Below are 106,061 nucleotides of genomic sequence, written 5' to 3' on the forward strand. Positions count from 1 at the left end.
GATAACTTTGGTAGGATCTTCCAGATCTAACAGGAGCGCACCTATTGAATATTCGCGCATAGGTCCTACTGAATGGGTAATGACCAACCAACCCGCTTCGGTTTCGACTGGCGAACCACAGTTTCCTACTTGAATAAACTCCCAAGGGTATTCCGGTTCCCCGACAAGTTGAATTTCCTCATGCCAGTTGGTGAGGGAGTTGGAGAATGCCACATAGCTATTTTCCCCATCCACACGACAGAGCATGGCGTATTTTCCTTTTATTTTCCGTGGAAAAAGAGCGGCACCTTTATTTGCTATTTTACCGTTTAAGGGCTGTATTTTAAAATTAACGAAGTCCTTAGTTGACAATAATTTTGGAAGAATAGAATGACCATCGTATGCTGTATAAGTTGCGTAGTAAGTTGCTTTGCCCTTCTCGGAAATAAATTGTACAAAGCGGGCGTCTTCAATTCCATTTTTCTCGGTGTCAGAGATCGGGAAAATAACCCTTTCGGAAATCGAAGTATCGCGAGAGTAGGAGATCTCATAATGGGAGGACGCCAACCACAGCATTTGTTGCATTAGAATCTGACTGTCGTAACTTAAATCTTCCTCTTCCTCTTTTATTTCTCTTACAAAACGCTGCAACTCGTCGTAAGTAAAGGTGTCGGTCAGTTTAGCTTCGATTACCTTTTGTATTTCTTCCTCGGGCTGATGTAAATCAACAAGCCTTTCAATGAATTCGGACTTTTTGTATCGGTGATTTTTAATATGCTTAGGTTTATCCAATAAAATACCGACTTCGTCGAGGTGTATATCTAAGTTTTTATCAATAACCGCAGATCGAAATACGATGGACGATAGGTGGCCCTCGCCTACCGCTCTGAAGCTCATAATAATTCTTTTTTCCCCTTCATGCGTCTGCGACTGATCCGGCGACAGGACAATGGAAGGATTAAAATAGGCGGCCGCCTCGATGGAATATTCCATGGTGAAGTATGACCCAATCAAGAGTCTTTCCTCATCCGAAAGCGATTGCTTGCTTATTTTTAGCTCTTTCAGTATTGGGTCGACGGCGGTAAAATTCCGTTCCAGTATGTTGATGATACTGCGATGTCTTCTTGCATAATTACGGAGGATTTGATTCAGAATGCTCTCTTTATCCGTTTCGGACATGTTTAACACGCGATTGATGATCTTTTTCGTGCGTTCTGGAGATAAGACGAATCTTCGCGCGAGCACCCTGTCCAATTTAGGCTTAAAGAATATGTTTTTTCGAGTTATCGTTATTCCCATGCTTATTTTTTTTCGTTAGGTTTTGTTATAACATCTAAACGCGGAAAGTGTTTATTGTCAGCTTGAATTAATATTTATTGGAGACAGCGAACAATTTAGCCACTTGTCGTGTTCAATAGGTGCACTGGCTGTTGAAGCATTAATTCAAAAAGATACATGAAGAGAACATTAATAATAGGAACTTACCTTCCGAGGCAATGTGGGATTGCAACATTTAGTCATGATTTGTACAAATCATTAGTTGAGAACGGGAAAGATGCAGAGATTATGGCTATTTCCAACGGCACGGAACAAAACTTTCCGAATCAGGTGGTCTACTCTGTATCGCAACATGAGAAAGATGAATATCTTTCTGCGGGCGATTGGATTAATCAAAATGAATATGACTGTTGTATTGTACAACATGAATTTGGAATTTTTGGAGGATCTGCCGGCGATCACATTCTGTCTTTGTTAGAAAGACTTTCTATTCCGATCATCAGTAATTTACATACGGTATTGGATACTCCGTCTGCAGATGAGAAGCGCGTAATTATGCGCATAGCGGAGTTGAGCAGTAAGATTACAGTGATGACCGATCGCGCGATTCGAGTTTTAATGGAGGTCTATCAGATTCCTCGTGTTAAGATTAAGTTGATTCCTCATGGCGTGCCAGATTTTCAGATTACAGCAGAGGAAGCGAAAGAATATTTGGGTTTGGAAGGAAAGACCGTGATGTTATCGTTTGGTCTGTTGGGGAGAAGTAAAGGTTATGAAGTGGCTATAGATGCGGTTTCGAGAATAAAAGATGATAATTTTTTATACATCATCCTTGGGGCAACACATCCGAATGTACTGTTGCATGAGGGTGAAAGTTATAAGAATGAATTGATACAACAAGCTGCTAAACTTGGATTGAGCGGCAAAGTTATGTTTGTGAACAAATATGCAAGTGATGCGCTTCTGCAGATTTATTTAAAGGCATGCGATATTTATGTCACTCCGTATCCGAATGTAAACCAGATGAGCAGTGGCACACTCACCTTTGCCTTAGGCGCTGGCGCGGCAGTTTTATCGACGCCGTATTGGTATGCGAAGGATTTATTAGCGGATGACCGTGGATGTCTATTTGATTTTAATGACTCCCAGGGGCTTGCTGAATGCCTGAATCGCTTATTAAGCAACCCATTCTTAATGAATTCCTATAGAAATCGCGCATTAGCTTATGGAAAGAAGATGTCTTGGCCAAATGTTGGGAAACAGCAGATTGAATTGATCCGTAATTTGATGCCTACTGAAGACTGTACAGTGGTAAAGGCATTGACTGTTAGGAATGAAACAACGCCATTACTGCCATTAAAACAGCAATCGCAATTGAGAACAGCAAATAATTAGAAAGGGATTATTGGTATTGAATAAAGAAGAGATAAATCAGGAACTTGAGCGCTTTTTCGTGGCGGTGCCTCGTTTAGATTTACGATATATTGAAAAAATAAGTAGTGCAACGGGGATTTATCAACATGCTTTATACAATATCCCAGACTATAGACATGGGTATTGCCTGGACGACAATTGCCGGGCTATGCTTTTGTTTGTATTAGCTAATGAGTTCGGATATCCGACCTTAGATCATCCCCTTTTTCGATCTTACCTCTCTTTTGTTGCTTACGCCCAACGAGAGGATGGCAGGTTTCGAAACTTTATGTCTTACGATCTTCGCTTTCTCGAAGATGTAGGCTCTGACGATAGCGTCGGACGATGTATTTGGTCTTTAGGTGTCCTATTGGCGAATGATCGCTTTTCGGCCTATCACCCACTTGCTTTTGATCTATTTAATCGTTCCATACCGCACTTTTCGGGAGTCCGCTCTGTTCGCGCTGTGGCTTATTTGATTTTGGGACTGGTCGATGCATTGACCTTTAAGCCCAAAGATGGGCAGTATTTAACGAAATTGCAGGAATTGTCGGCATTTCTGGTAGGCGAATACCGGGCTTGCGCTACTGCAAGTTGGCATTGGTTTGAGGAGATTATATCCTATGATAATGCCGTTCTTCCCTTAAGTTTAATTCGAGCGGCTAGGATATTAAACAACAAAGATTGGGAAGCAATTGGCATAGAGAGTTTTCATTTCTTGGATAAAATATTATTTCGAGAGAATCATCTCTCCATTATCGGTAATGAGGGCTGGTATAGAAAGGGAGAGAAACCAAATGCATTCGGTCAGCAACCTATTGAGGTTCCTTCAATTATGTTATTGTATCAGGAGCTGTATAGGCTGGATGGAAAAGAAATTTGGCTTAATAAGGCAAACATGGCCTTTTTGTGGTATTTGGGAAAGAATGATATGAGGCAAAGTTTATATAATCCTGTAGAGGGATCTTGTTATGATGGGTTGGAATCCTATGGCGTAAACCAGAATCAAGGCGCAGAGAGTAATCTGGCATTTTGGATGGGATATTTGTTAGTCAGGATCTAAAAGGAGAAAAAACTATCCATTTTCCAATTTCATCAATTATTCGCCTTCAGGTTTGTCAACAATGGAACAACCGACCTTAACAACAGCTTCCAACTCTTCCAATAAGAATAATATGTTTGTTCGATAAAATGACATGGTTACAGTACGCCGATAGCATCTATCCTCCAAGCGAAATCGGGCATATAAGGTCGTATTAATAGGGATACGCAACAGGTATAGGGTTTCGAGTTCGAACTCCTCCAGATCTGAAAAAGAGTATAAATCCGGTCCCATGGCATATCGGTCTCTATTTACTCGAATAAGCCGGTCCTGCGGGTAGATTCGGAGGTTAGATTTTTTTGACATGATGATCAAGAAGAACAATAGGGACACTAGAGAAATGCCCGCTCCCATCTTAAGATGATCGAAATAAATAATTAATGCAATTCCCAAGATCACCCAGATCAAGGGTATAAAGTGGAAAAGGGAAAAGTGGTGACGAGTCTTATACCCAGTTCCTTCATTAATCAAAAATTTGTAATTCATGTGCATGTTTATTAGGTAATAAATCGTAACGGTACAGCAATCAGGGATATGGATTGATGTTCAAACACGGTTTTAATCTATTTTAAAAAGGTCAGATTGATAGTGACTTAGATCATCTTTTGTTGTTTCTATTTTCAAGTGAAGCGATTTAGCTACAGGGAGGGGGGGGGAAGACTTTTATCCGAAATTTAAACACACTCGCCCAATAAAATCTCTCCTTTTAGATAATGTCATCAATTCTGACTAGTGTTTTTACAGGATGTAATCGATGGATAACTACATGTCTTAAGATGTCCCCCACTTGTCCTCTCCAAAATCCTTTATTAGTCTCCATTCTCTGATTTCTGGCCCACGACTGTCCCCGAACCGTCCCTATTATTCCAATAAAATGCCCGAAAATGTGTTTAAACGCTCAAAATTTGTACACTTTTTGTCCACCACGAAAATTATTGCGGCCAAAAAACACATACTACATTTGTTTCACTAACGCAGTGCATAGGTCAATCGACTGATATTCCAAACGATAGTTGACTATGTATTGTAAAAATCAAAATTCACATTATTTAACCTATTATGGAAACAATCAGTACCCTACAGGACTTGTGGTTTTTATTTTTGACTGCTCCCGTCGTGATTAAAGTTGCCCTTGCGGTAATTACATTTGTTGTTTGCATGTTTATGATCATGCTTTTATCAGCAGCAATCTCATTCTTCCTCGAACGCATTAGGCAAGGCACCTATGAAAAACTCAAGGAAAAGCATCGAACGTTCATCCTCGATTGTTTAGAATCCCAAAACCTACAAACGCCTACTGAGATTCAACTAGCTTTCGGAATTCATTGCGGAAAGCTCAATAACAAAACCTATTACTCCTTAATACCCACCCTACAAGAAATCATCGAAGAAAAACCCGAAATCCAACGGTCCATAAACTATAAGCCATTAATTGAAGCGCTGGGTATCGACAACCACTTAGAAAGTAAGCTCAATTTCTCATCCATTGCCAACAAGCTTAAAATATTCCATCAGTTGTCGCGGTTTAAGGTATTAATTGCCGATTCAAAGATCTTACCATATACGTTTAGCAAGAACAGGTTTGTTCGCAAAGGCGCAAGAAATGCTTATATAGGAGTCAGTAATAATAACCCTTTCAAATTCTTCGATCAGGACGACAACCAGATCAACTACTGGGATCAGATTATCCTGATGGAGCAGCTGGAATTGCACCATAAGAACAACCTCCCCAACTTTAGCAACTGGCTAAAATATTCCAAAAACCATAGCCAAACGATATTCCTGATCAAAGCGGCGAGCTACTTTAAACAATATGGATCGGTCAATACGCTGATTCATCTACTCGACAGCGAGGACCATGAGATCAGAAAAGAGTCTATTGTCGCTTTGGGACAGATGCAAGTAAAAAAAGTCGAGGATAAGCTGATTGAACTTTACCCTTCCCAACCGAATAAATGCAAGGATGCGATCATTGAAGCCCTATTTCTGATCAACTCAAAGAATGCGACACAATTTATGCGCGAAGCGTTTGAAAACAGTCCAAACTACGATTCCAAAAAGCTAATTGCAGAGGCCATCTTTAATTACGAAAGCGATGGACACCCTGTGTTTAACGAGATGTTGAACACCGCCGATAGCTTCAATAAGTCTATACTAAACCACGTAAAAAACCCACTGAACAATATTACCCTAAAAGCTCCTTCTGATAGCAACATTGTGGTATTAGAGGCACGCGAAGACGGCACTGTCGTTCAAAAACAGATATACAATTAATTCCTATAATCACTTTAAATTAATTTCGCCATGATTTACAGTTATTTTGAATATTTCATATTCTTCTATTCCTCGCTCATGCTGCTATCCTTGCTCATGCTGGGAATATTTAGCTGCGTTAAGCTTTGGAGGTTTAAGATCTACAACTCCAAACAAGATGATGAGTTCTTAATGAACTCGCGATTAACGCCTGGTATTTCCATCATTGCACCGGCTTTCAATGAGGAGAGAACCATTATCGACAATGTCAAATCACTATTAACTCTTGAGTATCCAACCTTCGAAGTCATCATTGTTAATGATGGAAGTACCGATAGAACCCTAGAATTATTAATCAAAGAATACGACCTAGAGGAAACAACCTATGCCTACATGGAACGCATCAAAACCGCGCCCTTTAAGCGTATTTTGAAGTCCAGAAACCCGATGTTCAGCAAGCTGACCATTGTGGACAAAGTGAATGGAGGCACCAAGGCCGACGCTTCAAATGCGGGAATCAACGCTTCGCAATATCCATACTTTATCTGTACCGACGTAGACTGCATCCTCGAGCGGAAGACGATGCTTAAAATGATTAAGCCTATCCTCAACTCTAAAAACAGAACTATTGCCGTAGGGGCAGTCCTACGTATGTCCAACAGTTGCGATATTAAAGACGGAGTTATCACAAGAGTTCGTGCACCGAGACGCTTGATACCACGTTTTCAAGAGTTGGAATACATGCGTTCCTATCTATTCGGCAAACTTGGGTGGAGCTTCATCAACTGCGTTCCGAATGTATCCGGAGGATTAGGGCTGTTCGATAAGGAAATTGCAATTAATGCCGGAGGCTACGACGGCAAGTCGCATGCGGAAGACATGGACCTCTTGACCAAAATGGTAATCTACATGTGCAATAGCAAGCAGAAATATACCGTAGACTACATCCCTGTCAGCTGTTGCTGGACGGAGGGACCTCATAACCTCACTATTCTTGCGCGCCAAAGAATGCGTTGGGCAACGGGATTAGCTCAAATCTTTACGGTACACCGTAAGGTCTTCTTCAATCCGCAATATCCCAAACTGGGCTTTGTTGTCTTCCCATACATCTTTATTTTCGAATTTCTAGCGCCTATAATCGAGGCCACCGGACTGTTCTGGTTTCTGCTTATCCTGATCAAGGGCGATGTCAATTGGTCGACCATCATGTTCATGTTCCTGTATGTTTACTCATTCGGAATCGCCATTAGTTCTATGGTTATTTTCATGGATTATCTCGTCAAGAGACAGTATAAAACCTATGCTGAAATCTTCTCCCTCTGGATTATCTCCCTTGTAGAAGGGTTTATCTACCATCCGTTCATCATCTACTTCTCTGTGGCGGGCTACATCAAGTACTTCACCACAAAGGATATTCGCTGGGGAACTATGACAAGACAAGGGTTTGATATAAACACACAGGTTGAACATGCAAAGTAAATTTCTAAAGCTAGTGATTGGCCTTGGGCTAATCGCTAGTTCCTTCTGCGCATATGCACAGTCGGATGCCGATTATTACCAATTAGCAAGAGCAGAGGGCAAAAAGAACAACTTTGCAAAGGCTACAGAATACTGTCTAACGGGATTACAAAAAACACCGATGGACATGGATTTAAAAGAATACCTTGGGAAATGCTACCTGGAAACCGGCAAGCTGAACCAAGCTCGTATGACCCTTCTCGACGTGCTTCGTAAGAGTCCCGATCGTGACGACGCCAGACGGTATATGATCACCATTGAAAGCCTTTCCAAGAGAAATGCCAGTGCCATTTGTTATGTCAATGAATTATTGGAAACAAATCCCTACGATAAGGATCTTTGGCTAAAGAAGGTCAACCTTTATCGCGAGCTACATAATAACGTAGAAGCTGAAAAGTCCATCTCCCGACTGCTGCAAATATTCCCTAACGATGAGGGGGTTCGGAAAACTTACAATACCATTATCAGAGAAAGTGCGTCGAATTCTCTCAAGAAAGAGAATTTGGAAGAAGCCGCTATGCAATATCAGAACGCATTGCTGACTACCAAGCGAGATCCTGAAATGTTTGACAACCTCATCAATACGCAGATTAAGCTGGGCGACTACAGCGAAGCCCTGAATAGCACGAATAAGGCTTTATTCTTTATGCCCGGCAATTCTACATTTCTTGCTAAAAAAGCGAGCATATTGGAGAGTCAAGGCAATTATACCCAAGCTATCGCCACCTTACAGGAGGCGCTGCGCAAAAACAATAGTCCACAATTGAGAAAACAACTAGACTATTTGGTCAGCGAGTCCGCGAGGGTACAGGTCAATAATGACCCATATGTTTTGTATTGGAAAATCTACAATAGCAACCGAGGAGACAGTGAAGCTTTTAAATTCCTGTTGAACACTGCATTAGAGCGAGGTAAACTGGATGATGCACAAGAGTTATTAAGCCCTGCACTACGCAGCAGACCCAACGATAAAACCTTATTGCTGAAGCAGATTCAAGTTTTTGAAAGGACACAACAAACATCTAAGGCTGAAGCCTTATACGATCGATTAAATCAACTCTATCCAAACGATACGGACATCGCCGCAAAGTTTCACCAGATCCGTTTCAACCAAGCCAAAGCCGATTTAAAAAATGAGGAATATGCAAAAGCGCTACAAGGCTTTCTTATTACACTGAAAAACCCGGATTATGCTACGATTTCCAGAGAGGGCCTTTTTAATTCCTATGTAGGACTTCGTAACAAAGATCAGGCAACACAGGCCATCGATGCGCTTATCGCCCAACATCCACAGGAAGAGAGGTACCTGCTGATGAAAATAGAATATTTAAGAAATTGTGCAGATTATGCTGCCGGATTAAATGTGGCGAAGCAATTCCACACCCAATTTCCCCATTCAACTTTGTTTCCAGAAGAGTTAGAGCTCTTGTCCAACCAGTATATCAAGGCGCTAATCTTACAGGAAAAATATGATGAGGTTGTCGACATATCCGATTATGTGATCAGTATCAAACCGGACAATCTACAATCCTATCTATATGGTTTGAATGCGCGGGTTTCCCAAAAAAAGTTGGATGAATCTGCTCGATTCATTGAGTCTGCACTCGTCCAATTCCCTAATCATAGGGATCTGAGAATGCGCTTAGCAGGAATTCAAGGCGAAATGAAAAACCATAAGCGTGCGGCAGAGCTATTGGGAGACCTGCGTCGGGAATATCCCTATAATGACACGATCAGCATGGCTTGGGCCGAAGAGATGTTCCTAACAGGGCGTGCGCTGGAAGCAGCCAACCAACAGGACGAAGCAATTGTCGTGTATAAACAGATCATCGAAGAAAATCCTCGTGACCTGAACAGCTCGCTAAAACTTCTGAGCCTTTTAAACGAGCGCAAACAGCATCAGGAGGCAATGCAACTTGTCAACCAATGTCTGCAACAGCACCCCAACCAAAACGACCTGATCTATCAGAAGGCTGTTATTTACGAAAATACCGGAGAATGGGAAAATGCACTAGATTATTACCAGCAATATGTTCCTAGCGCCGATAAGCTAGAAGCTATAAAAGAACATATCAGGTTTCTGCGTTCAAAGTATTTTAAAAACAGTATCACCGCATCGTTCACCAATGTCAAGTCAGATTCTGTTTTATTGAATATTCCCGTTGCCTCGCTCGAATACGCTCGACGCATCGACGATTTCAACACTTTCGTCATTCGTGGCAATTATGCCGGTAAAAACAACGGCGTCGGCATACAGGGGGAAGTGGACTGGTACCTAAAGTTGAAAAACAAATCCAGCTTTTTGTTCAGCGCAGGAATTGCGAATCAATTTTTTCAAAAATATAAAGCCTCCCTATCCTACTTCCAGCCATTCGCAAAAGACTGGCAGCTTGAAATTGGTGGCCGCTACGCCAAACTTTCTAATGATGCAAATTTCTACACAGCACTCGTAGGTATAGAGCGCGCGTGGAATGGCATTTGGTTAAATGGTAAAGCCTTCTATATGACCGATAGCGATGATAATTACTACAATGTCCTCCTGCAGTCTAGGTTCTACCTCGCTAACGAGCTCGATTATTTTACGGTAATGGCCGGTATGGGTAATGCCCCGGAGGACCAACGTTTAGACTTCCAACTCAACAATTTCCTGTCCTATGCAAATAGCATGGTCGGTGCAGGCTATCGCCATCATATTGGCTATAAATCTGCCATAGGTTTGTTGGGAACCTGGTCGAGCTATAAAATGGGCGATGAGGCATTCATCAACCAGTACAACGTCAGTTTGATGTTCACCACCAAATTTTAAGGATATGGGACGTTGGTTAGCACTAACAGTTTTTATTATCTGCCTGTTCTCAGCATGCAGCAATGCATCGGGTCTTTTGTTATTCAAAAAAGACTCGGTGCTACCCTACATTCTTGTTGAAAAAGAAGATGCTTCCAAATCAATCGATCTGTTCAGGACCTTATTTAAAAAGGCTACGGGCAAGGAAATAGAACTTGCTACAACGATGAAAAACGCATCTGCAGGCCCGCTGATCCATATCAACCTAGAGCGGGACAGCGAAAAACTATTCGCAATTAAAAGCGATGGGCAACATCTTCATATCATGGGCAATTCGAATGACAATCTTATACTCGCAATACATTACTTTTTCAATACATACGTGTATCCAGACCAGGATTTCAATACCGACTACCAGTCGCTTGCCCTTGAACAAATCCTGCTGCCTGCCAATCTGCATACAGACAATGAAAGGGCCTTCGCATTTGCCTACCGCGAGCCCTATTTTCCGGCAAACAGCACCCTTGCTTTTCAACAGCGCTTTAACACCCAAAGTTTGGAAAACCAATGGGGCCTTTGGGGACACAATATCCATAAGTTGATTCGTCCCACAGAGGCTATGTATGCTATCATCGACGGGGCACCCAACGAGGAGCAATACAACTTTTCAAGTCCCGCACTTGAGGCAGCATTAAAATCTGGCATTAAGGAGTCACTGGACAATGCGCCAGAGAAGAAATACTTCGTCATCATGCCGAATGACAACGAATTGGTCTGTCAATGTGATGCCTGCAAGAAGTTGGGAAATACCGAAACCAATGCAACACCGGCCGTTGTTCATCTCATCAGCAAGCTCGCAGCAAGCTTTCCGCAAGCAGTTTTCTTTACTTCCGACTATGTCACGACTTCTACGCCACCCGAGAAAGTCATGCCCTCCAATACAGGCGTGATCATCAGCACGATGGACTTTCCAAAAGGGGTCGTGTTGGCGGATTCAAAACAAAAGAACAAAATAGCAGAACGCTTTAAAAAGTGGAAATCCGTCACAAATCAACTATTCGTGTGGGACTATGCGGTCAATTTCGATAATTATATGGACGCCTATCCCACCCTGCTGCTACAACAGGAAAACCTTAAGTTCTATCGGTCTCTGGGGGTAACTGGGATTTTCATGCAAGGAAACGAAACAGGCTACGCCGCATTTGAACAGTTAAAAGCAATAGCTTACGCCAAACTTATGGAAAATCCGGACGCTGATGTCCAACAGCTTATACGCGACTATTTCCATTACATTGCAGAAGAACAGGGGAAACCCTTGAGCGATTACTTCATCGATATCAACATGAAAGCCCTCACAAACAAGCCTACGCTTGATATTTATGGAGGCATACAACAGTCTACTAAAAAGTATCTGAATGACGATGTGCTTCACAAATTTTACGATGCCCTTTCTGTTGCACGAAAGAATAGCAAGCCCGAATTTCAGTCCGAGCTGATGAAGCTACAGCTGAGCAGTCTTTTTCAACTGTTGGAAATTGCGCGAGCAAATGGCCTACAGCAACATGGCTGGGGAAACTATGATCCGAAAACAAAGCAGTTGCAAATCCATGCAGACATCAAATCGCGATTGGACGAATTCAAATCAATACGCAGCATGACAGGGCTTCAGACGTATAATGAGGTGAACAACAGCTTTCAGGACTACCTGCGCCAATGGGACGATCTACTAAAGTCAAGCTATCAAAATCAACTGTTTGGACAGCTCCTAGCGGTAAAGAGTAAGCTCGACGAAGACTATAATGACCCTAGCGTCTTAACCGATGGCGCAATAGGCTTTCTCGACTATTATAACAACTGGATGATCTTTACGCAAGACGACTTAAAGATTGAGATACCCATGACAGACCAGATCCGGCAGACCAAAAACCTGCAGCTTAGTTTCCTGGTCGATAAAAAACATAAACTCGCCTTGCCGAAGGCTATACAAGTCGGCTCCGATACGAGAAGCAATATTGCCCGCCAAGAACTGCAGACCTCGGCAGAAAAGTTGAAGAAATTAACCTACAACATTCCACTAACGATCAACGAAACAGATAATACGCTAAAACTAATCATCACAAAAGATAAAAATGTTGGATTCGCCTGCGATGAAATTATCTTAAAATAATTGACTATGAAAACTCTACTTAACATTTGCTGGATAGCATGTATTTTGCTGACGGTCGGCTGTAAGACACCGACGCAGATCACCAGTATGGAAATTGAAGACTCTGTTCGAACTTACCTTCCTATTCTTCAGGGGGATAAACAGGACATTATTGTCAAAGTAAAAAATACCGGGAAAACGGCGCTAAAGATTGAAGATGTTTTGCCTTCCTGTGCCTGTACAGATGCCAAGATCCTCAACAACCTCATCCCACCCGGAAAAACCGGATATATACAGATGAAGTTTGATAGCAATAAGAATATAGGCTATGCCGGAGTTTACACGACCATTGTTGCTAATACGCCCCAAAAATATCACACCTTGTTCTTCGAAATCAATGTGGTGCCCGATGCGAACAAGACCTTAGACTATGAAGAAATCTATAGAGATAACCTCATGTCCAACAAATTTTATCTCCGCGAAGCCAACAAAGGCAAGTCGCTTGATAAAAATTATGTAACTTACTAACATAGTTAGTGTGTATAAATAAAAAAGTAGTCGATGCTTGCAACGACTGCTTTTTTCTGATCTATCTCTTTTCAAAGTAAATCACGAACTTTCATTCCGGGCGCTGTTTTAGTGAAAACCTGACAATCTTGTTTTAATCGATTAAATACAAAGCACTATAGCTTAATTTAGCACAAGTTCCCTAGCCTTTGCCCGCTTCTGATCTACCTGTGCTACGAGTTCTACGCACAACGATCTACGCTCAAAATGTCAAAGAACATGTTTTGCCGAATCCTCACGGAACGAACAAGCCTAAGCGCCAATTCTTATTAACTTTAAATCAGCTGAATTAGACATTCCAAATATAGCCGTTATTTCTTTTTGCGAATATTAATTAACTATTACTAATTTGTGAGGATCTACTTTTATAGCCTATGCCAAATAGGAAATCTGCGAACTGTTTTTCGAGTTCCCAAAAGAGGGTTCGTTAATTTTTTAGTAAGTTGTTTGTTCGTTTCGAAAGCAGTTTAGAAAGATGCTTTCCTACCTTACCTTATTTCGGTTTGATAAAGATATGCTTAACACTTTCGTTATTCGTATCACGCTCATCGATAGCAAACTTCTTCGTGTCTTTTATCAATGGCAATAGCTTTTGAAAGCCATAATTTCGGGGGTCGAAATCCGGTTTCTTTTTGAGGATATAATTTCCAAGATGCGCTAAGAAAGTCCATCCCGTTTCATCCGCCAAATCATTCACACTTTCCGTTAAAATTCTAATGGTTTCCTTATCGACCTTGCTGATCGGTTCTTCCTTCTTCGCTCGTCTGTTCGTTGTGGTTCTGGTAGATGGTTTCTCTACCTTTTCCGCAGGCGCTTTTAAAATCTCTAAGTAGATAAACTTATCACAGGCGGAAATAAAGGGTTGGGGCGTTTTTTTCTCACCAAAGCCAATCACACGCATGCCCGCCTCCCGTAGTCGGGTCGCTAATCGCGTAAAGTCGCTGTCACTCGATACAATACAAAAACCAGTAACCTTCTCCGAATACAAGATATCCATCGCGTCAATAATCATCGCGCTATCGGTAGAATTCTTACCTGTCGTGTAACTATATTGCTGAACAGGGGTAATCGCATTTTCCAATAGAACCGCTTTCCAGCCTGAAACTCTGGAGGTCGTCCAATCCGCATAGATCCTTTTGATGGTGGGAGTACCATTCTTCGCGATTTCTTCCAACATCTCTTTAACATTGGAGTAAGGAACATTATCCGCGTCGATCAATACCGCTAATTTATCTTCTTTCATCGAGTACCTGTTTAGTTTGTCGGATAGCTTTTAACAGCATAAGCTAATTTACGAATTAATGAAGGCTTGAGAAAGAGATTCGAAAATTATAAGGAAGGTTAAAGATTTGAAGATAAGCATTCCACAGCAATAAAATTTGTTTTCCCAACAGTTAGGGCTGCAATCCCAATATTTTATTCCTTCGTTAAAGAGGCAACAGTGGAACCAAACCTATTTTTACTAGTTTTTCCCTATTTTTAATTTCATCCCATGATCGTGGTTTATCCTTTACCCATTGGATTTATTTACAGAGTTACCACAACTTTGCCAACGCTATGACCTGTATCGATTTGTAAATGTGCCTTTGTCTCATCGAAACTGAACACGTGCGAAATATAGGGTTTCAGAATACCTTTTTCTAACAGTGTTGCAATGTATTGCATATTACTACCACTGGAATAAACCGACATAAAATAACAAGCATGTAACTGTTTCTCTTGAGCTTTAAGTTCGTCCTCTTTCGTATGTTCAGAAGGCAAAGTAAGGATGGTTCCAAATGGTTTTAGAACTTGTACCGACTTTTGAAAATTGTCACCTCCAACGGCTTCCAAGACGAAATCGATATCACTGAGTACCTTTTCGAAACGGACGCTTGGGTAATCAATATGTTCATCTGCACCCAAACCGAGAACAAAATCCCGATTAGAGGAAGATGATGTCGCGATAACATAAGCCCCAATATGTTTTGCAATCTGAACGGCGAAATGCCCCACACCTACCGAGGCGCCATGAATGAGAACCTTATCCTTAGGTTTTAATTTACCGTAACTATCAAATGGCTGCCACGCTGTTAATGCCGAGAAAGTACTAGCAGCGGCTTCTATGTGTCTAATATTATCGGGTTTCAAAGCAAGATGCTCTGCCGGAGCGGCGACATATTCGGCATACGCCTTACCATGCCCGACAAAGTTCACCACCCCAAATACTTTATCGCCAATCTTAAATTGGCTTACCCCGCTTCCGATTTCCGTCACTTCACCGGAAACATCTCATCCTAATATCAAAGGATCATGGTGCGCTAAATCTTCAACTAACGGGGCCTGCCCGCTACGGACCTTTACGTCTACCGGATTAATACTGATGACTTTTACATTTATCAGCACTTCGTTGGCTTTAACCAGCGGTTTTTCAAGATTTTTGTAAACCAGGTTATCCGTGCTTCCAAAATTTTCTAATACGGTTGCTTTCATCTAAATTATATTTACATAGCAAATATAGACCGACAAACAGATCAAAAACAGGTACATATAAAGCATATTTGCGTTATGAGCGAAAATATCCACCAACCAATTGAAGTCTTCTATGAGAAAGTGGACGAATGCCCGCTACGTGACAGGACATTCAACTTCTTCGAATTGGTTTACGTTATTTCGGGAATAGGAAATCACGTTGTAAATGGGAATAAGATAGCCTACCATAAAGGTGATCATTTTTTAATTACCCCAAAAGACAGCCACGAGTTTAATTTGGAAAGTACCTGTGATTTTATGGTAATACGTTTTGGTGAAAACTATATAAAAGAATATCAATGGAAAAGTATAGACCATATAGAGTGTATCCTATAATACGCTTCCCACTTATAAGGGTCTGTCCTTGTCAATAAGGAAGATAAAAGTATGGTTGATCTATTCATACAAAACCTACAGCAAGCTATAAAGCATCAATCCATTTATAACGAAGACCTCATTCGTCATTTGGTCAACGCTATTATCGTCATCGCAGGGAGGAGTATTGCAGTGGTGAAACCTAGCGGAATATCGTCTACTTCAGAGGGCGGATATTGCAGATACTAGACTATATACAGGAAAATATTCGGCAACCCGATTTACTTAAAATCTCAGTAATTGCTAATCATTTTGGTATATCTCCAACCTACCTCGGCAGTTATTTCCGAAGACAGTGCAAAGAAACCATCCAACAATATATATCCGCTTATCGCATTGGCCTCATAGAACATAGGTTAAGGTTCAGCGAAAAAAGAGCTCATGAGATAGCTGATGAATTTGGATTTGCCGATGAGAGCCATATAAACAAATTGTTCAAAAGACATAAAGGTCTGAGTTTACTAGGATTTCGGAAAAGCGTTCAACATTCTGAATAAAAAGGAACAGAAGATCTTTATTTCTCTGCTACGTTTTTATGTCGTCGTGTTCACTATTAGAAACTTTGAACAAAAAATATTTTTCTATTTGAGACTCTCTATGTTAAAATGTCTTAACATTCGTGTTAATATTAGATGTACCCCATTTTCTCCCAGATTTAGATTCTGAAAAGGCAATTTAACGACTTTGTAGCATCTACGAAAAAAATTCCTAACAGCTATAGCCAATTTAAATTTGCCGTGTAAAATACGTGTTTTATGGTTAAATATGATGTAATTAAGATTAAACTAAAAATAATTACTGCCTCTACATTTCTAAAAACAATTGGCTTCTTATAAAGAAACAGAATAATTATCCTAAATGAAATAAAAAAGATAATAATGCCCCATAGGAAATATAACGACAATTTACTCTCATTTGGTTTGTAAATTGCCAAATCCTTGTATAAAAACCCTTTTTGTGTTCCTTTAATTCTCGATTCAAGTTCGAATTTTGGATTGATAACACCTTTTGACACAATTGTGAACAATAATAAAAATTTTACTCCATCACCCTCTTCTAACGCTTCTTCATCTCTCAAAAAAATATTTACTGTATCTTTTATAATTATTGTTCGGAATTTAAGATCATCTCTACTAACTTTTGAAATTGAAACAGAGAGTATATTAATACTATCCGTGGAATATAGCTTAATTGGCTTGTTTTTAATAAAGTCACTATAATCAATGAATTTATCTCCGTCGTTCCATAATATTAGCTCTGAAGAATAAACATTCTCTAATTCAGTGTTGTCATAAAATATTCTTAATTTTTCATCTGCTTTTTGAGCTATTAATTCGGGAACCGTAATAAAATATGCAGGAGTCTTATTACTTAAAGAAATGTAATAAAAATATATACTCGATAATAGAGCAATAATAAGTGAAGTAATTGGGTTTTTTAAAATTTTAAGAGTGTTTTTACCCAGTGTGTTGTCTATAGTTATCAAACCGTTCCGTATTTTTTATTATATATTTTTTTAACAGCCCTGTATTGGATTTAACTTCATCCACAGTTATAATAATTTTACCCGCTCCATTTAATTGATTTGAAGTGTGTAATGACCAAGACAGATTATTGATTTCTTCAGGTGTTAAATGTTGCGAACTATGAAAAGAAACTGTTTTACCTAAATTATCATCATAAAATCGACCAATTCCACTTAAATTATTATATTTTGTAACATTGCCAACTATCTCGCTTTTTTCTTCAGGTTCTAATTGTGAATGTACGTAGTCATACGTTTCCCTATTTAATTCTAAAATTGTACCAACTCTAGGGCGTTTTAACTCAATCCCAATATTTTGATCATCCTTAATCGGTCTATGTAATTGCTGTAAGGGAATTTCTAGAGCATCTGTTAATTCTTGTTCTAAAAATTCATTTTCTTCTAAAAGTTTTTTAGTTTGATACTCTATCGGTTGAGCATCTCTTCCAGTGGCTTTACTCCAAGTAAAATGTAAAAAATCCCCAAACACCCCGACAATAACTGAAGAACCAATAGCTTGAACCGCAGGATTATCGAAAGCAATTGTCACTAATTCAATGAAACTACCATTCTTAGGTGGATGAAGAAAAAATTTAACATTCGGAATTTTATCAACACGTCTTCTGACGGTTCCTTTTGTAACTAATGCATGTGATGTTAATGCAAGCGCTTTAGAAAGTCCATGCATAGAAGTTGCTGCATCGTATAAATCTAATAAGCTTTCATTTGCAATTCCTCCTGAGTATCTAATTATGAATTTCAATTGCATAGACGTTCTTTCGATTAATAATATTTTAAGGTTTTAAGGCATTCCGTTTTGGAATTAGCATCGTTAATTTACATCAAACCAAGCTGTAAACAAAACGGTTTCCAGTAATTTACCTACATAGTTTACTGTTTGTCAAAATTGATGCGTCTGGTACCCCTTAAACTACATAAAAACTCCTAAATCGTTTTAACCTTATTAAAAATCTCCGCCCTTTTAGATTTTGGATTGCTAGAGACCACTTAGATTCCAACGTCGAAACTATTTTTGATTGACATATGAGTAGTTCCTATGCTGTCAAAAATATGGGCATCACTTTCCATATACTATGTATATTTCGCTAAAACTTAATATCGAATTTCTCATCAACAACCTTCGCTCAAATCGCAAAACGGCGAGCGAATAACAATGATGTTATAATTATTCGTTTTTCGTCGTTTCGGAGATATGATGACCTGTTATAACTAATTTCCAGTTATTAGGAAAATCTTTATTTTTCCATGCTAATTCAATACTTTCCGGAGTTGCAATTGAAATATCTTTTATAAAGAAAACGGCATAGAATGTATCATATCTTAAATCATTTACATAGTTAACAGAATCAATTTTTAACTGATCTAAGAAATTGTCAATATTATCATCTTCAGATTTCAAAAATTTATATTCAATCGCAGAATTTAATTCTGGGATTAATATATCTGGATGATATGTTTTAAATTGCTGTATAAATGACGCTTTATTTAATAGTCTGCATGAATGAAAATATAACCCTAACGCCCATTTTACTTTTTTGTAGATCTCGGCCTCACTGTCTAGACTGCAATTGGTATTTTTAACAATATGACCGGTATTCTTTAAAATCGAGATTAATTTTTTTTGATTGTCAATTTCTGAAATATTATAGTCAAAGAAAGAGAATGCTTCTAGAAACCTTCTAAAAAGCAAAGCTATCTTCAACTCGGACGGCGCATCTGGGTGGGTTTGAACTTCTTCAAATATGTCCTTTTTAAATTGACAATCCAACTCATTTTTAAATTGAATTAATAGTTGTGGAAGTTGCCGTACTTCAAAATAAGTTTGAATTAGAATATACAAGTCTTTTAAACGATGTTTAATCCAATATTGTGTAAAACCAGGATTCTCTTCTTCGAAATCATCAACATCCCCACCCTCGTTTAGACTAAAATGTTCTATTTCAATTATACTTAGTGTTTTTTTTATTCTACCTTCTAATTTCTCAATCTCATTTTGCTTAAACATATTGAACTTTTTTTTAATGTTAAAAATAAACAAATTTTTCGTTAACTAACTGACTATAAACTTTATGGAACCAGGATTTTGCCACAGAAATTTACGAGGGGCTTAAAGCGTAAGAATTGGCTTCCAATTATTTTCGTTCATTTCAAAAAGAGAGAAGAAATCAAACATTTTTACTGGATTTTCCTTCCTCTGATGAAAGGAATAATAAATAAAATCCTTCACTCTTCGTTATTACAGAATCAACAACTTCAATCATAATCACCAATCACTCTCCAAAACCAGAAAAAGCTCCCCTAGTCCTAGAGAAGCTTTCCAGTGATCCCGTTGGGACAAAACTTGAACCATTTAATGGAGGATTTGTGGCGGTGGAATCAGTTGAAATAAAATCCATTTAAAAGATTTTGTTAAAGAATTTAAGTTTTCAATACCGTAACATTAAAGCACATCACAAAAATTATTTCTTTACATTGTATTTTACTTGAATGATAATACAATCATTGCACAATGCCTGTTTGGTTTTCCATTAAAAGCGTCAATTTAATTTAAGTAACCGCATTTTCGAATTTATCAATAATTCTAATATCAGTAGCTGGAGTAGTAGATCCTTTTTTAAGAACATCATACTTGATAGCTAATTTGTCACCAACTTTAATGTATCCCCATTTAATCCATCCAAAATCAAATTTACGAACATTTAGGTAGAATTGGTTATTTTGACTATCACTAGCAAACATATAGGAGGACATTCCAAAGTTTCCTTCAGGTAAATTATATACTTTTACAATAGTAAACCCGTCATTTCTAAGCTCTCGCATATGCTCGTCATCATAAACTTCTTCTCTTTCAGGTGAATACCATCTCGAAGATGTTAATGGATTCGGGTTTGCCTTGAAACTATAAGAGTACAGCTTTTCAAGAAATATTTTATTTTCAGAAGATTCAATTGATTGATCTTTTAAATTTAAAACGATGTTGAAGAAATGCTCAGCAATGAAGGTTACATATTTGTAAATAAAATCTTCTGAAAACGATAAGCGATCGCTACCTATATGAATTAAATCTTTCAACATTTTGTTTACTTCTATACATGCTATTAATGGATAATCTTCATTTCTAAAAATTTCGTTAAAGATGTTCAGAACTTCCGTAAATGCTTTTTCTATATCGTCAGTATTTCGATTTAATTCTACACTTCTTTTGAAAGCAGACGCTCGATATGTTCCCATCATTACAGACCAGTCTGGATCAATCCTCCAATCTGAAGTTTCATCAATAATCTTTACGTATTCGCCTTGAAATAACAAGCATAGAAAGTGTAGTTTTGTTAAGGATGCGGCATATTTTTTTGAGGATTTTTCAGGTCGATTTAATTGCTTATCGAGGAGGCTATCAAAAATTTTTTGAGCTATGGGGTAATCTTTTTTATGAAAGTAATTTAAGGCCTTTGCCATTAAATACCTTGGATTACCTTTGTCCAAGCTTATTGCTTTTTCTAAAATTATTTGAGTATTACTTTCGTCTTGAAGGGCTTGTAAGATTCTAGAATAATGGAATAGTAGTTCGTCATTGTTGGAATTATAAGCAATTAGCTCGCTAAATCGACTCTTCAATCTTACAAGTTCTGTATGACTTCGTTTATTATGAGGCCTTGCGAGAACTCGATTTAAATCAATTATTAGCGATCTAAACGATTCGGCTATATCAGATGAAATAAAATCAAAATCAAATTCATTTATGCCCAGAAGGTGATTTCGGTTGAGTTGTTCTTGGATTTTAACTTTTCGGTATTTAATGTTCTGCGATATTTCATTACGAATAGAAATGTTTCTAGGGTTTATTAAAAGTAAATCACGAATTGAGTCACTTAGGTTAAATAAGTCGTTGCCTGTCTCGCTTGTATATCTTACTATTAGGCTAGTCTTTGATAATTCATTTAAAGATTCTGAAATTTCTTCATTTGAGAGTTCTAGTAAATCAATGAGCTCAGATTTGCTAGATTCTCCAGTTACATAAATTGATTCTAAAATAGCAATTGAGTTTTCGGAAAGGGACTCAATCAAATTGGTGTATGAGAAGGATGCGATATCTTTTTGCGATTTATTTATTGACCCAGAAATATCTACTCCTTTAAGATATAAATCAATTGTTAATCGAATTGCTAAAGGGTTGTTATTTGCTTTTGTAGCAATTAATTCAAGATCTTCTTGACGGAAATCGCTAATTCCTCGTCTCTTAAAATAGCTTCTGCTCAAATTTACTGCATGTCTTTTAACTAATGTTGACAGCGGAACTGTCGTAGCAGAATCTATCGAAATACGGCTTGTAACAATGACTCTCCAAAAAAGTGGAAGAGATTGATTAAATTCAATAAATTCATGTTGAGAATGTACTAATAGAGTTTCGAGGTTATCGATGCAAATCAAAATTTTTTCCTTATCTAGAACTGTACATGCCTCTTCAAAATTTCCAAATTGTTTATCGCTGTACAAAGATGCTAGATCATCAAAAATTGAATCCTTGATTTGGTTTATACCGTTTATAGCTTCAATGACTTCAATTCCGTCTGCCGTTAACCGTTCGTTTTTTAATGTACAAAAAACAATAGCATCAATTTTATTATTCCATTCTAGACTTAAACTAATATCCTTTAAAAATTGTAAAATCAATGCTGTTTTGCCTACCCCACCCGGGGCTACTAAAGCTATAAGGTTATTTCTTGCTTTTGACAAAGTTGCTTCCAAATCCCTGGTCTCTTTATCTCTTCCAAATAAGCCAGTAATTTCATGATCAAATGATGATGGTAGTGTGTTTGGGATGGACCAGTTAACATTGCTAAGCCATTCATCTGGGGGCGATGTTAGATTCCCCGAAATCGCTGCATTCAAAGCTTGTCTAATTTCACTAAGGCCTAATTGTAAGATTAATGGATCACTTGCAATTGCCGCTGCTCGAAACCAATAAACATCTGGAAATGGCCTATTTGGGTGACTTATAGCATTTCTTATGTCAAAGATGTTCATGAACATACAGAACTTTTTTAAGTCAAACATTTTAGACTCAAAAGAAGTATTTTTAGTTATGTCAATTGCCATGTTAAAAATTTCATCAAGATAACTAGCTTCAACGAGTAACTGAATATCATTTCGGTCGAGTGTTTGTCCTCTTGCAACTTCTCTGTCTGCGATTGAATCGACATTTTTTGCAGTTATACTTTCAATGTCGTCTTTATTTAAGACATAATCTCCAAGGGAAGTTTCAAGAGCATAAATTATCATTGCGCTCTTAATACGAAGTAGTTGTTCTTGATCCATATTATTAGGTTAAGGAAATTAAATAATTAGTTGATAAAGATATTGTTAATAATTCTTGGTTCAAAAACTTTGAAAGTTGAACTTTTAAAAAGTTCTTAACAATATATGTAGATAGTTGGAGAAATCAAAGGAAAGTCCCGTACAAAAGTTGGGAAGGAAAAAAGTAATCAGAAATTTGCGTTTTTTATTATTAGTTAGATGTATAATTCGTTTAGAACCCTAAAGTCGTTAGTTTTTCCAGAAGGAGTTTCTGATTATTTTTATATGACCCATTGTTCAAAAGGAGCAGGTTGATTGGACTTCGTTCTGGAAGAGATGAGCGTTAGAAGATAAAACTTAGTCATAGAGCGGGCTAGAAAGGCAAAGTAAAGGCAAGCATAAAATGTCTTTTGATCAAAGAGAAATAGGAGCTCTTTTATTTTAACAATATCTCGACATAGAAAAAGCATATAGGCTACCCTAGGAACTGGTTTGCACAATCAATACTACCATTGATAAAATTCATACCTCTATTTATTGCTTAAATTAGCAGATAAAGTAGAGCAAGTTGGTCTTAAATCATTTAATATTTTCTCGCGACAATAAAAATTCATCGCAAGAGGATACTGACTTACTTCAACAATAAGAGAAAAAAATGCTTCAGCTGAATCTTATGTTGCGAAAATAAAGGCTTTCAAAAGCGAGTTCAGATTGGGTGGCGATATCATTTTTCCCTCAATACATATTTGTTAAATCCACTGGATTTAAAACTGGCTCCAGCCCTTGCCAAAAAATGCAATTATTCGAATCCAGGCGGTCACCATTAAAAGCTCCCCTATTCCTAGAGAAGCTTTCCAGTGACCCCGCTGAGGCTCGAACTCAGGACCCACAGATTAAGAGTCTGTTGCTCTACCAACTGAGCTACGAAGTCATTTAACACATCAAAGGTACAAGACCATACAACAAAATCAAAAAAAAATATCCTTCTTTTGATTTTCAATTGCAGCCCCTGCTCACTCCATAGCCATCCTCAAAGCCCGCTTCAGAGAAATACATCTATAGAAAAGGACAACCATCAAATGATGGCTATCCTTTCTAAATAACCAAATTACCAACCAGGGTTTTGCACTAAGTTTGGATTGATTTTAATGTATTCTACATTTATTGGAGCCAAATATTGTTTAGCGTCAAAGATAAAAGGTCTTCCCGGCAGATTCCGAGGCGTATAGAATGCTTGAATGGTATTTCCTTGAGCATTTAATCCTCTCATACCTATTCTGTCGACCTCATAATCCGCAACAGCCGTCTTCCAACGCTTCCTGTCATATAAAGAATGTCCTTCGAACATCAACTCAATTAAACGTTCTCTTTTCACCGCATTAACAAGTGCTGTTCCACTCAATGCACCGCCATTGGAAACTTCTAGATCGGGAATTCCAGCTCTATTGCGAATAGCATTGATATATGTTGAACCGTCCGCATCTAAAGTTCCTGAATAGTTCGCAACAGCTTCAGCATAGTTCAGATACAGCTCGCCTAAACGAATAATCGGGAAAGGATATGCAGAAACTGTAAACGTGTTTGAAGTTACGTTCGTACTGGGATGAACACCTTTTTTAATCGCATAGCCACTATATAAATGGTCGATATCATTTCTAGGAACACCATTAGATAAGGTTACACCATTGGTTTCTCCCGGTCTTAGTTTTAATTGACGAGTTTCGTTATTAATCTCATAATCCCCTCGATCGAATCCGATATAGGCGTAGAACCTGGGTTCACGATTTCTATGAAGTTTTATCGTTTCATCACCGGCTTCGATCTTATAACGATTGGCGAAATCATAGGCGGGATCTTTCTCCATAGGCAATCCGCTTTTCGTGTAAAATAGCTCAACGGCATCCAATGTTGCTCCTACGCCTCCTACCGGCGGATTGTTTTTCCATCCACGCGGAATAACCAAAGTTTGGAAAGAATACTGCGCATCAGTATTTTCCTTATTAGCAGAATATCCCCAGATTAATTCCGTATTCCAAGGGTCTACCATCTGCCATCTCGTGTTCAGGACAGCTTGTTTGAAAGGATCAGCAACTGTGGTTTTATTATATACGTAAAGCCTGTTTCCGGCAGCCTCTGCCATCTCGATTGCTCTCTTATTTTCATCCATCGCTTTCTTCCATTTCTCTTTGTCATAAGTTTGAGAAATAAGCTGAGTTCCATCGTTGTTTTTAAAGGCCGCGTAGTCCGTATTCCCGTTGTATAAAGGGCTGGCAGCAAACAAATACATCTTTGCTTTTAATGCCTGCGCAATTACTTTATTGGCCCGTCCATAATCACTTCTCGCATTGATAACCATCGGTAAATCAACCGAAGCCGCGTCGAATTTATCGGCAATATATTTTACACAAACATCATAAGGAGATCTCGGTCTAAAAAACTCTTCCCCTTGTGCGTCTGTAGGAATTAACTGATCAACAATAACCACAGGTCCATAATTTTGCAAAAGGACATAATGATAATACGCCAAAAGGAAATTCGCCTCTGCTCTCCAAACTATTTTCTTTTGGTCTAATTCTGCTTGACTGATGGAAACAGGAGAGGCTTTATCAACATTGTCCAAAAACAAATGACATTGCCGAATTCCCTTATAGCAGTTTTGCCAAATATCAAGAACAGGGCTACTGGCAGTATATAAACCTTGTTGTACTTTTAAGAACGAAAACCATTGGGTACCCCAGTGATAGGATGCCACTGTTTCATTCCCCATGATCCAACTGAAGTTGGTTCTTGCATCGTTATACCGTGGAATATAGGAATAACAGGTAAATAGAAATCCCTCTGCCGTTAGTTCATTTCTAAAAGCATCTTCCAATCTCGGGGTGTCATCCGGAACAATGTCCAGGAAATTACAACTCGATACGAATATAAATACCGCGGATATTAATAATAAAAATCGCTTTTTCATTGCATTAAAAATTTAATTGTCCCTCTATTGAAAACACTCTGTTATTCGGATATTTCAGGCCATTTCCACCACCTAACTCAACATCCCAAAATTTGAATTTTGAGAATGTCAGTAAATTCTGTCCGGACAAGAAAAATCTGGCGAATTTATGGGTGTAGCCGATTTCAGCATTCTTTAACCTGACGAAACTACCATCACGCATCCAATGTGTAGAATTCTCAAAGTTGCTGTGCTGATTTATCCCCGTAATCAACCTTGGATACATGGCATTTGGATTATCCTCAGTCCAATAGTTTCCAACTAAATAATCCATAATGGTGGATGCTTCGTTGTTGAATGGATGAATCCCCGAGATAAATAAACTAGTTCGCGCTGCCCCCTGAAAGAAAAACGAAGCATCGAATTTTTTGTAAGAACTGGAAGCTCCGAAGCCATAGACTATTTCAGGAACCGTTGGTTTTCCGATGTATGTTTTATCAAAGGCATCTATCACATTATCTCCATTCATATCCTTATACTTAATATCTCCAGGCATCAAATCCTTGCTCAAGGAATTCACAGGGCTGTTGGCAATGTCTGCAGCATCTTTATAATATCCTTCGGCGATATATCCGAATGAAGTATGTATAGGGTGACCAATTTGTGATTGGTAAGCGAATTGTTGAGACGGCTCATCGCGTTCGGTTATTTTATTCTTGGCGTAAGTGAAAGTTCCTCTTACGTTCAGATAAAAATCATTCGCGAAGGTTTTTTGAAAACTTAAATTGGCATCAATACCGGAGCTTTTTACTTTACCAATGTTCGCATAGGCCTCTAAACCTACAACACCAACTTCAGCGGGAATAATCCGACGCTGCATGAAAATATCCGAACGGTTTTCTACAAAATAATCTCCCGTAATATTGATCGCATTTCCAAATAGACTGATATCGGCACCAACATTGTATTTGCTGCCTTTTTCCCAAGTTGCAGGAAGGTATCCCAATTTGGAAATATCAGCACCCGATAAGCTGTTCTGCCAGTCATCACCGAATGTATAAGATCTTGCAGCGAGGTTAACTTCCTCTAAATACGGAAATCTTACCAATTGTCCCGCAGAATTATATACGCTCGCATTTCCAACTAAGCCCCAAGATCCTCGTATTTTTAAACTGCTGATCGTATTTTTAATAGGTTCCCAAAAGTTCTCATTGGAGATCATATATCCCACGGCTATGGAAGGGAAGAAGCCCCATCTGTTACCTTTAGCAAAAGCTTCAGACCCATTATATCCGAAGTTTCCCTCAAAGAAATATTTACTTCCATAGGCATAGGTCAAACGACCAGCTATCCCTTGGTTTCGGGTTGGTAGGGACGCAACAAGATTACTTGGATTGTTCGGATTGTAATCTCGCGCCAAATAGGTTAGCATCGCACTGATGTCATGCTTTCCAAAGCTTCTCAACCAATCTGCAACAAAGTTGAAGTTCATTAAACGGTCGCCAGAAGAGCTGAAAACGTTGGATAAAGCCGTCGTTCCCCGGGTTACATTGCGGTAGGTATACTGATATCCTCCTGCCCCGGGCTCGAAATTTTGCACCTCATAGTAGTAGGGCGTAAAAAATCTTCGTTGGAAAGAATTCGAATAGTTCTTGAAAGAAACTAAGCCTTTTAAGTTGAAACCCTCCAACAACCAATCCATCTTTTGATTTACCTCTAAGGCTGCAATGTTAGTCGTTTCGAAACTTTCTCTATATCCAGACACCATAGAAGCATAAGGGTTATAATAGATGTTATCTCCAGAACCTGAAGGATGGGGACCGCCTGAAAGATTACCGAAGAATATATGATCCGGAAACTCCACATTTGCCGGCAAAGTCGGTGTAAATAAAGCGGGGGGTGCCGTAAATAATCTGGAATAAAGTTCAGAAGAAGTCAAATTAGAGCCATTATAATCCTGCATCTGCGAATTAAGCCGAATGATAGCTTTGGTCCGACTCGTCAGGTTGACTCCCACGTTTGCAATTAAATTGTAGCGTTTCATCTTGATGTTGTTGTCAAAGTCATTGAATTGATCTTTTTTCAACAAACCATTATCGTTGTTAAACGTAGCGCTCACAAAATAGTCCGCTTTAGCGCCACCTCCTGCCACATTGAAATTCGCATATTGGTTTAGTGTGACATCCTTAAACATGACATCGTACCAATCCACATCGGGATACGCAATAGGATCTAAACCTTGTCGCGTAGGTTCAATCTTGGTTAGCTGATCAAACCTTGGAGCCAATCCGCGGTTAGTCAACGCATAATTATACGCTTCCATGTATTCTACGGCATTGCCAAAAGTTACTGGGTTGGTTGGACTCGAAACGGTATTCTCAACTCGGAAGTTGATACGAGCCTTGTCAAAATCACCTCCACGCTTTGTTGTGATTAACAATACCCCATTCGCACCACGGGCACCATAAAGTGCAGTCGCCGAAGCATCTTTCAAAACAGAAAAATTATCAATTACTTCGGGCGCCAGGTTATTCATATCTCCCGTTGAGGATTCAACCCCATCGATAAAAATCAACGGTTGACTAGGTCCTGCAAAGGTTGAGATACCGCGAATCCAAAAATTGGATCCATCCGCACCTGGCTCGGCTCCGCGCTGTACAGCAATCACCCCAGAAATTCTGCCCGCAAATGCGTTACTTAATGTGGAAGTAGGGACCTTCAATTCTTTTGCAGAAACCGTGGAAATAGCACCAACAACAGAAGCCTTTTTTTGCTTACCGAAGCCCACCACAACAACCTCATCCAAAGATTCGGAACGCGAATCCAGGCTTATCACGACTTCAGATGCAGAATAGGAAACCCTTTTGCTGGTATGTCCAATTAACTTAACCTCAATTTCAGCACTCGCTTTTGAAACTGGAAGAACGAATCGTCCATCTTGGTTGGTTTGGGTCTTGGTATTCGTGCCTACTTCAGTTAAAATAACATTAGAGAGTGGATTTCCATTAGCGTCTACTACTTTCCCTTTAAACTGCAATTGCTGCACAACAGCACGCTTAGTATTTGGAATGCTTACACTTTGTATAACAACGGCATTATTAAAAATGCTGTAAGTAAAATTACTGCCGCTAAATACCTTATTTAATGAGTTTTCTAAAGATTGATGTCTTAAATCGACGGATGTATTATAATTCGACAATATGCCTTTTTCATATACAAATCGAACACCGGTCTGCTTGGTAATGCTTTGTAAAACCTGTTCAACTTTGGTGTTTTTGACCTGGAGAGAAATCTGGCCTTTGGTAGATCCGTAGCTTGCAAACATGGAAGCTGCGAGGAGAACACCTGCTAATTTCATTCTAAAAAGAGTTTTCTGAATCCCCTGTCGCCTCTTTTTGGGCCATAAGGGGGTTTCAGAATAAAATAAATTATTCATAAATTGGTAGAGAATTAATGGTTTAATACGTAAAATCTAAATTCGAATGGAGCGGAGGTATTGCCTTACCTCTGCTTTTTTTGCCGCGTAAATTTATCTCATCTATAGTCCTCCTTAAATTGGTTCATTGGGTATAATTATTGAACTATCAGTTTGTCACTTTCGATTACAAAATCATAGTTTGTTAACTTCTTAAGTAATAAGCACAATTCACCTAATGTGACTTCTTTGTTGATGCTTCCCATATATTTTTTTGTGCTAAGTGCTCTCTTAAGAATCAAATCGACTCCATACCATCTTTTTATTTCATCTAGAATTTCTTCGATATCCTTATCATTGAAATTGAAATATCCCTCCTTAATGGCGTAGGCTTGTCCCAAATTCGTTGCTTTCTCAATGACTAAGGATTGATTGCTGAATTGAGCCTGATGTCCAACATCGATCGCTGTAAGGTTTTGACCAGTAGCTAAATCAACCTTTCCTTCAGTCAATATGACTTTTGACTCATCTTTGCTATAATTCGTAACAGAGAAGGCTGTTCCGACAGCCTTAATCTGCATGCCGTCGATTTGGACAATAAATGGTCTGTCAAGATCTTTAGCGACTTCAAAATAAGCCTCCCCTTTTAGGCGCACGCGCCTTTCTTTGGCAGAAAAACCAAATACATACGTTAATTGAGACTCTGGATTCAACCAAACTTTTGTACCGTCACTTAAGGTAAGTGCATAAAAAGAGCGCTTCGGAATCTTAAATCGATAGACAGGATTGCTTGAAGAATTTTTTTGTTTTAAAGAATTTTGAAAGCTATGATCGTTCTCCCGATTATCTTTGGGGTTTTCAGTCGACAAGTCAAATTTCCCGACGCCGTCAATCTCCAGTTGAGCAAAATTCCTCCCCGGCAGAACGTCATTCTTTTGACCAAATTGTTCCATATTTAACAAATAGTCGGGCTTTTGATTGGTATCCCACCAAATGAAAGAAGCAATAGAAATTGAAATCAGTACCGCCGCTACTTGCAAATATGTTTTCCGACTAAAACCGCGCTTAGACTCCTCATATCGATTAGCTTTTCGAGAAAACTTACGCCATTCCTTATCCAGATCGCTATGGCTAGGTTTGAAATCAAGTACAATTTGCTCATTGCTGAACATAGTATGAAGAATCTCTCTCCCCTCTGGATATTTGTTCAATAAATTATCTAAAGCTAACTTTTCATCAGCAGACAATGCTATCCCTCTAGCTAGTAAGGCTGCTAGTTCGGCTAAAACAATCTGGTCTTGATGTATCATAATTTAGTAGTAAGTAACTTGAGATTCGTAAAAGGGTGATTAGCGCTTAAAGAAAAAACAACACAACGTATAATACACTGATTACAAGCATTATATTTTTCAATAAAATAGTATAAATAGGACCTTTAGAATCTTAATTCTTAGCAATCGAAGAGCTCGTTGCCGCTGTGTCTTCACTGTATTGATGCTAACATTCAATTCTTGCGCGACCTCTTCGTATTTCATTCCATTAAAATATATAAGCCGGCAAATATGTTGGCAGCCTTCTGGTAGTTTAGACAGTTCTTCGTATAACTCTCCCATAACCTCTGCGCGAATTAAATTATCCATTAAACCGTACTGATCTTCCTCTACGTGGATGAAACTGCTGTTTATCCTACTTCTCGTTTGATTGTTTCTTAGGTAGTTTAAGCTCATATTTTTCACTGTACTATATAAGTAGCTCTTAATTACAATCTCAGACTTAACCAAAATATCGGCCTGTTCCAGCAAATTTAAAAAGGCATCTTGGACAATATCTTTCGCAATTTGTTCCTCCCTTACCCAATGAATGGCAAAAGATTCTAGTCTTAGAAAATAAGTTTTAAAAAGCCTTTCTACCGACTCCATATATACATAGTATGAACCAAATTATTCCCCGATCTCACTCTTCATCCTCCTCCCCTTCTACATTTAAAAAGCTATGCTCTCTCCCCAATCCCCCTAACCCTTTACATATATTGTGTATTTTCCAAAAAACAAACAATCAATTCAATATATAAATGCTAAAGCAATTAACTATGCAGACATAACAACACTAATTACTTAATATAAAAACATTATTACTACATATCACTAGCATATTACCGCTTAAAGTAAATATATCGCCACAAATATTTATTCTATAGTATAATTTCATTCCTAATAGACAATCTAACCAACAGTTGTTCAAAATAACCCCGAAAGACTTTATTTATTTACTAATACATATTTATTGAAACAAAGTTTACAAACACTCAAGTTTCAGCTACAACATCTTTAATTTATTAATAGACACGACATTTTCGCCAATTTCGTCGTTTTTTTTGAAGATCGATCTGTGTTACATTTGTCTGAATTACACGCAACTGCGCCTACGCTTGTCCGAAGCGCAGACCAATATTTGACGCTACATCGATCTGAAAAACAGAAACTTCCAACACACGAGTTTCTTTTTACGAACAATACAACTATTAATAATGAACTATCGGAAAATCCAATATGTCGCACCCATGATAATCTTGACTACAGTAGAGATGGAGAGCGGCATTGCTGCAGGCTCAGCATCACTTAAGCCCGGAACCTCAAATAGTCCGCTTGTCCCGCAAGTCGAAGACTGGACAGATAACGGAAACCAATCCAGTGATTTCGACGTGCTGTAAAAAGCCCATCGGTTTTAGTGACAATATTTTCAGCAGAACTTATGAAAAACAGCATGACCAACACATTATCAAAATTATGGCGATCGCCTTTGCTAGCCTTTGCTTTGATCCTGTTTACACAATGTAAATCGTCGATTGATCTCAAAGAAGAGCTACCTCCGTTTATCGGCACCACCAACCTTAAGTTTAATATACAGGGGCTGGAAGAAGCGGCCACCCAGATAAAATCCAATATTGGATCCAAAGCCAGCATTGCACGCAGCAGCGCTGTCCAAACGACGGAAACCTTCGTTTCCGGAACCTATGCAGATGCCTTGATCAGTTTGGAGCAAGACCGTAAACCGGTGAGCAGCAGCCTGGCCTCATCTAACAACGAAGTCAAAGCAACTAGCAGGCAGACGAAAGCGGCGACATCACCCCTTCCGACAAACACCAAATACAGGATCCTCCTGCTCGATGCGCAAGACAATATTCTTCAAAACGTAGTGGGCTCCTCCGGAACCGACCCTAACATTCCTGTAAACTTAGGCTGGACCTACAAATGGGTGGCCTTCTCCACCAACGAAACAGGATCGGTGCCCGATGTAAACAGCGCAACCAAAAGGTTCGCCAAAGCAGACTTAACGAATAAGGATATTCTACTGGCATCCGGAACGATCAGCATTGGCGCTGGAGAAAATTATTTATCAATTGTACTTAAGCGACAAACTGCGCGCATTCGTGCGAGAGTAAATGTGAGAGGCATGTTCGGCACAATCGCAACCGACACCAAACTCAGTATACAAAATAACGCCAGCACAGGTATTAACCCCATAACAATGGGAGACCTGGACATTATCAGCGGAAACTTTATAAACGTAGGACCGGTTAACGGAATCGTCAATGCTGCGAGCATGGTCAATGAAACCGTAGCCGAAGGCGCCTCCGTTAAGCTGGCAAGTTTCTACACCCTGAATACAACACCCATAGCGGCGAAAAACCTGAAATTCAACTTCGCCCCACTGGCGATCGTTCTGGACGATGCCAGAATTAGGAAGTTCAACAACTTGACGTTTGGAGCTGAAGAAGCATTCACCCCCAGCATCGGTTCTAGCCATTTCGCAACGCTTCGCTTAATAGAATCGCCGATTAAAATCAATGGCATCATGTGGGCAAGAACTAACTTAGTCTACGACGCCAACAAGCTCGATCAATATCGACTTAAATCAAATCCCGGAGGATCTTCATCCAGCACCAAAGACCGCGATTTTTGGAACTGGATGGCACAAACGCCAACAAGCGCAACGGCAAACTTCGATGCCTGCAACGAACTATACCCAAAAGGAACCTGGAAAATGCCAGATCTGCCGACCTGGGAATCCATAAACCAGCCCAACCGAAAGGAAGAAGTGCTTGGCCTATTTTGGGGAGCAAACTATGGCGCCATTTGGGATAGAGACAGCGACTACCCTGAAAATACAGCATACGACAACAATGTACTATACATATCCTACGGCGGATTCAGAACCGAGCCGAACTTTTTCGGAAATACAAGCGTACAAGAAAGCCCCATCGGTATTGCGGCAGGCTTACTTGCAGGTGGGGAATGCCACTATTGGACTTCCACCAGCCAGAACAACTCAAGAGGAAGGGCTGTAAAAGCCTCTTTTACTCACGTGGGCTGGATATTCGGCTGGAGCAACATCACCTACACTTCCGAGAAGAAATCTGAAGGCAGAAACGTCCGCTGCGTTCGCGCAAAAAACAACCCAAATTCATAGTTATAGTAATACTCTGCATGTTAAGGGCAATTCAGATCAACGAATTGCCCTTCGTTATCCTACTATCTACCCCAAAAAGGAAACATGCAGACATTGCTTAATTGTGGTAATGCTAAACAACTCTATTACATTTGCTTACCGCATATAAACAAATAGTAGCCGAATTGCTACAAGCATTTATATTATTAGGATAATTACCGATAATAATAAACAACCCAACTATCAGTTATTTTATATCCGTAGAAATGATATATTTTTTTCGTCGCAAAAAAAGTGACTTAAATCATCTTTAAATATTTTTATCTGTCACGTTAATTTTATTTTCTACACGACTAAAAACATCAACCAAAACAAATTATATTATTTTATTACGAATCATTTCTAACCTAAATTTGTTCTTATCAAGCAGAGAGCAAAATTCTTAATTACCCGTACACCTTCAAACCTGTATTTGGTTATCGGGGAATGATTGACGCCCTATTCGCTTCAAATGTTTCGTCGAAGAATAAAATTAGACCAATGAATAAACAAAAAACACTTTATCTGAAACCTAGAGTCGACTGGATGTGCCTCGAGCTGGAAGCGGGAATTGCAGTGGGGTCTGCAATACTAAGTCCCGGAAATAGCGAAAAACCATTGGTTCCTGAAATGGAAGAATGGACAGACACCGGTTCACAGACCGATGATTTCGATGTGCTGTAAACCTTAAAATCATCAGCAAAACATTTAGACAAAAGCCAAATGAAAAACAAAAGATTACGTTTTACGCAGCATATTCCGCTCCTTGCGCTATGCATATTGGCACTATTCTTAGCAATTAGCTGTTCCAAAAGTGAAGACAGCAATACGGGGGACAAAACACCAAATGGGGAACATATATTAAAATTCAAGATTAGTGGTATCGAAGGGGATAACTCTGTTGCCAAATCTGCCATTGGCATGAAGGGTGACGTCGGTAGAAGGCATGGGATTCAGGCCGACGAAACCCTCGTGTCTGGGACCTTAGGCGATGCGCTGATCAGTCTCGAACAAAACATAAAGGCACCCATCAGCAGCAGCATTACGCCCAACAATGGCGACGCACAAGCCAAAGCCAGAGGAGCCAAAGCCGCGAGTATTCCGTTGGAAGACCAGGTTAAATATCGGGTCATCCTCTGCGATCAAAACGATAATGTGTTAGCGAACGTGGTCGGATCAACAGGAACCGACCCACTTATACCAGTCAATTTAGGGTGGACCTACAAATGGTACGCATACTCCACCAACGAGCGAGAATCAGTTCCCGATTTTGATGCGGACAGCAAACTGATCTCCAGAGCCGCACTCAGTAATAAAGACCTAATGGTTGCCTCCGGCAACATTAGCATCCAAGCCGGAGAGAACTTTCTGAATATCGTATTCAAGCGGAAAACGGCAAGAATCCAAGCCGTCGTCAACGTGCGAGGTATGTTCGCTACGCTTTCTACCGACACTAAAATCAGCATTCAAAACAACACCGTTCCCGGTACGGAAGTGATGACGATGGGCGATTACAATCCATTCAGCAACAGTTTTAGCAATATTGAGCCCGTAAATGCCGTGGTGACCAATGCTGAAATGAAAGTAGACAATATCGTGGAAGGAGAAGCAGTGAAAGTGGCCAGTTTTTACACATTAAATACAACTGCAATCAGTCCCGGAAATCTAACGTTCAATTTTACGCCGCTTAGCATCTTGCTGGACGATGGGCGGACCAGAACATTTAGTAGTTCCCCGGGACTATCTTTCACGCTTCCACAAGGGCTGACACCGAGCATCGGATCCAGCTATATCGCCACATTGCGCCTACTCGAATCGCCAATTAAAGTAAAGGGGATTATGTGGGCTAGAACAAACCTCATCTACAATCCACTGAAGTTGGATAAATATCGTTTAAAGTCCAACCCGGATGAGTCGAATATCACAACGATCGATCAGGATTTCTGGAACTGGAAGTCCGATGTACCTCGAGGTGAAGCAGGAACAACAGACGGTTGTGCGCTACTCTACCCGGAAGGAACCTGGAAAATGCCCGACTTAGCGACCTGGGAAACCCTTGGGCAACCCGATAAAAAAGAAGAGATAAACGGAATCTTCTACGGCGCTAATTACGGCGCAGTGTGGGAGAAAGACGCGGAATACAGCAGGAATGAAGCATACGACGACAATCGACTCTACATTTCCTACGGGGGCTACAGAACCGCCCCGGGCTTCTTCGCACCTTATGTGGATCAAAGCCCTATAGGATTTCTATATGGGGTAGTGGCAGGTGGCCAATGCCACTATTGGACCGCTACAGCCGTAAACGAAACAACAAGTAAGGCCGTAGTCGCCTCATTTTCTAGAGTATTGTGGGGAATATCCTGGGGAGGAATCACCTATGAAGATAGAGTCTCCGACGAAGGAAAGAATGTGCGCTGCATCCGAGCGATTAATAATCCGAACCGTTAATGCGAGGTGCAGATCCTGGCATGAGGTCAAGAAACTATATTATTATAGTAAATAACCATCTGCGATTATTAGTAGAATTGGTGTGGGCTAGCGAATAGCCCACCCAGTTCACTATGCTATGTTTCGTTGGCAGGTTGAAAACCTTCGAAACCTCCTTTAACAGTTCGCTTATTCAACGACCTCAATCTCTTTCGTTGCTGTATGTGTTCTTCCGAACATATCCACCGCTTCAATAACAAGACTATGTTTCCCGGCTTTTAATTTTGGTAAATCAAGCTTCCAAAGGTGTGCAGACTTTACCGCATCGCTTGGTCTTCTACCAGGTATCAACGTTGTTGCTCCATCGTAAGCCAACAAATCTTTTCTATAAGCGGGATCTTCTGTCTCGATTCTTTGCATTGTCTTCCACTCTTTATTATCGATACGATAGCGAACCTGATCATTTGCTGATCCTAGAAAGAAGTTTGCAAAAACAGAATAACGACCGGCATACTTCTGTTTAACAACTGAAGGACCAAAAAGAGCCATCGCATAATCATCCGCTTGATCGACCACCTTATAGTCAAACGTATACTTATTATCGTCAATCGCTAATATCGCATAGCCCTTTGGCGTACCATCACGCATCGTCGAGGCAGGAATACCCTTTGCATTCAAAATACCGGAATACCAATCGCCGGAGGTCGTTCCTACATTAAATTCATGATGCGGCTTCTCGCCTTTCCAACCATGCTGATCGGTATAGAAATTTTGCTGTTGATAATGAGTGTGTGCAGAGAGGGAAAGCGTATTCGCATAAGGTGCCAATAAATCAAACAAGCGCTGTCTATCCTCATTGCGGAAGGAAGCATTATTCTCTACATTCAAAGGAATATGGAAAGCCAAAACAATCAGTTTATCCTTAGGAACCTGCTTTAAGTTGTTCTCCACAAAGTCCAGTTGATCCGCACGTAAACCTCCCTGATAACCCTTACCCGTTTGAGGATGCGGATAGATGATGTTGTCTAACACAATGAAATGCGCATTACCTACGTTGAAAGCATAATTCGCCGGACCAAAAGCACGCTCGAAACCTTCATCCGCTAAAGAGTCCTGCTCCACATCGTAGTTCATATCGTGGTTACCCATAACATTGAACCAAGGCAAACCCATCTGCCCGATCGCCTCCTGATATCCAGGATGCAAGCTCAAATTATCGCCTACCAGGTCCCCTAAGCTGATACCAAATAAAGGGCCTTTTTTCTGATTGGCTTCTTTCACCACACCGTTTAAGAAGTAAGCCAGCTCATCCTCGTTATAGGCCTGCGGATCGCCGAATACAAAAGCTGAAAAAGACTTCGACTCCTCCTGTTGCTTCAAGCCAAAATCAATCGACTTCGGAAGCGGACCTGTTGGTGCAACTCCCGCATATTTTAACTCCGGCGAACCCTGTGGCTTATGGATATAGTAAAACTTCGGTAAGTTGTTCTGATCCAAAGGCAAGGCATAACCCGATGGCTTAATCACGAAAATAATGTTGTCGTTCTGTACCGGAAGCTCGTATTTCCCGTTCTTGTCGGTTAAAACCACTTCGCGACCATTACTCACGCTGACACCCGGCAACCCGGCCTCTTTTTTGTCCTGCCGACCATTGCCATTAACGTCTACATAAACTGTCCCCTTAGCAAAATCCTGTCCCACGGCCGTCCCACATAAAAGACAAGCCAACAAGGACCAATATAGTTTTTTCATTTTTCTTGGTTGTTGATAGGCCAAAACTAGCCTTCTAGGTTTAACAAGGGATTAAGGGAATGTTAAATTCTCTTTGCGAAAAGCAAAGAGAATTTAACATTAGTAGTTAGTAGTTAGTATTTAGTAGTTAGACCTATGGCGGGTTACTAGGCTTTAAATAGTGGATTTTAGATATAAGACACTTGAAATTAGAGCATTGTCTGCTTGTCTAATATGTAATTCCGCCATAGGTCTTTATGTCCGTCCCTGAAATAGGTTGACCACAAAATGGAGGTACTAAATGCAAACAAATTTGCGGTTAATCAGGAAGTCACGGGTTTATTCTGATGATTTAAAACTGGATAAGATCTTCCGCCATAGGTCTTTATACTAACTACTAACTACTAACTACTATCAACTAACTACTAAATACTAAATACTATCTAAGAGCCTCATCCCCTCTACATAATTACGAGCACTTAAAGCCCTTTCAAACCCAATACAAACCCAATACATAACCCAATCAAAGCCGCTCCGAAAGGGCTTTGATTAGGTTATGTATTGGGAGTGCATTGTTTCTGGTTTGGGTGTAACTCGAGGCTATCTTCTCGAATAGCCGTTTGAAACATCTTTTTAACACAAGCATAATAGGTTGTTTTTATGTAGGCAATTTTGAGTTAACATTGCGATTATAGTTTTGGGGACTATATTAAACTTAGAACATGGACAAATCCTTTAACCTCAAATTTCTACTCTTTATCCCCTTATTAGCGTTAAGCCTTTTTTCACAGGCTTTTGCTCAAGGAACGCAAGCCTCCATCACCGGTGCTGTGCGTGACGAGTCCGGCAATCCGGCAAGCAATACAACCATCCGTGTTCGTAATGAGTCTACGGGTTTCACAACCACCACGGTTACGAACGAGCGTGGTAATTTTGACATCAAGCAGCTTCCCTTGGGTGGTCCATACCATGTACAGGCCAACCACATGGAAAAAGGTGTGGGATCGGCATCTGGCATTATGCTTAACCAGGGCGATGTTGCCCGTGTTAATTTGCTGTTGATTTCTTCCAGCACCTCCCTGGATGCAGTGGAAGTAACAGCATCTGCGTTGAAAAACTCAAAAGACTACTTCGGTGCTGCAACGGCATTCTCCTCCAAAGATATTAAATCGCTGCCGGTCAATGGGCGTAATTTTACGACCTTAACCGACCTTTCTCCCTTGTCTACCGGCGGTTCCCTTTCGGGTCAGCTTGGCTCATCCACCAACTTTACCATTGACGGTATGAACGCTAAGAACCCTACTTCTGCAGGTTCTACAACGGCAAGAAGTGGCGCTCCTTACTCCATCTCTATGGAGGCCGTGCGTGAGTTCAAAGTCGTAACCAATCAATATGATGTTACATTTGGACGTAGCGGTGGCGGTACGATCTCTGCTGTTACAAAATCAGGTACCAATACGCTTTCCGGATCCGCATTTTTATTTGGGCGCGCCGACTGGTTGACCAGCAAGAATGATATTCGCGGAAACAAACGCATGGGCAGCTATTCGACTTATCAGTACGGTTTCTCTCTGGGAGGGCCGATCATTAAAGATAAATTGCACTTTTTCGTCGTTTGGGATAGACAGCAAGACAATCGCTCCTTGTTGATCGCCGATATCGGATCTCCAGCTGATGAGGTCCTGTACCGCATCAACAAAACAACTTTAGACAACTTCGTCAGCATTGCACAAAATAAATACGGTGTATCGAAGCAGGCACAATACGGTTCCATCAATAAGCGCCGTACCTCAGATGCTGCATTCCTCCGCTTAGATTACCAAATCAACGAAAAGAATTTATTGACGATCCGCAACAACCTAACCTACGACTATAATCCATTAGGATTGGCGGACAACACGAATATCACCTTGTTAGAGTCTTATGGCAATGACAAGAATTTTGACAACAGCTTTCTAGCAACTCTTCGTACCTCGATTTCTCCTCGCGTAACGAATGAGGTGAAAGTTCAACATCTTTATGTTTACCAAAACTCGACACAGGGCGACCAAATTGGCAAGAATTATATCCCTCGCGCAATTGTAGAGAATGTAACTTCCAATATTGATGGTAAAGATTTGGCAACCAATCTTCAAATTGGTGGTCATCGTTTTGCGCAGGAGAGCTTTAAAAACAATGTTTTGCAGTTGACCAACAATTTGTATTGGGATACTGATTTCGCAAAATACACCTTCGGATTGGATGTTATGGCAACAAATTCCAAATCAATCTACGGTTCGGAAGTGAATGGTCGTTTCCACTTTACCAACGATAAAAATGCCGTTCCTCCGATCAACGCTTTACAGAATTTTGAAAACTTAAAACCCTACCGTTACTACCGTGAGGTTCCCCTGAAAGATGATATCGCTGTTCGCGGCACCATTATGAACTTCGGACTATACGGGCAGTTAAGAAAGAATATTGCGGCGGGTTTGGAGATGACGGCAGGTCTACGCATGGACTATGCGGCTTATCCGAAGGCGACTTTCAATCAATTGGTTTATGATGAGTTGAAGTTGCGCACGGACAACCGATTAAGTTCCTTTATCCTTCAGCCGAGGTTGCAGTTTACCTGGGATATCAATGAGAACCAGACAGACTTCTTGCGCGTAGGCGGGGGTATCTTCGCTTCGGATATCAACAACTATATGATCATCAACAACCTGACCTTCGATGGTTCTAATTTAGCGACTGTCGATGTACGCGGTGCGCAAGTACCAACGCCAGATTTTGAAGCCTACCGCAAAGATCCGAACAGCATTCCTTCATTGAAGGAACATCAGTTGCCTACGATCAACTTTACGGGCGAGGATGCGAAGGTTCCGACGGTTTACAAAGCCAATCTATCCTATACAAAGCTGATTACCGACCGTTTAAAAGTGGGAATTACAGGATTTATGACTTTAGGCAGAAACAATTATACCTATATCGAGCGCAACTTAGTAAGCGAGCCATTCTTCCGTTTAGCCAATGAGGCGAATCGCGGCGTATTCGTTCCGGCGGAGAAGATTCCGGGCAATGGACAGGCGGACTGGAAAGATGGCCGCGTGTCGAACAAGCTTGGACGTGCACTTGAATTAACCAGCTTAGGAAAAGTTAATCACTATGCGGTCGTGCTCGATGCAACCTATCAGTACTTTAAAGATGGAGCGATCAACGCTAGTTACACGTGGAACGATACGAAGGACAATACCTCTTTCAATGGAAACGTAGCGAATACGGCAACCTTGGTGCAACCTGTTGTTGATGATCCACGGAACCTAAGTTCTATTACCTATTCCGACAATCAATTCCGCCACAAATTAGTGGTATACGGTACGGCACCGACTTTCTATGGTTTCCAATTCGGATTCCGCTTCAGTGGGGTAGCAGGATCACGTTATACCCTTCGTGCGGGTGGTAACATCAATGGCGACTTTGTGTCATCAGACAATGACCTTGCCTTTATCTTCGACCCCAATGGCGCCAATACTCCTGAAGGGATCAAGAAAGGCATACAGGGAATTTTGGACAACCCCGATGCAGCACAAAGCATGAAAGACCTACTGACGAAATACTCCGGTCGTATGTCTGAACGGAATGCGGGTATCAACGATTTCTTCGGAACGGTCGATTTACGCCTTGCGAAAAATGTACGTTTCTATAAGACACACAGCATAGAGCTCTCTATGGATGTATTCAACTTCATGAATATGCTGAATAAGGAATGGGGTGTAAACCACGCCTTAGGAAATCAAGCTTTATACAAAGTTGACGGATTTGATCAAGCAAAAAAACAATATAACTATTCGGTAAACAGTGTCGGAGCGAAAGGCTTCTCTGGAAATCCATTCCAAGCGCAGTTTGGTGTAAGATATTCTTTTTAACCAAGCGCTGAATCAACCTTCTTATAAGAGCATCCCCGGGGGTGCTCTTCTTTGTTTTGGTGTCTTTTTTACACTAAGCAGGGAATTGCTAATATTTTTTATTCTACCTTTGTCGCAAATTTTAATAAAAATGACAAGCTTATCACCTAGCAGTCAACTGATAACCACTTCTGAAAAAAGTAGAATCCGTCTTGCTGTTGCTTTATTTTATTTTGGTCAGGGTTTGGGGTTTGCCTCTTGGGCAAGTCGTATTCCGACGATCAAAACAGCATTGGGCCTTTCGGAAGCACAGCTAGGGACTATCCTTTTGATGCTACCTATTGGTCAATTGATCACGATGCCCTTATCAGCAGCTATGGTCAATCGCTTTGGAAGTAAATTAGTGCTTCCCATTGTTGCGATTATCTATGCCTTGATTCTTATTCCGATTGCTTTATCGCCGAATGCCTGGTACTTGGGAGCTTCTCTATTCTTATACGGGGTGGCGGGCAACCTATGTAATATCTCGGTAAATACGCAGGGGGTACTGGCGGAGGATATGTATGGCAAGTCGATTATGTCGTCTTTCCATGGGGCTTGGAGTCTGGCGGGATTTACGGGGGCTTTAATTGGCCTTTTGATGACGAACATTGGGTTTAATACCCTCAGCCACTTCCTAGTTATCGTGGCGCTATTGATTGTCAATATCTTATGGAACCGTCCGTTCTTGCTAGCGGAGCAAAATAAAACAGAGACAGGCGAGCGGAAGACAAAATACAAACCCGACGCAGTGATTATACAGTTGGGAATCATCGCCTTTCTTTCTATGGCTACCGAGGGCGCCATGTTCGATTGGAGTGGTGTTTATTTCCACGATGTCGTGAAAGCACCGGAGGAATTGGTTATTTTGGGCTATGCCTCCTTTATGATCATGATGGCTACGGGTCGCTTTATCGGTGACTTTGTCGTTGGACGCTTTGGCAGACAGCGTACCTTACAGATATCGGGGATCCTGATGTTTGTTGGGATGTTGGCCTCTGTGATATTCCCTAATCTATGGATCGGTACCTTGGCGTTTATGCTGGTCGGTCTTGGCGTTGCCTGTAACGTCCCTACGGTTTACTCTGTTGCCGGCAAACATAAGAGTATCCCGGCAGGAGTCGCTTTAGCGATGGTTTCTAGTATTTCTTTTCTGGGTTTCCTGATGGGCCCACCGCTGATCGGTTATATCGCTGAGCTATTTAGCCTACGCTATTCATTCGCTCTGTTCTCGATATTCGGCCTTCTGATGTTCGTGATGACAAGCCGACTGAAAATCTTCAAAAACCAATAATCAGGGTTTCACCTCCTTTAGTTTGGCCAGTTCCTTTTTCGATATTTTTAATACAGTGCCATGCCGAATACCCTTCGGCATGCTTAGTTTATCGGAAACATCCTTCCAGTTCTTTAGGTCTGAAGACTGTATCATCCCAAACTTCTTGTCTACATATTTATCAAAGTAAATCGACCAGACGCCATTATCGTAAGATACGGTCGGTCCTTCTGCCCAATAATCGCCAGTAATGGGTTCGCTGGCTTCGCCATAAGGTCCCTCAAGCTCATCGGCAAAAGCTAGTTTCAAATTCTTTTCTGCGGGCTCTCTGGTTTCGTCTTTCAGCAGCATCATCCATTTGTCCTTGTAAGGCAGAATCGTCGCATCTATGGAATTGAAACCCGGATCATAGAGCAGTTGTGTCTCTGTAAAGGTTTTAAAGTTAGATGTCGTGGTATAATACATCCGGTGATTATAGGCGTTGTCGGCATCAATCTGTGTTTCCGGGAAAGCACTGGTAATCGTAGTCGCCCAATAGATCATGTACAGGTTGTTTTTCGCATCGTAGGTTATTTCCGGCGCCCAGGTATTGCGCGCCTGTTCCTCATGCTCCATAACGGGAATATAAGTCTGTTCAGACCAATGTATTAAATCGTCCGAATGGGCATAACCTATCCCCTTTTGTGTCCAGCTAACCGTCCATACCATATGAAACTTGCCATCCCCACCGCGAATAATACAAGGGTCGCGCATCAATTTATCGGGGCTCAATTTAGGGGTTAGAAAAGACTGGTCGTTCTTTAAGGCGGTCCATTCAAATCCGTCTTCGCTATAAGCCAGGTGCAGACCATCTTCTCCATTTCCTTTAAAATAGGAAAAGAGAAAAGCCGAGTCCTGAGTTTGCGATTTTAGGTTCGCGGCAAACAAAGCTAAACAGGTTATGCAAAGGAGTTTAAGTTTCATGATGGGCGGTTTTAGAGGTTGATACACAAATATATCGAAAAGCTTGATTGTTTCCACCTAGATTGTCTTTTATCTGTCTTATATCCTAATCATTACAAGATTTAAGCGCCGTTGGGGGAAAATATTTGTAATTTTACAATTCACAAATATCCTAAAATGAAAATATTGGTTATTGAAGATGATCTACGGGTTGCAGAACTCATAGAGCGAGGGCTCAGCGAGCAGGGTTTTTCAGTAACGCTCGCTTACGACGGGTTGTCGGGCAAGAAATTGGCTTTCCAGGTTCCCTTCGACCTCATCATTACCGATATCATCCTTCCGAAAATGGACGGCCTCGATCTTTCCAAACAGATTCGCGAGCGGCTGCCGGAGGTGCCTATCATTATGCTTACCGCTTTAGGGACGACCGACGACAAGGTTGAAGGTTTTGATGCTGGTGCGGATGACTATTTGGTAAAGCCTTTTGAAATGCGGGAGTTGATTGTTCGCATCCGTGTTTTACTCAAGCGGAAGAGCAATCCATCGCAGGTGACAGGCTTTGTGATTCAGTATGCGGATATTGTAATGAACCTGCACAGCAAGATTGTGAAGCGCAATCAGCAGGAGATAAACCTGACGCCAAAAGAGTTCAACCTGCTGGCTTTCTTCTTGCAGAACCCCGAGCGCGTAATCTCCAGGACAGAAATTGCCGAAAAGGTTTGGGATACACATTTTGATACGGGCACCAACTTTATCGACGTCTATATCAATTATCTGCGCAAGAAGATCGACAAGAATTTCGATAAGAAGCTGATCCATACCAAATCGGGCATGGGCTTTATTCTAAAAGAGGAGCAATGACAGCAAGAACTCGGATTACGCTGCTCTTTACTGGAATTACTGCAGCCATACTGTTGCTGTTCTCGGCGGTAATCTATTTTTCTGCCAAGGAGAATCGGGAGCAAGAATTCTATTCGCTTTTAAATAAAGAAGCAATCACGAAAGCCAACCTCTTCTTCAACGCCCATGTAGACAAGAAAACCCTTCAAGATATCTATCATAACAATCGGCAAATCCTCAATGAAGTGGAAGTCGCCATTTACGACAGCAGCTTCAACCTGCTCTACCACGACGCGGTGGACATTGATTTTGTGAAGGAAACAAAGACAATGATCGAGCAGATTAATCAAGAGGGCGAGATCCGTTTCTACCAAGAGGGCTGGCAAGTATTGGGGATCAAGCATGTGTTTGAGGGCAAGCCCTATATAATCGTTGCTGCAGCTTATGATGAATATGGCTATAAGAAGCTGACGAACCTGCTGAACGATAGCCTACTCATTCTATTCCTGTCAATCGCTTTTTTATTCTTCACGGGAAGATTTTTCTCCAAGAAGGTCTTTGACCCGCTGAAGAAGATGTCGGTGCAGGCGAAGCAGATCTCTGCCAACAAACTTAACCTACGCTTACCGACTTCCGGGAGCAAAGATGAACTGGATGAGCTTTCGTCGACCTTCAACGCGATGTTAAATCGACTAGAAAATTCCTTCGATGCACAAAAGCATTTTGTTTCCAATATTGCCCATGAACTTCGGACGCCTCTGGCGGCCATCATCGCAGAGCTGGAACTTGCCGAACAGCCGGGAAAAACTAATGCGGAATATCAGAAAGCCATATCGGATGCCCTCGCGGACGCCCGAAAGCTGGCTCGCCTTTCGAATAGTTTATTGGATCTGGCCAAGGCAAGTTATGATCCCTCAGAAATCACCTTTAAATCGGTGCGCTTGGATGAAGTTCTCTTAGATGCAATAGGTCTTGTACAGCGCGTAGACCGCGATTACCGTGTGGAATTCCACTTTGAGCAGGAATTTGAGGACGATCAAGAGATTTCTATACAGGGCAACGAATACCTGCTAAAGGTTGCTTTTGTCAATCTGATTGAAAATGCCTGCAAATTTTCGGCAGACCATAAAGCAACGGTAGGTCTTCAATTCGATTCGGAGAAAATCAGCTTGGTTTTCACTGATTCCGGAATCGGCATTCAGGATGCAGACCTCCCTCATATCTTTAGTCCATTTTATCGCGGTGCCAATGATCGTTTTACGCCGGGGCATGGCATTGGCTTATCACTTACGCAAAAGATTGTGCATCTGCATAGCGGCGATATTTCGGTAACATCCCGACAGGGCAAAGGCAGCAGTTTCAGCATCCGTTTTTTTCGCAGCATCCCTTCCTTCTAATCATATTCTAATATTTTTCTATCTGCTCTCTAACCGGACTTGCGGGGGGCTATAGTGACCTTTGTACATCGCAAATTTAGCTGTGTATAGATGGAACTATTGACTTTTACAACGAGAATAATGCTGAGCTTACTGTTCGGTATAGGCATCGGAATGGAGCGGCAATGGCGACAACGGAGCGCCGGTCTTCGCACCAATACTTTGGTGTCGCTGGGGGCTACGGTCTTTGTGCTGCTATCCATCCATATCGGGGGGAATGCTGTGGGTCGTATCGCCTCCTATATCGTGAGCGGGATTGGCTTTTTGGGTGCCGGAGTGATTATGAAAGACGGGCAGAGCATACAGGGCCTCAATACGGCTGCAACGATTTGGTGCTCGGCAGCAGTAGGTTCTCTATGTGGTCTGGGTCTATTTCCGGAGGCTGCCATCGTCACCATCGCCATCGTTTGCACGCATTTGATGCTCCGACCTATTGGTCTGGCCTTAGGACGTCTTAACTTCCCTTCTTCCATCGATGAACATGTAGACTACGTCTTGACGCTAAGCTGTAACCCCAGTATAGAAAATCAAATGCGCGTCCTGTTGATTCAGCTGCTCAACAATGAGAACAATCTCCTATTGAAGTCCTTAAGCAGTGACGACAGTGCAGACAAGAAACAGGTATTTATTCGGGCGGTAATCAAAACGATCGAGCGCCAAGATTCGCTGGTCGAGCGCGTCGTGAGCCGCCTGACGATCGAGGAACAAGTGTATAGAGCAAGCTGGGAGATTAGCAGCCTGCAAACGGAGCTATAAGCAATACAAACTGAATAATGATTTAAGGAGGAATTTAATGTTAAAGAGAAGAAAAACAGATCTCCGTTCGGTAGTCCACTCGAATGGAATGAATATAGGAACCATGACGAAGATGCAGCATGCGGCAAGTCAAGATACGAAGTTTGTCTATGCGATGCTGGAAACAAGCGAGGAGGGCATCACGAATTTCATGGCTACAGAGCGCCTCGCCAAGTTTGGGCACAACGAGGTGCAGCACGAGAAAGCCCCGAAATGGTATTTCCAGCTCCTCGTTGCTTTTGCAAATCCGTTTATCTATATCCTTTTGGCGATCGCAGCCTTCTCTTTCATCCTGGATGTGTGGCTTGCGCCTGCAAATGATAAGGATTTTAAAACCGTAATCGTCGTGTCTGTGATGGTACTGGTGAGCGGATTGCTCCGCTTCATTCAAGAGTACCGCAGCAATGCTGCTGCAGAGAAACTGAAGGGGATGGTGAAGACTTCGGCAACCGTGCTTCGCAAGTTTGTCGGAAAGAAAGAAATTCCCCTGGAGGCTTTGGTGCCTGGGGATATTATATACCTCTCCGCAGGAGATATGATCCCTGCCGACTGTCGGATATTATACAGCAAGGATTTATTTGTTAGCGAGAGCATGCTGACAGGCGAAGCATTGCCGGTGGAGAAATCGTATCTACCGATACGGAATGCGGAGGAGCTGCAGCCAATCGCGCTGAACAATATTTGCTTTATGGGTACTAATGTGATCAGTGGGTCAGCGACAGCCGCTATTTTGGCGACCGGAAGCTATACCTACTTCGGAAGTATCAGTCGCTCTATCGTGACGGATCGCCCTGAGACCAGCTTTGATAAGGGTATCAACAAGGTTAGTTTCTTGCTGATCCGCTATATGTTGGTGATGGTACCCCTGATCTTCCTGATCAACGGATTGATGAAGGGCGACTGGGCGGAGACCCTACTTTTTGCAATCGCGGTTGCGGTGGGGTTGACCCCCGAGATGCTGCCGATGATCGTGACGGCCAACCTGGCGAAAGGTGCCGTGAATATGAGCAAGCATAAGGTCATCGTCAAGAGGTTGAACTCCATACAAAATATCGGTGCCATGGATATCTTGTGTACCGATAAGACCGGCACCCTCACTATTGATAAAATCGTGCTTGAAAAACATCTGAACGTCTTTGGATTTGAGGACGATGAGGTATTGAAATGGGCTTATCTGAACAGCTTCCACCAAACAGGCTTAAAGAATCTGATGGATAAGGCAGTGCTGGATCATGCGGAACTGCATGATTACCTGAAAGTGGAAGAACAGTATATCAAGGTTGATGAAATTCCTTTTGATTTTCAACGCCGTCGAATGTCGGTTATTCTTAAGAAAAGCGATGGGAAGCATCTTTTGATCTGCAAGGGTGCGGTGGAGGAAATGCTGGAGCTATGCAGCAGTGCCTTTGAGCCTGGCGAAGACACGAGCATACATATGGAAAGCGATATGATCGTTGGGATGGATGAGAACATGCGCAAAACGGTGTTAAAGACCAGCCAAAAGATGAATAGTGAAGGTCTGCGTGTCTTACTTGTGGCGATTCGCGAATTTGACGGCAATCACCCGCTAGACTATTCGGTTGCAGATGAACAAGGGCTAACATTGACCGGCTTTATCGGTTTTCTGGATCCGGCTAAACCATCAGCAAAACCGGCGATTGAGGCCTTGCAGAAGCTTGGTGTGGGGATAAAGGTATTAACAGGGGATAATGAGACTGTAGCGACGAAGATCTGCCAGGATGTTGGAATTCCATACTTATCGCGCATTAGCGGCTCTGAGTTGGAGGACATGTCGGATGAGGAACTGCTAGACCGTGTGGACGAGGTTTCGGTATTTGCGAAGTTAAGTCCTTTGCAGAAAGTCCGGGTCGTGGATGCTCTACGGAGCAAAGGGCATACCGTCGGCTTTATGGGCGATGGCATCAATGATGCGGCAGCAATTAAGACTGCCGATGTGGGCATCAGTGTGGATACGGCGGTAGACATTACGAAAGAAAGCGCGGATATTATTTTATTGGAGAAAGACCTGCTTGTCCTACGCAAAGGCGTACTTTATGGTCGTAGAACCTTCGGAAATATCATCAAGTATATCAAGATGACGGCGAGCAGCAACTTCGGCAATATGTTCAGCATGATCGGCGCCAGCGCCTTTCTTCCTTTTCTGCCGATGCTGCCTATACATCTGCTGATCCAGAATCTGCTGTACGATGTATCGCAGATCTCAATCCCCTGGGACCGCATGGATAAGGAGTTTCTGGAAACGCCGAAGAAATGGGATGCCAGCAGTGTGTCGAAGTTTATGCTCTATGTAGGTCCAATCAGTTCGATATTCGACTTTGCAACCTTTGCGGTGCTGTTCTTTGTATTCAAAGCGAACAGTCCAGAGCATCAAACGCTCTTTCAAAGCGGTTGGTTTGTCGAGGGCTTACTGTCGCAGACGCTGATCATCCATATGATTCGTACGCGTAAGATTCCGTTCTTTCAGAGTTGGGCTGCCAAGCCGGTTGTCGCTTTGACCAGTCTAATTATGCTGATCGGTATCTTGCTTCCTTTTTCGCCATTCGCAGAGTCCTTGAAGCTACAGGCTTTGCCCCTAGCCTACTTCCCTTGGTTAATCGGAATTCTGACAGCCTATTGCCTGCTGACGCAAGCTGTTAAGGTTTGGTTTATAAGGAAATTCGATGATTGGTTGTAGCGTCTTTGTGATGTTGGATTGATAAAAATATTTAATCAAAGGTTTTGTTTATATTTCGGGTATGAGTTTTGATATAGCTTAGCGATAGCTTAACTGAACACTAATTAACCTGACAGCATAAAAATGAAATGGTTGCTCGTATTTTTTGCCTTCATCGGCAGTTTACATCTGCATGCTCAAGATAAAGATAAGCTGTTTGCTACTGCAGACAGCCTTTCTAATTTAGGGGAGTATGAAAAATCTGTAGTCTTATTCGAGCAGCTTTGCAAAGCGGAGCCTAATAACGCGACTTATCTATCCTATGCAGGGATTGCCTATTTTCGGATGGAGAACTTTGAAAAAGCAAAAGAGAAGTTCCGCTTAGCAGTGCTGTACTCCGAGGATAATGAAACCCATCTGTCTAATTTAGCAGCGGCCTACAGCAATCTCGACGAAAACCAGAAGGCTTATGAATATGCCGTAAAGGCGATGCAGGTGAAACCGACCAGCTTGACGGTGTATAACGCCATGGCCAATGCCAACAATATCCATAAATATGAGGAAAGCTTTCGGATCCATAAGCAATACATTGACTTCGCAACTGAGAATAAATTCAATCTGGTGTTGGGCTTAGCGCATTATCATGGTCGTGAATTTGAGAAGGCAGCTTCATATTTTGAAACCTTTTTGAACCAATATGGTTCGGAGGACGAACTGATGAAGCAGCGGGAAAATGCGCAGTCCTACATGTTCAATAGCTACATCGCCCAGTTGATGAATCAGATTGTCTTTCAAAAAGGCGATGCGGAATCCCTGGAAGCGCGACTTCGGGCGCTACGAAATGAAGAATACAGTGATAATTTATCGCAACGCTACGAAATGCGCATCATCCTCTTAATGATGCTTGCGCAGCTGTTGGAAAGCAAGGAGCGTGTTTTTGCCAAGGAATTGCTCTTGAGCCGTAAACCAGAACGCATAAGTGTTTCTATGCAGGAGCTGGATGAGAAGCTGAACGAAACCAATGAGCAGTTAAAGCTGGTTTTTAATGAGGTCATTAAAAAGGAAAACCCGACTGCAGAAGATTACAGACAGTTTCTGGCCAGCTCGAAGATGATGGACCTATTTTTTGAAAAGTTAATTTCTGGTAATATCTTGTAAACCAATGGAAAGAGAATCAATAGACAACACACGCAATAATAACTGGCTTTGGATCGTGTTAGGTTTTGTCGCCCTTGCCGGCATAGGCTACTGGTATTACGCGTCGCAGCAAAATGGGACGGGAAGACCTGGACAGCCTGAGCAAGTCGACACGACGAAGAAAACGCCGGTAGCACCCATTGCAATTAAGCATGAGGTTCGCATTGTGCCGGAATCTTCCGGGGAAGAGGGCATCTATTTTGAGCGCTATAAAGTTATTGAACGAGGAGCAATCGGATATGAAGAGTCGACGGGAAAAGAGATCGCTCAGGCATTCGGGACGGTGATCTACCGTGATGCCGAACGAAGCAATGCCCAAGAAACATGGGGCTATCTCGTGGAACCGAAAACAGGACAGGCTTATCCAATAGCCTATCGTTTTAAGGAAAAGGAATTAATCCCCTCCTACCAGTTCGATGACTATAAGAAGAATTTCTCTTTGCCGCCCTTTGATAACCTCGGTGTCAGCTATAAACAATTGATCCTGCAGAACAACCGCTATAACGGCAATGACTATACGATTACGCAAAACGCTGAACGCGCGAAATCGACCTATAGCACAGGAGACTTCGATGGCGATGGTATTACCGATGTGGCCGTCGTTTTGGATAATAATGAGAAACAGTTCAGCCGTCTCTTGATCCTTAGTTTCAATGAAAAGACCGATTTACCCTATGTCGCCTATTCTGAGAACTATTCGGACAAGATGCGAATCAACGGATTTAAGAAAGGTGCAAAGATTTACATGTCGGAGATCGCCAATGGATTCAGTCCAGCGCCTTCCGATGGGCTTATCCTGCGTGGGGAAGATGTTAAGCTGGCCTTGGTGTATGATGCGACATTGCAGAAGTTCAAGAGCTATTATCAGGAGTAGCTTTTCAGCGGTATTGAAGTACCGAGTACTTGATCAAGATATACTAACCTTCAACGGAAGTACAGGTTAATGAAAAAGGCAACTTATCAGGTTGCCTTTTTCTATTATAATTTCTTGTTTGCTTTGCTGGCAATAAGCTTAGCTAGAGATATTAGATAGGAGCAGATTTTTGGAAGAAGGTTTAAGGATGGGGAGATTTTGGGGGAAACATCCGCTTCCGATTGCTAAATCATTTGCTTTTAAATAAGTAGTATTATTACTACCTTTATATTGTTGGTTTGTAAATGACAGGAACACTTCGTTATAGAGATATGATACATCTAGTTAAATTATCATTTCCGTGAAATCCAGTGAGTTTCACAGGATTTTACGCAAGAATGGTTGGATTCATATTCGGACCAATGGATCTCATTATATCTATGAAAAACACGGTAGAATAGTATCCATTCCCTATCATGGAAGTAAAGAAATAGGCGAAGGCCTTCGAAAAAAAATGATAAAGGATCTTGGTTTGAAATAAAAACCTGTAGAAATAAATAGAAAAGGAAAAATAGATTAAATGAAAACCTTGAAAATTATTATTGAGCGCAGTGCTGACATGTTCAGTGCTTATGCCGAGAATGCAGCGGGTATTTACGGAGGGGGTGATACTGTCGAAGAGGCCAAGAATTCTATTCTTAATAGCATTCAAATTATTAAACAAGAATTTGATTCCAAAAATATTCCCAAGATCTTAAAATCTGATTATCAGATTTCCTTTCATTTTGATGTAGAAAGTTTGTTAAACTATTACAAAGGGATTTTCACTAACTCCGCGTTGGAAAGAATCACCGGTATCAATCAGCGGCAGTTACAGCATTATTCCGCCGGATTGAAAAAGCCTCGCGCATCACAGTTGAAGCGAATTGAAGATGGATTACATAAGTTAGCGAATGATTTATTGTCTGTGCAATTACGGTAGTCGAGGAAATAGAAAGGAGACCAGCGATTTAGGGTGTCTCAAATTTAGTAGCCCCGAGCAGAATCGAACCTTTGCAAAAAGAAAACTAAAATGCACAAAAACTTATGTGATAATGAACTTAATACAAAACATTTGAACTAACTTTAAAAAAATAGAACAAATATAAACAAACAGATTCCGAGTGCAAAAGTGAGTGCAATATGAATAATCTAAAAGATGTAAATGTATCGTTCAATTTAAGGACACCAAAAGACAAAACAAAGAATTCCGCAGTTAAATGTATAATTCGTTGGAATAAAAATACACTTACCTTATATAGTGTAGCTAAAATTCATCCTAATCATTTTGATATTAAAAAACATAGAGCTAAAAACAGTGGTAAATCAAAAGAGTGGGATTCTACCATGTTCAATGAAAGATTAGATGATATTGAAGGGAAAATAAAATCTTTGTTTAGAAAGTATGTTACAGATAACGGAGAATATCCTTCTTTTGACACATTTAAAGAAATTATAGAACATAATCTTTCAAATAAAAAGAAAGTTAAATCGGATAGCGTTCTAGACTATTTCAAAGACTTTATTGAATCATCTAAAACAAGATTTAATGATAAAACTAAAAAGTTATTAACGCCGGCCATTATTAAATCATACAAGAGAACAAACTTCATATTAAAAGAATTTACGACCTTCCGCAACAAGAGAGATTTAAAATTCAATGAAATCAACCTAACTTTTTATGATGCATTATCGACATATATGCAAAATGAATTAAACTTTTCTATCAATACTATTGGAACACATTACAGAAACCTAAAGACGGTATTAAACTACGCAACAGAAGAAGGAATAAATACAAATCTAGAGTACAAAAAGAAAACCTTCAAAGCTCACAAAGTTGATGTTGATAATATTTACCTTGACGTTGAGGAACTTAAAAAAATTGAAGAATTAAATTTAAAAGAGAGTCCTAGATTAGAGAATGCTAGAGATTTGTTTTTAATAGGATGTTGGACTGGATTAAGGTTTTCTGATTTCAGCAAATTAGACAATTCAAACTTTTCACAAGATAATAAGTACATAACCATAACTGCCCAAAAGACTCAAAAGTCTGTTGTGATACCAGTTCTTCCTGTTCTTAAAAAGATAATGGATAAATATAAAAACCACACAAATAATAGCCTCCCGAAATCTATATCAAATCAAAAACTAAATGAATATATTAAAGAGGTAGGAAAAAAAGCTGAATTAAATGAAATAATTACTCAACATACTATAAAAGGTGGGAAACAATACATAAACAAAACGCACAAATATAATTTAATTACCACCCACACAGCCCGAAGAAGTTTTGCCACAAATATGTATATTAAAGGAATTCCAACTATAACAATAATGCAGATTACTGGTCATTCAACCGAAAGCTCCTTTTTAAAATATATAAAATTAAAACCAAAAAATCACGCAGATTTAATACTAGAAAGCTTTCAGCAATGAAAATTGGAGCCGATTTGTCATAAAAAAGTCATAAAAACGATACAAAAACAAAATGCGCTTGTTTTTAAGGAAAATTTTACATAAAAAATTTGGGAAACGGTATAATCGTATCCTATATTAGCAACATATTAGAAAGGCAACAACAATCAAACAAATTTAAATCAAATAAAATTAAAAATCAAGCCCTTTCTGATATTTTTTAAAAAAAATAAAAATATATGGAAAGAACAAAGTTAAACTCAGTTGAAAAAACTGACACTAGACTACTATTGTCTAGAAAGGAAACAGCTAATCTATTAGGAATCTCACTTCCTACATTAGACAGCTATACTCGAAAAGGAATTATCAAAGCTCGAGTATTAGGAAACATAATACGCTATGAGTATTATGAAGTTATGAACTCTTTAAAACCTTTGAGAGATGAGAGAACAGCTTCATAATAACAATCAGCTGTATTACTTCCTTCAAGCAAGTAAACACCTTCAATACATTTCACTTACTAATTGCTTATTGATTTGTAAAAAGCTAAATGTAGAATTAAGCACTTTCATTATGCTACTGCAAACAAGGAGGTTAAATGAATAATGACTTTTTAGAATTATTTATCGAAGCCCCAGAGCTAGGCAAATTCTTATTTTCTTGCAAACCTATACATAAGTATTCAGAAGAAGAAATAATCGATTTAAGCCGAAGCCTACGAGTAAATAAGGGAGAATTAGAGTATAGAATACAATCAAGACATTTAAATAGACAATCAATACAGACAGGAGAAAATAATTATGAAAAATTTTAATACATACACAGCAAACGAATGGATTAAAGAGGCTTCAAGCAAACCAATACCCAAAATGTTATTTAGCGAATTTTGGTTTGAGAATGAGCTATCAATTTTATTTGCAGACACAAATTTGGGAAAATCAATTTTAGCGGTACAAATTGCAGATAGCATTAGTAAAGGCAAAGCAATTGAAGGGTTTAAACTTGAAGCTGAAAAACAAAAAGTACTTTACTTTGACTTCGAATTATCTAGCAAACAATTTGAAGCAAGATATGCAGATAATTATAAGAATCATTATTCATTCGATGATAATTTTTTGCGAAGTGAATTAGACTATGAATCACCACATTTTGACAATAAAAAAATTCTAGACTGTATTTCAAAGGAAGTAGAAATGCACAAGACTAAAATTGTTATTCTTGACAACCTGACCTTTATCTTAGAAGATGTTGAAAAAGGGAGTTTAGCACTAGATTTTATTAAAAAACTTAAGCAATTAAAAACAGACTTAGATTTGTCGATTCTTGTCTTAGCACATACGCCAAAAAGGGATTTTGTAAAGCCAATATCAAACAATGATTTACAGGGTAGTAAGATGCTTATGAACTTTGTAGACAGTTGTTTTGCAATAGGAAAAAGTTTCTTAGAGTATAATGTAAAATATATTAAGCAAATTAAACAACGTAATTGTGAACATATATACAATGAATCTAACATTTGTTTATGCACTATCACAAAAGGCGCCAAAAACAATTTTTTACAGTTTGAATTTAACAAATACGGAAATGAACACGACCATGTAAACAACCCTAAAGCAGATTATCTAGAGGATTTGGAATTAACTTATCGACTACATCAGCAAGGAAAGAAAAACACAGAAATTGCAAAATTATTAGGGGTATCTGAAGGAGCAATCCGAAAACGAATTAGGAAACTCGAAACATAACCCTATTAAAGAATCGTACCAATTTCATAAAGGATTTTGGTACGATTTCTATTTATTAAGTAATAATTTGATGTTGTATTCTATCCCTTTCTCACATTTGCAAACATTATCATCATTATAAATTGTTATAATACAATCCTTAAAATTAACGACTTTATTATTAAAAGAGATTGAATAAACAATTGCTTTTTCAATAGAATATGAGCGTATTGAATAATTCTCAACAAATCCGTCTAAATTATATTCTTCGGTTATACCGTCCTCCGTTAATTTGTGAGACATAAGTAAATCCGCCTTACCAAAATAGGACTTAAAGTCTTTAAGATTATAGATTTCACAATCGTTTATGGCTCTAAATTCATTGCTTTGGAAAACATGTCCGATTTTATTTACCCCAAACTCTTGTTTAACAATTAACTTAAAAGGGTGCCAAATAATATAGAAAATTAGCAAAATAAAGACGATATTTACATTCAAATTGGATTTATAACGTATTGCTAAAGTAATAAAAGTACGCAGTAAGAAAGTAATTAAAAAAGCCAAGAGAAACAATGCACCAGGCAAACCAAAATGAAGGACAAAACGTGTAGACAATCCAAACAACACTGATACAATAAAATATTTCCTTTCAAAATCTTCACTCTCATCTAAACGGATTATTTTTAAAGTATAAATAGTGCTATCAACTACAACTTTGAATAATATCTTAAATAAAAGCCATAGTAAAATAATTACCCAACTAGTTGAAAAGAACCAAATAAAAGAATCATTATAAAACTTATCGAAGAATCCTAATACCACTATAAGTAGAATTAGTGTTTTTATGGTAGAGTCGTACTTGGATAATAATTGTAGTATTAAGTTTTTCATTTCGGAATTAATTTATCTATATCACATCAACTTTTAAAATTATACAGAAAAATACGGCTCTGAAAATGAATTAACGCTTTTATAATTAATATTAAAATATTTCGAGGTCATTGTGTTAAACTTCCGATACAGTATAAAATGCTGAAAACATATTAAAAAAACAGAACTTAATTGGCTTATAAAACAAATACTTTTTAATTTTCTCAATGAATGTCCTCAGAAATAGGACAATATACTCCATTTTAGCAAAGGTCATATTACGGGGGAATTTTCCTATAAACCCCACTCCCCGCCTACATTAGGTTTGTTTTTTTTTATCATCTAAATATACGGAAGGGATTGTATTAAGCAACCATTTCATCGTAAATCTTTAAATCCGGTCTATGAGCAAACATTAATTTTTCTGATGGGATACTCGCACCCAAATATGTTACAATGTTTGTGAAGTAAAAATATAGGTGCAAAAGCGATAACAACAACAAACAAACCTTTCGCAATCGGTTTATTATTAATGGTTTAATATTAAAAGTTGTAGCCCCGAGCAGAATCGAACTGCTATCAAATGTTTAGGAAACATCTATTCTATCCGTTGAACTACGGGGCCGGAAAACAAAACTACTATTTTAAAGAACTTGTGCAAACAATAATTTAAAAGTCTGCGCTATTCTGCCTGCACCTATAACTCTTCAGTAAAACCCATTTCACAGAGCGTCACTAAATCTTGCCTCCTCATTATCAGCAGATCCCGTTTTGTGGTATAAATCACATTTATAAGTAACCCTGCCTTATATAGACAAAACCAATAGTAGATAAAGAATATCAATAAAAAGAAGGCTTAAATTTATGTATCTTTGTAGCACAAAAGAAAAGAATAATATTATGAGTTTTACAGGTAAAAATTTCCCGAACATTACAGTTGATGCGATTGATTATTTAGGTGACAACTTCACTTTAAATTTATTTGAGAAAGCACAGAAAGAAAACAAGAAAGTTTTGTTATTCTGGTATCCAAAAGACTTTACATTCGTTTGTCCTACGGAGTTACACGCTTTCCAAGAGCTTGCTGCAGAATTCGAAAAAAGAAATACCATTTTAGTAGGCGCTTCGTGCGACTCTGCTGAGGTTCACTTTGCTTGGTTAAACACTGCAAAAGATAACGGTGGTATCGAAGGAGTTGAATATCCATTGATCGCTGACACTAACCGCAACTTATCAAGCGTGTTAGGTATCTTAGAGATGAAAGAAGTTGAGCACCCAGAGTACGGTACATTGGTAGAAGGTTCTGCAGTATCATACCGCGCGACTTACTTAATCGACGAGACTGGTAAAGTGTTCCACGAATCAGTAAACGATATGCCATTAGGCCGTAACGTTAAAGAATATATCCGTTTGATCGATGCTTACACTCACGTACAAAAACATGGTGAGGTTTGTCCGGCAAACTGGGAAGAAGGTAAAGAGGCTATGAGCGCAACACGCGACGGAGTAGCGTCTTACCTATCAAATAACTAATAAACGCTTATACAAGAGGAGGCGTTCAGTCTCCTCTTTTGTTTTCAACAACTAAAATAGAAGCATTATGTTACAAGAACTAACAGAAGATAATTTACAGGCGATCATCGACAGCAATGAAACGGTGATGGTTCAATTTGCAGCCTCATGGTGTGGAAACTGCCGTATCATGAAGCCTAAATTTAAAAAACTATCTGGCGAGAACGAGCAAGTAACTTTCATCATTGCCGACGCGGAGAAATTCCCAGAGTCTAGAAAGCTTGCGAACGTTAATAATTTACCTACTTTCGCTGCTTTCAAGAACGGCAAATTGGTGAATCAAGTACAAACAAATAAAATCGACGGATTAACAGACTTATTAAATGAAGTTACCAGTAATTAAACACCTTACAGAATTTATTGCCGAGAACGATGTTGACTTCGTCTTAGAAACTATCGAGACCCTGGAGGCATTAACAGAGGCTCCTTCCTTAAAGGATGAGGAGCTTGATGTAATCGGCGAATTGATTTCCAATATGTACGGTGCGGTTGAAGTGAACAAGTTGGTACAAGAGGGAATGCCACAAAAAGAGGCCTTGAACACCTTCATGAAACGTGTATTAGGGTCTATCGACAAATAAACTCCTGTAGGCTCAATGCCTGCACTATTATATTTATTATTCTTTTCCACAGAAACCTTGTGTATAACTTGGTTTTTGTGGAAAAGTTTTTTTAAAGGGGTCTGCCCGATTACATCTATTTTATAGTACTTTTATAATCGTTAAAGGTTAGACCCGAAGCAAATTATCCTGCCAAATCGAACCGATAGGTTTATAATCAGGGTTTGAAGTCAAAGATTTTTAATTGTTGGTAAAAGGAATCAAATTATTTTTGATTCCTTTTATTTTGTACTGAAACTTCGTTACTTTTAAGATATGATGCAAAGAACCCTATTCCTCGTCATTCTATACCTATGTTCAATCACACTATCTTTTAGCCAGCAAAGCTATTCATCGGCGCTGATCAAGTCTAAAATAGATAAGCTTTCTACCTTGGGTACTGTACTATATTTTGCGGCGCATCCGGACGATGAAAACACACGTTTGATAGCTTGGTTAGCCAATGAAAAGAACTACAGAACGGCATATTTATCATTGACTCGAGGAGATGGCGGACAGAACTTACTAGGCACAGAGCAGGGCATTGAGTTGGGTTTAATCAGGACGCAGGAGCTATTGGCAGCTCGCGCTATCGATAAAGGAGAGCAATATTTCAGTTCTGCCTATGATTTCGGTTTCTCGAAAACGCATGAAGAGACTTTCTCATTTTGGCAAAAGGAAGAAACGCTAAGAGAAGCGGTTTATCTAATCCGTAAGCTACAGCCGGATGTTATCATCAATCGCTTCCCTCCCGACACACGTGGAGGACATGGTCATCACCAAGCGTCTGCTATCCTTGCCAAAGAAGCTTTCGAGGCTGCAGGCGATCCAAAGCGATTCCAAGAACAGTTAAAAGACTTGAAACCATGGAAAGCAAAACGCTTGCTGTGGAACACCGCCAATTTTGGCGGAATGAACAATACGCGCGAAGATCAGCTAAAGGTCGATATTGGTGCTTATAATCCATTATTGGGATATTCTTATGGGGAAATTGCTGCTTTAAGCCGCTCACAGCATAAGAGTCAGGGTTTTGGTGCTGCTGCAGGTCGTGGCAAGTCCATCGAATACTTTGAGGCCGTTGCAGGCGATGAGGCTAAAGAAAGCTTATTTGACGGTATTGATTCCAGCTGGAAGCGCCTCGGCGAGTCTACTTCAGCCATTGAACAGACTATCAAAGATATTCAAAATACGTTTCAGGCGGAAGCCCCAGCAGCGTCAATCGATAAACTGATCAACTTGCATACCTTGATTTCAAAGCTTAAGCCCTCTGTTTACAAGACGCAAAAGCTACAAGATGTCGAAGAGTTGATTATCGCGTGCTCGGGATTATGGATCGAAGCCACTGCTAGCGACTTCAACTATGTGGTCAATGAAGAGATTCCGGTTTCCAACGAACTTATCCTTCGCAATCCTGGAATTAAAGTGCGGGTAAAGTCGATTAATGGTAAATCCATTGATCAAGAATTGCCATGGAATGAGGTCAAGAAATATGAGGACAACCAGTCCTTTTCGGTGTGGACACAGCCTTATTGGCTGGAAAAGCCACATAGCCTTGGAAAGTTCGCTGTAGATGCGAAAGATTACGGTAATCCGGAGAACAGCAACTTGCCGAGTTCGACATTTATCCTGGATATTAACGGGTTTACATTTCCTGTAGAGCGTCAGATTAAATACAAATACGTTGATCCTGTAGAGGGTGAGGTATATGAGCCGATGAGCATTAGTCCGGTTATTACGGCTTCCATCAACCATCCCAATATGTTGCTCCAACAAGGAGAAACAAAGGTTTTGACTATCACGTTGAAGAACAACTCCTCAAAAAAGCAACAAATTGATCTTACTTTTAAGCAGTCAGATGGTCTGCAATTAAACCCTAATAGTTTTACTATCACATTCGAGCCGAATCAGGAGATTATAAAGACCGTAGAAATCAGCAACCCGAAGAACAGTGCTTCCTCAAGCATTGAACTTCTTGCCAATGGGGTGCCGCTTCATGATTATAAACGTCTTCTATACCCGCATGTCCCTCCGATTACGTGGTTTCCTCCTGTAAAATTACAAGTGAAGGCCTTAGAATTGAATAATCCAATTAAGCGCGTCGCTTATATTGCCGGAGCGGGCGACCTTATTCCTAGTTCATTAGCCAATATCGGTATTCAAGTCGAGCAGTTATCGGAGTCTCAAATTACTACTTCGAGTTTGCAGGGCTATGATGCTGTTATTCTAGGGGTTAGAGCCTATAATGTAAGTCGATCCATTCAGCGTTGGTTTCCACAGCTGATGAGCTATGTGGAGCAAGGCGGGACAGCCTTAGTTCAATATAATGTCAACTCGCGAACTGGCATCGACCAGTTCGGACCTTATCCGTTTAAGATCAGCCGAGCTCGAGTGACGGAGGAAGATGCGAAGGCAACATTTGTTGAGCCAAAGGATCCTGTACTCAACTATCCGAATAAATTAACGCAAAAAGACTTCGACGGATGGATACAAGAGCGCGGGCTATATTTCGCGGAAGACATCGATAAGCAATACCGAACGCCATTATCCTTCGCTGATCAAAATGAGAAGCAGCATAAGGGCTCTTTACTAGTCGCAAAATATGGAAAGGGCAAGTTTGTCTATACTTCTTTGGCGTTTTTCCGACAATTACCGGCGGGAGTGCCCGGAGCTTATAGATTATTTGTAAATTTGCTAGCTAACGAAGAAAAATAATAATAACATATAATGGAAAATCAAATCGAAAACTCTAACGGAATCAACGTAAAAGGAATTATTTTATTAGTTGGTGTTTTATTAGCTGCTTTAACTGCTTGGGTTGCAACTGGTACTTTTTTAGGTGTAATTACCGGTACAGTAGCGGGTTTAATCTTCGCAATTTTCTTTATTTCGGTTTTATTACCGTATAAAAAACATGACAGATAAGGGACTTCCTCCCTTCGTACGAAATTGGAGACAATTCTATTGGATCATTGTACTCTGGCTTTTCGTATGTATAGTCCTCATGTATTTTTTCACTAGATACTTTGGATGAGTAGTATCGACTGGATAGTACTCATCCTCACCTTGCTTTCTATAGTGCTTTATGGACTCTATAAAAGCAAGAACGTCAAAAATATTGACGGCTACATCCTTGGTGACCGCTCTTTACCCTGGTACACCGTAGGTCTTTCGGTCATGGCGACACAAGCCAGCGCAATCACCTTTCTTTCTGCCCCAGGATTAGCGTATTCTTCAGGAATGAGTTTCGTCCAATTCTATTTCGGACTTCCCTTGGCGATGATTGTACTCTGTATTACTTTTGTCCCCATCTTTCATAAGCTGAAAGTCTATACCGCCTATGAATTTCTCGAGAAACGCTTCGACGTAAAAACCAGAGTATTAACGGCAATCCTCTTTCTAATACAACGAGGCATATCAACCGGGATTACCATATTCGCCCCTGCCATTATCCTATCCACCATTCTTAACATCGATTTGACCGTGACAACCTTGTCCATCGGTGCGCTTTTGTTGATCTATACAGTATACGGTGGAACAAAGGCAGTATCCTATACTCAATTGCTACAGATGTCCATCATATTCGGCGGGCTACTTTTAGCCGGTGTATTGGTGGTACAGTTACTTCCAGAACATATTGGGTTTACGGAGGCTCTCCATATTGCTGGGAAGTCGGGAAAAACCAATGCGATAGACTTTACCCTCGATTTAGATAATCAATATACTGTATGGACGGGTCTTATCGGCGGTTTTTTTCTCCAACTTTCCTATTTCGGAACAGATCAAAGTCAGGTGGGTCGCTATCTGACAGGATCATCGGTTAAAGAGAGCCGTCTAGGCTTGCTCATGAATGGTCTTTTAAAGGTCCCTATGCAGTTTTCTATCCTGTTGATAGGTATACTTGTCTTTGCGTACTATCAGTATCACACGCCGCCCCTATTCTTTAATGAACAGGAAACTACCAAACTCGAGCAAAGTGCCTACAAAGCGGATTACCAAAAGATCATGCAATCGCATGAAAAGATAAGCGCCGAGAAAACACTTGTGGTTAATGAACTGACAGATGCGCTAGCGAAAAAGGAAGATGCGAAGATCGATGGCATCCGTGATCGGCTTGCGGCATATAACAATCAGGAAAAAGAACTCCGCGCGGATTTGGTGGACCTCATGAAGAAAAATGATAGCGCCGCTGACACCAACGATAATAACTACATCTTCTTAAAGTTCGTTACGGATGTGTTTCCAAAGGGATTGATCGGGTTATTAATTGCAATTATTTTCCTGGCATCCATGGGTGCTACGGCCAGCGCGATCAATTCCCTGTCCTCTACTTCTGTCATTGATATCTATAAGCGTTTTGTGAACAAGGATGCAAATGAGAAGCATTATTTAAATGCCTCTCGAATCGCGACCGCCTTTTGGGGTGTATTTACGATTGCAATCGCCCTCTATTCTAGTAAACTCGGCAATCTGCTGGAAGCTGTCAATATCCTTGGATCCTTATTCTATGGGACTATATTGGGTATCTTCTTGGTAGCATTCTATATCAAAAGAATTGGCGGAAAAGCAGTTTTTCTTGCCGCTATTCTTTCTGAGATTATCGTCGTAGGTATTTGGAGATTGGATGTTGTTGCGTTCCTATGGCTTAATCTGATTGGCTGTGTCTTTGTGATTGCCTTAGGTTTGATTCTTCAGGAATTGATGGGAAAGAAAAAAGGGCTGGGTTAAGAAAGAAGAGGCCGCTGAAAAGCGACCTCCAATATTCTAATAATACTTCCTATACAAATCGTATATAATCGCCTTATCCCTATCCGTTAAAACCGGACTCAGATCCGTCCTTACATACTTCTTCTTGAACGCTCGGATTACCGCAGATTCATTCTTCATATCATAGCCCATTAACTTAAGCGCATCGATAGGATTGAATGTCGCTGGAGCGGGCATTAGGTATGACTCGTTGAACCATATACCAAATCCTCGTGCTGCAAGTCGATCCCAAGGGAACAACACATTCGGATCATCCTTTCTCCCGGGCGCGAAATCGCTGTGTCCAATGAAGTTTAATTGCGGAATGCTGTATCTCGTCTTCAGCGTATCCAATAAGGTCAACAAGGCGTTAATTTGCGGCTCTGGGAAGGCGTCGAAACCATTGTTGTCTAGCTCGATCCCGATAGACACGGAGTTCATGTCTGTAATCTGTCCCCATTTCCCTCTTCCGGCATGCCAGCCACGCATATAATCGTTCAGCATCTGCACCACACGACCATCACGGCCAATCACATAATGGCTGCTCACCTTGGTATGCGGGAGCTGAAAAGTACGTATCGTCTGCGCTGTACTGTTTTGGGAAGTATGATGAATCATGACGTAGGAAGGCTTCCTCCAATCATAATGCATCGCTTGCGCGAAATCGTATTCTTTATGAATACCTGTCGTAAAAAGCTGCTTTGCTTGCTCCTCCGGACTAAGTGGAGCATTCGGATCTATTTGATTGTGCTGATTCGCTTGTTGGGTAATTTGCTCATTCAGCGTCACAGTATCTTTTGGAATAACTGTATTTTCTACAACCTCAGAAGGTTTTATAACGGCAGTTTGTGGGTTTTGTAAGACGGTTGTTTTCTTGGCTGTTGAACAAGCAACCAAGAAAACTAACCCTACTCCTACGACCAAAAACTCTTTTATCTTCAACATCCAATCTATTTTGGTAAGTTAAGAAGCAAACCTACTGCCAAAGCTTGATTCCACTGTACCGCTCCATCCATCGCCGAGTCGTAAAGCATTGTACCACTTAAGGATACATTTATTAATGAGGTTACTTTTGCTGAAAAGGTTGCGTCCAAGCGGTGTGCCGGATCGTTCATATCCTCATAGTCAGCAAATAAATTATAACGGGCTTTCAAATTGAGGTTCTTCGTCAGATTACGATCTAAATTCGCTGTAAGCTGGAAAGCCAGCTCGTTTTTAAAGCTCTTACCCTCTTCCACACCGTATTTCTCGCCGGTTCCTTTGCTATGATCCTTAGGATTTGGGTAAACCCCATAGCGTTGGAAATAAGCATCAGCAGATCTTGGCTTAATTCTTTCATCCAAAATAATAGTCTGACGTGCTGTACCCGTACCGAAACGTAAGGAGAAAGTGTTATCGGGTTTATACTCCAAACCCAGGGATTCTGTAAAATATCCTGGAGACATGAATGCTGAAACCACGCCGGTAATTGAATCCTGTCCGTCCGCTGCCTTCGCATAAGTATAACGGCTATCAAACTGCGATTCGAAAGTGAACGAGGTATAGATCGCCCAGCTTTTCGACAATTTGTAGGAAAGCTTATTATCCCAGAACACACGGTCGTTGTTAGGCTTTGCTAACTGTCCTTCGTTTCTGATCTTACCATACTTCAGGTCAATCTCTGTGGTAAAGTTGAAATTATTCTTCGTATAATCGGATTTATGCCATATCAAGCCCATAATCGCCCATGAGTTGATACCACCCAGCTTCCAGTTATCACTAAAAGAGGCCTGATTAAAGTTGATTCCGATCTTGCTCCAATGTTTCCAGTAGTTTACCTTTAGATCCAACTTCGGGATAGGAACATTAATATTCTTTACATTCAATGCTTTTCCTTCTTTATTTTCATTGATTGTCGTGTCAGGTTTGACGCGCAAATCCTTCAAATCTTGCGCATGTGCTACGGAAAACCCAAGCATCAAAAGAAAAAATGGTAATAGGTAGAATTTTATCTTCATATTATTTTTTTTGATTAACATCCAGCTTTATATCAGGCAACTCACGCAAAGGTCGCAAATTTGGGTGTAGTTTAAACACTTCGTACTTACTTTTTATATATTGTACCAATTGATAATGATTAGCTTTTGAGATAAACTCGTACGAGGGCCGAAATAAACGCATATATACTTGCAGTTGCTCGTCCTCTAAACCTGTCAGCGAACGCACCAAATCGGGCGAAAAATAAAAATCAACGATATTCTCTTCATGTATTCGTTCGATATGCTGCGTAAAGCGTCGCGCATTCTTTGCTTCGCGGCTTACCAAACTATACAGCGCATCAATACTAACCCCAGCGCCAGTTGGTCCGACCGTAAAATAGTCTTTCGGCTGTGCCAGATCGAAAACTTTCTTATAGTCTCTTTTTATCTCTTTTAATACATCATCCGGCGAGCGACGACCATATACCTGTACCGGATCTATACGTTTGACCGCAGGCGTTAAATTGATGATCAATGCTTGCTGATTGTTGAACGTCAATGTGTCGCCGACATAGCCTAACTTACGAATCGATATCCGGTCACCGGCTTGCGCCTTCAAACTAAACTCACCTCGCGAATCGTTAAATAGCAGTACGTTGGTGCTTAGGTTTTTAATTTGTACCTCTCCCAAGCGTTGCTTAGACTCTCTATCATAAACAATACCAGACACCAGCGTTTGGGCATATAGGTTGCTAGATAAAGAAACTAAAATTAGAAAAAGTAGTGCTATTAGGTTTTTCATCTAATACCAAAACTACATCTTAGAAGAATAGGTTGCTAATATTTAACATCTTTTAATGAGCCGTGTAACTATTTTGATACGACTAAAAGCTGTCCGACATAAACACTTTCACCAGACAACCCGTTCATTTCTTTCAATGCGGCTACCGTCGTCTGATATCTGCTTGCAATATTCGTTAATGTGTCGGAGGCTTTAACCTCATAGATTTGCATGGCAACAGGCTTCTTGATTTCCTCTGCTGGCACCTGAGGTTCCACCACTTTCTTTTCTTCGATAATTTCTTCAACGCGTTCCGCGCGAGCGATGACCTCGACATGTCGTTCCGCTACGTCATACTGTTGTAGATTGTAGCGCTCGATCAGATCGATCAGCAATTCCGGATATCGAGGGTTAGTCGCATATCCTGCCGCCTTCAACCCGCGAGCCCAGCCTTTATAATCGTCTTTTTTCAACGCAAAGAGCGGCTCGTAGCGCTTTCTTAACAAGAATTGCGAGTGGTCTTTAAAAGATTGTTCAGGATTATTATATACGCGGAAGCAATCGTTTACTGCATCGTCAGGTCGCGTAACAGAGCGTCCGGACCATGAACCGCCACACTTGATACCAAAGTGGTTGTTTGCATTGACAGCTAAGTAGGAATTACCGTTGCCCGATTCCAATAGCGCCTGTGCTAGTTTAATACTTGCCGGAATACCATACTTGTTCATCTCTTCGATGGCAATGCCTTTATATCGGTCGATATAGGCCAATCCTGTCATCGACACAGCTCCCTTGTTACCGCTGTTTCCCGATGTATTGGGGCGATGGGTCGTCCCCTTGTTCGAACCAGGTTTCTGTAGTACTGTAGAGCGCTTCGTTCCACATGAAACAAAAAATATGGCCAATATTAAACTGGCCAACATCAATCTCTTTGTCATTCGTTAAGTACGATTAATTCAGATTTATCTTTTCGTCGTATTTCTCTAGGTTGTATCGATCAATCGTAGAGATCACCTTGCGCGACCAATCGCCGGTTGCCGAATAGCCGGATTTGGCAATCCCTTTTACCCAGGCTTTATAGTCGTCTGATTCATGCTTATCGAACAAAGGTTTGGTAGCCTTTCTTCTTTGCAATAGCCCAACGAAATCCCGATAAGAGTCTAGTACGGAACCATAGCCTTTATAAGCAGAGCGAATCTTCGTACTGTTGTTTTTTCCCTTAATCCCGAAATGGTTATTTAGGTACTTCGCGATACGGCTGTTTCCGTATGCACTTTCATGAATGGCTACAGCTAATATTACTGATGCTGGAACCCCTGTTTCTCGCATTAAGCGTTGCGCATCTGTGCTGTGCTTCGCTATATACGTTTTTGTTGTGTAGTCTTGCGCATGCAAGCTTAAAGTTGTAATTACGGTAAGTATACATACCATAAAAATCTTTCTACAATGTTTTAGCATAAACCTGTTTTTAGTTTAACACTACTTTTTGCGTAGCACAAAAAGTCCGTCACGTATCGGGAGAATTAATTTTTCTACCCTATTATCACTCGCCAGTGTTTTGTTTAATTCAATTACTTGTTGTGTTTGGCTGTCCGGCTTATCATCAAAAACCTTGCCTTTCCACAAGACATTGTCTATTAATATCACCCCTCCTGTCTTCACCCGATCAATAAGCTCCTGAAAATAATACAGATTGCGTTTCTTATCAGCATCTATAAATATCAAGTCAAACTGACCCTCGATTGTTGGAATAACTTCCGCGGCGTCTCCAATGTGATAAACAATTTGCGATGCATAGTCCGACTGCTCAAAATAACCCTGAACGCGCTCCTGCTGCTCTTCGTTGATATCTATGGTATGTAAAACGCCCCCCTCTGCTAATCCCTCCGCTAGGCAAATCGTCGCATAGCCGGTGAATGTTCCTATTTCAAGCGCTAATCTTGGTTGTACCAATTTGCTAAGCATCGACAGCACCCTTCCTTGGTAATGTCCCGACAGCATATGCGGCATGGTCTCCTTAAGATAGGTCTCTCGATTGACCCTTTTTAACAACGCATTTTCCTCATCGGTAGTATATTCCAAATAGGAATTTAGACGCTCAAAATCTTCAAACATACTGCGCAAAGGTAAAAATTTAGTTTTTATAAAACAATGATTTTTTATTTAAAAGACTGCTAATCAAAAGATTACACGGTAACGGGAAAACAAAAAAACCGCTTTAAAAGCGGTTTTAACAAGTATTATATTTAGAGACTTTTAGTCTAAAGATGCCGTAATCAAGCGTAAAAACTCCGATCTCGTCACGTCGTTTTGAAATGCTCCTGTAAAAGCAGAAGTCGTAGTTACCGAGTTTTGCTTCTGTACACCGCGCATCGCCATACACATATGCTTGCATTCGATAACAACAGCTACGCCTGCAGGTTTTAAAGTATCCTGAATACAGTCGCGGATCTCGTTGGTCAAGCGCTCCTGAACCTGCAATCTGCGCGCAAATACATCTACAATGCGTGGAATCTTGCTCAATCCTACAATATGACCATTTGGAATATAGGCGATATGCGCTTTCCCGAAGAATGGAAGCATATGATGCTCACACATCGAGTACACCTCGATATCCTTCACCACCACCATCTGACTGTATTCTTCTGCAAACATGGCGCTGCGCAAAACTTCCGAAGCATCGATATCATAACCATGCGTCAAAAATTGCAATGCCTTCGCCACGCGCTCCGGCGTTTTCACCAAGCCTTCGCGGTTTGGATCTTCGCCCAAGGCGTCTAATATGTCTTTATAGTGGTTCGCAATACGCTCCACATGTTTTTCATTGTATTGATCTATTTTGATATAGCCGTCTTGTTCTGCTTCGTCAAAATCGTGCATATTCTTTCTTTTAAAACTAATGATGAGTTAATCGCCGAAGTATTCGACCGAGTTATTTTCCGTTTCGTGCAAACGAATGGCATGAAGCGTTACATTTTCTTTTGCAAAGTGAGGTTTCAAGATGTGGAAGATTTCCATAGCTATCACTTCCGTTGAAGCCATCTTGTCTTTCATGAAGTCAACATCCAAGTTAATGTTCTTATGATCCACTTTGTCGATAATCTGCGTGTTAATGATCTCTTTCATCAACTTAAGATCGATCAAAAACCCGGTCTCCGGGTTAATCTCGCCCTTAACAGTAACAAACAGATCGTAATTATGGCCATGCCAATTAGGGTTTGCACAGATACCAAAAACTCGTTCATTTTCCTCCGGAGTCCAGTCTTCCCTATGCAATTTATGGGCAGCGTTAAATCGTTCGCGTCGTGTTATATAAATCATAGTACAAAGATAGCGTAATTTAATGTAATTTAGCGTGCATCCATTTAGACATATGAAAATTCTTATCGTCGCGGCAACCGAGTTCGAAATCGCAGAATCCATCCCTTTTTTACAAGAGTATCAGGTTGATTATCTGGTCACTGGCGTCGGAATGACCGCAACGGCATTTAGCCTCGGACAGCAATTGGCTAAGGAAACTTATGAGCTCCTTCTCAATGTCGGCATTGCAGGCTCTTTTGACTATTCGCGAGTGCTTGGCGATCTTGTTCGGGTTACGACCGACCGAATCTTTGAATTCGGAGCCGAAGACAAGGATACCTTCATTCCGATCGAGACGCTGGGCTTTGGACAATCGGTCTTCCCCACCGTATTGCCTGAGGTTGAGCTCCCTCCGGTCTACACAAAATTGGATGAAGTCGAGGGCATCACGGTTAATAAGGTGCACGGTTGTGAAAGATCTATTACCCGGCTGAAAGAACTGCTGAACCCGCAAACTGTTGAAAGTATGGAAGGCGCGGCATTTTTCTACTGCGCACGGCGAGCCAATGTGCCTGCTATACAAGTCCGGGCCATCTCCAATTATGTAGAAACCCGAAACACGAAAAACTGGAACATTCCGATCGCGCTAAGTAACCTGAACCGTTGCTTACAGGAATTTATCCTACAACATAGGTCATAATATTGTGATTATTTGCGATGAACGACACGCGAACATCGAAAATAGTACATGTGTTCGTGCTAAATATCGAGAAAATATAGTATTTTTGCATATCTTAAAAAGACACTATTCCTAACACTGATGAGAGAAATACAATTCAGAGAAGCCCTTCGTGAAGCAATGAACGAAGAGATGCGTAAAGATGAAACAATTTTTTTAATGGGCGAGGAAGTCGCTGAATATAACGGTGCTTACAAAGTAAGTCAAGGTATGCTTGATGAATTTGGTGCTAAACGTGTTATTGACACACCTATCGCTGAGCTTGGTTTTGCAGGTATTGGTGTTGGTGCTGCTATGAATGGTTTAAAACCAATTGTTGAGTTCATGACATTCAACTTCTCATTAGTAGCTATCGACCAAGTTATCAATGCTGCTGCAAAGATTCACCAAATGAGCGGGGGTCAATTCAGTTGTCCAATCGTATTTAGAGGTCCTACAGGAAATGCTGGCCAATTAGCGGCTCAGCACTCACAGAACTTCGAGAACTGGTTTGCAAACACACCAGGACTTAAAGTGGTAGTTCCTTCTAACCCATATGACGCTAAAGGTCTTTTAAAATCATCTATCATTGATCCAGATCCAGTAATCTTTATGGAGTCTGAGGTGATGTATGGCGATAAAGGTCCGGTTCCTGAAGAAGAGTATTACTTACCTATCGGAAAAGCAAACTTAGTAAAAGAAGGTACAGACGTAACGATTGTTTCTTTCGGTAAAATGGTTCCACGCGTAGTAATCCCTGCGGTAGAGGAATTAGCAAAAGAAGGAATCAATGCAGAATTAATCGACTTACGTTCAGTTCGTCCAATTGACTTCCCAGCAATCATCGAATCTGTAAAGAAAACAAACCGTTTAGTAATTGTTGAAGAAGCATGGCCTATCGCCTCGATCTCTTCAGAGATTACTTTCCACGTTCAAAAACACGCTTTCGATTACTTAGACGCTCCAGTTATCCGCGTAACATCAGCAGATGTACCTCTAGGATACGCTCCTACTTTAGTAGAAGCTTCTCTTCCTAGCATCGCTAAAGTGGTTAAAGCGGTAAAAGAAGTATCTTACGTTAAAAAGTAAAAAATATTTAAAACAAAAAAAAAGAGCTGTCCAATGGATAGCTCTTTTTTTTTGTTTTAGATTTTAGATATGAGACATTAGATTTTAGACGCGTGTCTTGAACCATACGCTAAAATCTCACATCTGACATCTAATATCTAAATCTATTCACGCCCTAGGTCTTAATACTAACTACTAAATACTTAGTACTAGATAAAACCATTACTCTCCCCTTTCAAACCCAATGTATAACCCTTTCAAGCCCGCTCTGGAAGGGCTTTACATTGGGTTTGAAAGGGGTTTGAATTGGGTTTAGAAAAGGACTGCCACGTAGGATGTAAAATATTTGTCTCTGCCTGGCTTGCTGACCGTTCAATTACTTATTTTTTTATGTACTTTAGAGCACTCAATAGATTAAATCATATAACGCTAATATTGTAGACAAAACATAAACTATGAAAAAATTACTTGTATTATTTTTACTATCCTCTGCTGCGTTTTATACTAAAGCGCAACAAGTTGAATTTAAAATCAACGTTCCTCTAAATAAGCCCTTTAAGCAAACGACAGTCATGAAAACGGATGTGGAAGGAGAACAAAGCATAATTATGGACATGAACATGAAAAACACCGTTACAGGCGTTAAGAAAGATGGTGTCAATTATGTGTTCGAATCGGTTACAGATGCTATTAAGATGGATATGGATGCGGGGATGATGACGATGTCCTATGATTCGGAAAACCCATCCGAAGATCCCATGACAAAGATGTTGGGTGCTGAGATGGAAAAACTAATCGGTAAGAAGATGGTTATGACCATCACGGAAAAAGGAAAGCTAGTGGACGTTGCGATGCCAGATGGTGTAGACACACCTGCTGGACAGTCTATGGAGAGCATGGGGATGACAGCAAGTTATCCAGATCATGCTGTAAACCCTGGCGATACCTGGAACTCAGAGATTGACAGCAAACAAACGAAAATCAAGGCTTTGAACAAGTATATAGGCAAAGATGCTGAAGGTTATATCATTGAGTCTACAGGCGATGTTTTCACGCCATCGGATGAGAAGATTGGTTCATTCACTTCTAAATATGTATTGGACGAGAAAACCCACTATACCAAAGGCGCTAATATGAAAATGGATATGAATGCGCAAGGACAAAAAGTGGTTCTTGAAATGAATATCAGCGTAACCCAATAGGTTTATCAGATAAAGAAAAAGCCCGATTGCTAACAATCGGGCTTTTTTATGGATTTCGCTTAAGACTAAGCGTTGATTTCTGATTTGTATTGATCTGCTGTTAATAAAGCATCAACGTCTGCAGCGTTGTTCAATTTCACACGGATAATCCAACCTTCACCGTAAGGATCCGAGTTTACTAACTCAGGAGATGCATCGATAGCATCGTTTACTTCTAAGATTGTAGCTGTAACTGGGATAAATAAGTCAGAAACAGTTTTTACCGCTTCGATAGTACCGAATACTTCATTCGCCGCTACTTCTTCACCTACTGTATTGATATCTACGAATACGATATCTCCTAATTCGCGTTGTGCGAAGTCTGTAATACCGATAACAGCCTCATCACCTTCCACACGAATCCATTCGTGATCTTTGGTGTATTTTAATTCAGAAGGAAAATTCATGTTTTTAATTTTTGTATTTCCCCAAAAATAGGATTAAGAAAGGAGATTACAAATTTAAATGTATTTTTATCGTATGAATAAGAGTATCGTTAAGCTGGCGAAAATAAGCCAAAAGGAAGAACGCCTAATTATCGGGTTAATGTCGGGTACCTCGTTGGATGGTTTGGATATTGCCATGTGTCGAATTGCCGGTTCGGGCACTTCTACAGAGTTATCGCTTCTTCACTTTACTACGATGTCTTATGAAGATGAGTTTAGAGAATGGATCCGTCAGGTCTTTGCGAAGCGTGCAATCGACCATCAGTTTCTTTGTGGGTTGAATGCTTACGTCGCTGAAGTCCATTCCCGCCTTATTCTGGATGCTTTAGCCGAATGGGGAATTGATCCGGAGGAAGTGGATGCGATTGCAAGCCATGGGCAAACGGTGTTTCATGCGCCACAATCACATACCGGCGATAAACGTCTGCCAAATTCCACGCTACAGATTGGCGATGGTGATCATTTTGCAATACGTACCGGCATCATCACCTTAAGCGATTTCAGACAGAAGCACTTGGCAGCGGGCGGCGAAGGTGCACCATTGGCGGCCTATGGTGACTTCCTGCTATTCAGCTCTCCTGATGAGCATAGAATATTATTGAATATTGGAGGGATCTCTAACTTTACGTTCCTGCCACAGGTCGGAACAGGCCTGGAAGCCTATGCTACCGATTTGGGTCCTGGCAATACCATGATGAACCAGTACATGTTTCGTCATTTTGGAAAAGAGATGGACTTCAATGCGGAAGTCGCGCTATCGGGCCAAGCAGATTCTGAACTCTTGGATCGTCTGAAAAACCATAATTTCTTGACGCTACCCTTTCCGAAAACAACCGGCCCGGAATTGTTCAACCTGGATTATTTGAATCTTTGTCTACAGGATCGTCAGGAGTCAAAAGATCTCACTCATGCGGATATGATGGCTACACTGAACAAGTTTGCTGCGGAAACAATGGTTGAGGGTATAGAACGGGCAATCGAAGGCTTAGAAAACGTAAAGATCTATGTGAGTGGAGGCGGTTTGCATAATCCTAAGCTTATGCAACAACTGGAAACAGCTTTCCCGAATGCGGTATCCTCCTTTCTGCAATTGGGATTGGACCCCGATGCGAAAGAAGCCTGTCTTTTTGCGGTATTAGCCAATGAAACTTTGGCCGGAGGCCCGGATAACGTTACTGCTATCAAAGACTCCCCAGCGGTATGTATGGGTAAAATCAGTCTTCCTTATTGATCCAATGCCGTATGAATAAACTGCTTGAAAGGGATCATGCTTTCGTAGGTTTTAATAACGATATCCAGAGCTTTGTTGGATTCCATGTCTTTGCGGCTGATATTCTTGGATAGAATAAAGCTGCGATGCTTGAGGATATCGATATGTTCATGATCGGCAGTATAACCAGCCGGAGGTCTGCTCAGCTTATCCTCGCCCGACATGTTTTCGGGCTTCCAGCCGCCTTTTTCCAGCGAATCGAACAAACCCTTGGCATTATAGTCAATCTCTTGTCTAATCGCTTCTAAATGTTGTTTCTCGGGGCGCCAATAGCCTACAGCAAGAAAAGTGTCCTCCGGAGCAATATGTATGTAATATTCTGGTCCGGCTAGCTTTCTGCCATCGACCGAGATACCGGCGGCAAACCAGGATTTATAAGGATCTTTATTTTTAGAAAACCGAACATCGCGATAGATGCGGAATAAACATTTCTTCGCTGAGATATCCGTATGTATATGGGGATCAAGCTCCGCCAATCGTTGAATGATCGCCTCAATAAATTCGATGACATTTTTGTGTGCAGCATCGTATGCTGCTTTATGCTCTTGGAACCACTCTCTATTGTTATTTTCCTTTAAGCCTAGCAAAAAATCAAAGCTTGCCTTATCGATCTTCATACGCGTCTAAATAAATAAGAGTATAAGAAATACTAATGGTGCTGCAATTAAAAGCCCGTCGAAACGATCTAAGAAGCCGCCATGGCCGGGAAGTATTTGTCCGGAATCCTTAATTCCGAGGCTACGTTTCAGCATGGATTCCACCAAATCGCCAAGCGTACCGAATACAGATATAATAAGCGCGACACTTCCCCACTGCATTTTGGTCAACGAGCCGAAATACTGCTCCAGATTCAATGCGATCAGGACTGCCAGCGCCACACCTCCAACAAATCCTTCCCAGGTTTTGTTTGGGCTAATCCGTTCGAAGAGTTTGGTCTTGCCAAAAGCTCTGCCCGATAGGTAGGCGCCTGTATCATTTGCCCAAAGGATAATCAAGAACCCTAATGGGATGTATGGATTGAAGCTCCCTTGAGTGAATCCCAATGCGATAAAAAATAGAAAGGGTATCGCCCCATACCAGATGCCCAGATAGGTGTATGCTATATCGTGGAAGGGTTTATCTCGTTTTAAGAAAAGAGAGGCAATGAAAATGAAGGAAAAAAGTGGCAGAACGAGCCATAGATATTTTACCTCCAGATGCCCTAATAGATATAAAGAAACTAGTAAAGCTAATACGGTCGCGGTGCCCAGACCGAGCGCCATGAGCGGCTTAGTTTCTTCGGTTTTGCAGATCAGGAAGAATTCGCGTGCGGCCAGTACGCCGATCAAGCTGAAGAATGCCACGAAGACATACGAGTTCAATAGCGTGGCAAGAACCAAGGCAATCACAAAAAAGAGTCCGGTTATCGCTCTAGTCTTCATTGTTTTGTAATTCTTCGTCGTTGAAACTATCAATTAGCGCTGTTGCTTCCAACGTATGCTCATTATCTACATAGAGTTCTACCAATCCAAAATGATAGGAAGAGTCTTGTTTATTTAATACGACTGCGGGGATATTGTTTTCTACCAACATCTGTTTTACGATTTCCGCCTGCAGCGCATTCGTAAAAACTTTTACTTTAGTCCAATTCGGATTCATCTAATCTATTTACTTCTTGTGACTTTTTATAAAAATAGTAACCAATCAATAAGGCGGCGATAAAGCTTGTCAAATATATGATTGGAGAGTACACGTCTGCAGATTGCAAGTCGTCGTATGTTTTTCCTTGCTTATGGAAAGTGAAAGCAATAATCGTTACTGTGGCATTGTTTACGAAGTGGGCAAATACCGGTACCCATATATTTTTGGTCCACACAAAGGCATATCCGAATATCAGGCCGAGAATCATTCGCGGAAAAAAGCCGAAGAATTGAACGTGGATTGCTGAAAAAATAATCGCCGTAATCCATATGGCAGCGTGCTGGTTGCCGAAAATGCGAAAACAGATGTTTTGTAAGGCGCCGCGGAAAAAAAACTCTTCTACGATCGCGGGTATTACAGCCATGACCAGAATATTCACGATTAACCATCTCGGGCTATCGACCATGACCAAGCTCTTGGTCAACTCGGCCATCGCATCCTCCTGCGTGCGCATCCATGTTTCAACCCCTACCAGACTTTCCGGTAGGCTCATTTCCATATTCCAGCGGCTGATGAGTTCCATAATCGGGCTCGCCGCTAATAGGAAAAGAAAGCTTAATCCTAGAAATAAATTCAAGCGCATATCCCTGGAAGGAAAATAGTTGAACTGATCTCTCTCTAAACGTTGTAACAGTATTGCAGGAAACAGGAATGTGCCTAGACTACTACTTGCTAATAGCAGGTATAATAAGCTACGGTTAGATTCAGCTAGGCTGAGTGGGTTACCGAGCGAACTGATATCGAATTTTCCGGAAAATAGCGCGAAAAGGACTATAACGACAATCTGTGAAGCTAAGGCTCCCACAAAGGTGAAGCCTAAAAGAGTCACTAAAGATAGCCATGGCGAATGTGGTTTGGCGGCGTTCATACCTATGATTACTTAGAAACTACAGCCATCGGGTCCACAGCTAGCATCGCTGTTTTGGTCATTTAACATTTGTATCCCGGGGTTTTTGGCTTTCCATTCGCTGAAGCTTTTTTCTAGCACTTCTACAAAGGCGGCAACGGGTTGAGCGCCGGAAACAGCATATTTACGATCGAAAAGGTAGAATGGAACACCTCGAATGCCGATGTGTTGCGCCTCTTTGATATCTTGTTTTACAGCGTAAGCATATTGTTCTGAGCTCAGCGCGTCCTTAATTTCTTCTGCGGAGAAGCCTAATGACTCGCCTACTTGTAGTAAAACCTCGTCATTTTCTATATTTAATCCAGAAACGAAATGCGCCTCGAAAAGACGTTCCTTCATTTCACTAGCTTTCCCTTTGTTTTCAGCAAAGTGGATCAGAATATGAGCCTTAAAGGTGTTTGCAGGGATGTTGGTATCAAAATCTATGGTTAGACCTGTTTCCTTAGCCATTTTGACCACATGGGAGGTCATTTCCTTGGCCTGCTCGATGGGCATTCCTTTTGATTTACTGAGCATCGAATATACCGTTTCACCGGGTGTAAAACGTGTTTCTGGGTTTAATTGATAGCTTTTATAGGCTACTTGAATTTGATTTGCAAAATCAACAGAAGCTAAAGCTTTTTCAAAATGATGCTTCCCAATATAACAAAAGGGACACATGATATCCGACCAAATTTCTATAAGCATAGTCAAAAATACTGTTTTAATGGCATTAAACGAAAAAGCCCCAGCTTTTTGCCGGGGCTTTCCTTTTAGTTGACACGGATTGGATCCGCGGGCTTCTTGAGTTCTTTATATGGATAGGTTTTTATTTCCTCTAATAACAGCTGTACGGTGCGTTCTAGCTGTGGATCTCTTCCTTCCAATAGATCTTTCGGCATTTGCTCAACAAAGATGTCTGGAGCCACCCCTTCGTTTTCTATGATGTAATTGCCGTTTAAGTCGAATACCCCAAAGTTAGGTGAAGTAACACTTCCGCCGTCTAATAACGGAGGGTATCCGGAAATACCAACCAGGATTCCCATGGTCGTGCGTCCGACTAGTTTACCCAGGTTTTTGAAACGGAACATGTAGGGCATCATATCGCCACCCGACCCCGCATTTTCATTGATGATCATGGCTTTCGGACCAAAAATACCGTTGCCTGGTGTTGTAAAGCTCTTTCCGTCGCGAATACCCCAGCCTGCGATAAGTTCGCGCGACAAGAGGTCGATTACATAATCGGCTACCGATCCTCCCCCATTATTACGCTCATCCAGCAACAAGGCTTTCTTGTCCATTTGCGAGAAATAATAACGGTTGAATGAAGTGTATCCTTCTCTACCGGTATTTGGCATATAAACGTAGGCAATCTGTCCATTACTTAATTCGTCGACTTTCTTTCTATTGCGCTCTACCCAATGCTGTCTGCGCAGGGCTACCTCATTTGCGAAAGAAATAGGACGAACAATAACATCTTTAGCACCCGATAGGCTAGGTTTATCATTCACCTTTAAGTAAATCTGCTTGCCTACTGTAAAGTCGAACAGGCTGTAGATGTCGATATCCGATGTTAGCTCTTTGCCGTTTACCGCAAGAATATACATGCCTTCGCGAATATGTAGTCCTGGCTCTGCCAAAGGGGCTTTAAACTCAGGATTCCAGTCCATACGGTTGTATATCCGTTTGATTTTATATCTATTGTTTTCAATAGCATAATCTGCACCCAACACCCCCGTAGAAACAGATGGAGCCGACGGCTCATCGCCTGGCATGATGTAGTTGTGGCCTACCACCATTTCGCCCATCATTTCATTCAATAAGTATCCTAGGTCGGAACGGTGATTTACATAAGGCAGGAATTTCTCGTACTTCGCTTTCACAGCATTCCAATCAACGCCATGCATATTCTCGACATAGAAGAATTCTTTCTGCATCGCCCAAACTTCATTGAAAATCTGATTCCACTCTGCCGCAGGATCTACCTGAAGCTTGATATTCTCCATCTTCAACTTACCGGATTCGCCAGCAGGCTTCTGACCAGCATTGACAATATAATAACCCTGACGCGTGCTGTATAACATTTGTTTTCCATCTGCAGATACGGCATAGCTTCCTAAGTTGTCGACCAGATTCTTCTCTTCTAGTTTGTTAAGATCGAACGCAAATAAACTACCGTTTCGAACGTATAAAAGCGTGTTTTCTATATTGCCGTTGAAATTATAAGCTCCTGAAGGTATTGGAAGTGCAATGATCCTGTTGTTGACGTTTGCATAATCTACTTTAACAGGCTTTACTTTATCTGTTGCTTTATCTTCTGTTTTCGACTTGTCCGTAGATTCTTTCTTGCCGTCTTTCTTCTTAGCAGGTTCTTTCTCCTTTTTCTCTTCTTCTTTCGCTGGAGCGTCGGTCTTTACTGTCTCCTCATCACTTTCATTTTTGAAAATCGAAGGACTGTCGCTGGAAAGAATAAAGGCATACGCATTATATTCCGGTCTTCGGTCATAGGCCGTCATGTGAAGACCACTATTGGTTAAACCAATGTTGGTACTTGCATTAAATACTAAGTATTTGGCATCACGAGTGAAAGTCGGCTGGCTCACGGCACTCATGCCATCAGTAATTTGTTGCGATTGTTTGCTGTCTAAATTATAGATGAATATCGCATTCACGCCATTTTTCAAGACTTTACTATAAGCGATAAGCTTGGAATCAAATGACCAACTCGGTTGGAAAGGATTGTAGCTTCTGCCTGTATGCGAGCCCAGATAATCATCTGCAACCTTAGTAATCTGCTTGGAGTCAATATCTACATAATATAAATTCAAATGCGCATCGTTGAAGAATAGCTTCTTGCTGTCTGGAGACCAAACGGGCTGGAAATAAAAGCTGGCATCGCCCAACTTGATGTAAGTTGGTTGATCCATAGCCTTTTGATCACGCAGCACAAGCTCATAGCGACCGTTTTTATCCGAGAGATAGGAAATCCATTTTCCATTCGGCGACCATGCTGGATATCGCTCATGGGATCCTGGTGAATTAGAGATATTCCTTGCGTCGCCCTTTTCTTTCGGCACGGTGAAGATCTCACCTCTGGACTCAAATAAGGCTCGCTGTCCCGTCGGTGAAATATTCCAGCCGCGGATATCATTATTCATATCTACGTAACGCGGGCGTTTGTAAACAGCATCTGCGTTTAATTGGATAGCAAGTGACCGGTTTTCTTTATTGCTCGTATTTAATAAATGTATTCTGCCCGCCTGTTCGAACACCAATTCATTGCCTTTGCCTTGTAGAGTTCGAACATCGTAATCTGTAAAATTGGTTAACTTCTCAACCTTCTTAGATTTGACATCGTAGCTGAACACATTGACTATTTTATCGCGATCGGATAGAAAATACACCTTGTCTCCCATCCAAATCGGTTTTACATCATTACATCGTTCGCCAGGAACCACCTGAACGTCTTTTGTTTTGGTATCAAAGATCCAGATCGAAGGCATACCTCCCCCTCTATAGCGCTTGAAAGCCACAGCATCACGCTCCGTAGGGTCCGTATTTTTGATATAAGCCCAATATCTTCCATCCGGAGATGGAGCGCCCTGAGAGGCTTCCGGCATCATCAAAGGAAGATCCAATGCCCCATCCAATTTAGATTTATACAAACGGCTGCCCAATGAAAAATCAAACTCTCTGGCAGTCGTAAAATAAACCTCGTCGTTGGATAACCAGCCACGAACCACATCAGCAGATGGATGGCTCGTAATTCTCTTCGGTTCACCGCCATGGATGGAAATTACATACACATCCGTATTGCCGTCATAATTCCCTGTAAAAGCAATCTGGCTGCCATCTGGTGAGAAAATAGGATTTCGCTCAACCGCAGGGTTGACTGTTAAGCGTCTCGGATGTTGTCCGTTTTTCTCCGCAATCCAGATATCACCTCCATAAACGAAGGCTACATGTTGATCGCTAATTGTTGGATGTCTTAAAAGGAGGGTTTCGTTTGTCGATTGAGCAAAACTAATCTGACTTGCTGACAGGGCAAGCAGAGTTAACAGATTCTTTAACATATATTCAATTGGTAGTCAAAAAAAGTGGGTTAAAAATTTCTCTAATATAAACTTAATTTTTCTGAAAGTACCCGCGTGCTGGGGTCATTGAGAAAATCATCGCCCGCCCTAACGCGAAGCCACCATAAAAGGCTGTTGCAACATCGCCTATATCGAACATGTTACAACACAAAAAAGCCGGACATTGTCCGGCTTAGGAATATTTTTATCTAAATAAGGTACTAACCTTCTCCGTTAGCAATCTCTTCATCAACCAAAATACGACCACAGTGTTCGCAAATGATGATCTTCTTACGCTGACGAATCTCTGACTGTAACTGAGGTGGAATCTTGTTGTGACATCCTGAACAGCTATCACGTTCGATGAAAACAACAGCTAATCCATTACGGAAAGAGTTACGAAGTTTGTTCGTTACTTTCAATAAACGATCTTCAATGTTCTTTTCAGCAGCTTGTGCCTCAGCAAGTAACTGATCTTCTTCTTTCTGAGTTTCAGAAGTAATGGTATCCAGTTCTTGTTTCTTAGCTTCCAATTCGCCTTTGCTGAACTCTACGTTTTTCAAAGTAGCATCGTAAGATTCAGTTTTGTTCTTGATTTCGAACTCCGCTTCACGAATACGCTTTTCACAAACTTGAATCTCTAATCCTTGGATTTCAATCTCTTTAGAGATTGCATCATATTCACGATTGTTTTTTACTTCGTTCAGTTGCGCTTCATATTTCTTGATCGCTGTTTGCGAATCTTTAATCATATTCTTGCGCTTCACAATTGAATCCTCTAACTCGTCTAATTCGTTACGAATTTTTTCAATACGTGTATCTAGACCCGCGATCTCGTCTTCTAGGTCAGCTACCTCAATAGGTAACTCGCCACGTACCTGGCGAATTTTATCGATTTGGGTTTGAACTGATTGCCAAGCCCATAATGCTTTTAGTTTTTGTTCTACGGTTTGTTCCATTAACTGTAGTATTTTATTGGATTTGTGTCTATTTCCGTCAATAGGACAGCAAAGTTAGCAAATTTTTTCCGAATTATATCCAATAATAATTCTTGTGTAAATTGTTCACTTTCAAAATGTCCAATATCGGCGATTACTATTTTACCTTCTGCATCGAAAAACTCATGATATTTATAATCCGCTGTGACAAAGATATCAGCACCCGAACGAATAGCATCGTTTAGTAAGAAACCTCCAGCACCTCCGCAAAGCGCAACACGACTGATATTCTTACCTTGCGTTGCTGTGTGCCGAATGACTTTTAAATTGAACTTCTCTTTCAAATAAGCTAGGAATTCTGGCTCACTCATCGGGGTTTCCAGGTTACCAATAGCGCCGGATCCGACGTAAGAATGCGTGTTTTCCAAATTGATGATGTGGTATGCGACCTCCTCGTACGGATGCGAAGCAAACATTGCTACCAATATCTGACGCTCCAACTGCACAGGGAAGATCACCTCTATTTTCGTTTCTTCTACACGTTCCTGCGCACCAACTTCTCCAATGGTTGGATTTGCTCCTTCCAAAGGCCGAAATGTGCCGTATCCTGCAGTATTGTAACTGCACTGATCGTAATCTCCTATTTGTCCTGCTCCAGCCTCGAAGATAGCTTCTCTCACAGCATCAACATGGGTTCTAGGAACATAGACTACCAATTTCTTCAGAAGCCCTGCTTTTGGTCGTAACACCGCCTGGTTCTGTAAGCCTAATCGATCGGCCATCTTAGAGCTCACTCCGCCTTGAATATTATCCAAATTCGTATGGATCGCATATAAAGCGATATTATTCTTGATCGCCTTGATTACCGTTCGCTCGACGTAGTTTTTACCGGTCAGTTTCTTCAATCCTGAGAAAACTATGGGATGATGAGATATGATCAAGCCACAACCCTTAGCAATTGCATCATCGACAACGGCCTCTGTGCAATCTAAAGAGATCATCGCCTTATCAATTTCCTGTTCCGGGTTTCCAACGATCAGGCCCGAGTTATCATAACTTTCTTGATAATTCAACGGAGCTATTTGCTCCAAATAGGATGTAATATCTTTAATCTTCATCTTCCGTCTGATTATTTAATTGTTGTTCTTTCCATATATCATGCGCCAGCAATAAAGATCTATACTGATTGATTTTGAACCAATAAGTAACGAAATAAACAAGGCTCACAATCATGCTTAGCATTTTCCAGAAAATAGGAAAAGGCATATTGTATATCAGAAAAGACCAAGCAAAGGTCATTCCGGCGCCCATGGAAGGGTTTTCTTCTACGGGAATCTTTCGATCGTAAAACTCATTGTTAAGGGAATAGGACAAGCGCCTCGCCACTTCGAAATTCCAATAAATATTGAAGAATGGGATGACCAGGAACCAGGCCTGATTGGGGAGAATAGCTCTATTTTCCTTAGAAATAAGCTTTAGCGTGTTTTTAACGGTATTGGCAAATAGCAGCCAAACCACTAAAATTACTATAAAGAAAATGATCGCTAATCGTTGAAAATCTGCTAGTACTTCGGGAGATAATATTTCGGGCATTTATTTACTATTACTCAATATGAAAAATGACTCCAATAAAGATACAAAAGATACGCAGTTTAAGCGACTTTAATCGACCTTCTTGTTGGAATTAGCCTGCAAATAATAAGAAAATACAAGGTTTCTTATGCAAGTCTATCGGATGATTTCTCCACTTCTCGACCGTTTGTGTATAGATAAACTCATCTTCAGCAGTGATGTTACATGCAATACATAGTTTCGTTTGTGGCTTAGCAGTCTTTAGGATCTCCGATAGTAATTGATTGTTTCGGAACGGCGTTTCGATGAAAATTTGTGTTCTTTTTTCTCTCGCGCTTTCTTGTTCAATATCCTTTATTTTCTTCGTTCTAGCAGCTTTATCGATTGGTAAGTAGCCAAGAAAGCAAAAGTTCTGACCATTGAATCCTGAAGCCATAAGCGATAAAAGAATAGAGCTTGGCCCCACCAATGGCACGACTTTAATTCCGCGCTTGTGTGCCTCAAATACAACATCAGCACCAGGATCCGCAACGCCAGGACAACCTGCTTCCGACATCAAACCCACATCCTCGCCTTTCAATGCAGCTGCAAATAGTTCCTGATAATTGACCTTATCACGAGCATGTTTTCCGTAGTCATGAATCTTTAGTTGATTTTGTGGAGTCTTCAGTCCGGCCTCCTTTAGAAATTTCCTAGCTGTCTTTTCGTTTTCTACGATATACTCTTTAATATGGTTAATCAATTCTAAATGAAATGGGGTATACGATAGTTTCTCAGCCTGTTCTGCTAACGGTACGGGGATCAAATAAAGGGTTCCTTTTGCCATAATGCAAACCTACTTATTTAAAGTTTTAAAACCTTTAGGAAGTCGAATTTATTGATTCAAGCCACGTCTCTAATCCTTCTACGACCTATCGTATCAGAATGAACCCCTTGACAATCTAACCGCTAGTGCACAAACACTTATGTAAAATAAATGTAGAAATATAGCCTATTTTCAAACGATAGTGTGATTATATTTGTCTGAATTATAAGTTTTAATATATTTGACTGAAATGGCGACACAAACCACATCAGGCGTAAAGATATCGGTTGAAGCGATCTATCAATCCGAATATTCCAATCCAGAGAATGAGCACTTCATGTTTGCTTACCGTATTACTATAGAAAATACGAGCGAATATACTGTACAGCTTATGCGCAGACATTGGAATATCTTTGATTCCAATGGCGACACCAAGCAAGTTGATGGCGAAGGCGTCGTTGGTGAGCAACCAGTGCTCCAGCCTGGCGAAGTCCATCAATACGTTTCAGGATGCAATCTGAAGACCGACTTAGGCTTCATGGAAGGATATTATGAGATGTTGAGACAGCTGGATAACTCCATCTTCCATGTCCACATTCCTCGATTTAATCTGATCGCAAGCTACCGTTTGAACTAAGACCAAAGGTCAGCCCTCTGTCTACTTTTCATTAATAGAGAGTACTTTTATAAATATTTAATAATTTTGTGCTTGGATAATTACGTCAACACAGCAGGTGAGTATACTAAGCACAGAACAAGTTAGCCATTCCTATAACGATAAATGGCTATTTACTGATTTACATTTTGCATTGCAGAAAGGTGATCGGGTAGCATTGGTCGGAATCAATGGAACAGGAAAATCTACCCTATTAAAAATATTAGCCGAAACGGTTATTCCCAACAAAGGTCGTGTAGTAAAAGAAAAAGGATTGCGCGTGGGCTACCTCCCACAAGATCCTGATTTCTCTGATCTAAAAACCATCAATGATTTTATCTATTCCGCTGAAAATGAGCAACAACAGCTCATTAAAGAGTACGAAGAAATGATTGATAATCAAGATGTTAACTCTAAAAAGTTTCAGGATCTAACAGATAAGCTGACTGCATTGAATGCCTGGGAATATGAGAATAACATTAAAACTATTCTCAATAGATTTCAGATCAAGAACTTCAATCAAAAGATCGAATCGCTGAGCGGCGGACAGAAGAAACGTCTGGCTTTGGCAAAACTTCTGATCGACGAACCGGATATCTATATCCTGGATGAGCCGACCAACCATTTGGATATTGAGACCATTGAGTGGTTAGAAAAGCTACTTACAACTGGCAGCAAAACGGTGCTCCTAGTCTCTCACGACAGATACTTTTTAGATAACATCTGTACGGAAATTAGAGAGCTGGACAAGGGTAGCGTCTATCTATACAAAGGCAACTACGCATACTTCTTGGAGAAGAAAGCAGAGCGCGAAGCCAATGATATCCTTGCGGCAGACAAAGCGAGGAATCTATGGCGTAAAGAACTAGATTGGATGCGTCGTCAACCACAAGCCCGAGGTACGAAAGCAAAGGCGAGAATAGAATCATTCTACGATCTGGAAGAGCGATCGAAAGGTCCAAGACAGAAAGACCAAGTAGAGCTAAGTGTTAAAGTATCCCGTCAAGGGAATAAAATCTTAGAGTTAGAGCAAGTAGGATTTGCTGTCGCAGACAAAACCATCATCAACTCCTTTACCTATACTTTTAAGAAGGGAGACCGTATTGGTCTAGCCGGCAAAAACGGGAGTGGTAAGACCACCTTTCTAAATCTAATTACCGGTGCCCTCACCCCAACTCAAGGGAAAATAGAAGTAGGTGAAACAACCAAGTATGGTTACTACAAACAGGAAGGATTACAGGCACAACCAGACGAGCGTGTTTTAGATGTCGTTAAGAATATTGCCGACTTCATCGAGATGAAGAATGGAGAAGTTATCACGGCATCTCAGCTGTTGACAAAATTCTTATTTCCGCCAGAGAAGCAATTCGGCTTAGTCAACAAACTAAGCGGAGGAGAGAGAAAGCGACTACAACTAATGCGCGTATTAATGGCGAACCCTAACTTCCTAATACTCGATGAGCCGTCCAACGATTTGGATATCGACACATTAAATGTATTAGAAGATTTTCTGGAACAATACCCGGGTGTCCTTATCTTAGTATCCCACGATCGTTATTTATTAGACAAGCTAACAGATCAACTCTTCATCTTTACAGGCGATGGAGAAGTTGTTATATATAACGGTAATTATGCCGACTTCAAATTAGAGCAAGAAGAACTTAATAAAAAGGTCGAGAAGAAAGTAGAAAAACCAAAGCCGGTCGTTGAGAAAAAACAAAAGCTCAGTTTCAAAGAACAGAAAGAATTTGAAACTTTAGAAAACGAAATCTCCGAATTAGAAGAACAGATAGCCGACTTAACCAGTACGCTATCCAACACAACCGATCACGTCGAGTTACAAAAGATCGCAGAAGAAATAGAAAAACAAAAAGAAGCGCTTGATACAAAAAGCGAACGTTGGTTAACCTTAGCAGAATTCGCATAAGGTTCCACGTGAAACCATAATAAAAACAACGGGTAAAAGAACTTCGTTCCACGTGGAACAGAAAAGATAAATATGTTTAAGAAATATAACGTCATCGTAGTTGGAGCCGGCCACGCCGGATGTGAGGCCGCAGCAGCAGCTGCAAACTTAGGATCATCTGTATTGCTCATCACCATGAACATGGGCGTCATCGCACAGATGAGTTGTAACCCCGCTATCGGCGGAGTAGCAAAAGGACAGATTGTTCGAGAGATCGACGCCATGGGCGGATACACTGGTATCATCGCTGATAAATCTACTATACAATTCCGAATGCTGAACCTATCTAAAGGACCAGCAATGTGGAGCCCCAGAACACAAAACGACAGAATGCGTTTTGCTGAAGAATGGAGATGGCAATTGGAATCTCTACCAAATCTAGATATGTGGCAAGACACAGTAAAGGAAGTCATCGTCGAGAACAGTAGAGCAAAAGGTGTCATTACATCAATGGGAATTCGTATCGAATCTGATGCAGTAGTATTAACAAATGGTACTTTCTTAAATGGTGTAATCCATGTCGGCGAAAAGAAATTTGGCGGAGGTAGAACAGGTGAAAAAGCAGCAACCGGATTGACAGAACAATTAGTATCATTAGGATTTGAATCCGGAAGAATGAAAACTGGTACTCCCCCACGTGTTGATGGAAGAAGCTTAAACTACTCCTTGATGGAAGAACAATGGGGCGATGAAAAAAGAGGTAGATTCTCTTATACCAAAGTCGATGTACCAACCGAACAACGTTGTTGCTGGATTACTTATACCAATGCAGAAGTGCATGAAGTATTAAAAACTGGCTTTGAAAAATCACCGATGTTCACTGGCAGAATCAAAGGTTTAGGACCAAGATACTGTCCATCCATTGAAGATAAAATCAACAGATTTGCCGAGCGTGAAAGACATCAGATCTTCGTAGAACCAGAAGGATTCCGAACAGTAGAAATATATGTCAATGGATTCTCCACCTCTTTACCTGAGGACGTACAATTACAAGCATTACAATTAATCCCTGGATTTGAAAATGCCAAGATGTACAGACCGGGCTATGCCATCGAATATGACTTCTTCCCTCCTATGCAACTCGACCTTACTTTAGAAACGTTGCACGTGAAACATCTATTCTTCGCAGGACAGATCAACGGAACGACGGGATACGAAGAAGCCGCAGCCCAAGGATTCGTAGCAGGTATCAATGCACATCAAAGAATAAACGATCTTCATGAGCTGATCTTGAAAAGATCTGAATCTTATATAGGCGTACTAATCGACGACCTCGTAACAAAAGGTACGGAAGAACCTTATCGTATGTTTACCTCAAGAGCAGAACACCGACTACTCTTACGTCAGGATAATGCGGACATCCGCCTAACCCCTATCGCACATCAATTAGGTTTAGTATCCGATGAACGGTTGGCAATCGTAAATGAAAAAGTAAAAAACTCAGACGATATTGTCGACTACTTCAGATCGAACTCCGTATCAACAGAAACCATGAACCCGGTATTAGCAGAAAAAGGTTCCAGTCTATTGACACAAAAAACCAGACTCTTCAATATACTCAGCAGACCACAAATAGAAATCAAAGACCTTGCGAAAGCTGACGAAGAACTACGAAACTACTTAAGTCAATTTGACGAAGAGACGATCGAGCAAGCTGAAATCAAAGTGAAATACGAAAGCTACTTCGAGAAAGAAATGGAAATCGTGAATAAAATGAAAAAGATGGAAGACAAAGAAATCAATCCTGACTTTGATTATAATTCATTAACTTCCCTCTCTATTGAAGCGCGTCAAAAACTATTGAAAGTGAAACCAAGAACATTAGGACAAGCGTCACGTATTTCTGGAGTTTCACCTGCAGATATTAGTGTTTTAATGGTACATATGAGTTAATATACTGAATATCAATGTATTAACTATAAAAACAATACGATTAAAATAAAGCGATATAAACGAATAAAATAAATTTTATGACTTCAGATTCCAAAAAAGGTGAAACCTCTTTAAATCGCTTAAAAATAGCCTTAAATACAAAATGGCCATTTTTATTAGTTTTAATGGTCATCAGCTTTAGCTTTTTTCAATGTGCAAACATGCAACGACCAAGCGGAGGACCAAAAGACTCTATCCCTCCGAAAGTCTTGAACGAATCTCCAGCTAACCTGACAAAGAATTTTAAAAGCAAAGAGATTGTATTAACTTTTGACGAGTACATTAAAATAACGAATCAGCAAAAGGAGTTCACTATCTCCCCCGATGTCGAGACGCAACCCATTTACAAAATCAAGAAGAAGAACTTACATATTGTTCTTCCCGATTCCCTAGAAGCGAATACAACTTATACCATCAACTTCGGTAAAGGTCTTGTTGATTATAACGAAGGCAATCCCCTACCCAACTATACCTATGTATTTGCAACCGGCAATCAACTTGACTCGCTATCGATTAGCGGAAAGGTAATCAATGGTTATAAAAAGACATTCGACTATTCAGAAGACAAAGACGTCAATGTCATTCTGATCCCAACAGCGAGAGATAGCATATTCGGAAAGCGAAAAGCATCCTATTATACCGCTGTAGATTCGTCCGGAAATTTCCAATTCAATAACCTGCGCGAAGACACCTACCGAATCTATGCCATCAAAGAACAAAATAACGATAAGATATTTAATGGTGCAGACGAGTGGATCGGTTTCCTACAAGACAGCCTCGTGTTAACCAATAATATACATAACATCCGTTTAGAATACACCAAAGGTAAAGCCGCTTTCCTACGTAATCTGGACAAGAAAATGGAAAAAGATGGTAGTCTATTCCTAACCTTCAACAGGTCATTAGAAGATCCTGACCTAAGGATTATTGCTCCTGCGGAACTCGAAGCAAATAAAATCGTTCGTTTCAATGAAACCTTAGATACAGCGAGAATGTACTTGGAATCTGTGGATATCGATTCCTTGCATATCGAACTATCCGAAGCTGGCAAAGTGATGGATACGATTAAATTCCGTAAACCACGGAACCTAAAGACCGAGCGAATCATAGAGCCAAAATTCAATATCACGAATAAAGTAGATCGTGTAAAACATCTGGAATTGCGTGCCAACTACCCCATCGCATCAGTAGATAAGAATAAGATCATCCTTAATGAAGATTCTGTTTCACGTCGAAACTTCCAACTACAGCAAGATAGTATAGACAAGGAAATGTATCATATCCGCTTCAACTGGCGACCAAACAAAAACTACGAACTCATTTTACAGGAAAAAGCAATTCTAGGACCTTTCGATGAATTCAACAAGGAGTCGAAAACACAATTCACATTGAACGAGACGGAGAACTATGGCGATATCACGCTCACATTCAACGGTTTAGACCAAACAAAAAGCTATATTATAGAGTTAATAGACGAGAAAAAAGATAACATATTCGATAAACGAATCCTATCCGGCACCAACAAGCTTTCCTATATCAAATTCAATGGAGGGAAATATAGTATCCGTATCATTGAAGATAGTAACAATAATGGGAAGTGGGATACTGGAGACGTCTATACCCGACGAAAACCGGAGCGTATCTGGTACCTCGATCGTACATTCACCATCCGAGCCAACTGGGAACAGAACGAAACTATCGATGTAAAGTTTGAAGAAAATTAATCCTGATCGGTAAACCAGGAACTATAAAGCACATAATTGTGCGGAAGACGTTTTAAAAGATCAAGCTGCTCCTCTGTGAGCGGCTTGATCTTTTTAGCGGGTACACCGGCATATAAATAACCAGACTCGCAAACCATATTTTCCAATACAACGGCGCCGGCAGCAATAATGACATTTGGTTGTACATGCGCCCTATCCATCACAATAGCACCCATCCCTATCAAAGCATAATCATCTATGCGGCAACCGTGTACAATAGCATTATGACCAATATTCACGTAATTACCAATATCGGTACCATTCTTCTGATAGGTACCATGTATCGTTACATTATCCTGAATGTTAGAGTACTCCCCAATTTTGATATAATTCACATCGCCGCGGATCACCGCATTGAACCAGACGGAACAATGATCAGCAATCGTAACATCACCGACAATAGTCGAATTAGGCGCTATAAAGCATTCTTCTCCAATAATAGGGTGTTTCTCTAGCACAGGTAGTATCGTAGCCATAAAGTATTTAAAATTCTATAAAACAGTGTCTTTCAATTCATCAGCATGCTGAGGATAGTCAGTCGTATAATGTAAGCCGCGACTCTCCTTACGAAGGGTAGCAGATTTTACCACTAAAAAAGCGACCTGAATCACATTACGAAGCTCACAAAGCTTAACCGATAATCGAGTGTTCTTATAAAAAGCTTCGGTTTCCTCGTGCAACAAGCCTAAACGGCGCATGGCTCGTTCTAAACGAAAATCAGAACGCACAATACCCACATAATCGCTCATCAACTTCTGTGTTTCACGTAGATTATGTGTCACTAAAATATCTTCATTCGATAAAGCCGTATTCGACTCATCCCAGGAAGGAATGCCCTCTTGAAAATCTATTCCAGGAAAAACCTCACTCGCATTCTGGAAAATACGATGAGCATAAACTGCAGCTTCAAGTAATGAATTGGACGCCAAACGATTAGCACCATGTAAACCTGTAGAAGAGCATTCGCCACAAGCATATAGATTCTTGATCGACGTAGCACCAAATTCATCGACCATGATCCCCCCACATAAATAATGCGCAGCAGGTGAAACCGGAATATAGTCTTTCGTCATGTCCAAACCTACAGACAAACACTTTTCATAGATGTTAGGAAAGTGTGAAAGTATATCTGCCTTGGAACGATGTGTAATATCGAGGTACACGTAATCCAATCCAGATTTCTTCATCTCGGCATCGATCGCCCTAGCAACAATATCCCTCGGCGCTAAAGAAGCGCGTTCATCATACTCCTCCATAAAGGATTCACCGTTCACACGACGTAATACGCCTCCGAAACCTCGCACAGCCTCTGATATTAAAAAAGCAGGATATTCACGAGGATTATACAAGGCCGTCGGATGGAATTGAATAAACTCCATATTACGAACTTTACCCTTCGCGCGAAACACCATCGCAATTCCATCACCAGTTGCTATTGTGGGATTCGTTGTGGATGAATAAACGTGCCCTGCACCGCCTGTGGCCATTAATGTGACCTTTGCTAACACTTTTTCCACATTCTTTGTGCGGGTATTTAACGCGTATATACCATAACAAGTGATATTATCCGAACGTTTATCCACATGTTCACCCAAATGATGCTGCGTTATTAAATCAACAGCAAAATAATGTGTTAATATCTCTATATTCGGATGGGCATGTATCTTAGCTAATAAAGCACGTTCAATTTCATACCCCGTAATGTCCTTATAATGAAGTATTCTGTGCATAGAATGCCCACCTTCTTTCGCTAGATCATACTCCCCGGAGTCTTCCTTGTCAAAAGAAGTCCCATATGCTATCAGCTCTGCAATACGGTCCGGGCCCTCTTTCACCACGTTTTCCACAACTTGTGGATCGCATAAACCATCTCCAGCTATTAAGGTGTCTTGAATATGCTTCTCAAAACTGTCCGTCTCGTCCGTCACAACAGCGACACCACCCTGTGCATATTTCGTATTCGACTCATCCTCATTGGCTTTCGTCACAATCAACACCTTGCCAAGGTCAGCAGCTTTCAATGCAAAACTTAATCCTGCAATCCCAGAGCCGACTACCAAAAAATCTACTTTTCTATCCAGCATCTATAATCAACTATTATTCTAATTAGGAATCAACAAATTAACAAATAATGTGCAAAACATGTAAATAAGAAGTGAATTAAAAAGGAAAACTATTTATTAATCCACAATCCACAGGTTTTACACACAAATATTACCAAAATATTAAGAGAATGTGTTACGAATATTAACAAATCCCAACAGAAATAAAATGAACAATAAAATATGGAAAAAATAATAGCTCAAAAAAATAGGAATTGAAAATCAGCACTTAAAGGGTTGAAAACTGTGGATAAATTGTGGAAAAACATAGAATAACGAAGAAATAAAATCTAAAATCACAAATTTATCCCCATTATCCACACACTAATAAACAACAAGATTCTCTTTTATAAAAAACATTATAATTTATTGAAAAAAGGGAATGTGGATTTCGTTTGAATTTCTTTCTTTACTTTTGTGCTATTGATGAGTCAAAGAAATCAGTTTACTTAGAAAAGCAAATGAACACTACTTTTGAACAAGACCTTTCGGCAAAAGGATTTATTGATGTGGATATTGACCCGACGATTGATTTAGTCGCTGAGATCAATAGGCTGAAGAAGGAAAAGAATGCCGTTATCCTAGCGCATTACTACCAAGATTCTGAAATCCAAGACCTTGCAGATTATATCGGCGATAGCTTAGGTTTATCCCAACAGGCAGCGAAGACCGATGCAGATATGATCGTTTTTGCGGGTGTGCATTTCATGGCCGAAACAGCCAAGATCCTTTCACCATCGAAAAAGGTATTGCTCCCAGACTTAAAAGCAGGATGCTCATTATCAGATAGTTGTCCTCCACACTTATTTGCTAAGTTTAAAGAGAAATATCCAGATCATCTGGTCATCACTTATGTGAATTGTACCGCGGAGTTAAAAGCTCTTTCGGATATCGTTTGTACCTCAAGCAATGCGGTACAGATTGTTGAAAGTCTTCCGGCAGATCAAAAGATCATCTTTGGCCCGGATCGTAACCTAGGCGACTATGTTAAGAAGAAAACAGGCAGAGATTTAGTGCTATGGAATGGCGCTTGTATGGTACATGAGATTTTCTCGCAAGAAAAAATTGATGCACTAAGACTTGAATATCCGAACGCGAAGTTTATCGCACATCCAGAATGTGAAGATCATATCTTAGCGCAAGCTGATTATATCGGTTCCACATCCGGAATGTTGAAATATACGATCGAAGATCCTACGGATACTTACATCGTTGCGACGGAGTCTGGTATTTTGCACCAAATGCAGAAGGCTAGCCCTTCAAAGACATTCATTCCTGCACCTCCAAACAACCTATGTGCATGTAATGACTGTCCTCACATGAAATTAAATACCCTAGAGAAGCTGTATAACTGTCTTTACTACGAGCAACCGGAGATTGTTCTTTCAGAAGACATTATCGCTCGTGCGCAAAAACCGATCGAGCGTATGTTAGAGATATCAGCAAAACTAGGTCTATAAAATACAATATGTTCGATAATAAAGATAAGACAAACCTTAATGAACTTGGCGAGTTCGGATTGATCAAACACCTGACGAGCCAGATTGAGTTAAAGAATGAATCCTCAGAAAAAGGCATTGGCGACGATGCTGCAGTGTTAGATTTCAGAGGTAAGAAGACCCTGATATCCACGGATTTGCTCTTGGAAAATGTACACTTCGACCTTCGCTATGTACCGCTTAAACACTTAGGATACAAGGCTGTACAGGTGAATCTTAGTGATATCTATGCCATGAACGGTATAGCCTCACAAGTAACTATTTCCATAGGTTTATCATCTAAATTTCCATTGGAAGCCATCGAAGAATTGTACCAAGGAGCATTGTTTGCCTGTGAGAAATACAATGTCGACCTTATTGGTGGCGACACTTCCACATCCGCTCAAGGCTTAGTGATTTCAGTAACCAGCATTGGATATGCTGATGAAGATCAGGTAGCTTTGCGCTCTGGCGCAAAAGAAGGCGATCTTATCTGTGTATCAGGTGATCTTGGTGGTGCTTATGTAGGTCTCCAATTATTGGAAAGAGAGAAGCAGATTTTCTTAGAAAACCCTAATATACAGCCCGATCTGGAAGGTAAAGACTATATCGTAGAGCGTCAATTAAAACCAGAGGCCCGTCGTGATGTGGTGGAACTATTCCGCCATTTAAACGTGAAACCTAATGCCATGATCGACGTATCAGATGGTCTAGCATCCGATCTATTCCATATCTGTAATGCCTCGAAACTAGGCTGTAAATTATACGAAGAAAAAATCCCTATCGATCCCATGACCTACGAGACAGCTCGTGAGTTCGGTTTAGACCCAACCGTATGTGCACTTAGTGGCGGTGAAGACTACGAACTGCTCTTCACAATACCTCAAAGCGAATACGATAAGGTTAAAAATCAATTAGATATCTCTATCATCGGCTATATGACCGAAGAAGCTGCCGGCCGACAACTGATCTCTAAATCAGGAAATGTACATGAGCTGAAAGCGCAGGGGTGGAATGCTTTTTCGTAGTAGATTTTAGATATTAGACATTAGAGCAGGGCGCCGATAAGGCGCCTTTCTTTTTGCTATTTGTAGGCTGTTTTGAACGTTTGTCTTGAACCAGGAAAGGATGGATTTTAGGATTGACAGGATACGGTCTAATATCTGATGTCTAAGAACTAATATCTCGTCTGAACCAGGAAAGGATGGATTTTAGGATTGACAGGATACGGTCTAATATCTGATGTCTAAGAACTAATATCTCGTCTGAACCAGGAAAGGATGGATTTTAGGATTGTCAGGATCGGTCTAATATCTAATGTCTAAAATCTAGTCTGAATCAGGAAAAAAAGGATAAAAAGATGAGTAGGATCATGGTTATCTTTTCATCCTTCCTTTCTTGGTTCAGACAAATCATCTTTTCTGCAACAAATAAAAGATAACCTTTGATATTTGCGCAAACAAAGGAGCCTAAACGGCGCCCTGCTCTAAAGTCTTATATCTAACATCTAATGTCTCAATACTTTTACTATATTTGATTACCAAATTATTAACTATTGAGCTGGAAGGAACTAGTTAAATCTGCTGCATCTCTATTAGCAGAATTGAGTGAGCAAGGAAATCGTTTATATAACGATAATATTGCCCTCAAATTAGATAGCTATTATTTCATTTTCGACTGTGTTAACATCAAGATAGTGTCGTTTTCGGAGGACTTTACCCGAATACTGGGCTATGATACTGATACCTTTAGCATGGAAGGATTGATAGATATTATCCATCCCGACGATCAACGCTACTTTATTTTACACGAAAAACAAGCGCTGACTTTTTGCTTAAGTATCCCCATTGAGAAGCAAACGCACTTTAAGATTGTTCATGACTTTCGTGTAAGGAAGAAATCCGGACAATATATACGCATTTTGCAACAAACTGTTGCCTATGAGATCAACGAAGTCTGTGTATTAAAAACCTTGGTTCAACATATTGACATCACCGCGATAAAGATGAGCAATGAACCGGAGCTTCATTTTATCGATCTTAAAGGCTCAGGATCGATTTATAATGTACGAGAGGAGAATTTACTCGCCCCACCCCCATCCTTTCAACTGACGAAGCGAGAGATAGAGATTCTGCAATTATTAGATCAAGCTTACAAGTCAGAACAAATAGCCGAGAAATTATTCATCAGTATCCACACCGTTAGAACCCACCGCAAAAACTTACTCAACAAAACAGAATGTGATAACACCATCGATTTATTGAAAAAGGTGAAAGCGCTGAAGTTGATTTGATAGTAGTTAGTATTTAGACCTTGGGTGGGAGTTGATATATGCTTTTAGATATTAGAGTATGGAGCCGATTAGGCTTTTTTTTACGAGGGGTAGTTGGCCGAATAGGTCTTTATACTAAGTACTAAGTACTAACTACTTTTTCTGAACCAGAAAAGAAAGGATGCAAGGATTGGCAGGATCGGGTTTAATGTCTATCGTCTTATAACTTACTTCTAGTCTAACATTTTTTCACTGCCCTATATGACCCAATGCATAGCCCTTCTGGAGCGGCTTTGATTGGGGTTTGTATTGGGTTATCATTGGGTTTAAAAGGGAACTAAGCTGACTAAGTCTTAAGTTAGTATTTATTAGTAGTTGGTACTTGTCTTGAACTAAGAAAAAGTAGTTAGTATAAAGACCTATGCGGACCCCCCCCTTTAAACCACAAAAAAAGGAGCCTAATCGGCTCCCTATGTCCATCCCTGAAATAGGTTGACCACAAAATGGAGGTACTAAATGCAAACAAATTTGCGGTTAATCAGGAAATCACGGGTTTATTCTGATGATTTTAAGCGGGAAATAGTTTCCCTATTTGAGAGTGGGAAGTTGAGTGTTCTACAGTTAGAGCGGCTTTATGGAATAAGTAATCCCACGATCTATAATTGGATCTTAAATTTTCTAACTTTAATGAGAAAGGACAACGTATAATGGAGATGAAATCAAGTAGCACCCACAAAGTAAAAGCCATGGAACAGCGTATCCGTGAGCTGGAGCGGATGATCGGCCAGAAGCAGATCAAGATCGATTTCTTGGAGAAGATGATTGACATCGCTGGAGAGGATCTTAAGGTCGATATCAGAAAAAATTTCAACACCCCACCATCGGATGGTTCCGGGAACACGCAGGAAAAATAGATTATTCCCTCAATCAGCTTTATAGAACCGTTGGTGTGAGCAAACAGGCGGTGCATCAGCGCGCTGTTCGCCATTCCCGTTATCAGGTTCAATTCGCTGAGCTGATCGAAAAAGCGGATAAAGTGCGTAAGGAACATCCCGGTTGTGGGGTGGAAAAACTGTATTATATGCTCCGTCCGGATTTTGTGGGGAGAGATCGTTTCATAGAGACCATGATGTCTTTAGGATATCGATTGAAGGTCAAGAAGAACTATCGCAGGACGACTCGCGGGCTTTCCACAGCCTACCCTAATCTGATCAATGGCTTGGTTGTAGGGACTCCCAATCAGGTTTGGCAATCGGACATCACCTACTTCTACGTGGGCGATAGGTTCTACTATGGAGTGTTCATTATCGACGTTTACACCAAAAAGATCGTTGGATATCAAGTATCCAATCATATGCAGTCAACAGCTAATCTTAAGGCACTACGAATGGCCCTTAAGAATAACGGGGCACCCCAATATCATCATTCAGACCGAGGTGCCCAATATCATGCGACAGCTTATCTGCAGCTGTTGAAAGAGAATAATTGCAGGGTGAGCATGGGCAAGAGTGCCCAGGACAATGCATACGCTGAGCGGATCAATGGAACCATCAAGAATGAGTATCTGGATTATTGGAAGCCTAAGACGTTCGAAAGCTTAAAAAAAATGGTCAATAGAGCTGTCAAACAGTACAATAAACGAAGACTGCACAACTCATTACATAGGATGTCGCCAGAGAGTTTCGAAGAAAAGTGGTTTAGGGAGATATTGTCTCCTAAACCACTAATAACTATATTTGATCAAGTTGATAAATTGTAAAAACGGTCAACACTATTCAGGGACAGACACTACTCTAATGTCTTATATCTAAAATCTGATATCTGATCTACGTCTGAATAACACCTACCTTATAGTCGGGTATATTTGGATTATGGGTTGCGGCTTCTATTCCCATAGAAATTATTTTTCGGGTTTCTGCCGGGTCGATTACACCGTCTACCCATAAGCGGGAAGCTGCATAATAGGGACTCAATTGTTCATTATATCTTTCTTCGATGTCTTTGAGTAGCTTATTTTTTTCTTCTTCGCTAAGTGTGACATTTTTCGATTTGAGGGTTGCTTCCTGTATTTGCAATAAGGTTTTACCTGCTGATGCACCGCTCATTACGGCTATTTTTGCAGTCGGCCATGCATAGATCAGACGTGGATCGTAGGCTTTTCCGCACATCGCGTAGTTTCCGGCTCCATAACTGTTGCCGACCATAAAGGTGAACTTAGGTACGACGGAGTTTGCCATAGCGTTGACCATCTTAGCACCGTCTTTAATGATTCCGCCATGCTCGGCTCTGGAGCCTACCATAAAGCCGGAGATATCCTGGAAGAATACCAATGGAATCTTCTGTTGGTTGCAGTTCATGATAAAGCGTGCGGCTTTATCGGCCGAATCCGAGTAGATTACTCCGCCCATCTGCATCTCGGTTGAATTGCCCGGTTTCTTAGCTTTTACTACTTCGCGTTGATTTGCCACGATACCGACAGCCCAACCATCAATACGGGCTAAGGCGCAGATTAACGTCTTTCCGTAGTCCTTTTTATATTCCTCTAAACTTCCCTTATCCACAATGCTTTTTAAAACCTCCAACATGTTGTAAGGCTTTAAACGATCTTCAGGAAAGTAATTATATAATTGATCTATAGTGTATTCCGGAGCAATTGACTCTACTCTGGAGAACAGGGCTTTAGGGCTGGCGCCGAACTTATCCACAATATTCTTGATGGCATCTAAGCAAGACTCATCATTTGGATATTTGTTGTCTGTTACGCCTGATATTTCGGAGTGCGTTGCTGCACCGCCTAAGGTTTCGTTATCAATATTTTCGCCGATGGACGATTTTACCAAGTAGGAACCAGCTAAGAAGACCGAACCAGTACCTTCAACGATAAGTGCATAATCAGACATGATCGGTAAATAGGCACCACCTGCTACGCAGGAACCCATAATAGCAGCGATCTGTGGAATTCCCATTGCGGATATCTTTGCATTGTTACGAAAAATACGGCCGAAATGTTCCTTATCCGGGAAGATCTCGTCTTGCATAGGTAAATACACACCGGCAGAGTCTACCAAGTAAATAATAGGGAGATTATTCTCCATGGCAATCTCCTGTGCCCTCAGGTTCTTTTTACATGTAATCGGGAACCAAGCACCCGCTTTTACGGTAGCATCGTTTGATACAGCAATACATAATCTATCCTTTACATAGCCCATCACGACCACAACTCCCCCATTAGGGCATCCACCATGTTCCTTGTATTGTCCTTCTCCAGCAAAGATCCCTATTTCGGTATAAGGCCTGTTTTCATCCAATAGATAAATAACGCGCTCCCACGCTGACATCTTTCCTTTTTCACGTTGTTTTTGGATTTTATCTAAGCCTCCACCTAATAGTAAAGCCTCCCTCTTTTTCTGAAGTTCATTAATTAAAGTGTGCATATTGGTTATTAAAATAATGTAAATTTAAACTGGTCAAAAAAACTTTATTTTATAAATATCATAAAATATTATTTGTTTTTTATAATCTTTGTAAAAAATATTTAAACCCAAATATAAACTAAAATAAAATAATATTATGTTTCAAGTTAGTTCGGACGAGCAGTTAATGCTGGTCAAGGAAAGCGCTAGAAATTTTGCCGTCAATTACATTAAGCCGTACGTGATGGAGTGGGATCAAGCCCAAACCTTCCCTATCGACGTATTTAAAAAATTGGGAGAGCACGGCTTTATGGGGATCGTCGTACCTGAGCAGTACGGCGGTTCCGGCTTAAGCTACCAGGAATACATCACTATTCTTGACGAAATTTCTAAAGTGTGTGGATCTATCGGCCTATCGGTAGCTGCGCATAACTCATTATGTACAAATCATATCTTGTCTTTTGCGAATGAAGAGCAAAAACAGCGTTACTTACCGAAACTGGCTAGCGGTGAGTGGATCGGTGCATGGGGCTTAACAGAACCAGGATCGGGATCTGATGCTGGTGGTATGAACACTACAGCTGTTATTGACGGAGATTACTTTGTTTTGAACGGCGATAAAACCTTTATTACACATGCGATTAGCGGTGATGTAGCCGTAGTGATGGCTCGTACAGGTGAGAAAGGTGATAAAAAAGGTATTTCAGCTTTTATTATTGAAAAAGGAACGCCAGGATTTACAGCTGGTGCGAAGATGGATAAGTTAGGGATGCGTGCGTCGGAAACAGGATCTTTATTCTTCGATAACTGTCGTATCCACAAAGACCAATTGATCGGCGAGATCGGTGATGGTTTTGTGCAAGCATTGAAATTATTGGATGGCGGACGTATCTCTATCGCAGCTTTATCTTTGGGTATTGCACGTGGAGCCTACGAATGTGCCTTGAAATATGCGAATGAGCGTGAGCAATTCAACTCTAAAATTTTTGATTTTCAAGCTGTAGGCTTTACATTAGCAGATATGGCGACGAAGATTGAAGCTTCGGAGCTATTGATCCGCAAAGCTGGTCTTTTAAAAGATCAGGGCAAGAAAGTGACTCGTGAAGGTGCTATGGCGAAGTTGTTTGCTTCGGAAACGGCGGTAGAAGTTTCAAACGAAGGGGTACAGATCTTGGGTGGATATGGATTTACCAAGGATTTCCCTGCGGAGAAATATTTTAGAGATGCGAAGTTATGTACGATTGGTGAAGGTACAAGCTCGATCCAACGTATGGTTATTGCTAGAGAAATTAAAAAAGATGTCGAATAATAATCCTTTTGTAAGCTTAGTCGATTGTCCTCGGGATGCTATCCAGGGGATAAAATATCCTATAGATACCAAACGCAAGATTCAATATATTAATCAGTTGATAAAAAGTAAACTGTTTGATTGTATTGACTTTGGCAGTTTTGTTTCTCCAAAAGCGGTTCCGCAGATGGCTGATACAAAAGAGGTGTTGGAGGGATTGGAAAAAGATGAGCAGGTTAAGTTATTGGCTATTATAGCCAATCAACGAGGCGCGCAAATCGGGGCTGAGCATCAACAAATTGATTATTTAGGTTTTCCGTTTTCTATTTCGGAGACCTTTCAACAAAATAACACGAATTCAAGTATCCAGGAGGCCTATGTAAATGTACAGGGCATCCTGGATATTTTAAATAAAGCAGGCAAGCAAGAGCTGGTAGTTTACATCTCGATGGCCTTTGGTAATCCTTATGGGGACGACTGGAGCATGGTTTTGGTAAGCGATTGGATCGGTAGGCTACGAGAGGCTGGCGTAAGCAATTTTTCTATTGCTGATACAACGGCTGAAGCAACCCCGGAATCGGTTGGAGAACTGTTTAGAAAATTAGGATCTGATTTTCCGGATAACTCTTTCAGTATCCATTTGCATAGCCAGATTGAGAGTGCTTTATTGAAGGTAAATGCGGCTTATGATGCTGGTTGCCGACGTTTTGAGGGCGCAATATTAGGCTATGGTGGCTGTCCGTTTGCGAAAGACGAATTGGTAGGCAATATTCCTACGGAATTGTTGGTAGACCGTTTTAATAAGGGTTCTTACGAACAAGTACAGCAATTGATGTTTGGTTTTCAAGATTTGATTCGCAATGAACTATAATTACATTCAAACGAACGTTGACAGTTATATTTTTTCGCTAACACTAAATCGTGAGGCGAAGAGAAATGCTTTTACACCGACGATGGTCAATGAGATTGCTCATGCCCTGGCGGAAGCGGATGCCGATGATCGTGTGAAAGTGGTTGTCGTTCGTGCAAATGGCCCTGTCTTTTGTGCAGGTATGGATTTGAAGACCTATCAAGATCCTAGCTTGGATCAGCAGAATCCAGAGATTCAAAATCAGACGATATCATTAGGTGAGGTTTTCGATCGCTTGAACAAGCCGTCCATTGCCGTGGTTGAGGGTGATGTTATTGCTGGTGGCTTTTTGTTTATCTTGGGTTGTACTTATGTTTTGGCTAAGGAAAACTTAAATTTTAAGCTACCGGAAGTTAATTTAGGTATTTTTCCGTTTCAGGTATTGGCGAGCTTAGTTCGCGTGATGCCGGAAAAGAAGGCCTTACAGCTTTGTTTAGATGGCGAGCCATTTACGACATCAAAGGCAATGGCATATGGCATTGTGGATGATTATCTGGTAGACGAGCGTTTGCGCGATTTGATTGCTTCTTTCGAGAATAAGAACACCTATGCCCTACAAGCTGGGATGGAAGCCTTGAAAGCGATCAGAGGAATGGATTCAAAGGGACAATACGATTACCTGTTGACCTGTTTATCTAAATTGAGAGATAAAGAAGAGGTTAAAAGGCAAATTGCTGATCAGCTAAAGAAAGATTAAGAAACCTTTTTATTGATAAAGAAATTGTTGTATCCCAAGCCAACTTCGATATCTAGCAACTTTTGTTGCAACATCTCCAGTACGGCTAAGAAATTATAAACAAACTGTACTTTATTTTCTGAATGTTTGGCGATAGCCGAGAAATCTAAGGTTTTATTAAGTTCTATAAGCTCTGAAATTGCTTTCTTTTGCTGCTCGATGGTGTAAGGGTACTTAACGACCGTATGTTTTACTTCCTGAATACGGTGCGTATAATTGTACATCATTCTTTCGTACACCATCATCAAGCGGTAGAGGGTAAAGGAAGACAGTTCTTCTTCAGTATTGCGGATGGATTTCGAGGCGATCTTGAGGTCTTGAGCGATATTGCCGCGTTCAAAATGCATCGCGCGCGTTTCTTCCATCACTTTGAGTTCTTCGGTTACCACCTTGAACTGTTTATAGAGCAATAGTTTTTGAACAAGTTCCTTTTTCAGATCGACTTCGTTCTCATTTTCATCAAGCTCCGGACGAGGCAATAACATTTTGGCTTTGATGCGCATGAGGGTCGAGGCTACGAAGATAAATTCACTCGCCAGTTCGATGTTCAAGGCCTGCATATGTTGTATATAGGCTAAGAAATCGTCGGTAATTTTTGAGATAGGGATATCGTGAATATTCAATTCATCTCGTTCGATAAAGAAGAGAAGTAAATCAAATGGCCCTTCAAATTGGGCGAGTTTAATTTCGTAGTTGCTTGCCTCCATAGAAAGATCAAAAATAAGGATTTAATCCCGAATCTTATTGATTTTTGCGGAATTGGAGAAAACAATATGCGCTATAAAATTGTATATATATTCCACAGTTAGAAGAATAAATTGTTACTTTGTATCTTATTTTGAAATTTTTCAAGTTATGCAGGTAGAAGCAGGAGAGCTACTAAAGAAAATACAATATCCAGCAGATCTAAGAGACTTAAAAGAAGCTGACCTAGAGCAGGTTTGTAAAGAACTTAGGCAATTCATCATCGATATTGTATCGGTCAATGGTGGACATTTTGCGGCAAGTTTAGGTGTTGTTGAATTGACAGTTGCCTTACATTACGCCTTAAATACTCCTTATGATCAGATTTTATTCGATGTTGGGCACCAAGCCTACGGTCATAAGATCCTGACTGGTCGTCGTGATACTTTTCATACCAATCGTCTTATCGGAGGTTTATCGGGATTCCCGAAGCGTTCGGAGAGCGAATATGATGCCTTTGGTGTGGGCCACTCGTCTACATCAATCTCTGCCGCATTAGGCATGGCGGTTGCTTCGGAATATAAAGGCGAAACCGATCGTCAGCATGTGGCGATCATAGGTGATGGCGCATTAACGGGCGGGATGGCTTTTGAAGCATTAAATCATGCGGGTATAGAGAAATCGAATCTGTTGGTCATCTTAAATGACAACTGTATGTCCATCGATCCGAATGTTGGGGCGATGAAGGAGTATCTGACCAGTATAACGACTTCTAAGAGCTATAACCGTTTTCGTGATGATTTGGTGTCGGTATTATCGAAGATCTCTAAAAAGGGTCCAAATGCATATGGATGGGCAAAAAAACTAGAACAAAGCATCAAGGGAACTTTATTAAAGAATTCTAACCTTTTCGAATCTTTAAATTTCCGTTATTTCGGACCAGTAGACGGACATGACGTCAATAAATTGGTGAAGACCATTGAAGACTTGAAGCATATCAATGGGCCGAAGTTGTTACATGTAGTAACGGTAAAGGGAAAAGGCTATGCTTTGGCGGAGAAAGATCAAACCAAATGGCATGCTCCGGGTCTTTTTGATAAGATTACCGGCGAGATAAAAAAGAGCATATCAGATAAACCACAGCCACCGAAATACCAGGATGTTTTCGGACATACCTTAGTGGAGCTGGCAGAGGCAAACGATAAAATCATGGGGATTACACCGGCGATGCCGAGTGGATCTTCGATGAACATTATGATGAAAGCGATGCCTAACAGAGCTTTCGATGTGGGTATCGCGGAACAGCACGCGGTTACATTTAGTGCGGGCTTGGCTGCACAGGGCTTAGTTCCCTTTTGTAATATCTATTCCTCTTTTATGCAGCGCGCCTATGATCAGGTGATTCATGATGTAGCCTTACAGAACTTAAACGTGGTATTCTGTTTGGACCGTGCCGGTTTAGTGGGTGCAGATGGACCTACGCATCACGGTGCTTATGATATCTCTTTTATGCGTTGCGTTCCGAATTTGGTGGTTTCATCACCCATGAATGAGGAAGAACTTCGCAATCTGATGTACACATCGCAATTACCGGATAAGGGTCCTTTCGTGATCCGTTATCCACGTGGTAATGGGGTTATGCCAGATTGGAAATTACCTTTTAAGGAGATTCCTATCGGCAAAGGCAGAAAGATCTATGATGGGGAGGATATTGCTATCTTGACCTTCGGACATATCGGTAATGAGGCTAGCAAGGCTATTCAGAAGCTTTCTGAGGATGCGATACATCCGGCACATTACGATTTGCGTTTTGCGAAGCCTTTGGATGAGGACATGTTGCACGAAGTTTTCAAGAAGTTCAATAAAGTGATCACTGTTGAAGACGGATGTCTTCCTGGAGGTATTGGTTCTGCGGTATTGGAATTCATGGTAGACCATCACTACGATGCCGACGTGACCCGATTAGGTATCCCAGATACGATTGTGGAGCATGGTGAACAGGCTGAATTGTGGCAAATCTGTGGTTATGATGCTACAGGTATCGAAGCGACGGTCAGAAAATTAACCAAGGGTATAAAAACGGAAAGTTTGGTAGGATAATTGCTATCATTTATAAGGTTTTACAGAAACTTTAAAAGAATAAAGAAGAGAAGCCACGCGGCTTCTTTTTTTATTAAAAGTTTTCCACACTCAAAAACTTAAACTTAATTTTTCCTTTAAAAAATTGAATTTTGATCGAGGTATTTTCAAGGTGTTGAAAACTAAATTTGTGTTCATTTCTAAACCTGTTAAATCATAAAAATTACAATTAAATTGCTGTAAACAAGTGATTTAACATTTTTTTACCAAATTAGTTTTTTTGGTAGAAAAAAATGGTCATATTCGTAGTAGGCAAAAGTTATAAACAGAATTTTTGTCAATTATTGGTTATCAAGTTATTAACAAATATAGA

General features: G+C 40.6%; 90 protein-coding genes and 2 tRNA genes (1 of these 92 cut by a window edge). 51 read left to right on the forward strand and 41 right to left on the reverse strand.

What is annotated here, in order from left to right; genetic code table 11:
• Positions 1-1,278, reverse strand: the 5' portion of a protein-coding gene (locus QYC40_RS18105; RefSeq protein ID WP_301991645.1) for a glycoside hydrolase family 130 protein. It extends 189 nt beyond the left edge of the window; only the first 1,278 of its 1,467 coding nucleotides appear in the window; the start codon lies at positions 1,276-1,278; its stop codon lies beyond the left edge, outside the window.
• 156 nt (positions 1,279-1,434) lie between these two features.
• Here QYC40_RS18105 and QYC40_RS18110 point away from each other — a divergent pair, with 156 nt between their 5' ends.
• A complete protein-coding gene (locus tag QYC40_RS18110) occupies positions 1,435-2,652 on the forward strand; it encodes a glycosyltransferase family 4 protein (RefSeq protein WP_301991646.1) in 1,218 nt (405 codons plus the stop codon).
• 10 nt (positions 2,653-2,662) lie between these two features.
• Positions 2,663-3,733: a hypothetical protein gene (locus QYC40_RS18115; protein ID WP_301991647.1), complete on the forward strand. Its 1,071-nt coding sequence runs from the start codon at positions 2,663-2,665 to the stop codon at positions 3,731-3,733.
• 36 nt (positions 3,734-3,769) lie between these two features.
• Here QYC40_RS18115 and QYC40_RS18120 read toward each other — a convergent pair whose 3' ends face one another.
• The gene (locus tag QYC40_RS18120; RefSeq protein ID WP_301991648.1) at positions 3,770-4,258 is read right to left on the reverse strand and encodes a hypothetical protein; all 489 of its coding nucleotides are present in this window, start codon (positions 4,256-4,258) and stop codon (positions 3,770-3,772) included.
• Positions 4,259-4,831: 573 nt separating this feature from the next.
• On the opposite strand from QYC40_RS18120, the gene QYC40_RS18125 reads away from it, so the two are divergent.
• Genes QYC40_RS18125 through QYC40_RS18145 form a run of 5 tightly spaced genes read left to right on the forward strand, consistent with a single transcriptional unit; the run spans position 4,832 to position 13,002 of the window.
• On the forward strand, positions 4,832-6,046 hold the full coding sequence (locus QYC40_RS18125; RefSeq protein WP_301991650.1) for a HEAT repeat domain-containing protein: 1,215 nt from the start codon (positions 4,832-4,834) through the stop codon (positions 6,044-6,046).
• 30 nt (positions 6,047-6,076) lie between these two features.
• On the forward strand, positions 6,077-7,504 hold the full coding sequence (locus QYC40_RS18130; RefSeq protein ID WP_301991652.1) for a glycosyltransferase family 2 protein: 1,428 nt from the start codon (positions 6,077-6,079) through the stop codon (positions 7,502-7,504).
• Positions 7,494-10,349, forward strand: coding sequence for a tetratricopeptide repeat protein (locus QYC40_RS18135; RefSeq protein WP_301991653.1), 2,856 nt, complete (start codon positions 7,494-7,496; stop codon positions 10,347-10,349). The genes QYC40_RS18130 and QYC40_RS18135 overlap by 11 nt, the downstream gene beginning before the upstream one ends.
• A gap of 4 nt (positions 10,350-10,353) precedes the next feature.
• Complete coding sequence (locus QYC40_RS18140; protein WP_301991654.1) at positions 10,354-12,495, forward strand: DUF4838 domain-containing protein; 2,142 nt, start codon at positions 10,354-10,356, stop codon at positions 12,493-12,495.
• A gap of 6 nt (positions 12,496-12,501) precedes the next feature.
• Positions 12,502-13,002 carry a DUF1573 domain-containing protein gene (locus tag QYC40_RS18145; protein ID WP_301991655.1) on the forward strand — a complete coding sequence of 167 codons (501 nt, stop codon included), beginning with the start codon at positions 12,502-12,504 and terminating at the stop codon, positions 13,000-13,002.
• Between the two features lie 532 nt (positions 13,003-13,534).
• Here the strand turns inward: QYC40_RS18145 and QYC40_RS18150 are convergent.
• The 3 genes from QYC40_RS18150 to QYC40_RS18160 all read right to left on the reverse strand — a co-directional run bounded on the left by QYC40_RS18150 (position 13,535) and on the right by QYC40_RS18160 (position 15,513).
• Positions 13,535-14,284 (reverse strand): NYN domain-containing protein, encoded by a 750-nt coding sequence (locus tag QYC40_RS18150; RefSeq protein WP_301991656.1) that lies wholly within the window; start codon positions 14,282-14,284, stop codon positions 13,535-13,537.
• Between the two features lie 284 nt (positions 14,285-14,568).
• On the reverse strand, positions 14,569-15,297 hold the full coding sequence (locus QYC40_RS18155; RefSeq protein ID WP_301991657.1) for an NADP-dependent oxidoreductase: 729 nt from the start codon (positions 15,295-15,297) through the stop codon (positions 14,569-14,571).
• Between the two features lie 15 nt (positions 15,298-15,312).
• A complete protein-coding gene (locus QYC40_RS18160; protein ID WP_301991658.1) occupies positions 15,313-15,513 on the reverse strand; it encodes a hypothetical protein in 201 nt (66 codons plus the stop codon).
• A gap of 75 nt (positions 15,514-15,588) precedes the next feature.
• Here QYC40_RS18160 and QYC40_RS18165 point away from each other — a divergent pair, with 75 nt between their 5' ends.
• From QYC40_RS18165 to QYC40_RS18610, 3 genes are read left to right on the forward strand one after another with little or no spacing between them, the layout of a single operon-like run.
• Positions 15,589-15,888: an AraC family ligand binding domain-containing protein gene (locus QYC40_RS18165; RefSeq protein WP_301991659.1), complete on the forward strand. Its 300-nt coding sequence runs from the start codon at positions 15,589-15,591 to the stop codon at positions 15,886-15,888.
• Between the two features lie 51 nt (positions 15,889-15,939).
• Entirely contained in the window at positions 15,940-16,116 is a 177-nt protein-coding gene (locus tag QYC40_RS18170) for a hypothetical protein (protein ID WP_301991660.1), read from the forward strand.
• Positions 16,104-16,424 (forward strand): helix-turn-helix domain-containing protein, encoded by a 321-nt coding sequence (locus tag QYC40_RS18610; RefSeq protein WP_367652303.1) that lies wholly within the window; start codon positions 16,104-16,106, stop codon positions 16,422-16,424. Before QYC40_RS18170 ends, QYC40_RS18610 begins: the two co-directional genes overlap by 13 nt.
• Positions 16,425-16,642: 218 nt before the next feature.
• On the opposite strand, the gene QYC40_RS18175 is transcribed toward QYC40_RS18610, so the two are convergent.
• From QYC40_RS18175 to QYC40_RS18215, 9 genes are all read right to left on the reverse strand, one after another.
• Complete coding sequence (locus tag QYC40_RS18175; RefSeq protein WP_301991661.1) at positions 16,643-17,413, reverse strand: hypothetical protein; 771 nt, start codon at positions 17,411-17,413, stop codon at positions 16,643-16,645.
• Positions 17,385-18,221, reverse strand: coding sequence for a hypothetical protein (locus tag QYC40_RS18180; RefSeq protein ID WP_301991662.1), 837 nt, complete (start codon positions 18,219-18,221; stop codon positions 17,385-17,387). Before QYC40_RS18180 ends, QYC40_RS18175 begins: the two co-directional genes overlap by 29 nt.
• Before the next feature lie 417 nt (positions 18,222-18,638).
• Entirely contained in the window at positions 18,639-19,478 is an 840-nt protein-coding gene (locus tag QYC40_RS18185; RefSeq protein ID WP_301991663.1) for a hypothetical protein, read from the reverse strand.
• 542 nt (positions 19,479-20,020) lie between these two features.
• The gene (locus tag QYC40_RS18190) at positions 20,021-22,789 is read right to left on the reverse strand and encodes an ATP-binding protein (RefSeq protein WP_301991664.1); all 2,769 of its coding nucleotides are present in this window, start codon (positions 22,787-22,789) and stop codon (positions 20,021-20,023) included.
• An 837-nt stretch (positions 22,790-23,626) separates the two neighbouring features.
• Positions 23,627-23,699 (reverse strand) — tRNA-Lys (locus tag QYC40_RS18195).
• Positions 23,700-23,876: 177 nt separating this feature from the next.
• Entirely contained in the window at positions 23,877-25,733 is a 1,857-nt protein-coding gene (locus QYC40_RS18200) for a RagB/SusD family nutrient uptake outer membrane protein (RefSeq protein WP_301991665.1), read from the reverse strand.
• A 4-nt stretch (positions 25,734-25,737) separates the two neighbouring features.
• The gene (locus tag QYC40_RS18205) at positions 25,738-29,070 is read right to left on the reverse strand and encodes a TonB-dependent receptor (protein ID WP_301991666.1); all 3,333 of its coding nucleotides are present in this window, start codon (positions 29,068-29,070) and stop codon (positions 25,738-25,740) included.
• A 215-nt stretch (positions 29,071-29,285) separates the two neighbouring features.
• A complete protein-coding gene (locus QYC40_RS18210; RefSeq protein ID WP_301991667.1) occupies positions 29,286-30,437 on the reverse strand; it encodes a FecR family protein in 1,152 nt (383 codons plus the stop codon).
• A 99-nt stretch (positions 30,438-30,536) separates the two neighbouring features.
• On the reverse strand, positions 30,537-31,046 hold the full coding sequence (locus QYC40_RS18215; protein ID WP_301991668.1) for an RNA polymerase sigma-70 factor: 510 nt from the start codon (positions 31,044-31,046) through the stop codon (positions 30,537-30,539).
• 608 nt (positions 31,047-31,654) lie between these two features.
• On the opposite strand from QYC40_RS18215, the gene QYC40_RS18220 reads away from it, so the two are divergent.
• From QYC40_RS18220 to QYC40_RS18235, 4 genes are all read left to right on the forward strand, one after another.
• Entirely contained in the window at positions 31,655-31,837 is a 183-nt protein-coding gene (locus QYC40_RS18220; protein ID WP_301991669.1) for a hypothetical protein, read from the forward strand.
• 53 nt (positions 31,838-31,890) lie between these two features.
• Positions 31,891-33,597, forward strand: a complete 1,707-nt coding sequence (locus QYC40_RS18225) for a hypothetical protein (protein WP_301991670.1) — start codon at positions 31,891-31,893, stop codon at positions 33,595-33,597.
• A gap of 465 nt (positions 33,598-34,062) precedes the next feature.
• Entirely contained in the window at positions 34,063-34,299 is a 237-nt protein-coding gene (locus QYC40_RS18230; RefSeq protein WP_301991671.1) for a hypothetical protein, read from the forward strand.
• 39 nt (positions 34,300-34,338) lie between these two features.
• The gene (locus QYC40_RS18235; protein WP_301991672.1) at positions 34,339-36,066 is read left to right on the forward strand and encodes a hypothetical protein; all 1,728 of its coding nucleotides are present in this window, start codon (positions 34,339-34,341) and stop codon (positions 36,064-36,066) included.
• A 168-nt stretch (positions 36,067-36,234) separates the two neighbouring features.
• On the opposite strand, the gene QYC40_RS18240 is transcribed toward QYC40_RS18235, so the two are convergent.
• The gene (locus QYC40_RS18240; RefSeq protein ID WP_301991673.1) at positions 36,235-37,797 is read right to left on the reverse strand and encodes a calcineurin-like phosphoesterase C-terminal domain-containing protein; all 1,563 of its coding nucleotides are present in this window, start codon (positions 37,795-37,797) and stop codon (positions 36,235-36,237) included.
• A gap of 701 nt (positions 37,798-38,498) precedes the next feature.
• Here QYC40_RS18240 and QYC40_RS18245 point away from each other — a divergent pair.
• The gene (locus QYC40_RS18245; RefSeq protein ID WP_301991674.1) at positions 38,499-41,681 is read left to right on the forward strand and encodes a carboxypeptidase regulatory-like domain-containing protein; all 3,183 of its coding nucleotides are present in this window, start codon (positions 38,499-38,501) and stop codon (positions 41,679-41,681) included.
• Positions 41,682-41,811: 130 nt separating this feature from the next.
• Positions 41,812-42,993: an MFS transporter gene (locus QYC40_RS18250; protein WP_301991675.1), complete on the forward strand. Its 1,182-nt coding sequence runs from the start codon at positions 41,812-41,814 to the stop codon at positions 42,991-42,993.
• Here QYC40_RS18250 and QYC40_RS18255 read toward each other — a convergent pair whose 3' ends face one another.
• Complete coding sequence (locus tag QYC40_RS18255) at positions 42,994-43,935, reverse strand: glycoside hydrolase family 43 protein (protein WP_301991676.1); 942 nt, start codon at positions 43,933-43,935, stop codon at positions 42,994-42,996.
• A 156-nt stretch (positions 43,936-44,091) separates the two neighbouring features.
• Between QYC40_RS18255 and QYC40_RS18260 the strand changes: the two genes are divergently transcribed.
• The 12 genes from QYC40_RS18260 to QYC40_RS18315 all read left to right on the forward strand — a co-directional run bounded on the left by QYC40_RS18260 (position 44,092) and on the right by QYC40_RS18315 (position 55,911).
• Complete coding sequence (locus QYC40_RS18260) at positions 44,092-44,775, forward strand: response regulator transcription factor (RefSeq protein WP_301991677.1); 684 nt, start codon at positions 44,092-44,094, stop codon at positions 44,773-44,775.
• Positions 44,772-46,151, forward strand: a complete 1,380-nt coding sequence (locus QYC40_RS18265) for a HAMP domain-containing sensor histidine kinase (protein ID WP_301991678.1) — start codon at positions 44,772-44,774, stop codon at positions 46,149-46,151. The genes QYC40_RS18260 and QYC40_RS18265 overlap by 4 nt, the downstream gene beginning before the upstream one ends.
• A gap of 90 nt (positions 46,152-46,241) precedes the next feature.
• The gene (locus tag QYC40_RS18270) at positions 46,242-46,946 is read left to right on the forward strand and encodes an MgtC/SapB family protein (RefSeq protein ID WP_301991679.1); all 705 of its coding nucleotides are present in this window, start codon (positions 46,242-46,244) and stop codon (positions 46,944-46,946) included.
• 37 nt (positions 46,947-46,983) lie between these two features.
• A complete protein-coding gene (gene mgtA, locus QYC40_RS18275; protein WP_301991680.1) occupies positions 46,984-49,680 on the forward strand; it encodes a magnesium-translocating P-type ATPase in 2,697 nt (898 codons plus the stop codon).
• 123 nt (positions 49,681-49,803) lie between these two features.
• Entirely contained in the window at positions 49,804-50,817 is a 1,014-nt protein-coding gene (locus QYC40_RS18280) for a tetratricopeptide repeat protein (RefSeq protein WP_301991681.1), read from the forward strand.
• Positions 50,818-50,821: 4 nt separating this feature from the next.
• Positions 50,822-51,730 (forward strand): hypothetical protein, encoded by a 909-nt coding sequence (locus tag QYC40_RS18285; RefSeq protein ID WP_301991682.1) that lies wholly within the window; start codon positions 50,822-50,824, stop codon positions 51,728-51,730.
• A 340-nt stretch (positions 51,731-52,070) separates the two neighbouring features.
• Positions 52,071-52,250, forward strand: coding sequence for a type II toxin-antitoxin system HicA family toxin (locus QYC40_RS18290; protein ID WP_301991683.1), 180 nt, complete (start codon positions 52,071-52,073; stop codon positions 52,248-52,250).
• A 39-nt stretch (positions 52,251-52,289) separates the two neighbouring features.
• Positions 52,290-52,691, forward strand: a complete 402-nt coding sequence (locus QYC40_RS18295) for a type II toxin-antitoxin system HicB family antitoxin (protein ID WP_301991684.1) — start codon at positions 52,290-52,292, stop codon at positions 52,689-52,691.
• A gap of 200 nt (positions 52,692-52,891) precedes the next feature.
• Positions 52,892-54,187, forward strand: a complete 1,296-nt coding sequence (locus QYC40_RS18300; protein ID WP_301991685.1) for a site-specific integrase — start codon at positions 52,892-52,894, stop codon at positions 54,185-54,187.
• A gap of 218 nt (positions 54,188-54,405) precedes the next feature.
• A complete protein-coding gene (locus tag QYC40_RS18305) occupies positions 54,406-54,627 on the forward strand; it encodes a hypothetical protein (protein WP_301991686.1) in 222 nt (73 codons plus the stop codon).
• A 137-nt stretch (positions 54,628-54,764) separates the two neighbouring features.
• Entirely contained in the window at positions 54,765-54,980 is a 216-nt protein-coding gene (locus QYC40_RS18310; protein WP_301991687.1) for a hypothetical protein, read from the forward strand.
• Positions 54,967-55,911 carry an AAA family ATPase gene (locus QYC40_RS18315; protein ID WP_301991688.1) on the forward strand — a complete coding sequence of 315 codons (945 nt, stop codon included), beginning with the start codon at positions 54,967-54,969 and terminating at the stop codon, positions 55,909-55,911. The genes QYC40_RS18310 and QYC40_RS18315 overlap by 14 nt, the downstream gene beginning before the upstream one ends.
• Positions 55,912-55,959: 48 nt before the next feature.
• Here the strand turns inward: QYC40_RS18315 and QYC40_RS18320 are convergent, their stop codons facing one another.
• Together QYC40_RS18320 and QYC40_RS18325 are read right to left on the reverse strand one after the other, a co-directional pair.
• The gene (locus QYC40_RS18320; protein WP_301991689.1) at positions 55,960-56,781 is read right to left on the reverse strand and encodes a hypothetical protein; all 822 of its coding nucleotides are present in this window, start codon (positions 56,779-56,781) and stop codon (positions 55,960-55,962) included.
• 532 nt (positions 56,782-57,313) lie between these two features.
• Positions 57,314-57,385 (reverse strand) — tRNA-Arg (locus QYC40_RS18325).
• 275 nt (positions 57,386-57,660) lie between these two features.
• Here QYC40_RS18325 and QYC40_RS18330 point away from each other — a divergent pair.
• From QYC40_RS18330 to QYC40_RS18355, 6 genes are all read left to right on the forward strand, one after another.
• Positions 57,661-58,293 (forward strand): peroxiredoxin, encoded by a 633-nt coding sequence (locus tag QYC40_RS18330; RefSeq protein ID WP_293931308.1) that lies wholly within the window; start codon positions 57,661-57,663, stop codon positions 58,291-58,293.
• A gap of 67 nt (positions 58,294-58,360) precedes the next feature.
• Positions 58,361-58,675, forward strand: coding sequence for a co-chaperone YbbN (locus QYC40_RS18335; protein ID WP_301991690.1), 315 nt, complete (start codon positions 58,361-58,363; stop codon positions 58,673-58,675).
• Positions 58,656-58,913, forward strand: a complete 258-nt coding sequence (locus tag QYC40_RS18340) for a hypothetical protein (RefSeq protein WP_301991691.1) — start codon at positions 58,656-58,658, stop codon at positions 58,911-58,913. Before QYC40_RS18335 ends, QYC40_RS18340 begins: the two co-directional genes overlap by 20 nt.
• A gap of 294 nt (positions 58,914-59,207) precedes the next feature.
• Positions 59,208-61,643: a PIG-L family deacetylase gene (locus QYC40_RS18345; protein ID WP_301991692.1), complete on the forward strand. Its 2,436-nt coding sequence runs from the start codon at positions 59,208-59,210 to the stop codon at positions 61,641-61,643.
• A 12-nt stretch (positions 61,644-61,655) separates the two neighbouring features.
• A complete protein-coding gene (locus QYC40_RS18350) occupies positions 61,656-61,853 on the forward strand; it encodes a hypothetical protein (protein WP_301991693.1) in 198 nt (65 codons plus the stop codon).
• Positions 61,854-61,958: 105 nt separating this feature from the next.
• Positions 61,959-63,656, forward strand: a complete 1,698-nt coding sequence (locus tag QYC40_RS18355) for a sodium:solute symporter (RefSeq protein ID WP_301991694.1) — start codon at positions 61,959-61,961, stop codon at positions 63,654-63,656.
• 36 nt (positions 63,657-63,692) lie between these two features.
• Here QYC40_RS18355 and QYC40_RS18360 read toward each other — a convergent pair whose 3' ends face one another.
• From QYC40_RS18360 to QYC40_RS18395, 8 genes are all read right to left on the reverse strand, one after another.
• On the reverse strand, positions 63,693-64,619 hold the full coding sequence (locus tag QYC40_RS18360; RefSeq protein WP_301991695.1) for an N-acetylmuramoyl-L-alanine amidase: 927 nt from the start codon (positions 64,617-64,619) through the stop codon (positions 63,693-63,695).
• A 5-nt stretch (positions 64,620-64,624) separates the two neighbouring features.
• The gene (locus tag QYC40_RS18365) at positions 64,625-65,671 is read right to left on the reverse strand and encodes a DUF3078 domain-containing protein (protein WP_301991696.1); all 1,047 of its coding nucleotides are present in this window, start codon (positions 65,669-65,671) and stop codon (positions 64,625-64,627) included.
• Position 65,672: 1 nt separating this feature from the next.
• A complete protein-coding gene (locus QYC40_RS18370; protein WP_301991697.1) occupies positions 65,673-66,434 on the reverse strand; it encodes a hypothetical protein in 762 nt (253 codons plus the stop codon).
• Positions 66,435-66,502: 68 nt separating this feature from the next.
• The gene (locus QYC40_RS18375) at positions 66,503-67,351 is read right to left on the reverse strand and encodes a glucosaminidase domain-containing protein (RefSeq protein ID WP_301991698.1); all 849 of its coding nucleotides are present in this window, start codon (positions 67,349-67,351) and stop codon (positions 66,503-66,505) included.
• 13 nt (positions 67,352-67,364) lie between these two features.
• Positions 67,365-67,871, reverse strand: a complete 507-nt coding sequence (locus QYC40_RS18380; RefSeq protein WP_301991699.1) for a glycoside hydrolase family 73 protein — start codon at positions 67,869-67,871, stop codon at positions 67,365-67,367.
• Between the two features lie 21 nt (positions 67,872-67,892).
• Positions 67,893-68,528 (reverse strand): O-methyltransferase, encoded by a 636-nt coding sequence (locus QYC40_RS18385; protein ID WP_301991700.1) that lies wholly within the window; start codon positions 68,526-68,528, stop codon positions 67,893-67,895.
• A 141-nt stretch (positions 68,529-68,669) separates the two neighbouring features.
• Positions 68,670-69,293, reverse strand: coding sequence for a GTP cyclohydrolase I FolE (gene folE / locus QYC40_RS18390; RefSeq protein ID WP_149527574.1), 624 nt, complete (start codon positions 69,291-69,293; stop codon positions 68,670-68,672).
• Positions 69,294-69,320: 27 nt separating this feature from the next.
• On the reverse strand, positions 69,321-69,734 hold the full coding sequence (locus QYC40_RS18395; protein ID WP_260040024.1) for a 6-carboxytetrahydropterin synthase: 414 nt from the start codon (positions 69,732-69,734) through the stop codon (positions 69,321-69,323).
• Positions 69,735-69,786: 52 nt separating this feature from the next.
• Here QYC40_RS18395 and mqnB point away from each other — a divergent pair, with 52 nt between their 5' ends.
• The 3 genes from mqnB to QYC40_RS18410 all read left to right on the forward strand — a co-directional run bounded on the left by mqnB (position 69,787) and on the right by QYC40_RS18410 (position 72,701).
• A complete protein-coding gene (gene mqnB, locus QYC40_RS18400) occupies positions 69,787-70,413 on the forward strand; it encodes a futalosine hydrolase (RefSeq protein ID WP_301991701.1) in 627 nt (208 codons plus the stop codon).
• 120 nt (positions 70,414-70,533) lie between these two features.
• On the forward strand, positions 70,534-71,520 hold the full coding sequence (locus tag QYC40_RS18405; RefSeq protein ID WP_260040022.1) for a pyruvate dehydrogenase complex E1 component subunit beta: 987 nt from the start codon (positions 70,534-70,536) through the stop codon (positions 71,518-71,520).
• A gap of 434 nt (positions 71,521-71,954) precedes the next feature.
• Entirely contained in the window at positions 71,955-72,701 is a 747-nt protein-coding gene (locus QYC40_RS18410) for a DUF6263 family protein (RefSeq protein ID WP_301991702.1), read from the forward strand.
• Between the two features lie 65 nt (positions 72,702-72,766).
• Here the strand turns inward: QYC40_RS18410 and gcvH are convergent, their stop codons facing one another.
• Positions 72,767-73,147, reverse strand: a complete 381-nt coding sequence (gene gcvH / locus QYC40_RS18415) for a glycine cleavage system protein GcvH (protein ID WP_149527579.1) — start codon at positions 73,145-73,147, stop codon at positions 72,767-72,769.
• 73 nt (positions 73,148-73,220) lie between these two features.
• Between gcvH and QYC40_RS18420 the strand changes: the two genes are divergently transcribed.
• Positions 73,221-74,417, forward strand: coding sequence for an anhydro-N-acetylmuramic acid kinase (locus tag QYC40_RS18420; protein ID WP_301991703.1), 1,197 nt, complete (start codon positions 73,221-73,223; stop codon positions 74,415-74,417).
• Here QYC40_RS18420 and QYC40_RS18425 read toward each other — a convergent pair.
• The 10 genes from QYC40_RS18425 to QYC40_RS18470 all read right to left on the reverse strand — a co-directional run bounded on the left by QYC40_RS18425 (position 74,411) and on the right by QYC40_RS18470 (position 84,431).
• Entirely contained in the window at positions 74,411-75,073 is a 663-nt protein-coding gene (locus tag QYC40_RS18425; protein WP_301991704.1) for a DUF2461 domain-containing protein, read from the reverse strand. The genes QYC40_RS18420 and QYC40_RS18425 overlap by 7 nt on opposite strands.
• Positions 75,074-75,079: 6 nt before the next feature.
• Entirely contained in the window at positions 75,080-75,877 is a 798-nt protein-coding gene (locus QYC40_RS18430) for a phosphatidate cytidylyltransferase (RefSeq protein WP_301991705.1), read from the reverse strand.
• Positions 75,867-76,094, reverse strand: coding sequence for a DUF2007 domain-containing protein (locus QYC40_RS18435; protein WP_301991706.1), 228 nt, complete (start codon positions 76,092-76,094; stop codon positions 75,867-75,869). Before QYC40_RS18435 ends, QYC40_RS18430 begins: the two co-directional genes overlap by 11 nt.
• Positions 76,075-77,004 (reverse strand): CPBP family intramembrane glutamic endopeptidase, encoded by a 930-nt coding sequence (locus QYC40_RS18440; protein ID WP_301991707.1) that lies wholly within the window; start codon positions 77,002-77,004, stop codon positions 76,075-76,077. The genes QYC40_RS18435 and QYC40_RS18440 overlap by 20 nt, the downstream gene beginning before the upstream one ends.
• Before the next feature lie 12 nt (positions 77,005-77,016).
• Entirely contained in the window at positions 77,017-77,730 is a 714-nt protein-coding gene (locus tag QYC40_RS18445) for a DsbA family protein (protein WP_301991708.1), read from the reverse strand.
• Between the two features lie 65 nt (positions 77,731-77,795).
• On the reverse strand, positions 77,796-81,095 hold the full coding sequence (locus tag QYC40_RS18450) for a S41 family peptidase (protein ID WP_301991709.1): 3,300 nt from the start codon (positions 81,093-81,095) through the stop codon (positions 77,796-77,798).
• Between the two features lie 221 nt (positions 81,096-81,316).
• Positions 81,317-82,054 carry a zinc ribbon domain-containing protein gene (locus QYC40_RS18455; protein ID WP_301991710.1) on the reverse strand — a complete coding sequence of 246 codons (738 nt, stop codon included), beginning with the start codon at positions 82,052-82,054 and terminating at the stop codon, positions 81,317-81,319.
• The gene (locus tag QYC40_RS18460) at positions 82,054-83,151 is read right to left on the reverse strand and encodes a Nif3-like dinuclear metal center hexameric protein (protein WP_301991711.1); all 1,098 of its coding nucleotides are present in this window, start codon (positions 83,149-83,151) and stop codon (positions 82,054-82,056) included. The genes QYC40_RS18455 and QYC40_RS18460 overlap by 1 nt, the downstream gene beginning before the upstream one ends.
• Positions 83,141-83,626 carry a hypothetical protein gene (locus QYC40_RS18465; RefSeq protein WP_301991712.1) on the reverse strand — a complete coding sequence of 162 codons (486 nt, stop codon included), beginning with the start codon at positions 83,624-83,626 and terminating at the stop codon, positions 83,141-83,143. Before QYC40_RS18465 ends, QYC40_RS18460 begins: the two co-directional genes overlap by 11 nt.
• 91 nt (positions 83,627-83,717) lie before the next feature.
• Positions 83,718-84,431, reverse strand: a complete 714-nt coding sequence (locus QYC40_RS18470) for an SAM-dependent methyltransferase (RefSeq protein WP_301991713.1) — start codon at positions 84,429-84,431, stop codon at positions 83,718-83,720.
• Positions 84,432-84,660: 229 nt separating this feature from the next.
• Between QYC40_RS18470 and apaG the strand changes: the two genes are divergently transcribed.
• The 4 genes from apaG to QYC40_RS18490 all read left to right on the forward strand — a co-directional run bounded on the left by apaG (position 84,661) and on the right by QYC40_RS18490 (position 90,687).
• Positions 84,661-85,047 carry a Co2+/Mg2+ efflux protein ApaG gene (gene apaG / locus QYC40_RS18475; RefSeq protein WP_149527591.1) on the forward strand — a complete coding sequence of 129 codons (387 nt, stop codon included), beginning with the start codon at positions 84,661-84,663 and terminating at the stop codon, positions 85,045-85,047.
• A 97-nt stretch (positions 85,048-85,144) separates the two neighbouring features.
• On the forward strand, positions 85,145-86,992 hold the full coding sequence (locus tag QYC40_RS18480; protein WP_301991714.1) for an ABC-F family ATP-binding cassette domain-containing protein: 1,848 nt from the start codon (positions 85,145-85,147) through the stop codon (positions 86,990-86,992).
• A 72-nt stretch (positions 86,993-87,064) separates the two neighbouring features.
• Complete coding sequence (mnmG, locus tag QYC40_RS18485; protein ID WP_301991715.1) at positions 87,065-88,924, forward strand: tRNA uridine-5-carboxymethylaminomethyl(34) synthesis enzyme MnmG; 1,860 nt, start codon at positions 87,065-87,067, stop codon at positions 88,922-88,924.
• Between the two features lie 77 nt (positions 88,925-89,001).
• Positions 89,002-90,687 (forward strand): Ig-like domain-containing protein, encoded by a 1,686-nt coding sequence (locus QYC40_RS18490; RefSeq protein ID WP_301991716.1) that lies wholly within the window; start codon positions 89,002-89,004, stop codon positions 90,685-90,687.
• Here QYC40_RS18490 and QYC40_RS18495 read toward each other — a convergent pair.
• Both QYC40_RS18495 and nadB read right to left on the reverse strand, forming a co-directional pair.
• Entirely contained in the window at positions 90,684-91,202 is a 519-nt protein-coding gene (locus QYC40_RS18495) for a gamma carbonic anhydrase family protein (RefSeq protein WP_301991717.1), read from the reverse strand. The genes QYC40_RS18490 and QYC40_RS18495 overlap by 4 nt on opposite strands.
• A gap of 15 nt (positions 91,203-91,217) precedes the next feature.
• A complete protein-coding gene (nadB, locus tag QYC40_RS18500) occupies positions 91,218-92,810 on the reverse strand; it encodes an L-aspartate oxidase (protein WP_301991718.1) in 1,593 nt (530 codons plus the stop codon).
• Between the two features lie 479 nt (positions 92,811-93,289).
• On the opposite strand from nadB, the gene nadA reads away from it, so the two are divergent.
• From nadA to QYC40_RS18525, 5 genes are all read left to right on the forward strand, one after another.
• Positions 93,290-94,288 carry a quinolinate synthase NadA gene (gene nadA / locus QYC40_RS18505; protein ID WP_301991719.1) on the forward strand — a complete coding sequence of 333 codons (999 nt, stop codon included), beginning with the start codon at positions 93,290-93,292 and terminating at the stop codon, positions 94,286-94,288.
• Between the two features lie 8 nt (positions 94,289-94,296).
• Complete coding sequence (gene thiL / locus QYC40_RS18510) at positions 94,297-95,334, forward strand: thiamine-phosphate kinase (protein ID WP_301991720.1); 1,038 nt, start codon at positions 94,297-94,299, stop codon at positions 95,332-95,334.
• A gap of 527 nt (positions 95,335-95,861) precedes the next feature.
• Entirely contained in the window at positions 95,862-96,599 is a 738-nt protein-coding gene (locus tag QYC40_RS18515) for a LuxR C-terminal-related transcriptional regulator (protein WP_301991721.1), read from the forward strand.
• A 692-nt stretch (positions 96,600-97,291) separates the two neighbouring features.
• Positions 97,292-97,492 carry a hypothetical protein gene (locus QYC40_RS18520; RefSeq protein ID WP_301991722.1) on the forward strand — a complete coding sequence of 67 codons (201 nt, stop codon included), beginning with the start codon at positions 97,292-97,294 and terminating at the stop codon, positions 97,490-97,492.
• Between the two features lie 35 nt (positions 97,493-97,527).
• Positions 97,528-98,337: an IS3 family transposase gene (locus QYC40_RS18525; RefSeq protein ID WP_301990011.1), complete on the forward strand. Its 810-nt coding sequence runs from the start codon at positions 97,528-97,530 to the stop codon at positions 98,335-98,337.
• Positions 98,338-98,404: 67 nt separating this feature from the next.
• Here QYC40_RS18525 and QYC40_RS18530 read toward each other — a convergent pair whose 3' ends face one another.
• The gene (locus QYC40_RS18530) at positions 98,405-100,012 is read right to left on the reverse strand and encodes an acyl-CoA carboxylase subunit beta (protein ID WP_301991723.1); all 1,608 of its coding nucleotides are present in this window, start codon (positions 100,010-100,012) and stop codon (positions 98,405-98,407) included.
• Between the two features lie 136 nt (positions 100,013-100,148).
• Between QYC40_RS18530 and QYC40_RS18535 the strand changes: the two genes are divergently transcribed.
• From QYC40_RS18535 to QYC40_RS18545, 3 genes are read left to right on the forward strand one after another with little or no spacing between them, the layout of a single operon-like run.
• The gene (locus QYC40_RS18535; RefSeq protein WP_301991724.1) at positions 100,149-101,300 is read left to right on the forward strand and encodes an acyl-CoA dehydrogenase family protein; all 1,152 of its coding nucleotides are present in this window, start codon (positions 100,149-100,151) and stop codon (positions 101,298-101,300) included.
• Complete coding sequence (locus QYC40_RS18540) at positions 101,290-102,150, forward strand: hydroxymethylglutaryl-CoA lyase (RefSeq protein WP_301991725.1); 861 nt, start codon at positions 101,290-101,292, stop codon at positions 102,148-102,150. Before QYC40_RS18535 ends, QYC40_RS18540 begins: the two co-directional genes overlap by 11 nt.
• Positions 102,140-102,886: an enoyl-CoA hydratase/isomerase family protein gene (locus QYC40_RS18545; protein WP_301991726.1), complete on the forward strand. Its 747-nt coding sequence runs from the start codon at positions 102,140-102,142 to the stop codon at positions 102,884-102,886. The genes QYC40_RS18540 and QYC40_RS18545 overlap by 11 nt, the downstream gene beginning before the upstream one ends.
• Here the strand turns inward: QYC40_RS18545 and QYC40_RS18550 are convergent.
• On the reverse strand, positions 102,883-103,632 hold the full coding sequence (locus QYC40_RS18550; RefSeq protein WP_301991727.1) for a ScpA family protein: 750 nt from the start codon (positions 103,630-103,632) through the stop codon (positions 102,883-102,885). The two genes, QYC40_RS18545 and QYC40_RS18550, sit on opposite strands and share 4 nt — an antisense overlap.
• Before the next feature lie 148 nt (positions 103,633-103,780).
• Here QYC40_RS18550 and dxs point away from each other — a divergent pair, with 148 nt between their 5' ends.
• A complete protein-coding gene (gene dxs / locus QYC40_RS18555) occupies positions 103,781-105,709 on the forward strand; it encodes a 1-deoxy-D-xylulose-5-phosphate synthase (protein WP_301991728.1) in 1,929 nt (642 codons plus the stop codon).
• Positions 105,710-106,061: the final 352 nt, after the last annotated feature.

It is taken from the genome of Sphingobacterium sp. BN32 (genome assembly GCF_030503615.1).
Taxonomy (GTDB): Bacteria; Bacteroidota; Bacteroidia; order Sphingobacteriales; family Sphingobacteriaceae; genus Sphingobacterium.

Excerpts from the sequence above, each read along its gene's own strand:
- QYC40_RS18365 (WP_301991696.1), bottom strand. The coding sequence starts at position 65,671 with ATGAAGATAAAATTCTACCTATTACCATTTTTTCTTTTGATGCTTGGG.
- QYC40_RS18160 (WP_301991658.1), bottom strand. The coding sequence starts at position 15,513 with ATGAAAGCAACCGTATTAGAAAATTTTGGAAGCACGGATAACCTGGTT.
- QYC40_RS18210 (WP_301991667.1), bottom strand. The coding sequence starts at position 30,437 with ATGATACATCAAGACCAGATTGTTTTAGCCGAACTAGCAGCCTTACTA.
- QYC40_RS18130 (WP_301991652.1), top strand. The coding sequence starts at position 6,077 with ATGATTTACAGTTATTTTGAATATTTCATATTCTTCTATTCCTCGCTC.
- QYC40_RS18270 (WP_301991679.1), top strand. The coding sequence starts at position 46,242 with ATGGAACTATTGACTTTTACAACGAGAATAATGCTGAGCTTACTGTTC.
- QYC40_RS18495 (WP_301991717.1), bottom strand. The coding sequence starts at position 91,202 with ATGGCTACGATACTACCTGTGCTAGAGAAACACCCTATTATTGGAGAA.
- QYC40_RS18430 (WP_301991705.1), bottom strand. The coding sequence starts at position 75,877 with ATGAAGACTAGAGCGATAACCGGACTCTTTTTTGTGATTGCCTTGGTT.
- QYC40_RS18120 (WP_301991648.1), bottom strand. The coding sequence starts at position 4,258 with ATGAATTACAAATTTTTGATTAATGAAGGAACTGGGTATAAGACTCGT.
- gcvH (WP_149527579.1), bottom strand. The coding sequence starts at position 73,147 with ATGAATTTTCCTTCTGAATTAAAATACACCAAAGATCACGAATGGATT.
- QYC40_RS18280 (WP_301991681.1), top strand. The coding sequence starts at position 49,804 with ATGAAATGGTTGCTCGTATTTTTTGCCTTCATCGGCAGTTTACATCTG.
- QYC40_RS18375 (WP_301991698.1), bottom strand. The coding sequence starts at position 67,351 with ATGACAAAGAGATTGATGTTGGCCAGTTTAATATTGGCCATATTTTTT.
- thiL (WP_301991720.1), top strand. The coding sequence starts at position 94,297 with ATGTTCGATAATAAAGATAAGACAAACCTTAATGAACTTGGCGAGTTC.
- QYC40_RS18490 (WP_301991716.1), top strand. The coding sequence starts at position 89,002 with ATGACTTCAGATTCCAAAAAAGGTGAAACCTCTTTAAATCGCTTAAAA.
- QYC40_RS18185 (WP_301991663.1), bottom strand. The coding sequence starts at position 19,478 with ATGTTTAAGCAAAATGAGATTGAGAAATTAGAAGGTAGAATAAAAAAA.
- QYC40_RS18125 (WP_301991650.1), top strand. The coding sequence starts at position 4,832 with ATGGAAACAATCAGTACCCTACAGGACTTGTGGTTTTTATTTTTGACT.
- QYC40_RS18420 (WP_301991703.1), top strand. The coding sequence starts at position 73,221 with ATGAATAAGAGTATCGTTAAGCTGGCGAAAATAAGCCAAAAGGAAGAA.
- QYC40_RS18320 (WP_301991689.1), bottom strand. The coding sequence starts at position 56,781 with ATGAAAAACTTAATACTACAATTATTATCCAAGTACGACTCTACCATA.
- QYC40_RS18140 (WP_301991654.1), top strand. The coding sequence starts at position 10,354 with ATGGGACGTTGGTTAGCACTAACAGTTTTTATTATCTGCCTGTTCTCA.
- dxs (WP_301991728.1), top strand. The coding sequence starts at position 103,781 with ATGCAGGTAGAAGCAGGAGAGCTACTAAAGAAAATACAATATCCAGCA.
- QYC40_RS18445 (WP_301991708.1), bottom strand. The coding sequence starts at position 77,730 with ATGCTTATAGAAATTTGGTCGGATATCATGTGTCCCTTTTGTTATATT.
- QYC40_RS18110 (WP_301991646.1), top strand. The coding sequence starts at position 1,435 with ATGAAGAGAACATTAATAATAGGAACTTACCTTCCGAGGCAATGTGGG.
- QYC40_RS18410 (WP_301991702.1), top strand. The coding sequence starts at position 71,955 with ATGAAAAAATTACTTGTATTATTTTTACTATCCTCTGCTGCGTTTTAT.
- QYC40_RS18340 (WP_301991691.1), top strand. The coding sequence starts at position 58,656 with ATGAAGTTACCAGTAATTAAACACCTTACAGAATTTATTGCCGAGAAC.
- QYC40_RS18470 (WP_301991713.1), bottom strand. The coding sequence starts at position 84,431 with ATGGCAAAAGGAACCCTTTATTTGATCCCCGTACCGTTAGCAGAACAG.
- QYC40_RS18265 (WP_301991678.1), top strand. The coding sequence starts at position 44,772 with ATGACAGCAAGAACTCGGATTACGCTGCTCTTTACTGGAATTACTGCA.
- QYC40_RS18330 (WP_293931308.1), top strand. The coding sequence starts at position 57,661 with ATGAGTTTTACAGGTAAAAATTTCCCGAACATTACAGTTGATGCGATT.
- nadA (WP_301991719.1), top strand. The coding sequence starts at position 93,290 with ATGAACACTACTTTTGAACAAGACCTTTCGGCAAAAGGATTTATTGAT.
- mnmG (WP_301991715.1), top strand. The coding sequence starts at position 87,065 with ATGTTTAAGAAATATAACGTCATCGTAGTTGGAGCCGGCCACGCCGGA.
- QYC40_RS18170 (WP_301991660.1), top strand. The coding sequence starts at position 15,940 with ATGGTTGATCTATTCATACAAAACCTACAGCAAGCTATAAAGCATCAA.
- QYC40_RS18205 (WP_301991666.1), bottom strand. The coding sequence starts at position 29,070 with ATGAAATTAGCAGGTGTTCTCCTCGCAGCTTCCATGTTTGCAAGCTAC.
- QYC40_RS18200 (WP_301991665.1), bottom strand. The coding sequence starts at position 25,733 with ATGAAAAAGCGATTTTTATTATTAATATCCGCGGTATTTATATTCGTA.
- QYC40_RS18260 (WP_301991677.1), top strand. The coding sequence starts at position 44,092 with ATGAAAATATTGGTTATTGAAGATGATCTACGGGTTGCAGAACTCATA.
- QYC40_RS18465 (WP_301991712.1), bottom strand. The coding sequence starts at position 83,626 with ATGCCCGAAATATTATCTCCCGAAGTACTAGCAGATTTTCAACGATTA.
- QYC40_RS18405 (WP_260040022.1), top strand. The coding sequence starts at position 70,534 with ATGAGAGAAATACAATTCAGAGAAGCCCTTCGTGAAGCAATGAACGAA.
- QYC40_RS18135 (WP_301991653.1), top strand. The coding sequence starts at position 7,494 with ATGCAAAGTAAATTTCTAAAGCTAGTGATTGGCCTTGGGCTAATCGCT.
- QYC40_RS18220 (WP_301991669.1), top strand. The coding sequence starts at position 31,655 with ATGAACTATCGGAAAATCCAATATGTCGCACCCATGATAATCTTGACT.
- QYC40_RS18145 (WP_301991655.1), top strand. The coding sequence starts at position 12,502 with ATGAAAACTCTACTTAACATTTGCTGGATAGCATGTATTTTGCTGACG.
- QYC40_RS18550 (WP_301991727.1), bottom strand. The coding sequence starts at position 103,632 with ATGGAGGCAAGCAACTACGAAATTAAACTCGCCCAATTTGAAGGGCCA.
- QYC40_RS18180 (WP_301991662.1), bottom strand. The coding sequence starts at position 18,221 with ATGCAATTGAAATTCATAATTAGATACTCAGGAGGAATTGCAAATGAA.
- QYC40_RS18215 (WP_301991668.1), bottom strand. The coding sequence starts at position 31,046 with ATGGAGTCGGTAGAAAGGCTTTTTAAAACTTATTTTCTAAGACTAGAA.
- nadB (WP_301991718.1), bottom strand. The coding sequence starts at position 92,810 with ATGCTGGATAGAAAAGTAGATTTTTTGGTAGTCGGCTCTGGGATTGCA.
- QYC40_RS18250 (WP_301991675.1), top strand. The coding sequence starts at position 41,812 with ATGACAAGCTTATCACCTAGCAGTCAACTGATAACCACTTCTGAAAAA.
- QYC40_RS18240 (WP_301991673.1), bottom strand. The coding sequence starts at position 37,797 with ATGAAAAAACTATATTGGTCCTTGTTGGCTTGTCTTTTATGTGGGACG.
- QYC40_RS18150 (WP_301991656.1), bottom strand. The coding sequence starts at position 14,284 with ATGAAAGAAGATAAATTAGCGGTATTGATCGACGCGGATAATGTTCCT.
- QYC40_RS18370 (WP_301991697.1), bottom strand. The coding sequence starts at position 66,434 with ATGAAAAACCTAATAGCACTACTTTTTCTAATTTTAGTTTCTTTATCT.
- QYC40_RS18245 (WP_301991674.1), top strand. The coding sequence starts at position 38,499 with ATGGACAAATCCTTTAACCTCAAATTTCTACTCTTTATCCCCTTATTA.
- QYC40_RS18520 (WP_301991722.1), top strand. The coding sequence starts at position 97,292 with ATGAAATCAAGTAGCACCCACAAAGTAAAAGCCATGGAACAGCGTATC.
- QYC40_RS18230 (WP_301991671.1), top strand. The coding sequence starts at position 34,063 with ATGATTGACGCCCTATTCGCTTCAAATGTTTCGTCGAAGAATAAAATT.
- QYC40_RS18425 (WP_301991704.1), bottom strand. The coding sequence starts at position 75,073 with ATGAAGATCGATAAGGCAAGCTTTGATTTTTTGCTAGGCTTAAAGGAA.
- QYC40_RS18355 (WP_301991694.1), top strand. The coding sequence starts at position 61,959 with ATGAGTAGTATCGACTGGATAGTACTCATCCTCACCTTGCTTTCTATA.
- QYC40_RS18350 (WP_301991693.1), top strand. The coding sequence starts at position 61,656 with ATGGAAAATCAAATCGAAAACTCTAACGGAATCAACGTAAAAGGAATT.
- QYC40_RS18190 (WP_301991664.1), bottom strand. The coding sequence starts at position 22,789 with ATGGATCAAGAACAACTACTTCGTATTAAGAGCGCAATGATAATTTAT.
- QYC40_RS18380 (WP_301991699.1), bottom strand. The coding sequence starts at position 67,871 with ATGCTAAAACATTGTAGAAAGATTTTTATGGTATGTATACTTACCGTA.
- QYC40_RS18385 (WP_301991700.1), bottom strand. The coding sequence starts at position 68,528 with ATGTTTGAAGATTTTGAGCGTCTAAATTCCTATTTGGAATATACTACC.
- QYC40_RS18535 (WP_301991724.1), top strand. The coding sequence starts at position 100,149 with ATGTTTCAAGTTAGTTCGGACGAGCAGTTAATGCTGGTCAAGGAAAGC.
- QYC40_RS18335 (WP_301991690.1), top strand. The coding sequence starts at position 58,361 with ATGTTACAAGAACTAACAGAAGATAATTTACAGGCGATCATCGACAGC.
- QYC40_RS18540 (WP_301991725.1), top strand. The coding sequence starts at position 101,290 with ATGTCGAATAATAATCCTTTTGTAAGCTTAGTCGATTGTCCTCGGGAT.
- QYC40_RS18545 (WP_301991726.1), top strand. The coding sequence starts at position 102,140 with ATGAACTATAATTACATTCAAACGAACGTTGACAGTTATATTTTTTCG.
- QYC40_RS18315 (WP_301991688.1), top strand. The coding sequence starts at position 54,967 with ATGAAAAATTTTAATACATACACAGCAAACGAATGGATTAAAGAGGCT.
- QYC40_RS18345 (WP_301991692.1), top strand. The coding sequence starts at position 59,208 with ATGATGCAAAGAACCCTATTCCTCGTCATTCTATACCTATGTTCAATC.
- QYC40_RS18300 (WP_301991685.1), top strand. The coding sequence starts at position 52,892 with ATGAATAATCTAAAAGATGTAAATGTATCGTTCAATTTAAGGACACCA.
- mqnB (WP_301991701.1), top strand. The coding sequence starts at position 69,787 with ATGAAAATTCTTATCGTCGCGGCAACCGAGTTCGAAATCGCAGAATCC.
- QYC40_RS18440 (WP_301991707.1), bottom strand. The coding sequence starts at position 77,004 with ATGAACGCCGCCAAACCACATTCGCCATGGCTATCTTTAGTGACTCTT.
- QYC40_RS18450 (WP_301991709.1), bottom strand. The coding sequence starts at position 81,095 with ATGTTAAAGAATCTGTTAACTCTGCTTGCCCTGTCAGCAAGTCAGATT.
- QYC40_RS18435 (WP_301991706.1), bottom strand. The coding sequence starts at position 76,094 with ATGAATCCGAATTGGACTAAAGTAAAAGTTTTTACGAATGCGCTGCAG.
- QYC40_RS18165 (WP_301991659.1), top strand. The coding sequence starts at position 15,589 with ATGAGCGAAAATATCCACCAACCAATTGAAGTCTTCTATGAGAAAGTG.
- apaG (WP_149527591.1), top strand. The coding sequence starts at position 84,661 with ATGGCGACACAAACCACATCAGGCGTAAAGATATCGGTTGAAGCGATC.
- mgtA (WP_301991680.1), top strand. The coding sequence starts at position 46,984 with ATGTTAAAGAGAAGAAAAACAGATCTCCGTTCGGTAGTCCACTCGAAT.
- QYC40_RS18295 (WP_301991684.1), top strand. The coding sequence starts at position 52,290 with ATGAAAACCTTGAAAATTATTATTGAGCGCAGTGCTGACATGTTCAGT.
- QYC40_RS18255 (WP_301991676.1), bottom strand. The coding sequence starts at position 43,935 with ATGAAACTTAAACTCCTTTGCATAACCTGTTTAGCTTTGTTTGCCGCG.
- folE (WP_149527574.1), bottom strand. The coding sequence starts at position 69,293 with ATGCACGATTTTGACGAAGCAGAACAAGACGGCTATATCAAAATAGAT.
- QYC40_RS18395 (WP_260040024.1), bottom strand. The coding sequence starts at position 69,734 with ATGATTTATATAACACGACGCGAACGATTTAACGCTGCCCATAAATTG.
- QYC40_RS18235 (WP_301991672.1), top strand. The coding sequence starts at position 34,339 with ATGAAAAACAAAAGATTACGTTTTACGCAGCATATTCCGCTCCTTGCG.
- QYC40_RS18225 (WP_301991670.1), top strand. The coding sequence starts at position 31,891 with ATGACCAACACATTATCAAAATTATGGCGATCGCCTTTGCTAGCCTTT.
- QYC40_RS18455 (WP_301991710.1), bottom strand. The coding sequence starts at position 82,054 with ATGGAACAAACCGTAGAACAAAAACTAAAAGCATTATGGGCTTGGCAA.
- QYC40_RS18310 (WP_301991687.1), top strand. The coding sequence starts at position 54,765 with ATGAATAATGACTTTTTAGAATTATTTATCGAAGCCCCAGAGCTAGGC.
- QYC40_RS18305 (WP_301991686.1), top strand. The coding sequence starts at position 54,406 with ATGGAAAGAACAAAGTTAAACTCAGTTGAAAAAACTGACACTAGACTA.
- QYC40_RS18285 (WP_301991682.1), top strand. The coding sequence starts at position 50,822 with ATGGAAAGAGAATCAATAGACAACACACGCAATAATAACTGGCTTTGG.
- QYC40_RS18360 (WP_301991695.1), bottom strand. The coding sequence starts at position 64,619 with ATGTTGAAGATAAAAGAGTTTTTGGTCGTAGGAGTAGGGTTAGTTTTC.
- QYC40_RS18530 (WP_301991723.1), bottom strand. The coding sequence starts at position 100,012 with ATGCACACTTTAATTAATGAACTTCAGAAAAAGAGGGAGGCTTTACTA.
- QYC40_RS18460 (WP_301991711.1), bottom strand. The coding sequence starts at position 83,151 with ATGAAGATTAAAGATATTACATCCTATTTGGAGCAAATAGCTCCGTTG.